The sequence below is a fragment of the Imperialibacter sp. genome (assembly GCF_040222385.1).
In the GTDB taxonomy this organism is placed as follows: domain Bacteria; phylum Bacteroidota; class Bacteroidia; order Cytophagales; family Cyclobacteriaceae; genus Imperialibacter.
On the sequence record NZ_JAVKDF010000056.1, the window covers coordinates 1 to 115,343 of the forward strand.

A 115,343-nucleotide genomic window follows, 5' to 3' on the forward strand; every position below is an offset into this window, starting at 1 on the left:
ATTTAGTCAGTTCAAAGGTTCAAAAGAAATGGTCCAGACCGGTATCATGGACCAAGGTGATAAGTATACTAACTATGACATATCCCGAAAGACTTGAACCCAACTTTTAAAAAATGACACACTTAACTGAACATAACCTGCCAAACCGGTATGGTTGGCATGAGTGTCGATCATACCGGTTCTTTCTTATAGGGGGTCAAAATGCCGCTGTTTATGAAAACCTTGCCTGAATATCTTCTTCCGATACTCCTTTTGGCAACTCAACTACTGTCAGAGAGTGTAGCTGCGCAAACCGACTCCATACCAGGTAGATCAGAGGTGCAGATAGGTATCAAATACACCAGCGACTATTTGTATATGGGTCGTTCTGACTCTGTCAAAGCGCCTTACCTTTCTGCCTCTGTTGAGTACACACATCGTTCCGGCTTTTTTGCAAGTGGGGCATTATCATATCTTACAGCCAGTGATCAGGGTAGAATCGATCTGTTCACTCTTTCTGGAGGATACGATTACTATGGTACAAACTTCCTGGCGGGCGTCTCTCTTTCTGAATACTTTTTCAGCGACCTTAGCTACACGGTTCAGTCGGAAATGAAAACTTATCTGAGTGCCTATGCCGCCTACGATTTCTCTGCATTCGTGTTACACGCCGATGCAAACCTGGGCTTTTCAGATAATACCGATGTGTTTTTTGGCACAGAGATCAACCGTACTTTCTACATGCTACAAAGCCGCTTGCGACTGACTCCCCTGGTTATGATCAATGCCGGAACGCAACAGTATTACAGCGAGTACTACACTTATAGAAGCTCACAAACAGGCAAGGGTGCAGCCAAAGGGAATGGTGGCGGAGCATCGGGGCAGGGGTCTGCCACAGCTGTCTCTGTTCTTGAGTCAAACAGGTTCAAGATACTGGATTATGAAGCGGCCATGCGGATCACTTACCGGCTTGGCAACTTGCGTTTGTTTGGCCAGGCTACATGGGCGTTCCCTGTCAACCCTTCCACAGTTACAAGCGATGCGGGCACTTACATCGAAGAGCTTCATACAGGGTTTTACTGGTCTTCAGGGGGCAGGGTTAGTTTTTGAGCATCAATCCAAAAACGAGTTAATGTGCGCTTTTCCTCTGCTATCGAAGCAGCTTAAAACTTATAACTATACCCCATTCTCACCACTTGCGTTTCGTAGTAGTCAGTGGCGACATAACTAAAGCCATCGCCCTGAATCTCCCGCTTCACTCTCATGGTGTTGAGCAAGTCAGTGGCGTTGGCGTAAAGCTCACCTCTTCCTTTCTGCATTGATTTCTTTACACCCAGATCCAGCGAAAAGCGGGTGCCAATGGTTCCCTGGGGGATGATGTCAGGGGCGAGGTAAGTGCCGCTTAGCTGAATATCCACTTGCTTTGCCAGGTGAAAGACGCTGTTCAGCTTTACGTTTCCTGAAAGGATTTCCTGCCGGGCAGCCGTGAACACGTTCACTTCAGGATAAAGGTTGGTTACCGTAAAGGCCTCGATGATGTTCTGGTAGCCATTCACACTCAAGTTGATAGTGGCCCATTTGTCCAGGTTTTGAGAAAGCAGCACTTCAAAACCCATATTGTAGCTTTTGCCGGCATTTTGAAAGATCTTGTAGATAAGTACGCTACCAGGCACAATGCTTCCGATGCGGGTGATAGTGGCGTCCATTTGCTTATGGTAAACGGATGAGTACAAATAGGCCGTGTTCCAGCTGCCCTTATGGCCCAGCTCATAATTTGTGGTGAACTGAGGCCGAAGCCCCGGGTTACCCACTTTGATGATCTCTGCATCGTCATACTTGGGAAAGATCCTGATGTCGACCTCGTTGGGCCTGTCAACACGACGGTTGTAAAAGACCGACAGTTTGTTGTTGTCGTTAAGCTTGTAGGCCAAACGCACGTTGGGAAAGGGCTGAGTATAATTGTACCCGCTGGTTTTGTATGTGGGGTGATCGGGATTCACCTTGTAGTCAATCTTCACATACTCCATCCGTACACCCGCTTCCACTTCATACTTTTCGTTTTCGAAGACGTAGTTACCATACACTGCGGGAATTAGCTCCCCGTAATTGGCCCAACCACCTGCAGCTGAGTCGATAGGGGAGTTGAGTCCCGGAAAGAACTGCATGTTGGTTGGGATGGTTCGCCTGCGAAACTTAAGGCCTGTTTCAAAGCGGCCGTATTGCAATGGCTGCACATAGTCGAGGTTGAAATCGGCCACATGTTCGTCGGAGATGAGCTTGAAGGCATCCCTTCCAGTTGACTCCGGCAGAATATTGTCGAAGAAGTACTGCTCATTTTCCCGGTGGTAGGTGTAGTTGAAACCAATATTGAGCAAGCGACCTGGCTGCTTGTATTTGTGCTGATAGGCAGCAGTAGCCATCACGGTTGTTTTTAGCTCATCCTCCAGGAACTGCCATAGTCTGTAACGGTTGCTGAGGTCTCCTTCGAAAAAGGGCTCATCGCCACGATCAAGAATTTTTTCACTGCTGAAAAAGCCAGAGACAGTGAGGCTGTTGGCATCGTCGATACTCCAGTCCATACCGGTTTTGCCTGAGAAAAGGTTCGTATCTCTGTTTCGCTTCGTCTGATTATAGATCACTGTCCCATCGTCGTAGGTTCTGGTGACAAACTCGTTTTTATTGAGCGTATGGGTATATAAGTTATCTGCCTGCAGAAAGGTGTTGACCTTGTTCTTTTTGTAGTTAAGAGATAGCGATGGATTGATTTTGGGCGTTGCCTGGTATTGCGGCCGGATGGTGGGCAGGTTTTCGTTTTTGACCCAAAGTGCCCCCAGGCCTGATGAAAGTCCGACTTTTCCGTTGAAGCCTTCCTGCTTGTCTTTTTTGTAGATGATGTTGATAATGCCTGCATTGCCGTTGGCGTCGTATTTGGAGGAAGGGTTGTTGATGATTTCAATTTTCTCGATGGCCGATGCCGGCAGGTTATCCAGTCCCGATTGAGAGCCAAAGCCTGTCAGGGCAGTTTGCTTGCCATCGATGAGCACTGCCACCCGATCATTGCCCCGCAAGAGCACCTTACCATCTTGTACAGTCACCCCGGGTAGGTTTTGCATGGCCTGGAGCACCGAGCCACCCGCCTGGCTAACGTTGTCGGCCACGGCGAAGGTCTTTTTGTCGAGCGATTCACTTACCGCATCTTGCTGACCAGTGACAACCACCTCGTTCAATGTTTCTATATCTTCATCCAAAATGATGGGCGCCACCTCCAAAAACTTACTCAGGCTACCTACAAAGAGCGGTTGCTTTACGGGCTTGTAACCAACATAAGAGGCTTCCAATACATACTTTCCTGGTTTCACCCCCGTGAGAACAAATAACCCTTCGTCGTTGGTGATGGTGCCTGAAACAAACGCACTATCTGCCTCAGTTTTCAACACGACGCTAACATAAGCCAGTGCCGATTGTGACTTGTTGTCTTTTATCGATCCTGATATTGTGATGGCGCTGTTTTGGGCTGATATTGCCAAAGGCACCAGGTATAGGATACTGAGAATAAGCTTTCTTATGTGATTCATTTTACTTCAGAACGGTTTCTTTCTACTACATATCGCCCTATACCAAAGACGTTTTCTGGCAGTTCTTACTTGTTTCTAGTATTTAGAATATTTACTGATGCAAGGTAGCTGCTGAATTCTGAATAAACTTTGAAGACTTCTTTTGTGTTCGCAAGGAGTTAGAAGAAACAAAAGGGTATGAGTTCCGGCAGGAAGCTCAGGTGGCCACAAAAGGCTAGTCGTGGGAGATGAAAAATAATTATAGGAGAGTCAGTAGAGTAACCAACCCATAACCTCACAAATTGAACTTTAACTAAGGCAACATTTTTAGCTGAGTCAAAATTTGCTTCGTAATCGTCTTTCTGCAACTTCCGAAATTGGGATTAACAGTTTTCCTGTCTTTGATCAGCCGGGTGGCAAAGAAATAGACATTGTCTTCCTTTTCAATGTACCCAACCCACCAGCCGGTATCTTTTCCGCCGTCACGTGTCCAGCCGGTTTTGGCCCGTAAGGTGTAGCCTTCGTTTTGCTCTTCTATCATCATCTCTTTCAGGATGGTAAAAGAGCGTTTGGAGAATGGCAGAGTCTCTTCGTACACTCCAATGAGGATTTCTATTTGGTTGGCTGGCGAAATGGCAAACGAACCAAAGTTCCAGAAATCGGGGTCGTTGATGGAAACATCGGCATTGCCATAGCGGTTGGCTTTCAGAAAGTGCTCGTAGCGTTCCTTGCCAATTTCTTTTGCCATTTCCACATAGGCCCATCCGGCAGAAAGCCGAAAGGCCTCTTTCATACTCATGTCGTGGTAAATGTCGGGCCGGTAGCCATATTTCACCGTGTCGGTGGTTCCGGGCCATTTTACCAAATGGTTTTCATCTTTTGCGACACCTGTTTCCAGCGCTATCAGCGTGTTGATGATTTTGAAAGTGGAGGCCGGCAAAGTAGCTACATGGCTGTCGTTGACGTCGCTGGAAATCCATTTTTTGGCGTTGTAATCGAAGAGGGTGGTACTGCCGTCGATATTACAATCCTTAAAAGGCTTTGTAAGAGACTCTTGCGCTGACAGGCTGTGAAATAGAAGGACAGCGCTTGCCAAAAAGGTGATTTTCATTTTTAAAGAATTTTGTCGGAATGACTCTATTTTCCTGAAATTGGTGGGTATATGCCGTGAACTATTTGAGATTTTTTTCGGAGCGTATTCTGAAGATGTTGATGATCACCAGCGAAGTCAGTATGGCCAGATTACCAACAATAAGGTAGTTTGAGATAGGAATCTCCAAATCTTGCAAAGATCTTTTGACATACGTACCAATAAACAAGGCTGTAACCAGCGCAAAGCCTGAGATGATAATTTGGTAGCGGCTTCTTGTTAGCTCTTTTTTGTTCCACAGAAAGAAAGGGGAGAGCGTCAACACAATGTAGGCAACGGCACCTGGTAAATTTTTAAACTCACGGAGCTCCATGCCCCTTGTCTCAAAGTTCATAGCGAGGAAGTAGAAATGGATGAGATGGTTGAGGGCCAGTAGAAAAAGTAAACTGACGAACAATTGCCGACGCTGCTCTTCTGCATAAATGTGCTTCAGCCCTCTGATGCCCGTCCAGCAAAGGATACCTGCAAAAAGCAAAAATGAAACCCTGGCAGAATACCGTGCTGCAAGCTGGAAGTAGATGCCTGGCTCGGGTGATACACCGCCCGACCACACGTAAATAGCATACTCGCAAAGAACCACCAGAAGGGAAAGTCCTATCGTTTTCTTCATCATGGGCGTGAGGTGAGGGGAGGTGGAATTGTCATGTTGGCTTGCTCAGTCATTCATTACCTCGCAGCGAATAGCAAAATCGTAGTTTCCTCCCATTATCCACTTCCCCATGCTCACTGGTCTCACCCGCACTCTTTCGTCAAGGTTGTTGCCCCTGAGAGCGATCATCGGATTCTGAAGATTGGACTCGACCCATTCATAGGAAATGTAGAATGCATGGTTGACCACAACAGGCTCCTTGAAATCGTAGCTCAGCCAACCCTCTTGCAGGTCAGATTCTAAAATGATTGACTGGCTAAGTAATGACCGTCCCGGTGACCCTTCTTTGGGATCAGCAGTGTATACATTCAGCCGAAGCTTGAACGATTGATCCTTTTTATTCTTAACGTATATTGACGCCGTATTCAGTACAGACGGTTGGGATATCCTCATTTTACGAGATATTTCCGCTCCGGCACCAATGCCTCCGACAAAGCCAAATTTTTTACCGGAAACCCGCTGAACTCCCAATACTTTGCTGTTGGATGGATCGACTTCGATTACAACCTCTGCCAGCTTAATCACATGCTCCCTGAGTTCTATTTTTTGCGGCGAGACGTTTGCCAACAGCTCACGCAATGTTACAGCCTTTCTTTTGTATCCAACAATTGAAAAGATAACAGAATCACTTGGAGCAATCTGCCCGATATCAAAAGAAAATTCCCCTTTCTCGTCTGATACAGTTCCTATGTTCTTTTCCGCCACACCTAAGTTAACGTAGGGAATTGGTAGGCCATTCTCGGCACTCACCACCGTGCCCCAAATCTGATTTTGGGAAATGAGTTGAAGGGGCGCACCCAGTACCATGACAGCGAGAAACAAGCGCAATTTGTACAACATTTAAGCAGGTTTAAGGCTACAAATATCGCAGATTACTTTTGAAAAGTGTAGAGCGACTTGTGATAATCAACAGAAGGCCGCCGCAGCATGGCTTTCAGCGAAACGTCGTCCAGCTCCCTTGCTCAATCCTGCTCTTGTGGTCGGCAATGAAGTTAGCCCATTCTGCTTCACCTGCTTCCGTGGCTAGTTGCAGTGCCTTAGCTGAAGCATTCAGGGCTTCATCGTGTTTACCATTTTGGTAAAGAAACCATGCGTATTTGTCCCATGTGGCGAAGTCTGTATCGATTTCATAACTCCAGCGGATATTCATGAGGTGGTACTTACTATCGGCAGGCATTAAGTGGAAGGTAAGGGCGAGCGCTAAACACATTGCCGGGAACGTCAATGTCTTCCATGCTTTTCTTTTTGCAGTTGTGAGAACGGCAACTAAAGTGAAAACAACTGCCAGGGCCAGTACGACCGATACAAACGGGTAGAACTTAATTGTAAACAGCAGCATGGCCAGCCAGAAAGCGGAGGCAAGGTTGGCCCATCCGTTCACATTGTTTTCTTTTTTGATAATGGCAATCAGGCTAGCGGCAAGCAATATAAAAAGACCTGCCAGCATGACCACGGCATTGTAATGAATGTGAAAGAATTTGATGAAGAACCCGGCAAAGAAAATGACAAAGCCAGCGACAAGCATCTTTTTCATAAGCGGCAATGCTATTTTATGGCTTCGAAACTAGAAAGTTTTCTGGCTTTCCCAAAAAGTTGCCATTGTATATGCTTAGAAGTAATACTGCATACCAAAGTCGAGGGTTGCAAGAGAAAGGGATAGACCGTAGTCCCGTTGAGTATTAGTGTTTCCAATAGGCAATTCGGGGCGATCAATAGGCTTTCTCGTTTCTTGTTGATAGCCCAGAAGGCCAATGGAAGTTTCTAGCCCTATTTTTTCGCTAATCATGAGGATAATGCCAGGTTTCACACCAACACCGAACCCAAGGACTTTTTCCTCATATTCATTCCCCACAACCGTCGTTTTCCCTTTTCCAAAGTTTAAATTGGCAAAGCCCTCCCCAAACAAAATCAAGTGGTCAGTAATATTTACATGATACCTGCCAAAAACCTGTGTTGCTGCGAGATTTAATGCCGTTCTCTGGTCAATATTAAATTGGGGTGCCGAGGATTTGGTGCGGGTGTGGTTGTTTACGAAGCCCACTGAAACGCCGACGCTGAAATTGTCATATATAAAAAATCCCGCCCTCGGAAGTATTTTAATCTCGCTGTTTTCGTTGACAGACTGTTGAACGAAGCTAACAGGTGTCGTATACTCGTTGTTCACCACTGTTCGATAGAGCTTCAAATTTCCTCCAACCTGCTTTGTTCCCTTTGAGAACTGGGCGTGTGAGGTAAAAGAAATCAGGGACAGAAGTGAAAGAAAGATAGTGAGGCTGAGCGATTTGTTCATGACGTGGTTGTTGATTTATTTGTTGTGGAAATAGAACATATTTTTACCCTTTATATTGCGTAATGGTCGCTTTAAATTAATTGGAGGAAATATCCGGTAGTAATTCGGCAAATTTGGAACGAGAATACTTGCGATAAATCAAAGAACATCAATCAGAAAGGCCGTCGTAGATATCCGAATAGTCTTCCACCAAATGAATCTTCACATCAAGGTTTTCCATTAAGTTTTTCACTGAGGGGCTGGGTGCACCTTTCGTTACATACCAAACATCCATGGCATATCTGAGTTTGATGGAATGCCTTTTCCTTTCAATTAGCAGCCACCTGAGAAACACCTCGTCGGGTTCGTAGCCAAAGCCAAAAATGATGAGTGGGCTGTGGAACCAGATATGGAGCCAGGTCTGCTCGCCTTGCCACGATTTCGACAGAAGTGTTTCTTTATAAAGCCTGCGTCGTCCTTTTGTGATGAGGCTTCTAGCTCGCTGCACACTCCCCATGTAGTCGCCGAGTCCCAGCCTGATGCTATCCCGATAGTTTATGTCGCCATGAATCTTCCAAATACCAAAGCCGTGAGTAGGAGTAGTCATTTGTTCGAAGCCGTAGTAGGTTTTCCAGGGGTAGAATCGGGTAAATCCATCGGAATCAATGTGAAATGGCCTTGCCCCTACAGACTCTTCGAAAGCCGTATCAAAGTTCGTTGTCAGCACTGGTGTGTTTGTTGACCTGGCAAATTCCATGATTTTTTTATGGACACGCAGGTCATCACTGTTTGTCAATTGCAACTCAGCTTTCACTCTATTTTTCACTTTGACAGGGTCGTTTGCGTACAACTCGATCAGGTCATATATCTCTGTATTAGTCAGTCCTGTCAGGGCGAAGGGAATAGGTTTTGGTGAAGCTGCTTTCAGTAAATCCTTCCAGGATGGCATAATACCGCTCCGCAGGTTGGGGCCGTTGCCTATAAGGAAAGCGGCGTTATTGTATTTGCTTCTGATGGATGCAATGGCGTTCATGGGAGGTTGGGCTATGCTTTTTTTTGATAGATAGCATCGTAAAAAAGGTCAAACAGATTACCGTTGTTTTTCAGTTGTCACTAGATATTCTCATAGCTCAAAAGGGCTATGAGTATCCACTTATTTTAAATGGTCACTATTTCTTTAAAAATTTCGTCATAAGGTTGGTACTGTCAGTTTCAATAAACAACAGATAAACTCCAATTTCGAGATGACGAATTTCAATCCTATCAAGACTTTGAAAATATCGGTCAATTAGTACTTTTCCATTTAGGTCAGTCAGTCTCATTCTTCCCGGTTGATTTATTTTTTCAAGGAGATAAAGTTCATGCTCAACAGGGTTAGGGTATAGCGTTATTTCATTCGTTGGAACCGCTGGTATTCCTAAAACGGCGGCAATCACCAACAATTGGTCGACAGGTTCCGCAGGATGATAGTTAATATCTCCGGATTGGCTGGCGGTAATGGTAGACTGACCGGAAGACTTGATAAAGACTGTATTCTCTTCTATAATAGCAACGTTCTCATTATTAGAAGAATAGGTGGGTGGCAACCCGGAGGTTGTCGTCGCTTGTAGTTCCAGGCTATTTGTGAATGTAGTGAGACCAATTGGTAGCGGCGCAAAGGCAATTTCTTGAACGGCTTTTTCAATTGTCAATTTTCCCGACATGTAGTCGAAGTCATAGTTGGTATCTTCGCCGCCAGCAGGCGTTAATATATACTCCCCTGCATCCGAAATTGTTGTCGCCTCGGTGTTGACAGAAGGCAGAGCGTCAATAACTAACCAGTCATCTTCGTTCTTAAACCCTGAGTAAAGTACCTCCAGTATTGGGTTTTCTTCTCCATAGGTCTTTTCCTTGTCGACAGCAGTTGCAGTCAGGTTAGCCTGGGTTATGGTCAAAGTTCCTGATGAAATATTGATATCGTAATTATCATTGCTTTCGGCAGTCACGGTGATGGGGTAGAAGCCCACGTTGCTACCAGTATTGGCCTGTGTGGTGGCAGTTGGAGCGGCAGACAGCACACTGACATCTTCTCCATTTACAAACCCGGTAACCTCGACGGCAAAGTCTGGGTTAGCCTCTCCATACTCACGACTTTGGTCAGGGGCTGAAGCTGAGAGTGTGGCCTTATTGACCGTCAAGGTACCCGACACGTTGGAGATGGTGTAATTGTCGTCACTTCCGTTGGAGAGTGAGATTAGGTATTCGCCTGCTGCACTTGCGCTTGTGGCGGTTGTTGATGGGGAAGGTGCTGTTGTTAATACTGTTTCGTCATCCTCATTCTTAAACCCTGAGTAAACTACCTCCAGTGTTGGATTTTCCTCTCCGTAGGTTTTCATTTTGTCGACAGCAGTTGCAGTCAGGTTAGCCTGGGTTATGGTCAAAGTTCCATCAGACGTGTTGATATCGTAATTATCATCGCTTCCAGCAGTCACGGTGATGGGGTAGGTGCCAACGTTGCTGGCAGTACTGGCTTCTGTAGTGGCAGCTGGAGGAGCAGCCAGCACATTGACATCTTCTCCATTAACAAACCCAGTAACCTCGACAGATAAGGCAGGGTTGGGCTCTCCATACTCACGGCTTTGGTCGGGGGCTGAAGCTGAAAGTGTAGCCTTTGCTATAGATAGCCCTTGAGAAAGTGAGGCAGCCGCAAAGGTTTCTGTAGCTTCAAGGCGGGCCGTAATGGTTACTTCCCCGGCGGCATGGATTGTGGCATTATTTCCTGAAACATCTAGAATCCCTGCATCCGAAGAGGTAAAGGCAATTGCCCCCGAAGAGTTGGTGGAGTTGGCCGATAATGTGAAGGCTGCATCTCCATAAGTTTTGGGAGAAATTGTGGTTAAAGAAAAGTCTGGTGCAGTCGCTGCGGAAACAATCCCTGCCAGCCCCCAACTAGGCTGATTAAATGCCGAACTGAAAGAACCACCTGCGAAGACTGTTGTTCCACTTATTGCGATAGTTCTAACAATATCACTTATTCCTGGGTTCCATGTTGAAGCAAAGCCATCACTTAGTTTTAGCTCCGCTATTTTATTTCTGTCTTGGCCACCGATCTCGGTAAATGTACCTCCTGCATAAATACTTGTTCCTTGTAAGGCCAAACTATAAACACCACTATTTGCATCTGGATCCCAATTAGTTGCCACACCGTCGCTGAGGTTCAGGGCAGCGATATAGTTTCTCGGCTGGTTGGATATTGTTGTAAATGTGCCCCCAATATACAAAATAGGCCCGTTTTGTTTTAGACTATAAACTGCTCCATTCGGACCAGGATTCCAGCTTGTAGCTAGCCCGTCGCTCAAACCGATGGCCGCTAAACATCTTCGTGATTGCCCTCCAATGTTTGTAAAACCACCACCTACATAAGCGGTGGTGCCCTCAATCACCATGTTCTGGACGAAGTTATTACTGTTCGGGTTCCAGGAAGTTGCTTGGCCAGTTGCCAAACTTAATGCAGCGATATTGCTTCGTAGCTGCCCTCCAATGCTTGAAAAAGAGCCACCTGTGTACATGGTTGTACCATCAGTCAATAGCATAGATACCGTGCCATTGCAATCAGGATTCCATGCTAAAGCTTGGCCGCTGTTGACATCTATTTCCGCAATTCTGTTTCTTGGTAGCCCTCCGATATTAGTGAAGCCTCCGCCTGCGTACAAGCTTGTACCTTCTAAGGCAAGAGCGAACACTATGCTGTTTGCATTTGGGTTCCAATCTGTTAGCTGCCCATCGCTAATAGTTAGCGCAGCAATGTGATTTCGTGATTGCCCGCCAATGGCTTGAAAGCCGCCTCCTACATATACTCCAGCATCCCCAATAGCCAAGCAACTTACTGACGCATTTGCATTGGGGTTCCACGCTACAGCCAGTCCATCGCTTGCATTCAGAGCTGCAATATAATTTCGTGGTTCGGCTCCAATATTTGTGAAATCTCCCCCGGCATAAACCAATGTACCATCGATTGCTAGACTTCTTACTGTTGCATTTGCATCGGGGTTCCAGGCGGTAGCCAGTCCATTGCTGGTGCTTAGCGCAGCAATACGATTCCTGAATTGACCTCCAATACTGGTGAAATCTCCCCCTGTGTAAACTGTTGACCCACTTATTGCGATAGTCTTGACCGATGAATTTGCGTTGGGATTCCAAGCCGTGGCCAAGCCATTGCCAGCATTCAAAGCCGTAATGTAGTTTCTGGATTGGCCACCAATACTAGTAAAACTCCCACCCGCATAAACAATAGTTCCCCCCAATGCCAAACTGTATACCGTTGCACTAGCATTTGGATTCCAGGATGTAGCTAACCCGTTGGCAGTGTTCAGCGCCGCTATCCGATTTCTTGACTGACCGCCAATATTGGTGAAACTTCCTCCAGCGTAGACCTTGGTTCCATCCAAAGCTAAAGTATAGACGGTGCCGTCCGCATTCGGATTCCAGCTTGTTTCAAGGCCGTTATCTAAGTCGATGGCTGCCAGATGGTTCCTCAATTCACCCCCTACACTTGTAAATGTCCCTCCTGCAAACACATTCGTTTCGTCTGCCGCCAAACAATGCACTGAATTATTCATAATGGGATTCCAGCTATTCACTAGACCATCGTTTGTGCTAACTGCCGCCGCATAGTGTCTCGACTGTCCACCAATAGTTGTGAAATTGCCTCCGACGTACAGGGTTGTGCCTGACAGACATAGAGCGTTTACTGAGCCGTTGGGGTCAGGATTCCAACTTGTCGACAAGCCGTTGTTGATGCCGCCAACATTCAGTGCTGCCAACCGGTTTCTGCTCGCTCCTCCAATAAAGGTGAAAGCGCCACCTACATACACTTTTGTTCCACTTATAGCCAAACTCCACACCGAACTGTTTGCGCTAGGGTTCCAACTGTTCGCCAGTCCATCACTTGCATTCAGTGCGGCAATTTTAGCTCTGGATTTCCCTCCAATAGTAGAAAAATAGCCTCCCACATATATGGTGGAGCCATCAGTCGCCAGACAGTTTACAAAATTATTGGCATTTGGATCCCACCCGGTGACAAGCCCGCTACCAATATTTATTGCACCGATATAATTCCTCGATTGCCCCTGCAACGTCGTGAACCTACCACCAGCATATACGTTAGTGCCATCCGTTGCAAGGGAATGTACTTCATCATTCGCATTCGGGTTCCAAGCAGTTGCAAGTCCGTCGCTACCATCTATGGCCGCAATGTAGTTCCGAAATTGGCTCCCAATAGTAGTAAAGTAACCACCTGCATAAACAGTAGAGCCATACATAATCAGACTAAACACCGCACTATTGGCATTGGGATTCCAATCTGACACGTTGCCGTCGGCGGTGATGTGAGCGATGTTGTTCCTTGGTTTTTCCCCAACAAAAGTAAACTCACCACCTATATACCATCCTCCATCATTATCAGAAGCAACAGTTAAAACTTGCCCGTTTACTTTCGGAAAGGTAAAGTTAGGGTTTCCAGTCGACGCATCGAGACTTGCAGCCCGGGAGCCAACATAGTTATCCTTTACCGCAATAAAGGAGCCTCCAATATAGAGCTTGCCATCCCCCAGAGCCAACGAGTAAATGGGGTCTGAGATCGTTAAGTTTTCCGCAAATGATGTAACCTGTCCATTGTGACTAATGTAGGCAAGGTTTCTGCGTTCAAGCCCGCCAACGTTTGTGAAGCTACCTCCAATGTAGTAGCCGCCCTCTGCGTCCGATATGGAAGCATACACAGTGCCATTTGGCTGTGGAAACCCCGATGGTACTTGACCAGAAGTAGGATCAAGTTCAGCTCCATAAGATGCCAGATTGCCTGCTCGGGTAAAATTTCCTCCTAAATAGATGAGGTCATTAGGTTCGTCTATTTCAATGGCGTACACACTGCCGTATACTTTGTTCCGATATTTCTCGATAAGGTCTTGAGAAATGCCGTGGTTGTGCAATATAAACGATCCAGCTAGCAATAAAATAAGACCTTTACGGCCGCATAAATTTTTTTTCAGAATTCGTTTGAATAAATACACTAGTTGAAATTGTTAATAGAATGCCAGAGGGCTCTTCTGATCCTCAAGATTAGAGTCAAATCTAACTATTTTGCCTGTATATTTTTCAACTATTTCTTTCTGAAAGAGTACTCATATCGTATCCATCTTGCTCTTGACCGACAACGATTGTTAATAAATGGCTGCCAAATACATTTTCTGGATGAGTACTACTTGGAAAATGCTTTCTCAGTTCTCACGTGCGAATTGTGTTACGAGAAAAAAAAGCCCACGTTTCCGCAGGCTCTTTTCTCGTACTGATATTACCCGTGTTATTTTCTGAAAAAGGTACCCGAACCGGGGTAGTTGGCAGCACCACGCCAGTCGGGTTGCCACCACAGGTTGGTGCGGTGACTGTAATCGTTGTCAAAGTCGTTCACGCCCACGTTGATCCGGACGGTTTTCCAGTCGCCACTCTGTTGGTCGCTGAGGTAGCTTAGCGGGATGGCCAGCTCAGTTGCATAGCCTTTGTCAGTTTTGACTGTAATACCTTTCAAACCTTCCGGCTTGTTGCCACTGGTGAACGGCGTGGTGTTGCCAGCGCCATCCACATAAGGACTCATTCCTATGTACAGCACACCCGAGAGGCTCGTCCCGAAAGAGCTGGTGTTTTCCGAGCGACCATCGATAATTACCTGAAAGGCATCCTGGTTGTAAGGCCTTGAGGAGGCCACTGCCAGCAGTTCATCGTCTGTTACCTCGGCGCCAATGTAAAGGAACTGGTCGTCGTAGCTGATTCCGAACCGAACCGAGCCGTCAGCCTTGCCACCTTTGTGAGAGAAGGGATTGGCTTCGGTGTACATCTCGGTTTCTGAGTATGGGAGGGCCGCCCAGTCGTCAAGTTTGCCATCTATTGTCTTGCTGGTGCCCTTTGAAATGTATTCCTTTTTGGCCGGACGGGCATTTTGTGTTACATCCATCGTGACGTCTGCCATGCCCTCACCGTGAAAAGTGACTGTGCCTCTCAGCTCTATTGGCTCCAGCGTGCCAATTGAGGCCCCCTTGCCGCTTAGCTTCAGAGGAAGCATCTCCACGGAGTTGGGAGCAATAGTCAGGTTCTGACGGATAATGCTGGACGTGATGTCTTTGTTGGCTGCCAACTCAAAGCTTACCTCCATGGGGGCGTCGCTGTCGTTGGTCAGGCGGATTTCTGTGTTTCCGGTAGAGAAGGTGGCCCCATCTGTGAACATTGGCGCAATGCGAACAGGCTGCCCATTGAAGAGGGGACGGAAATAGTCAGACGATTGTTCGGTAACCACGTTTTCGTCCCAAATGCCCGACAGCGCCAGGTTGGCCATAATAGGGCCATTATCTGTCATGGTGATCCAAACCACATGGTCAAACTCTCCAAAGCGTGGGCCCCGGAGTCTGCTGCTCCCTCCTGTGGTAGCGAGAATAAAGTATTTGCCGTTGTTTCTCTCGTATTTCACATAGCTGTGATGGTGCCCCACATACACCGTATGTTTTCTCGGTGCCAGCAGCTTCTCCACATCAGGCCAGCGAAGGGTTGTTTCGGGCTCCTGGTTCCATAGCGGTTGGTGCATGAAAAGCAGCGTCCATTTCACTTCCGCATTGGCAGCCAGCGTTTTTTCGATCCATTCATATTGCTCATCACCAATGGTGCCTTTCCCTGCTCCCCGGTAGTTGTCTTCAGAATTAAGACAAAGGAAAAGCACATCTTTGTACACAAAGTGGTAGTAGTCCTTGCCAAAGATGGTTTTGTATTTGTCGTACATCACCTTGTTGGTGATGTCGTGATTGCCGGGCACATAAAAGAACGGCATAGTAAGCGAATCGATAAAGCCATTGAACTCTGTCCACTCGGCGTCTAGTCTGGCATCGTCTTCAGTATAACCTTCTATAAAGTCGCCCACACTCATCACAAACTCAGGCTGTAGCAGGTTGAGCTTGCTCAGGCCTACCTCAAACACATTGCCCCGGTGGCCTCCGGTACGATCCGTGACAATGGCGAATTGGAATGTGGAGGCGTCGTTGTTCAGGTCAAGACTGGTGTAAGGGGCGGGGCCCTCAATGGGTTCAATTTTGATGCTGGCTTTTTCAACAGGAGCTGAGCAAGCTGTAGCAAGCACCAGAAAGCCGACAACAGCGACTGAAAGATAATTCATAGTAGATAGATTTGGTTAAGGTGAAGTTACGCCTCTCACTGGAGAGGTATTTCAAATAAATAGTTAAGTTTAAGTTAACGTTTCCTGCCAAAGGAAGCAATGAAATAACGGGCATAACTATTCGCTATGAAAACTATACTCTTCGTTCTTCTGCTTTTCTGTACCTCCTTTTTTGTTTCTGCACAAAAGCCTGCTGTTGCCGTGGCATGGGACATGGAAGACGATGCCCTCATGCGGGCCTCCGGCTACAAGTTCTTTGTGGAAAAGGTGGACAAAATTATCAGCCCTCAAAACGTGTCAGATGAGCAGTTCGCTGAGAATGCAGCGACGATCAAAAAACTAAAGACAAGCCTGTTTGCGGTGAACTACTTTTTGCCGGGCAATTTGAAGGTGATCGGCCCCGATGTAAATGAGGAGGCGATACTGGCGTATACCGATGTGGTTTTTCAGCGTTGTAGGCAGATTGATGTCAATCTGGTGGTGTGGGGAAGCGGTGGCTCCCGGCGATTGCCTGACGGCTGGGATTATCAAAAGGCGGTAGATCAGTTTGTGGCTATTGCAAAGAAGGTGGCCGTGCAGGCACAGAAATACAATATCCTGATCACGGTAGAAAACCTCAACAAGACCGAGGCCAACTTTCTTAACGGCTTTGATGAGGTGGTGAATGTGGTGAAGCGGGTAGATGAGCCAAATCTGATGGCTTGCGTGGACATTTATCATATGCTGATGGATGGTGATCCTCCGTCGATGATAGCACTGGGAAAAGGCATTACTTTCCACTGCGATATCGCTGAAAAGGCAGACAGAGACCCGCCAGGTACGCTGGGCGACGAAGTAGTTCCGTACCTGCAAGAGCTGAAGCAAATTGACTATAAGGGAAGTATTGTCATCGAAGCCCGCTGGGACGACTTTCCAAAAGAAGCACCCGCCACATTGAAATATTTGGAAGCGAAGGTCAAAGAGGTGTGGAAGTAGGAAGAGAGTATTTGACTATTTGAGGAATCGAGGATTTGAAAACTACCGAACTACCTATCTACATGAACTAACCTCGCATTATTTAACTAGTGCCATCGGCACGGTTTTTTTGATCAGCTTGGAATTTATTCCAGGCTGATTATTTCCAAGCTGCATAATTGCCCAAAATCCATTACCTTCAACCCATTAAAATCTCCTGATAAAATATTGACATTATCTCAGCGGAAGCTATTTCTGCTCCCGACGGTGGCTGCTAACCAGCGGCTGCCATGAACAAACTATTGTCTTATTTTAATCAAGAGTGCAATGAATAACATTTCAAAAATAGCCGTCATTGGCGGCACAGGTAAGGCAGGCAGGTACCTTGTAAAAGAGCTGCTCAGCCGTGGATACCACCTCAAACTTCTGCTTAGGTTTCCTGAAAACCTTCAAATTGAAGATCCGAAAATCGAGTTACTGAAAGGCGATGCACGAGATGTGGAAGCTATCCGGTCGTTGTTGAACGGATGCCAGGCCATCATCAGTGCAGTTGGCCAGCCAAAAGGGGAGGATTCAATTTTCAGCGAGGCTTCAAAGCATATTGTAGCGGCAATGACAACTTATGGCATCCGGCGGTATGTCGTCCTTACCGGGCTCAACGTGGACACTCCTTTCGACAAGAAGAACGAAAAAGTGGCAATGGCCACTGAGTGGATGAGAGCTAACTACCCCAAAACCACAGCGGACAAGCAGGTGGAATACGAATTCCTTACAAAAAGCGCCGTTGATTGGACGCTGGTGAGGCTGCCCATGATTGAGCTTACCGACGAAAGGAGGGGAGTCAACGTATGCTTGGAGGATTGCCCCGGCGACGGGATCAGTGCTACAGACCTGGCTCATTTTGTGGCCGATCAACTGACTGACGATGCTTTTGTGGGGCAAGCACCTTTTATAGCCAGTAATTGATTGAAAAGATGCGGGTCTGTATTGATCCGCATCGTTTTACACTTTTATTCACTGTCATCCAGCATATCTTTCAAGTCGTCGAGTGCTCCGAAAATAACCAGCGTATCTCCTTCTTCCAGAACAGTCTCCGCAGTGGCTACACCGGAAATCTTACCATCTTCTTTCCCTTCCACTGGCTTAATAGTGGTCAACACTGTTATGTTGTACTTCTTTCTAAACTCTGACTCCAGTAGTGTTTTTCCTACATATTTCTCAGGGCACTTCAGTTCAATGATATTGTGCTTGTCCGACAGTTCGAATGAATCAACTACGCCTTTAAAGTTAAGCCTTTTCGCCAGCCTGATGGCGGAGGTTTGCTCTGGCCGACTGATTTCATGCACGCCCATGGCCTGCATCACTGTAGTGTGTAGTTCGCTCACCGCTCTGCCGATAATTCGTTTAGCATGGAGTTGTTTCAGCAGGGCTGTGGTCATGATAGAGGCACCTTCGTCTTCACCTATGGCAACAATAACCGCATCCGCATCTTCCAGAGGAAGGGAGCTTACTGCTTGAATATCAGTAGAGTCGAGGCAAATGGTATGCGTAATGTCATCCTTATGCAGTTCCACCTTGTCCATTTTTTTATCCACCCCAATCACTTCATGCCCCATGGCGGTGAGCGTGGTGGACAGGCTGCTGCCAAAATTTCCGAGACCAAAAACGATATATTTCATACAAACTTAATTTATAAACAATTCCTCGTTTGGATAACGATACCTCAATGTTTGCACTCTTCGTAGCATGCCTACAAGCAGGGTAAGCGCACCCACCCGACCAATAAACATGATAAGAATAATCACTAGCCTGCTGCCGGTACTAAGACTCGATGTAATTCCCATGCTTAGCCCCACGGTGCTGTAAGCCGAAAAGCATTCAAACGCCACCTGAATAAATGGTAGTTCCGGATCAAACATCGTAATCATAAATGTGGCCAGCCCGATAAATATCAACGAAAGTGAGATAATGGCAAACGCTCTCCTGATCGACTTGTTGGAGATTTCTCTTTTGCCAAACTCCACCCTGTCTTTGCTGCGGGCCAGGCTTAGAAAGTTAAGGGTGGCCAGGAAGATCGTGGTAGTTTTTATGCCACCGCCGGTGGAGCCGGGCGAGGCTCCAATCCACATGAGCAACAATATGATCATGATGGTATGAAGCTTCAATGCCGCATTGTCGACAGTGTTGAAACCAGCAGTTCGGGGCGTGACTGCACCGAAAAAGGCGGTCACCCATTTGCCAAATTCGTTGTGTTCGGCCAGCGTATTGTCGTATTCGAAGAAGTAGAAAAGCAAAGTGCCGGGGACTATGAGAAGTGCCGTTGTAATAAGTACGATCCTTGTGTGCAGGTTGATCCTGATGGGTAGCCGATACACAATCCGCCGTTTTACCAGCCGGGCCACTATTGTGCGGGCTGACTCCCTAACATAGTTCACAAAATTGAAGACGATGGGAAAGCCCAACCCTCCGAAAATGAAGAGAAAAGCGATGACTAAATGCAGAGAGTAGTTGAAGCGATAGTTTAGATCGTACAGGCTATTACCAAGCGTAGAGAATCCTGCGTTGCAGAAGGCCGATATGGAATGGAATCCGGCGAAGAGTACTCTGTCGACAAAACCTGGCAGCACTGCCTTGTTGAGCTGCGTGAATATGGCAATACCTCCTGCCAACTCAACCAGAAGGGTAAAAGCGACAATTGTTTTCACGATGCCACTTACCTCCGCCAGCCGGTTAGTATTTGTTACATCTTTTAGAAATAACTGGTTCTGGATGCTAAATCCACCTTTAAAAAAAAGGCCAAAAAAGCTGGTGAAGGTAAGAATGCCAATACCACCCACCTGAATGAGGCCAAGTATCACAACCTGACCGAACGTAGTGAAATAAGAACCAGTGTCAACTACTATGAGGCCTGTAACGCACACAGCGCTTGTTGATGTAAAAAGAGCGTCTACAAAGCCAATACCCTCATAAGTGGCATTAGGCAGCATCAGCAGTCCGCAGCCCAGCAACACAATGAGCGCAAAGCTGAAGATAAAGAGATTGGCTGGATTCTTCGAAAGCTTGTAGAGGGATGTTGTGCGCCTTGAAAACTCTATTACAAAAATGAAAAAGCAGCCCCAGTAGCCAGTGAACTTATGGGTGAAAAAGCTCAACTGAGGATACAAGTGCGGGTTGATTGAAAACACTACATAGGCCAGCATGTAGATAGCCAGCAGTGCCTCTACCAGTCTTGACCGGAGTCGACTGGAATCGAGCATCCATGCGATAGTGCTTGCAACTGTAATCAGCACAAACAAGATGCCAGCAAGAACGGGAAGCAAGGTATGAAGGTAAACTTCAAGGACGCCGCTGTAGGGGAAGCCAACGTCAATAATCAGTAGAAACAAGCCAACACTGCTTACTCCCAGCGAAGACCAGTTGATGATATTGAGTGCTTTCCGTTTCAAATTTTTTGTACTTCTGCGTTCGGTGGATGATATTTTACCAGAAAGCTAAGCATCGTTCATTTAAAACGGCAGTAGATATAGATTAAAATTAAGCTTTTTGCCAAACCAGGAAAAAGAGAAATTTCCAGGCAATGATTTCCCGTTTTTTGGGTCACTTTCTACCAACCACTGCGTATATAATAGCGGTAACTATGCTAAATAGCAGCGCACATATTGTCCATAGTAATTTTGTGCCCGAACTCATAGACTTGCGGTTCGCCCATACGTCATAAATGACCCATACAGCGCAAAGAACGGCAACGATATAAAGTAGATTGTTCATTTGAATTTTGGTTGGTTATCTCCACAAGATAGAGATATTCTCAATACCAATATTGCTTTACTGTCTGTCAGAATTAAATGAGTGCATCAGGTCAGCCGCCAGGAAGGATCTCTTTTCAGTGTTTTGATTTTGTCTGCTTTTCTGAACCGCAGCGCCGACCAGTCGTCGTCCACCGCTACCATACGCACGCCTTCGAAGCCCAGTTTTCCAAGCGATGCCCATCCATGGTCACGATGGATTTCAGCTTTGTACTTTTTGGAGCTCTTCTTAGGGTATACAAACCAAAACGGGGCGTCGTCTGTCAGCTTTGGCGCCAGCTCCAGACTCAGTTCGGTAATGGCCTGTTCTGTTTTTACAAACACGAGCACAAAGCCAAAGTTGTCGGCGGAGCTGATTTGGGTATAAACGGTTCCCAGCTTCTCAAAGTCCCTGATATGAGGTGCGAACTCATCCGGAGACTCAAATATGCCTATCGCCTGCTGAGCTTTGTAGTTAAGTTTTTTGATAAGATCTGTCATGGTTTGGTTTTTTACCTGAAAACGATGAGTCAAATGAGCGAAAATCATGCAAGACCAGAAGACATTATCTGGCAGGAAAAAGGGGCTGCTGGGTAACCCGTTTGGCTTGATTTACGTGCCTCTCCGCATGGCCCACCACAATTTGTAGCGTGTCGTACAGCGAGTAGGTCACCAGCCTTGACACCGGCGAAGTAATAATGACGGTAGTATGATCTACATGATCCATCGCTATCATTTTTCTAGTCAACAGCTTGAGGCTATCAGTAAAGTCTTTCACAATATGCTGGCTAAGCCTGCCTGCGGTTGGCCGGAATATCGCCGGCGACTTCGATTTACGCTTGACCTCCGGCCCCAGGTACTCCACCAGTTGCCCGCCCCAGAAGCTGTGCCAAAAAGCAGGCATTTTCTGCCAAAAAGTGGGCTCGTACCTGCCATCAGCAATTTTGTCAAACTGTGGATAGTATTGTTTGTTCGTCGTCATGATATGGTCAAGGCATTCTCTGACGCTCCACTGGTTCTTCGCCGGCTTCCAGCCTAACTGCTGCGCCGACAGGTCTCCGAATACATTGTTGACCTCAGCAATCAACTCCTCCATCTTATCAAGATGCGATTGAATATTGACATTGTGGAAGCTCTGACTCATGACGATTCATTTGAAAACCAATTTACGGCTTAATTGTCACATTGTACACCCTGCGGTCGTTGCTGTTCGCTGGCGGACGCTATGGTGTTGCCAGCTCCTTACAAAGGGCCTTTTAAGCTATATTTGGGCAGGATTTATTTGGTAAGCTATTTGCCAACACATGTGCCACAGGGCAACTAAACTCACCGATATGTTCAAAAGCTACCTTACCATCGCCTTTCGAAGTTTCTGGAAAAATAAGTTTTATTCACTGCTCAACATCTTTGGTCTCGCCTCCGGCGTGGCGAGTTGTTTGCTCATTTTCCTTTTTGTGTCTCATGAGCTTGGCTACGATCAGTTCTTCAAGGAGAAGGAACGCATATTTAGAGTGGTGACTTCCGCAGTCATGGGTGAAGAGAAAGGCAGGATCGCCGTTTCTGGCAGTATCCTGGGCCCAATTGCTAAAAGAGAGGTGCCTGGCGTGGAGCTGTTCTGCCGTTATGCTGATGTGGGCATTTTTAAGCCGACCATTGTAAAAGAAGGGGAAAGGGTGTTTATGGAGAAGACATTTTCTTATGCCGACTCCTCATTCTTTAAAGTGTTTTCGTTTGACCTGATAGAAGGAGATGTTGAGACGGCTTTGAAGGATCCGAGTTCGGTAGTGATCACATCCTCCATGGCCAAAAAGTATTTTCCGGGCGGCAGCCCTATGGGAAAGACATTGAGAATCAACAACAATACCGACAAGAAGGTAACTGGTGTGGTGGCAGATCCGCCTGCCAATAGCCACCTGCAGTTCAACTTCATCTGCGCTTTTCATAGCATGGAGGATGGAGAGCAGTGGTTTCCCATGAACTACATCACCTATTTAACGCTGGCTGAGGGAGTAGATGCCGGCGAAGTGGGAACGAAAATAAATGCTATCGTTGAAAGAGAGCTTGGAGAGCAACTGGAGGGGTCGGGCATGTCTGTGTCGTTTGAAATGCAGCCGGTAACTGACATATACATGGACAGTAATTTACAGGCCGACATTGGTCAGAGAGGGAACATGTCCAACACGCTTGCTTTTGCCCTGATTGGCGTTTTCATTTTACTGGTGGCCTGCGTGAATTATATCAACCTGACGACGGCCCGCTCGGAAAAAAGAGCCCGTGAGGTAGGCATCAGAAAGGTAATGGGTGCGGTAAGAACGCACATTATCCTACAGTTTTACGGCGAAACCCTTATCATCACTTTCCTGGCAGTGCTTTTAGCCGTAGGCATTACTGAATTCACGCTACCCGCTTTTAACGAGCTCATTGGGCAGAAGATATCGGTCAGCTATTTTGACAACCCTGGCTGGATAGCGCTGCTGGCAGCCGTTGTTTTTGCCATTACCCTGATCGCTGGAAGCTACCCGGCGCTGTATTTGTCACAGTTCATCCCGGTGAAGGTGCTCAAGGGCACTTTCAACCCCGGCAAGGCAGGCGACATGTTTCGCAAAGCGCTGGTCATTTTCCAATTCAGTATTTCTATTTTTCTGATTTTGGGCACTTTGGTCATCTACCAGCAGCTCAATTTCACCAACAGCAAAGACCTGGGCTACAATTCAGAACAGGTAATTGTTGTGCCCTTTGCCGATAGAAAGATGTTCAACAAGTTTGAGGCCTTCAGCAGCGAGCTAAAGCAGAATAGTGCCATTGGGGATGTGAGCAGAGGCTCGGCCATGATGGGCAATATTCTCGCCACCTGGTCGTCGTACAAAGACGGCATGGATCCCAACAAGGGTATTCGTACCCTTGGGTTTACCACCGACGATCAAATGGTAAATACCCTCGGTATCGAGCTGCTGGCAGGGGAGGGCTTCAATGCTACCTCCATGCAGCTGAACGATAGCACCGATGAACCACTCAATAGCCATGTGGTAGTGAACGAAGCGTTGGTGCGCATGCTGGGCTGGAGAACTGAGGAGGCCGTTGGACAAACACTCCATTATGGAGACGAAGCAAGCGGAAAGATAGTAGGGGTGATGAAAGATTTTCATTTCAACTCACTAAGGAGCCAAATTGACCCACTTTTCTTTTTTGTCAGCCCGTGGCAGGACAGGTATGTGTACGTGAAAGTCAATAACATCAACGACCCCGCCGGTGTGAATCATGTGCGTGACGTTTGGATGAACATCTTTGCCGATGCACCCTTTGAGTACAGCCTGCTTGATACTGAGCTACAGAGGCTTTATGACAGCGAGCAACGACAGGCCAGCGTGTTGGTGCTGTTTACCCTGCTCTCGGTCGTGATTGGTGTGTTGGGGCTGTTTGGCCTGACCAACTACATGATCGAAAAACGCACGAAGGAAATAGGCATAAGAAAAACCCTGGGTGCGAATGTGATCGGACTGGTGCGGCTGCTGTCGTGGGATTTTCTGAAACTGGTGCTGATCGCCAACCTGATCGCCTGGCCATTTGCCTGGTATTTTATGAACGGCTGGCTGGAAAATTTTGCCTATCACATTAGCATGAGCTGGGTATATTTTGCCGTAACCGGCGTTACGGTAGTTGCAGTCGCTTTCCTCACGGTGGCCTGGCACAGCATCAACACCGCCAGAATGAACCCGGTGAAGTCGCTGAGGTATGAGTGAGGTAGGGGACGGAAGACCGGAGAACGAAGATGGGAGCAGGCGTCGGCACGGCCAGCAGGCCCAGTGCAGGGGCGCCCAGCTCAGGGCTCGTACCTCTCCAAGCCCTGAAAGGGCGTATACCCAAAGGATGTTGGTGAAGCCACATCCTACAGGAAAGTGCCCCCAGTTTGGCCAGGCGTCGGTACGGCCAGCAGGTCTTGTGCGATAGAGCCGTTAGCCGCCCGAAAGGCGGAAACATCGGGGCCGTCAGCCGTCGGATTGGTTCGATCCAATCAAATCCCACAAATTACCATACAAGTCAGCAAAAACAGCCACAGTACCATATTCTTCCTGCGAAGGCTCACGAACAATTTTGATGCCCTGATCAAGCAGGTTTTGGTAGTCTGCTTTGAAGTCGTCGGTATGGAGGAAGAGGAACACTCTGCCGCCGGTTTGGTTGCCCACCCTGGTTTGTTGTTCGTCGCTGGCGGCCTTAGCCAGCAACAGCAGGCAACCATCGGTTCCGCCAGGAGGTGCCACAAGCACCCATCTTTTGGTCTCGCTCAGGCGAGTGTCTTCCACAAGGGTGAAGCGGAGCTTTTTTGTATAAAACTCAATGGCTTCGTCGTAGTCGGCCACCACGAGAGCGATATGCTTTAGCAGCTGTGTCATTGTCTAGTAACCCTTGCCCGCAATATCGTTCTGAAACTTCTCCATGCCTTTTCTATCCTGCAGGGTCACGAAAACAGTTTTGCCATCCGCACCACCAAAAACCAGGTTGCTGCACTTTTTGCCGGTCAGTGTTACCTCTCTTACTAGTTCTCCGGCTGGGTTCAATACCGCAATAACGCCTTTGCCATATCGGGCCACATAAAGGTTCCCCTCCTTGTCGCATTTCATACCGTCAAATCCGAAGTCGTCGAAGGAAGCGAACAGCCTTTTATTCGAGATATCACCATTGGCATCCACGTCAAACGCCCAGATTTTTAGCTGCACACTTTCATTCACATACAGCGTCTTTTCATCGGGACTCAGCTCAATGCCGTTGGTGGTGCCCATGGCGCTGTCGAGTAACACAGTGGTGCCGTCTGCATCAATTCTCCAGATTTGCCCGGTTTTGTCTCCCCAGTTGGGGTCAGAGGCGTAGAGCCTGCCTCGGCTGTCGATGGAGAGGTCGTTGGGCTGATTGAAAGCGTCGTTGTGGGCAAAGGTGGAAACCGCTTTGGTGGCCATATCAACGGCCAGCACATTGTGGCCGGTGTAGTCGGCCAGGTACATGGTGCCGTCTTGCCCAAATTTGATGCTGTTGGCGGTGCTGCCCTCGGGCAGGGTCAAAAAGAGGGAGGCCGTGCCGTCAGCCTCCACCTTGCCAATGGTGCCGTCTTCTCCAAAGTTGACCACGTACAGGTTGCCTTCGACATCGAAAGCCGGCCCCTCGATGTTGTTGGTGAAGAGGTTTTCGGCTGTGAAATCCGTGGCTTTGAACAACTCGGCTGATTTTTTTTCCGAGCAGGAAAAAAGGATGAAAAACAGGCTGTTTAAGTAGATTAGGGTCTTTTTCATGATCTGGCTTTGCCTCAAAGTTAAAAGGAAAGTCGTTCAAAAATATTTTTTGGAACAATCTTTGGCTTATTGCTGGCATGAACCAAAAAATCTAATGATATGAAAAAGCTCATTTACTCCGCCTTTGTTGCTCTGCTCTTTATCAGTCAATCCTGCGTTGGCCCTGAGGGCCCTCCCGGCCCACAGGGCTTTGATGGCTATGATGGTGTCGACGGAAAAGATGGTGAAGAAGCCTATGTGTTTGAATTCGTCTTCGACTTTGAATCGCCCGATTATGGCGTCCTTCTTGAGTACCCCGATGGATTTACTGCATTGGACTCCGATGTGGTTTTGGTTTACCTGCTGTGGGATACACTCGATGATGGCACTGAAGTGTGGCGATTGCTGCCACAGTCTATGATCACCGACTTTGGGTTTCTTCAGTACAATTTCGACTTCACCAAGTTCGACACAAGGGTATTTCTTGATTCCGACTTCAACCTCGACAACCTTGGCTCGCCGTTTCTCGACAACTGGCTGGCAAGGGTAGTGGTAGTGCCCGGGCAGTTTAGCGGACGAATGGACTACACTGACTATGACGCTGTAAAAGAAACTTTTAACCTGCCAGACAAGGAAATACCCGCTGGCTACGTTATATCCGAACGACCGGAATAAGCAGGTGTATGGATAATATGTTCCGGTATTAAAAAACCCGGCCTTTGGCCGGGTTTTTCGTTTTTTCCCGTCAGCCAATAGCAATGTGCCCCAGGGTTGTTTTCCTCCCACAGGGTTGATAAATTTAAAGCCAGACTTTCGTTTTATGGCAAAAAAGAAAAAGAGCACATCGGACAAAATTGAATGGCTAAACCACGTCCTTGGATTTGCAGGAGTGGTTTTGGGTGTGCTGATAGCCTTTTGGCTTAACAACTGGGCGGGTAACAGGCGGGAGCAGCAAATAGCAGAGGTGGCTTTGAAAAATATTCGAAGTGAAGTAGCAAGAAATCAGTCTGCCATGGATACGCTAGTTCAAGTTAACGCACGTCAGCTCGGCTTTTTGGATGCTTACCTTCCATTGGTGGATGATGATATGACATTCTTAGGCTCCAGTAGTCAATTTGATTCCCTTCAGGCGCAATTCCCGGACTTACTGCTAGCGAGAGGTAGGCTTGATATAGAAATCGAATTGCTTGGCTTGCCTGAAGTGGCGTGGAAAACGAGCCTCAATTCTTCCATATTGTCATCAATTGATTTTAATCTCTTGTACGCAATTAACGAATCCTATGATCTTCAGGAAAAGGTAGCCGGCATAGATAACCTGTTAATCAGTGACCTGAGAAATATTGGAAATGGCAGGAAGAATGATTTCCACAGCTTCCAGCGAACGTTGGGCACGTATATGCAGTTGTCGGAGCAGTTGCTACTAGAGAAATACCCCAGATGTCTGAAAGAAATTGATCTTTTTTTAGCCGACGGTAGTAGAGATACTGATGCATTGGTACTTGATACCATCAAATAGCTATTGTTTTTTGTTTAGCATACAGCTATTATAGCCTAACAAATTTTTTATCGACATACTAATTGCCCAAACCATGGAATTCAAATTGGTGAAAATCGGTAACCAGATATGGATGGCCGACAACCTGGACGTAGATACTTATCGCAACGGTGACCCCATCCCCGAAGTAACCGACACTGACGAATGGGACCGCCTCACCACCGGCGCCTGGTGCTACTACAACAACGACCCTGAAATGGGCAAGCTGTATGGCAAGCTCTACAACTGGTATGCCCTGGTCGACCCCAGAGGGCTGGCGCCAGAGGGCTTTAGAATCGCCAGCGACGACGACTGGAAACTGCTCCTGCAAACCGTGGGCGGACATTTAACGGCTGGTGCCATCCTCAAGTCAACTGAGCTGTGGAAGGCACCCAACGAAGGCGCTACCAACCAGGCAGGCTTCAGTGCCAAGCCAGGCGGGCTCTGCGACGACGACTGCTCCTTTATGGACAGAGGCACCATTGGCTACTGGTGGACGCCCGACGAAGAAGGCAAAAAACTCGCCTGGAGCTACATCATGGAGTACGACAACGACCACGTAAACCGCAGCTACTACGAGAAAAAGGACGGCCTCTCGGTGCGCTGCCTAAAGGCGTAGTCGGTCTTTTTCCTATCCTTTCGAAGCCCGATAATCGGCGACATTAAAGAGGTTACTCTCTGCACTTCCGCAGAGAGTAACCTCTTTAACCTCTTGAGTACCGTCCCCTCTTAGCTGAGCCACCATCGAACAGAGGCCCCCAACCCAAACTTTTTCAGTAGCAAGTTCCTATCACTACTTTGCCAAACAGTTCAAAAAGAAAAGCGAGGGCAAAACGCCCCCGCTTTTTATAAAAAACCAACCTAACTTTATTTTTAGAGATGCCCTTAAGGCTTAACGACAGCATTGCCATCGAGTATAACCGCTGTTTGGGCCAGCATACGACCATTCAGGCTTGCACCTGTTTGTAGTGTAATGCCAGTCATCGATAGTACTATGCCCTCAAAATGAGCGTTGGTGCCTATCACTACTTCGCCGGCCACTTGCCAGAAGATGTTCTTGGCTTGAGCTCCACCTGTCAACGTGATGTTTTTTGCTGCGCTCATGGTGAGGTCACCTGAGATCTGGAAGATCCAAACGTCGTCTGGCCCTCCCGAAATCGTAACGTCAGACGGAACAGTCACTGTGCTTGTCCACTTGTAAAGACCAGCGGCTAGCGTTTGTCCGCCAATATTACCCGTTCCCAGCTCTGAAAAGTCTGGTGTTGGGCGTCCGGCTGCATCGTTGTAAGCAGTGATCATGTTTTCCACCGCTACCGTCAGATTTGTCGACGTAGGAGAAGCCATGTCGGCCGCATACACCTTACCTGTGACCTGTGGTGAAGTGGCAAAACCTGTAGCATCTGTCAAAGCAAATCCAGTGATGAAAGAGGTAGCCGCCGGGCTGAGCCCCAAATCACCCGTAATGGCCGATGTCGGGATATTATTGATCGCTGTTTTGGCCAGAATAACATAATTACCCGATGCACCAAGGCTGACTGCGGCCAGGCCTGAAACGGTGCCTGTAGTGAAGGTCCACACATGGGCCGCCGCAAGGGCGCTTCCTGTTGTGTTTTTGGCATCGGTGGTCACCGTTGCTGTGTAGATTTTATTTGATTCTAATAGGCTATTGGGGATAAACTGACCTGTCATGCCCGAGTAGCTGATCGCTCCGGCTATAGCTGTTGCTCCCTGCTTCAGCGTGAACGACGATGATGTGATCGTTGACGCATCCATTGTCTCGTTGAAAGTAACCGACAGTACCTTGTTCAGGGCAACACCTGTGGCGGCATTGGCCGGGTTGCTGGCCGTTACTGTAGGCAAAAAGTCGGTAGTGAAGCTCCATACTTTGGCTGCTGCTATGGCCACTCCACCCAGGTCTTTTGCGTCAGTAGTCACAGTGGCTGTGAAGACAGAGCCAGCTGCTAATGCGGTAGTTGGTGTGAACACTGCGGTGTTTCCAGTATAGCTAACAGCCCCGGCAACAGCGGTAGTACCTTGCATCAGAGTGAATGAGGTAGCGGTAAACGTTGATGGATCCATGGCCTCGCTAAAGGTAATGGAGATGGCCTGACTAAGAGCCACGTTGAGGGCCGCATCTAAAGGCGCCGTCGATATGATCGTAGGAATCGCATTGGTTGTAAAACTCCAAGCTTTGGCTTCGGCCAGCGCTGTGCCAGCCAGGTTCTTCGCACCTACGGTTACGTTGGCAGAGTAGGTCAGCCCTGGTTCTAAAGCACTTGTCGGCGTGAAAACGGCAATATTTCCAGCATAGGTCACAGTTCCTGCAACAGCGGTTGTGCCTTGCGTCAGCGTGAATGAAGTGCTGGTAACCGTTGATGGATCCATTGCCTCGCTAAATGTTGCTGAAACGGTAATGTTCAGTGCCACGTCGGTCGCCTCGTTGAGGGGAGCAATTGCCGCTACCGTGGGGGCAACGAGTACAGGCGCAAGTCCTGACGTAAAGCTGAAAGTATGGATGTTCTCCAGGGCTACGCCTTCCATGTTTTTGGCATCCACGCTTAAGGTAGCTGTGTACAAAATGCTGGCAGCCAAATCACTTGTTGGAGTGAAAATAGCTACAGAATCCGCATAAGTCACAGTTCCAGCAACGGCGGTTGTGCCTTGCTTAAGAGTGAATGAAGTGCTGGTAATCGTTGACGGATCCATTGCTTCGCTAAATTTTATCGAAATAGCCATGTTCAGGGCCACGTCAGTCGCCTCGTTGAGCGGAGTAGTTGTTACTACTGTTGGTGCTGCAACTGCAGGGGCAAGTCCTGATGTGAAGCTGAAAGTATGGATATTCGCCAGGGCTACGCCTTCCATGTCTTTGGCTCCTACGGTTATGGCAGCAGTATACAAAGTGCTGGCCGTCAAATTACTTGTTGGAGTGAAGGTGGCTACCGAATCAGCGTAGGACACGGTTCCTTCCACAGCGCTGGTTCCTTCTAACAGCGTAAAAGTGGTAGCGTTGATCGTCAAAGAATTCATGTCTTTGTCGAAGGTGATTTCAATGGACGTATCAAGTGCCACGTCCTCTGCGTCAGCCACCGGGCTTGAAGAAACCACTTTGGGTGCTAATGCGCTGGGCTCACTTTCATCGTCTTTGCCGCAGCTGGTAATCAATACGATGGCTGCCATGGCAATCATTGTGAAAGCGTTCTTTAATTCCATAATCTGTTATTTAAATATCCGTTACTAGCGGGGCCGGGGAGTATTTACTCACTAGCCGCAAAGGTGGGCACCTGGTCATCAGGCGAGGCTTTGATGACACAAAGGTGGCTGGATTGAAGCTGGAATGTGTTGTATGCTGTTAGCAGAGAGTTACATATATCGCAGGTTTTGAATGCATTGCCGGAATGACTAACACAAAGTAAACATGATTAGTGAACGTCATCTCGAGGCTGGCTGAAAGGAACGACCGACAGATCTCGTTAACTAACCTATGCAATGACAACCAGACTTTTATCCTTCTATCGATTGCTATTTGGATGGCTGATTGAAGTGACGGTAGTGTAGGAGATGGGACGTTCGAATTATCATTTTCGACCACTTTATCACTGCCCCATCTCCCTCATTTCCAACTAAGATTTTGGTCAGGCAAATTGAAATGTCCACAAACCCTATTTATCCCGCTTTTAGTGGTACCTTCCGGTAGATTCATCAGCACGAGAATCGGGTACCATTCCAACTCGCTCCCCCTCTGCATTTTCGGTGTTTATCAATTTTGAGTTTCATCCAAATGCTATCACCATGCGAGTATCGGTTATAAGGAAAAATGTAAAATTCATGCCCGACTCAAGCAGGGTAGTCGCCAGGTTTTTTGTCAATGGTGACGAACGAACCCAAAAGTTGCTTAACAGGATCATGGCCCTCGAAGAAAAACAGGTGGGCCTTGCGCTGGAACAAACGCTGCGTGAATTTGCCAGCCGGCACCGAAACATCTCAAGGATATTTTTCAAGCATTGCGACAATATCCGAAGGGTGATTGAGGGAATGGAAATCAACTATTCACAGCTTTCCGATGAACGGAAGATGCTCATCGGTTCTTATTGCACTTCGGAGTACTCCATCGAATCAGCTGCTTTTTTCAACCCTTCCCTGATCAGTGACCTCGATCAGCTTTCTTTAGAGAATGGTGAACAACGGGTCATTTTGTCGTTCAGGGCTACAGGAGAAGGGCATATTTCATCGATTGTATTCAGAAGGGGAATACTCGATGCAAACAATGACATGAAGGTAATGGCCACAGGAAGCCACATGGATACACCTGAGATCACTCACAAGAAGCTGTACGACAAAAGCCGGTTTGTTAAAAAACTAAAGGAAATGAGCATTCTTGAGAAATATTCCACCAATCTTATGGAAGCTCTGCCTGAAAAATTTGAATACTACGCATTGAAGCGGGCTGTGGACAGAGTGTTGAACGATGCAACGATCAGCGCCGACCGGCGTATGGCACTTGAAGAGGTGACCTGGCTGGCAGACTCGTTTTATGACGTAGCCTTCAAACGTGACTCAGACATTTCGGAAAGAGTGCTGTTTCCCGTGTCTGAGTCGGAAAGCAACGGCATCGAGGATGCCCGGTTTGTCAGGTTTACGGACGACGACATGAACGAAAAAATTTATGCCACCTACACCGCATATAATGGCCACACCATCCTTCCGAAGCTTCTTTCAACAGACGATTTTTACACCTTTCGGGTGATGCCGTTGCACGGCAATGGGGCACTGAACAAGAACCTCGCCCTTTTTCCAAAAAAGATCAAAGGTAAATACGCCATGCTGGCACGGGTGGACGGGGTAAACAACTACCTGATGTATTCAGACAGAAATACTGTTTGGAACAGTCCTGTCATTATTCAGGAGCCGAGGTTTCCCTGGGAATTTACGCAGATCGGCAACTGCGGCTCGCCTATTTGGACAGAGGAAGGGTGGCTGGTCATTTCTCATGGTGTGGGGCCTATGCGGCGGTACTGCATTGGGGCGTCTCTGTTTGACCTGGATGATCCTTCCAAAGAGATTGGAAGGTTGGAGGAACCATTACTTTCTCCCCTCGAGCAGGAAAGGGAGGGTTATGTGCCTAATGTAGTTTACTCCTGCGGGGCAATGATTCACAACGCCAGCCTGATTCTCCCCTATGCGGTGTCGGATTATGCGTCTACCTATGGTGTGGTAGACATGGCTGAACTGTTTTATGCACTGAAGAAGAGATAGGATTAGGAGCGAGCGTGTAACACCATTTCATAGGCCTGAATATAAGCCTCCACCATCGCCTCTATGCTGAAGTGGGTTTTGGCCTGCTCTCTGCATCGGTGAGGGTCGAGCTGAGGCAGTAGTGCCACCGATTGGACGGCCTCCGTTATATCCCTGACCAAAAAACCGGTCACTCCATTGACAATCAATTCGGGCATGCTGCCTCTGTCGAAGGCGATGGTGGGTGTGCCGCACATCATGGCTTCCACCACACTCAAGCCAAACGGCTCGTCGAAAAAGATGGGGTGCAATAAGGCCATGGCCTCGCTCAATAGTTTGTTTCGGTCAACCGGCCCCACATTGCCCAGGTAAGTCACCAGGCCACTGTCAACCGAAGGTTTGATAGTCGTTTCATAGTACTGCTGGTCTTGAATAAGCCCGGCCATGATCAGTGGTACTCCTGCCCGGCGGGCAATGTCGATGGCGGCATGCGCTCCTTTGTCCAGATGGATTCTGCCGAAATACAACAGGTAGTTCTCCTTGTCTTTTTTGAAGGTGAAATCTTCCGGATTCAGTCCGTGGTAGATAGTGCTCAGATAGTCCAGCTCAGGATGCCGATCGGCGTTGGAGATGGAAATGTAAGCGGTGGAGGCGTTATACTTTTTGTAAACAGGGACTATTTTGGGAGAAGAGAATCCGTGGATGGTGGTGACCATCGGCGTGTCGATGAGGCCGGAATAGGTGAGGGGCAGGAAGTCGAAGTGGTTGTGGATGATGTCGAAGCGAGCCGCCTGTTCCATCAGGTGGCTGATGTGCAGGCATTCCCATACTTTGGGGTCTATGTTTTGATCCTCAGCATAAGGACGCTCACACACCGATTGGAGCTGGCCGCTGGTGATGGAATCGCCAGTTGCAAATAAGGTAACGTCAATACCCTTTTTGCATAGCCCTTCTGCAATATTTGAAGCTACTTGCTCCCAGGGGCCATATTTTTTGGGAGGGGTGCTCCACGCAATGGATGAGAGGATAGCAACCTTCATCCACCTGATTTATAAAACTCCTCATGCGCCTGAAGCACTGTAAGGTGAGAGATCAGGTAGGCCAACGAGCTTTCTGCGCCCTGATTTCGGTTGACGCCATAGTTTTCAAAGCCATCGCAGCAGCCCTTGGTTTCAAAATCATACAAACTCATGCGCAAATCGTTTTCGCCCAGAAACCACATAAACGCCGTGTACAGCTCATTAAGGTATTTCTTGTCTCTGGTCAGGTGAAATGCCTGATGAAACATGAGCACCATGGCCAAGGCATCGATGGGCTGCTGCCCGTATATCGAACGAGTGCCATCTTTCTGGTACCATTCGCTGTTTCCGATGATGGATAAATAACCATCCTTCATGGTGTGACTCGTCAGGAAATCCATGCTGTCCATGGCCACTTTTGTTATTTTTTCATCATTCAGTATTTCGGCTGCGTGAAGAAGTGAAAGCGGTAAAATGCCATTATCGTAGGCCAGCAAAGCTTCAAACCACTGCCAATCGGCCGTGCAGTTGTCGTCGTAATGTGCTACCAGCACATGAGCCAGGTTTCTCAACCGTTCGGTCATGCCATCGTCGGAAGGGTTGCTCTTCAGGTAATAGCAAACGCCTATCATGGTATTGGCAATACTGCGGATGGACTTCAGTTTTTCAAAGTTGGGTGCCGCTTCAAAAAAGACAAGCCTGCCGGTTTGGTAGTAGGCATCGTTGGGCGCATTGCCCAGCAGGTAGCCCAGTGCCCATATAGTTCTGCCGAAGGAGTCTTCTGAGCCCACCTGGTCGAGAAAATTGCGATTGAAGCTGAGGAAATTTTTGAACGTACCGTCTTCATTTTGCAGGTAATGGATATAGCTCAGGTAAATCGGCATAAACTCCAGAGCCGTCGCATCCTTCTTTTGTTTATAGGCCATTAACGCCATTAACAAAGCACGGGCGTTGTCGTCAAGGCAATACCCTTCCTTGAGGTTTGGAATCCCAAACTTTGCATGCTGTATAATGCCGGTGTCGTCCGTTAGTCGCTTAATGTGTGCGAGCGAAAAAGGAGGCAGGAGCATGAGGTCGATGATGGTCTCCTTTTTATCGAATGCTTGCGGGGGATCTGCAAGAATACTTCTCGCCAGGGCAGTGTACTTCTCACCCGTTTTTGGCCAGGTGATGTTCTTCCCATACTCATACGCCTTCCTTTGAAGCTCTTTCAACACTGCCGGCTGGCTGAGTAGTTCATTGAGGATAGTCGCCAGCTGATCGGAGTCGCCGAAGTCAAACAGGCGCCCCCGGCCGTCGGCAAGCAGCTCACTGGCATACCAATAGGGGGTAGAAACCACCGAGCAGCCAACGCCCATGGCAAACGACAAGGTGCCGCTTGTGATCTGGGCTTCATTCAGGTAGGGGGTAATATAGATATCACAGGCGGCCAGGTATTTGAAGAGCTGATCAGGATCCATAAACTCGTTCAAAAAGAACACATGATCCGATAGTTTCAGGCTTTTGACGAGCAAATGGAGAGAGTTGCGGTATTCCTCACCTGAGTGACGCAGGATATTGGGATGGGTTTTTCCAAGTACTATATAGAGCACTTCAGGATGCTTTTCTATCACTGATGGTAGCGCTTTTATGACCGTCTCTATGCCTTTGTTGCGGCCAATGAAGCCAAACGTTAACAGCACCTTTTTGCTTTCCAGTTTGAACTCTTTTTTGGCCAGGGCGTGGTCAAAATGAATGTCGGGTACGCCATGCTCAATGAAGGCAATTTTTTCCCCTGGCACGTCATAAATACCGGTGAGGAACTCAATGGCCTTATGGCTCATGACCACCACCTTGCTGGCCATCTTACAGATTTCTTTCAGTATGGCTTTTTCATTGTAAGAAGGGGCCTTCAATATGGTGTGGAGTGTTACAATCACCGGCACCTTTAGCCTATGCAACAGAGGAAGGATATACACACCGCTTTGTCCTCCAAAAATACCGAATTCATGCTCCAGCACACAAAGATCTGCACCGCTCAAATTGATGAAATTGGCCGCCTCAATGTAGTCGGCCTGCTGCTCCTGGCGGATCGTCAGCTTTACCTCTTTTGGGTAGGGATAGATCTGATCGTGATCGTTTAATGCAACTACAAACGCTTCCTCGCCGGTTCCTTTTTCTCCTTGTGAACGTGACATAGCATCCACAAGGTCCCAGGTAAATGTACCAATGCCGCATTCACGGGGGGGGTAGGTGCCGATGTAGGCGATTTTCATATCAAAGCATTAGAGGTGAGAAGCGCCTGCTGATAAAATAGACGAGCGCCTGAAAAAAACAGACAGCAAAGAATTGTTCAGGTCTTTGCCTGGGTAGCCACATCGGTAATCTCTCTTTCGAATAGTACCTTGTCTTTTTGCTCGGGATGAGTAGGAGACGTGCAATAATAAATTTTCTTGATGTACCGCCTGATCACTAATTTTTCGCTGGGGTGGGCAAGGGTATATACCGTCGTTCCTTCTGCAAACTTATTTTCTGCCATGATTGAATGTTAATTGTTGCTATAATGCACTTCTGCTACATGTTTTCCTGCACACGACTCTCACCTGAGGAGACAGTCATCACCGGCAGCTTTGAGCCTGATGCTTCGCAAGCCAGCAGTTCCCGCTCGTGGAACACCAATTCTTTTCTTGACAGGTCCTCCATCATTTTGCAGTAATAAACGTTCGTAGCATACCGGCTAACGATTAGTTTTTGGCCAGGTCGTATTTTTTCAACTACCAGGTCACCCACTTTAAATTTCCCTTCCATCGGATATTAATTTTGTGTGTTTTCCACGAAAAATTTAGACGGACAAATCCTCATAACCACTTTTTATCATGGTTGAAATCATCTTGAAGCGGACATTTGCTTTTATTGCATTGCGGCAGTGGGCAGGAATAATAATCGATTGCCCGGTGTCGAGTATATTCGACACGTCGTCAATCACCACTTCTGCTTTTCCATCAATCACCTGAATGAAAGTGTCAAATGGCGAAGTCTTCTCTGTTAGCATTTCTCCTGAGTCAAACGACACCGCACTCACATTGCCTGTCGTTTTCTTGATAATGGTTTTTATCACCACTGAGTTAGGTACATATTCTATAATTTCTACGATGATGAAAACTTTGGCTTTAGGGTATTCTGGCGTATCCATTTTGAATGTTTAGCTATTTGCAATGAGTTAAAAGGACAGTTTCTGGTAGAGCACCATCACTGCCCTTTCGTTACCCTCCAGGTGTGTTCGCAGTATCTATTAAATAATGCGTTTTTCACTTCAAAGGGCTATGCTTTGTTTTCAAAAGGAAGCCCTTTCCTAATGATGTTCATCACCTCTTCGCTGTCCTTGTTGATTCGTTCACATATCCTTGTGAGCAAATCCTGTTCTCCGCCCGCTTCGAACACCAGGTCTTCGTCAGTGAGTAGTCCAAATTTCTGCTTGAGTAATCCCGACTGATCGGCCCAGTCGCCCGTTATTTTAAATACGCCTGCTGCTTTAATTTTCGCTGTAGCCATTCAAGTATTGGTTATTTCAATAGACAAAGTTGTCGCAATACCCAACCGGAAACCTTACATCTTAAGCAGAGAGTGTTACATATATCACAGATTGGGAGCTTGGCTGTTCCGATTACGCCCCGTCTTTCGTAGTGCACACAAGGTCAGTGCCGGACACGGAAAACAGCAAGCCATGCTTTCGTCAACTAGAAGCGTCTTCGCATTTTTTTCTAAAAATGTATCGTATTGGAGAGTTACTCACTTAAGCGGAAATGGGAAAAGGAAGTCGACCAGCACATTGTTGTGTGCATGCGACACGTGGTCTTTTAATGATGCCATGCTTTTGTGCATAGCCACGGCATACTCCTCGTCTAACTTCAATAATATTTTTTCAAGTCCCTGAAGTTCTTTCCTGATAGCCGTATTTCTTGCGCCCCTTTCCATGGGCAGCGATTGAGCAAGCGCCGTCAGCGTGGCTTCGAACTTTTCGTTGACCTCCTTAAAGAATGCTGCCAGCAAAGGATGGCTGGCGTACGATTTAATATGCTCGATGTTGAGCGCAGCGAGTTTTTCGGCTTTGTCAAACTTGCCATCTCCATTGGCCGCCAGCAACGAAACATAGGCCGGAAACTTAAGGAGCGATTGGTGTTCTGCGGGTGTTAAATTTTTGAAGTCCATACTGATGTTGTTTTAGTTTTGTTTGGCCGGTGCCTTTGCCACCACTGCCCTTTGCAGTGAGCTCACAGAAACAGTTAGTGATTTCGCTAGCTACCCAGCAAAAAGTTTAGAGTGAGTTTTAATTCAACAAGGGTGCTGTCGACTGCCTGCTCTGGCGTGTCGCCCCTGCCCGATATCTCCAATGTTTTGTGTCCCTCTACCGTAGCCCACAGTAAACATGCGTTGGTATGGCAACCATTCTGCACTTCTTCGTCCGAGAGATAGACTTTTATTTCGTTAATGTGATGCCGGTACCGATTTAGGTCGGCTTGAATTTGAGCAATAAACTGTGCAGTATATTCCTCACTACCTGGAATATTTTTGTCCGTTTTAAACTGAATGACCATGCTGCTTTTGTCAGAAAAAAGTCTGTAAATCGGCGCTATACGCCGTGTGAGGGAAACTAACATTTTTACGAAACCTGCATGAAAGAATACTGCCTTAGCGGGGCTAAATCAAACTGGCTGCCGATAAGCACGTTCTCGACAACGCTCAACTGAAGGCTGACGTACCTGGTAAAACCAACACTGACAAAAACAGCTACGCCCTGGCCCCGACAATTCCAAAATTCGCTATCACGCTTCAATTTTTCGAAGGGACGGAGGATACTGAGCGTTTCTGTCACTGAATATTGCCGCAACAGGGCGAATTCAAGTTGCTTTACCAGGTGCTGGTACATGATGGCATCCTGAGGGTTGTAGGCCGGATAATTGTGAGTAGGCATGTAGAGCGAAAGACAGGGTGCTTCGTTAACAGTTGCCAGCTCCTGAATTAACTTCCGGTTCAATGTCGAAACATATCCTTTCATTCGCTCAATCATGTTGTGTTCCTCCAGCACTACGGTAACCTTTATTGAGGTATCTTTCTTGCCACCAGCCGTTTTGCCATTTGGAGGTAGCGAAGTGTTTTGACTGACAGGTATTGATTGCCTATTGCTTGTATACGACGGTAAAGTCCAGGGCAATGTCATTGCCGGTTTTCATGGCGCCAAACATGAAAGAGGGAGGAACCACCTTGTAGTCGGACATCTGCAGTTTTTGCGAGCCAGAGCAGGTGATGGTGGCGTCCGGATTGACAATGCACAGCACATCAAGTACCACCTCCTTAGTAGTGCCTGCAATAGTCAGATTACCAGTACTCTTGATGGTCGTCTTCCCCAGCTTTTCCTCAAACACGATGGCAGAAACCTGTGTGTAGCCAATGTTTTTGTACTTGTCGGAATGCAGCGCCTCATAGGCGTTGTTGTTCAATCCGCTTTTATCACCCTTCAGGTCAACCACGGGTAGTGTAAATGAAAGCGATTTCAAAGCGCTGAGGTGCGTGGAAAGCTCGGGAGTCATACAGAATTCTGCTTCGCTGGTAAATGTTTTCGATTCCATTTCCCAATCATGCAGAGAAGAGGTGCCCGACAATTTCATTTCATTGCTTTTCGATGGCGTGATGCTGTACATCGATTGGGCTTTTGCAAAATAGACGGCCCCAAAAAGGAGGGGTATCATGATAATGGCTGTTAAATACTTTTTCATACCTGTTTTTTTTTGGAATGTGTCGGGCTGTCAAATCAGAAGTTGAGTCGTCAAGCCCCAAATTCGGTTTTTAGCTTGTCAGGATTACCTTCAAGGCTTTTTCTTCTGCTGCGTTTCCGAATGTGTCGTACGCTTCCATGATTTCATCGAGTTTAAAGCGGTGTGTAATCAGCTGTTTTGGATCCAGTTTGCCCGATTGCACGTTTTTGAAAAGCATGGGTGTGGTTTCGGTATCTACCAATCGGGTGGTGATGGTGATGTTTTGCGACCACAGGGTTTCCATGTGCAAAGTCACGCTCTTTCCATGTACGCCGATGTTGGCCAGGTGACCACCAGCAGTAACGATAGAGGCACACAATTCGAAGGTCGCTGGAATGCCCACTGCTTCTATGGCTGTGTCTACGCCTCTGCCGTTGGTGAGCTTCATTACTTTGTCCCGGGCTTTTCCGTCGGCACTGTTGATGGTGTGGGTAGCACCAAAGGTCTTAGCAACTTTCAGGCGGTTGTCGTCCAGGTCAATTACGATGATTTCGGAAGGGGCAAAGAATTGGGAGGTGAGCAGGGCTGCCATTCCTATGGGGCCAGCGCCCACTATGGCCAGCGTATCGCCTGGCTGCACATTCCCTTTAAGCACACCGCACTCAAAGCCTGTGGGCAAAATATCGCTCAGCATCACCAGCGCCTCTTCATCGGCGCCGGCAGGAATAGGGTAGAGGCTGTTGTCGGCATAGGGAATGAGCACATACTCGGCCTGTGTACCGTCGATCAGGTTGCCGAGGATCCAGCCGCCCCGGTCGCAGTGGGAGTACATGGCCTTTTTGCAGTTTTCGCACTTACCGCAGGAAGTGATGCAGGAGATGAGTACATGGTCGCCTTTTTTGAAGTTGCTCACCGCTGCACCTAACTCTTCTATGATTCCTACACCCTCGTGGCCGATGGTGGTTCCTGGCTGTACTGTGGCCAGGTCGCCCTTCATGATGTGGAGGTCGGTGCCGCAAATGGTCGTCTTCAGGATTTTTACGACAGCGTCGGTCGATTCCCTGATAGTTGGTTTTGCTTTTTCTTCCCAGGCTTTTTTCCCGGGGCCGTGATATACTAATGCTTTCATTTTTGAGCTGCTTTCAATGTACTCAAAGGTGGAAACATTGAAGCATCAGTGGGTTACACATGAGCAGCCAAACATTACATAGATCACTGATGTGGGCCGGTACATACAATAGCAAACAGTCCACTTTGTTGGGTGCAAGTCACACAAAAAAGGGCCTGAAGACATTCAGCCCTTCTATAGTGCTATACAGCTACCTTGGTTTTAAATAGAGGTCAGGAGCTTCTTTTTTTCCTGATACTCCTCGCTAGTGATGGCCCCCGGAAACAAGGCGATGATTTAATTCATTGTCGTATTGCTCAATCTTTTCAATTACTTTCTAAGAACTATTGTTCCGCAGGCCTCTCTCGGTCCGGCATTGCCTGTGGGCTGTGTCTTCAGGTCATCCATATTTTTGTGAACAATCAATCCTTTGTCAACAATAGATTTCTCACCACTCAGCATGAGCATTTTGTCCGTGAACTCTATATGCGCATTGCCTGATGCGTCGGCCACTATGTTACCCATGTCGCCTGCGTGCCGATTGGCATCCGTCAACGACGCATGAGGTGCATTGTCGGGATTAAAATGGCCACCGGCAGAAGTTCCGTCTGGAGCAGAGCAATCGCCAAATTCGTGGATATGGAAGCCGTGCTTGCCAGGCTCAAGGCCAGTTAAGTCCGCTACTACCTTTACGCCATCGGCAGTCTCTGTGAAAGTAACGGTTCCCTTTACCTGGTTACCTTCGGTAGGTGACAATTCACCTACCGCTTCCAGTGGTTTCGACTTCTGCTCACATGAAGGCATACCGAGCAATAGCCCCATGGTTAATATATTGCAGGTTGTGTAAAACAAGATTTTTGATTTCGTATTCATAATGTGTAGTGTTTTTTTTGAGTCAGATAGAAGCGAAGTTGGGCAGATTCTGGCCGCCGCTTGTTACAAAAATTGAAGCGAAGATTACATATATCACAGGTGGTTGTGTGGTAGGGAAAGACGAAGAGCATCGGCAGGCAGCCTGCCAGCACCCAACGAGCCGTCAGAATTTCTCCGCTTTATTATATTCCACTTCTGTGATGATGAATTTGGCATAACTGAAATCACCTTTCTCTAATCGCCAAATCACATCAAAGACCGTTGGTATAAGCACATTGTTGAACTCCTTGTAGTCGCTGGCTTTAATCACCCAGGTTTCCATGTGCTGTTCATCCATGTATCGTTCGGTTTCCATTTCTGTGATCTCCCCCAGAACGTTGAAGGTGATGTTGAAGAACAGGGAAAGTCCCTGGTACTGGTAGGTGAGCTTTGCGTGATGTGTATCGATGGGCAACCATTGTAAGCTTTCGCCGGGCAGGAAATTGGTAGGATACAAAACACTTTCTCCAAGCCACCGAAGCAGCTCACCCTGGTCATATTGCTCTCCTTGTGCATTCACAACCTTAAATAATGAAAGCAGCGACACCACCAGCCTGCCTTTGTCGGAGATGTACATGTCTCTTGCCACAAATAGGGAAGTCGTTCCTTTCCAGATAAACCCCGGCTTTTCGGTGGTGGCGTATTGCTCGCCTTTGATGTCGATCCAATCTTTTTCAATTCCTGTTTTGAATTGCCCGACGTGTTTGATTCTTGCATAGCTGATGTAGGGCTGCCCGTCCTTTAACACATACTTAAAATACCGCTGAACAGGTTCTGGCAACCTCTCCAATTGGCTTTCATGATAGGTTCGGTTGGAAATGCTTTTAGACTGGGCAAAAAGTGTTTTTACCTGCTTGCGGAATTGTATGGACAAATTCACTCTGCCAATAATGAAGATCAGCAGCATGCATCCGAGAATGGAGAAGGTAATGATCATTATTTTCCTGGATTTCATTTTTTGTAGATAGCTCTTACCTGCGGAAGCAGGGCAACAACGAGTAGTGGGATGGAATAAAGCATGTAAAAGGTTTGCAGCCAACCAACCCCTTGCACAAAAATGGTTTCTACCTGTATCCAAATGATGAGCGCAAAGGCTATGTAGATACTGAACGACCAGGCCCAATGCATGTCTTTGAATAGATTGAGTTTTTCGGCCAACCTGCTTTTCGGCTTCTTTATTAAAGCAATGGCCGTCAGGCATGGAGCAAGTCCAAGAATAAGGAATAGTATGACGCCGGGGATAAGAAAACTGGCAAAAGGAGAGTGCTCTAAAATCGATAAAGGTAAGCTGCCGATTAATTCTCCCGATGGTGAAATGATTAAAAAGGCTCCGCCACCCATCGCCCCTACACCAAGGAAAAGGAGTAAGGAAACCAGTGTATTTCTTGCTGTCATTGCTTTCATGAAAATCAGCTGAGCTTACTTTTTATAACAAATTTGATAGTGAAGCCTGTTTGCTCGTGTTCTTTGTTTTGAATGACGCAGCTTATCTTTTCCTGACATTACTGGCAGCCGGCCAATAACGTCAGTGCAAATGGAAAGGGATTGTAGGACACCGCCATTTGCCCCTGCGGCGACTTTCTGCTAATTGTCGAAATGCTTTCTCACAAAGGCGAATTGTTCATTCTCCGTCATCTTATCAGCTGCTTCGACGTCAATTTTTATGTCCTTAAAATGCAGGTCTTTGCTCAGGTAGTTGTGGAGTTCTACCCTCGCATTGGTGGGGCCGAATAGCAGCACATGGTCGTAGTTCAAAATCTCATTGGCTATTTCTTTGTAATAGGCCTCATGTAGCTGCTGTCGTTTGTTGTGCATCAAACTTTCACTTCTGTTCAAAGCTTCAAGCCTCTGGTTGGTGGTAAAAGCTGATTCAATCGTTTGGCTTGTCATCGACTCTTTCAGTTCCATCAAATGGGCAGTTGAATGATCCATCCATATGCCCAGGTTTTTATTTGTTTTCATGTTTCTGTTGCTTATATGTTGTTCTCTATCGAAGCACTTCCCAAAGTCTTTTGAAGACTGGGTAAGGAGATTTTAGTGATTGCAATGAAAGTTCTGATCATCATTTACCGTCTTCCGCTTAGTGTTCATTATTTTGGTTTGCATCACGATTATATCCCATCCGCCCTGATTTCGGTATGTCTGATTTCTCCACCGGTGGTTCCGGTTTGTTTAGCAAAGAATAAACCGGCCAGCGACAATGCTACGGCTACGAAGCTTATCAGAGCCGAAAAGGACTTTTCTTTCCAACTAGCCCACAATCCAATCAGGGAAACAGCCCCCAGCACATAGAGTATGATGGCAAAAACTTCAGCAGCTTCTTCGTGTACTTTAATCAACTGCTCATCAATGCCTTGAATTTCTTCCACAACTTCTTCAGCTCCCTCACCAGTAGAGAAAGCAGCAATGGCTGCAATCACACCTAAAATGAAAATACTGTAGGCTGCCCGCTTTAAAATTTCCGATTTGGTCAATAAACCTCCAATCATTACAAGCAAACCAACCATCGGAATGATAATTGGTAAATGATTGAGTACTAAATGCCAATGTGCTCCGTTCATGGTTTCTTCATTTAAAGTTTGAGTATAAACTGCTGACCAAGCCAACGTCACCCTTGGTCTTACATTATTTAAATAGTATGAGCTGGCTATCTGAAACTGCATTGATCCAATGCTTTACCATTGGGTCGATGCTCACGTAGTCTCCCGATAGCATTAGTTTTTTTTCCCGATTTTCGTTTTCAAAGACTACTTTTCCGTGCACACAAATCAACAGTGCTGGTACTTTGGCAACATGTTCTTTCAGTTGTTCGCCTTGCAAAATTTGGATGGCTGTGGCAGCTCCATGCTCAGATTTGAAAAGCACCTCTGTTGAAACAGGTTTTTCGTGAGGGAGTAGATCTCTAATGTTCATGAGTATTGCTTCTAAATGTTAAAAGGGCCCGATAGTTTTTCGCTTGCTTTATGTTGTTACGCTGCGATAGCGCTGTTTCTTTATTTGCTTTCGATCAAAATCGGTTGTACCTCAATGGTTATTTCCATAGTGACCTTCGATTTAATAGAATGAGTGATCAGGCAGGCGTCTTCCGCTTTCTTTATAATGCGGATTGCCTTCTCTCTGTATTTCTCTTCATGGATTACAACTGTCGGTTTAAGCAGGACTTCGCTCATCATCAATTTGCCGTCTACTGTCTCCAGCTTCCCTTTTGCCCGGCAACTAAAGCTGGTAAACTCAAGGGTGGAATTTTCAGCAATGGCTAGAAAGGTGGTCATTAAACAGCCACTTATGGCAGCGACAAATAGATGTTCCGGCGACCAAATTCCTTCCACCCCTTTAGGAAATTCCGGTGGCGTGGCCACCTCAATACACACGCCGTTTTTCCGGTTCAATTCAGGGGAACACATCATGCCTTTGCGGCTGTTTTCCCAATTGATATCTACGTTATAATAGTGCGATTCCATGTTTTTGCTTTTTAAAACCTGTTTTTATGTTTCACCCACTCAATTGAAATTGTTGGCGACTTGGGGTAGAAGGCCGTTTTCATTCCGCTGGTTTTTTCCTTGTGCTCATCCCAAAGGGAAAATAAAGGGGGCAGAAACTGACAAAGCTGGTGATGATGAGAATGCCCACAACGATCATGGATATGGCAACTAAAATGCCCGTAATCACATGAGTAAAGTACAGCACCACAATAATGATGGCTAATCCAAATCTGATTGTCCGGTCGGCGGAGCCCATGTTCTTTTTCATCGGAATGGTGTTTATTTAACTTATCCAAAAGAGGCAATAATTAAGGTCATTTATCCTGACAGGACTCACACTAACTTATGTTAGTTGTCATAAGAACACGAAGCTTGGAAGAGGAGCCCCAGGATGTGTTACACAAATAGGAAGAGGGTTTGTATATATCCCATTTTGCGTCAAATATCAAATGCCAAATGAACACCCTCAAGCAGCATATCAGCACCCAGCACCCCCAGGATTATGCCCATGAGCTTGCCGATAACGACGAAGTTCTTCTCGCCCAGCAGCCTGACAATGTAGCCACTGTAGCTGAATGCCTGATAGGTGAGAAAGATAAACAGGGCGAAAATGAAAATGGTGACGAGCAGCTGGAACCAATTGGCATGCGCCACAAAGTTCATAGCAGTGACAATGGTGCCAGGCCCGGCAAGAATGGGAATGGCCATGGGAGAGATGGCGATGCCCTCGTCGAATGGCTCAACTTCGTGGTTTTTGATGCTCGACTTTTTCGATTGCAACATTTCGAAGCCGATGAAGAAGATCAGAATGCCACCAAACACTTTGAATGCCGGAATGGTCAACCCGAAAATCTCGAAGATGTATTTCCCGATCAGAATAAATGCCGTGACAATGATAAAGGCCACCAAAGTGGCCGTTCTGGCTATTTGCTTTTTCTTTTCCGTGTCGAGCCCATCCGTGAGCTTTATGAATATCGGGATGTTAACGATAGGGTTCATGATGGCAAAAAAGCCCATAAAGACTGTGATGGCGTAGTGCCAGATGTTTCCCATTGTTGTTAGTTACCAGTAGAAGCGCTTCTGCGTACCTCATCAAAAAAAGGAGTGCTTTTTTCCTCTACACATTTAGCTGCATAGAGATAAAGCGCCGCACTCCAGGTTTGCCAGTCCTGCCCCGTAGGTTTTCCGTCCTGGGCTTTGATCCATTCGTTGAATCCAAACTCGACTGTTCCGGTACTGGAGGAACTGATCAGTTGGGTGAGCGCAACCAGCTTTTTTTCTGCCAGGGCATACCTTTTGGCGGCCACCAGTGCGGCAACGTATAACCCACAGATAAATGGCCATATGCCGCCATTGTGGTAGTCGCCGGGCAAGTTAAACGACGCATAACGTTCCCGCCAGTCGGTATCTTTAGGCTGAATGAACGGAAAGAAATTAGGAGGGAGCTCCAAAGCCAATTCTCCTCTTCGGCGCATGTCAGCACACTCTTCCTCTATCCACGAAACCATGTTCTCCGCTCTCGAGGGCGTTGCAAGGCCCGAAAGAATGGCCAGGCTATTGCCAAGCAGGTCGAAACGCTCGCTGCTCAGAACTTTGTATGACCAGAGGGCAAAGTAGGGTTTGTGCTTCACAACAAGTCCCTCATGTACATGGTGGTGAAGCACACCACCAGTAACAGTGAAAAGACTCATTTCATGACAGATTTTATCGGCCCTTTCGTCTTCCCTGAACATCCGCAAGGCGCTGTAATATAGCGTGTTAACGAATAAGCCATAGCCCAGGACCCATTGCTCGTCCCGCCAGTCGCTGGTGGGCTGCTGTGCCACCAGGCACCCATCCGACGGGCTCTGGTATTCCATCCACAAAAGGGCTTTTTCGGCTGCATCCTGCAAAAAGTCAGGCTCGTTGACCAGCTGCCTGAAGATGCCCACACCAATAAGAAACAACGGGGTGGTGTCGCTGGCACCACGGTCGTCTTTGTCATGCACCAGCGAAGCGATATGCCCTTTTCTGGTTTGGTTTTTCGCCAAAGTTGTCAGCACTTTTCGCATGCTTTCAATCAGCTCCTGGTTGCCAGACACAGCAATGCCGAAAATGGAAAACATCAGGTCTCTGGTGTAGGGCTCAGGGTATCCCCAGCCTGCCGTGCGTGGCAGCCCATGAAAGGGGCCGTGGGCATTGTGCAGGAGTACTTTCAGTGCGGCTTCTTTGGCTAACTGAACCGTGAGGTTGTTTTCGGTGGTCATGCTTATAGCTTTATTTAATCCCCAGTTTGTCCTGCATAATGCTCACAAACTGCCTGGCCACCACCCGGTAGTCAAAATGCTTCACCACATGCTCCCGGGCAGCCTTTCCCATGGTGTCACGCAGCTTTTCATCTTTCATCAGGATCAGCATGTATTTGGCAATATCCTGCACATTGGCCCGGTAGTCGACGGTGCGTGGGGTGGCAAATGCTATTTTGTGGTTCTCTTCAAACCCCGACTCTGTGCCCAGGATCACCTCGTTGACGACAATTTTTTTGGCTACTTCGGCAAGAAAAGCGGTTTTCTCATGAATGAGCGTATCCAGCATGCCCATGGCCCTGAGGCTGATCACCGGCTTTCCGCAAGCCCCCGCTTCCACCTGAGGCATACCAAATCCTTCCAAACGGGAAGGGGCGGCATAAATATCACAGGCGCCAATCAGGTAGGGAATGAAGTTCCTCGAAATGGTATTGGTGGTGTAAATCACGTTTTTGTCGATGCCCAGGTGGGTGGCCAGCTCCAGGTCGGCCAGGTTTTGAAGTTTGGTGCGGGGCTGTGGCCATACCTTGCACACATATTTCCAGTCGGGTGCTTTGGTGTCGATAATGGCCAGCGCCTGCATCACCTCCTGAGCCCCTTTTGACGCAGCGTCGCCGCCCACGGTGAGGATCATCAGCTGGTCAGGGGCAATGCCCAATGCCTCACGCACGGCGATAATTTTAGGATCGTCTTTGCTGAAAGGAATGAAGGCGTCGGTATTGCAGCCCACCGGCAGCACCTCAATTTTGTCGCCATGTATGCCGTCTCTCACATACATTTCCTTCACCCAGTTCGACGTCACCAGTATCAGCGGCAGCGCATTCAGCACCTCCTGGTAGTTGGCAATATAGCCGTCGGCTACCAGCCAGGGCACTGGCTGTATGCCATATCGTTGCGGGTGCAGCACCAGGTGAGGCGTATGGCCCCAGTAGCCGACGCCCACCACCACATCGGGCTCGAACCATCGGTAGTACCATTCCTTTTCCTGTGCCGATTCAAAGTGTACGGCATGGGCATCTACGCCCATCTCCAGCAACCCCTTGTAGAGCAAATCTCCCTGGGTGGCCAGGCCACCAGGCGAGGGCGGGTAATCGTACAATACCAGTACCTTCATGATTTTCTTGATTGCTTGTTGAGCCATTTGCCGGCATCAAACGAATTTTTGAACTGCCAGAACGCTTCTGCTACCGGGGTGGTCTTCGCTTCCCAGCTGTCTTCCTCAAAGCCGTATATCTGGGTAATGAGGTCATATTTTTGTTGCCACACCGCCTTACTCAGCTTAAAGAAGGCGGTAGCACTTTCCACGGCTCTTGGTAGGTAGGCCTTGTCATTGTCTTCGTAGGCAAACAGCCACAGCTCTTTGGTTCTCAGGTCGCCGTTTTGCCACAGTTTAATCACGGCGGTGCCTGTTTCTTCATGCCTCAGGTGCCGGGTGTATTCCCCTTCCGGGCTGTGGGTAATCACCAGGTCAAACGCCTGCTCAGGCAACAGTTTCAGCACCATTCGCTCAAACTCTTCTTCCTCTATTGGCCTTTGCTCAGGGTCATCGTTCATGTCGCCCATCACGCCATTGGCGCCCAGGGCCTCCAACACCTTTTGAAACTTCGGCGCACGGTCAGGGTCCTTTTTTCGGCAAAGGCTCACAATGAAGCAGTCCCACTGAGGGTGGGAGAGAAGGGTGCCGCCCGCCCACAGCGTTTCGTCGTCGGGATGCGCCACAACGATCAGGCATGTCTTAGTCTTTCTGGTTTTCAATTTGTGTAGTTAAGTTCGTGAGCCTGTTTTATTGGTAATTGGAGCGACTGTATGCCGCTGTTTGCATCCGTCATCATGAAGCCATTCAGGCATTGAAGTCAACTGTTACATTCTCTTTCTGAACCGGTTGGCCATCACCACTGCGCCCACAAAAAATACGAGGAAGGCGATCCACCAAAACGGCCCCATTCCCCAGAGAGAGTAGTCCATCATGTCCATTCCGTTGTCGGCGTGTTGCATATTTTCAGTGGTTTAAGGTGTCGGTGCTGTTAGCGACGTGTGCCAGCCCGCATTCTATTCGGGCATCCTTTATTGCCCTGATCTATCACTTTTATTTACTCATCCGCTTTGTTGGCCCGGTGTCGGCCAGCTCATTTTTCTGCGCCAGCGCAGTATGCTTTTGAGCCATTGAGGTCTTTTCGCTCGCTTTTCCGAGGTCTCCGGCTGCATAATGCAGGGCCGCTTCCAGGTGGAGTTTGGCTGCTGCCTGCAGCTGCACGGCTATTTTCCGGTGATTGACAACCACTCTTGAGGTATCATCGGATGTTGTCTGAGGGGCTTTTTTAGAAACAGTTGGCGTCGTCGTCATAGCTTTCATTATCAAGACTAATAGATTGATAGAAGTGGATGGCAAAGTTGGTGAAGTCAGCACCTATCGCTTTACATTATCGGGTCATTTCTTACGCAATTCACTGATTACCAAGCAGCAGGTAATGTATAATTGCGCCGGGTCAGCTCAGCTGCCTCCCGTTTGCGCAGTGTCACCCTTTCCATGCTGAGCGTTTGCACCTGCCTTAGGCAGTTTAAAGCTTGCTGATGATATCTATTATTTCCGACTGGCTTTTGTTAAGTCGCCTGGAGATTTTTCTAAGCAATTTCTCTTCTCCTCCCAACTCAAACTTCAGGTCGTCGTCAGTCAGCAGCCCATGCCTCGCCTTGAGTAGCCTTGCCTGGTGGAACCAGTTGCCGGTTATTCTAAATATGCCTCCTGTGTTTGCTTCCACTGTCTTCATTGTAGCATTAGTTATCTGACTTATTAACTTCCAAAGGTCTGTCAAACTGACCTTGAAATCCTTACATCCAGATTGAAGAGTGTTACATATCTTACAGATTTAAAAACGCTCGGTGAAGATGAACGATTCTGACTGCTGAAGACCTAAAAAACAAAAGGACTGCCTGATTGGATCAGACAGCCCCTTTGCATTGTTATTATTTGAAAACAGAAGCCTTATCTGGCAGGAATAATGTCGATAAGAACCGTTCTGTTGTAAAACCTTTCCTCTGGCCATTTGTTTTCGAAAGGCATCATCCTATCTTCTTCGCCAAAGCCCAAAACCTTGAAAGTTACGTCAGATCTGCCGCTTTTAGAAAGGGCCTTTTCGAGGATGGATTTCACATCATTGGCTCTTGCCAGAGACAACTCCTCATTGTGGGCAGCATCTCCGATGACGTCGGTATGACCATGGATAATCACTGTTCCTCCCTGTGGAATCTTAGGAGTAACGATTTCAGTGAGGTATTTTTCATACATGGCAATGGCAGTGGAATTGTTGAACTCATAAATGACACTGTATCTCATCCCCATCTCATCCACTTCCGGTGTCCACAGCACCATGTTGACAGTAGCCTCTTTTCTCACCGTTTTGCCGTCTGGTGTTTGCCCGATCATGGTTACTTCGTACTCACCTTTGGGGGTAGTACCTAAAATGGACTTACCTGGGATATTGACCAGCTCTCTTGTAAATGGACCAAAAGACTGTGCTTTCCCCTGCTCGTCTTTGATGTCCAGCGACCACGACTCAAAAGCTTCGTCGGCACCGTCGACACGGAATGACACGTAGCTGTCGATAGGAGCTATCTGCACCGCTACGAATTCAACTGGCTTCAGTGGCGCTTCTGGTCCGCTCTGGAACTCCATAAGCATCGCAGGAGAGCTGCTTTCTATAGACACCCTGCGGTCTTCCTGTTGTAACAGCACAAGCTCCTCGGTGCCACCTGGCTGCTGCGAAGGTATTTTGGACTTGCTTCTGCCATCGACCGAAATTCTTGATGCATTGATACCAAATACGTCAACAAGATACGTTTTAATGGAAGTTGCCATTTCCCTGGCATCTGCAGGACTTGTTCTTGAAGAGCCCACCAGGTTAATGGTAGCTTGCGGGTTTTTGCCCATTCTGTCGCCAAGGATATTCAGCACGTTGTAGTAGACTACCATTCCACGATCCGAGCGACCTGTCAGGTGCTTGGGAGTAAACACTTCCAGCTGATCTTCTTTAAAGTCTTTGACCTGATTTTTGGTGATTGTCACATATCTGTCAGGAATTTGGGTTGACCCTAAATCAAAGAACACATAGTTACGCAAAGGGAAGGTTTCTCTCACCCTGCGCTCTACCGGAATATTGGCTGGTGAGATCACTGTGAACTGAACCTCTGGAACTCCTACTGGTGCCATCTCCTCCGGTACTGGAGGAACGTCCTTCATTATTTCCTTGCCTCTGCCAAACTTAAGGGCAGCCCCTAACCTAACAGTCGTATTGTGCCATGTCTCGTTAGACCTTGGATCCTGACCGAATTGGGGTTGAAAACTAGCGAATGGAGAGAGCACGAATTGTGTTTTGTGCTGCTGAGACGACAATTGAATATCATACCCGGCACCTACCTGCATAGAAATAACAGTTTTCTCGATGTTGCTGAAATCACCCTTTACCGGGGCGGTAGCTGCCTGGTCAGGAAAAGCAGGATTGATACCCAGCTCGTAGGTAAAGGCACTTGTTCTGTTAAAGGCAAACCTTGGGCCAGCATACAGGTAGAAGTCTGATTTGAAAGGAGCAAACCTCAGGCTTGGCTCAATGGAAATGTAGCTCAGATTTGTCGACAAGTCGGCAGGACAGTTGCAGGGGGTGAGTACCTGATCCCACGTGCCTTTGCGGCTGTCGTACCCGCCTTGGAGAATGACTCCAAATCGAGTGTCTGGTTTGTAGAACTCGATAGAAGGAGCCACGTACAAGCCTAGGCCTTTTCCATGCCTGAAGGCTGCCGGAACTGTCAGGTCGTTATTCAACTCCTGCGTAGTGCCTCTGTAGAAATTAAAGTTTGCGCCCGCTGCTACACCAAAGTGCCAGCTGGGTCTGGTGTACTCCGTAGTTGAAGCGTCCTGCGCCTGAAGAGGCGCCATCATCCCTGTCAAAATCAAAGCACTGAAAATAAGGGAAAGCATTGTCAGGCTGTATAAGGCTTGCGATGGTTGCAATACCTTTTTGTAATTAGTTATAGTTTTCATTTTGTGATAAAAGTTTTTAATGAAGTGTGTAACCAGCTGATAACTGGTGAGCATACTGCTGTTGCAATTGGCGGCCGACATTACTGTCATGGGCATGAGTGGTTGCAGGTTTCCACTGAATGAAGTGCCAGCACCGATACTGATGATGCCGTCAGCTTTCCAAAAGATATTTTTTGCCTGCGCTCCTCCTGTAAGTACCACATTGCCTCCGTGGCTACCTACAGTTGTAATTTGATGAGAAGCCTCAAATACCCAAACGGCATTGGCGTCTCCACCGGCATCAAGTGTCAGGTCTCCGTTTTGAATGATAAAGCTATCGGCTTTGTAGGTACCTGGCATGAGATTCAAACCACCCATGTCGCCTGATATGGCCACAGCCATGGCTGCTGCCGTCGGAGGGTTTTTCCCTCCGGCGAACAGAAGCTTAGCTGACTGCATTGGTTTAGATGCGGTCTTCATGGTATTAATTTGGAGGTCTGGTAATTGTGTTGGCACTTATCAGTTGTACTGAACCATTTCTGGCCAGCATCCTGCCCTCTGCCACCGAGCCTGCATTCATGGTGATGGATGAAAAGGCGAGTACGTTTCCTTTAAAGATCGTGTTGTCGCCAATGGTCGCCGAGCTACTTACTTGCCAAAACACATTCTTGGCTTTTGCTCCACCCGCCAGGATCACGTTTCCACCTGCGCCACCTACAGAGGTGAAGGCCGATCCAATCTGGAAGATCCAGACGGCATTCTCGTCTCCCTGAGCGTCAAGCGTAAGGTCACCATTCTGTAAGAGCATGGTGGTAGCAGATGTCCAGATACCAGGAGCCAGTGTTTGGCCACCAAGGTCTGCAGGCGCTATGGAAGGGGCTGGGGTTGTTGCGTTTTTAGCGTCATCGTAGGCTTGCACCAGCTCTGACTGAGCCTGGCTAAGCGCAGCGTTGATCCCTGCAGGAGCCACGTCATCGGAGGCATGGAAGGCACCATTAAAGATGAGACCTGGCCCACCATCCACATCGAAGAAGCCTGTAATAGAAGAGCGTGCTCCGGGATAGATACCGACATTCATGTCATGAATCTCGCTGGCACCGGCGTTGTTGGTCACACCCACTCCGGCAATGATACCGTATTCAAGTAACGAATTGAGGTTTACTACAGGAGGGCCTAAGGGCGCAACTGTGCTAAAGCTCCATACGTGATTACTGGCAATGGAAATGCCGCCTACACTCTTGGCTACAGTTGTAATGGTAGCAGTATAAGAGTTACCAGACAGCAGATTGCTTGTCGGCGTGAAACTCGCTGTGGTTCCAGTGTAGCTAACTGCACCTGCCACGCTATTTGTACCTTGCATGAGCGTAAATGAGGCGCTGGTGATAGTCAGCGGATCCATTGATTCACTGAAAGAAGCCGTAACTACTTTGTTCAGGGGAACACCACTTGCCAGGTTCAAAGGATCGGTGGAAATAACAGTCGGAACCGTACCTGCGCTAAAGCTCCATGCGTAATTGCTGGCAATCGCTACACCAGCCTGGCTCTTCGCTACGGTTGTAATAGTAGCAGTATAAGAGCTACCTGCCAGCAAGTTGCTGGTGGGCGTAAAGCTGGCCGTTGTGCCTGTGTAGTTGACAGTTCCAGCCACTGCATTGGTTCCCTGCATAAGGGTAAACGACGAAGTAGTAATGGTTGAAGGATCCATCGCCTCACTGAAAGTAGCGTTGATGACCTTGTTAAGAGGAACACCTGTAGCAAGATTCAGAGGGTCAGTAGAAACCACAGTAGGAATCACTCCCACATCAAAGCTCCATCCAAAGTCAGCGCCCATCGCAAAACCAGCCTGGCTGGCAGCGCCTGTCGTTATGTTGGCGGTATACGTAGTTGCTACTACAAGCGGGCTTGTTGGCGTGAAGGTAGCCGTGGTGCCCGAGTAACTAACAGTACCTGCAATCACATTGGTACCCTGCATCAGGGTAAATGTCGAAGAGGTAATTGTTGCAGGATTCATGGCTTCGCTGAAGCTGGCACTGATCACCTTATTGGTAGGCACACCGGTAGCAAGGTTCAACGGGTCTGTTGAAACCACCGTTGGAAGTACGCCTGTGTCAAAATTCCACACATAGTTGCCCGCCAGAGGAATACCTACAGGATTGGCTGCTGCGTTCGTAACAGTAGCGGTGTAAGTAGTACCTGGTGAAAGGGGGCTTGTTGGCGTGAAAGTAGCCTTAGTGCCTGAGTAGGCAACCGCACCAGGAACTGATATCGTGCCTTGCTTTACTGTAAACGATGTGGATGTGATGGTCAGGGGATCCATGGCCTCACTAAAGTCGGCCTCAATTACCTGGTTCAGCAGTACGCCTGTAGCCAGATTGATTGGTGAAGTAGTCGTTACGGCGGGCAGCATGCCAGTGTTAAAGGTCCAGACATAATCAGCTGCAACTGCTTCACCCGTAAGATTCATGGCATCGGTCGTAATAGTGGCCGAATAGTCTGTGTCGGGTAAAAGATCAATAGAAGGCGTAAATGAAGCCGTCATGCCATCGTAGGTAATCACCCCGGTAACCTGTGTTGTTCCATTCATGAGTGTGAAAGAGGTGCCATTGATCATCAATGGATCCATTGCTTCACTGAATGTGGCTGTTACTACTTTGTTGAGCAGAATATTGGTGCTCAGGTTGAAAGGATCTGTCGAAACCACTGTCGGCGATGCGTTTGTGGTGAAGATCCACACATACGGTGCTTGCAGGAAGTTACCATTTTGATCCTTCGCCGTCGGTGCTACTGTGGCGGTGTACTCAACGCCTGGGCTGAGATTTTCTGCCGGCGTAAAGCTTACCGTAAAGGTAGCAGCATCATACAACACCGTGCCTTCCATTTCTGCCAGACCTCGCCCTGATGGAGATGCTCCTCCAAGGCTGAACGTAGCCTGAGTGATAGAGGCGGGATTCATTGCCTCGTTGAAAGTCGCTGAAACGACCTGATCAAGTGGCACATCGACTGCGCCAGCCACGGGATCCGTGGAAACAATCACAGGGCAAAGTCCTACTAAGCCCTCATTTTCATCTTTACACCCTACAATCAGGACGGCAAAAAATAATGCCGTCAGGGCGGATTTCCATAGCTTGTTTTTAGTTTTTTTCATTTTATTAGTGTTTAACTGGCATTTGAATTTTAAGGGATTATTACTCTTTGTCACCCACCAGGATAAGGCGTGTTTTATGATGACGACAGTAATATTGAATTGAGATTGATGGCTTCTTGCAAGGCCATAGCGAGCTCAAAACTGAGCTGACTTTAAGCGACGTCTCCCCTGCGCTGGGTACGTCGGCTTGCTATTAGGTTTATGCAAAATTCCAATTTTTTGAACCAGGAAAATTACACTTCAGTAATTTTGAGTTACATACTTCACTGGTTATTCGTCGCTTTTTGCTGCTTGAGGGGGTCTTTTAAAATGGATTTGAAGGAAGTAGTGAAATGGGATGACAACGAACAGATAGAATTTTTCTAAGAATACATTGGATTTACAGCACAGCAACTAAGCGAGAGCAATCTCAGGGGGAGGTTTGTTTGTTCTGATACTTTTGGTTGGCAAATGATGTTTGGAGATGCTAAAACGGCCGCCAGTGATGAAGGACAATTGCAGCGACCATCCTTCTTTGAAAAAATCAGGCAAATGTTTCGGCCATTGACAAGGGGTGGGGATGAGCTAGGAATTTGCTCAAAGAATTTTCAGCCAGACGCCCAACCAAACCACACACGGCGCCACCAGTGAAAAAGGCGCTGCCAGCCAGGCTGGTCCCCGACACGAAAAATAACAGGCCATTACAGCGGTTACTTTCTACAGAAGCGCAGATAGTAACTTCTTTAATCGCTTCTGTAGAGAGTAGCGGCTGTATTTTTCCGGAGACGCACTTCCCTTCCTGATATTTGTCTTTGTTGCTATTTGTAATTCCTTTTTTTGGGCGTGCCCCCCGCCAGCCATAATCCGTTTGAAAGTAACGTACACTGTTTGGCGGGGGTCGGGCTATCCGCTCCAAGTCCTCCCCGCCAGCTGGCGGGTGTGGGCTTTCCGCTGCTATCCCTCACGCAAAGGACGTGAGTTGGTTCACGAGCAAGGCTGCCGATACACCGCCGCTTCCATAACAGTTCACGCAGTACAGATTGAAAAATCTCCTCACGTCGGAATATTTACATGCTTTTTGCATTGAAACCTGATTAGAAAAAATATAAATTCTAACTTGGTTGGTCGGGAAACTGGGAAAGAGTTACAACTTGGCAAGTAGTTATATGGAAATCATACAATGACCACAATTGGAGGTGTTCTTTGGGATGCCAAAGATCGTTGAAGTAGATCCTAAAGATTTATTGTAAGTAGATGAATGAGTAAGGAAAATCAAATAGAAGAAAGTCTCATCAAACAGCTCACAGAGCTGAAATATATCTATCGGCCTGATATCGTCGATAGAAAGACGCTTGAGCAGAACTTTAAGGCTAAATTTGAAGCGCTGAATCGTGTTAGGTTAACCGATAGTGAATTTTTACGCTTGCGGGAAGAAATTACCGAGCCCGATGTGTTTGCCGCCTCTAAATTTTTGCGTGAGCAGCAATATTTCCAAAGGGAAGACGGCACGCCCCTTCATTATACGTTGGTCAACATCAAAGACTGGTGCAAAAATGATTACGAGGTGATCAGCCAGCTACGAATCAACACAGAAAACAGCTTCCAGCGGTATGACATTATTTTGCTGATCAATGGCTTGCCCGTTGTCCAGATCGAATTGAAGAAGCTGGACATTTCGCCACGAAAGGCCATGCAGCAAGTTGTGGACTATAAGACCGAACCCGGAAACGGCTATGGCAATTCGCTCCTGTGTTTCATGCAGTTGTTTATCGTGAGCAACCGGGCCAACACCTACTATTTTGCCAACAACAAAAGCCAGCACTTTGCTTTCAACGCAGACGAGCAGTTTTTGCCCATTTACCAGCTGGCGGACGAAAGCAACAAGAAGATCACTCACCTGGAATCGTTCACTGAAAAATTCCTAACCAAGTGCACCCTGGGCGAAATGATCAGCAAGTACATGGTGCTGGTGGAGAGCGAGCAGAAACTGCTCGTGATGCGTCCTTATCAGATTTATGCGGTAAAAGCCATTGTGGATTGCATCCATCAAAACCGGGGCAATGGCTATATCTGGCACACCACCGGCAGTGGCAAAACATTGACTTCTTTCAAAGCATCCACGTTGCTGAAAACCAATCCCGATATTGAAAAGTGCCTTTTTGTGGTCGACCGCAAAGACCTTGACCGGCAAACCCGGGAGGAGTTCAATAAATTTCAGGAAGGCAGTGTGGAAGAAAATACTAACACAGAAACCCTGGTTCGACGATTACTATCGACCGACTATGCTGATAAGGTGATCGTGACCACCATTCAGAAGTTAGGTCTGGCACTGGACGGAACCAATAAGAAAAACTACAAAGAGCGCCTGGAGCCTTTGAGCAAAAAACGGGTAGTGTTCATCTTCGACGAGTGCCACCGGTCGCAGTTTGGCGATAACCACAAGGCGATCAAAGAGTTTTTCCCACATGCACAGCTCTTTGGCTTCACGGGTACCCCCATTTTTGATGACAACGCCAACTACAGCGTCATTGAAGGCAAGGAAGCCTCGTACAAAACCACCAAATCTATTTTTGAAAAGCAGCTGCATGCATATACCATCACGCATGCCATAGAGGATAAAAATGTGCTGCGTTTTCATATCGACTATTTCAAAGGCAAAGGCAGCCATCATGCCAAGCCGGGAGAAGCTATTGCACAGCAGGCAGTGGTAGATGCCATACTCGACAAACACGATGCCGCTACCAATTCAAGGCGTTTCAATACGATCCTGGCTACCGCCTCTATCAACAATGCCATTGAATATTATCATCTGTTCAAAGCGAGCCAAAACAAGAAGAAAGTAGACGACGACAGTTATGTGCCGCTGAATATTGCCTGCGTGTTTTCTCCGCCGGCGCAGTTGATAGCCAAAGAAGGAGATCAGCAAAGCCAAAAAAATGCAGCAGACATCAAACAGTTGCAGGACGACCTGGCTCAGGAGAAAGAAGACAACAAGCAAAACCCAGAAGAGAAGAAGAAAGCGCTGCTGGAAATTATTGCCGACTACAACAAGCAGTACGGCAGTAATCATACCATAGGTGAATTCGATTTGTATTACCAGGATCTACAACGCCGTATAAAAGACCAGAAGTACAATAACCAGGACTATCCGCACAAAAACAAAATTGACATTACCATTGTGGTAGACATGCTGCTGACGGGATTCGACTCTAAATACCTCAATACACTGTATGTAGACAAGAAACTGAAATTCCACGGACTGATACAGGCATTTTCCCGCACCAACAGGGTGCTGAACGACACCAAACCCTACGGCAATATCCTCGATTTCCGCTCTCAGCAGGAAGCCGTCAATACGGCCATTACACTCTTCTCCGGAGAAGACAGCGGACGAGCCAGGGAAATATGGATGGTAGACCCTGCTCCCAAAGTGATAGAGCAGTACGAGGAAGCAGTGGCGAAGCTGGGCGTATTTATGCAACAGCAAAATTTGCTGGCCGAGCCTCCGCAGGTGTATAACCTGAAAGGTGATGCGGCCCGTATCGCTTTTGTGAAGAACTTTAAGGAGGTACAGAGGCTCAAGACCCAGCTGGATCAGTACACGGACCTGGACGACGAGCAAAAGGCCACTATTGAAGCCATTTTGCCAAAAGAAACCCTGCAGGAGTTCAAAAGCTCTTATATTGAAACATCCAAACAGCTACGGGAAATCCAGCAGAAAGAAGGCGATGAAGCACCTCCGGGTATTCAGCAGCTCGACTTTGAGTTTGTGCTGTTTGCGTCGGCGCTGATTGACTATGATTATATTATGGGGTTGATTGCCGACAACACGCAAAAGAAACCCACCAGACAAAAAATGAGCAAGGCGCAGGTGATTGCCCTGCTAAGCTCCACGTCTACCCTGATGGAAGAACAGGAAGATTTGACAGAATATATTAACGGACTCGACTGGGAAACCGGGCAGGACGAGAAAACCCTACGGCAGGGGTATGAAAACTTTAAAGTAGAAAAAAACGAAAAAGAGCTGGCCGATATAGCCCACCACCACGGATTGCAAACAGCCAACCTCAAGGCCTTTGTAGACACCATTATGAGCAGGATGATTTTCGACGGTGAAAAGCTCACCGACCTGTTGGCGCCATTGGAACTAAGCTGGAAAGAACGCAGGGTGAAAGAATTGGCATTGATGAAAGACTTAGTGCCCCAATTGAAAAAACTAGCCCAGGGGCGGGAAATATCAGGATTAGCAGCTTATGAGTAAGGAGCAAAAATTAGTGCCCCAATTGCGGTTCCCTGAGTTTGTGAAGGAGGGGGAGTGGAAAATTGAGCCACTTGGTAACTTAAGCCAAGAAATTATTGAGAAGACGAAAGGGCGCAAATTTAAGCTCATGAGTATTACTTCAGGAATTGGACTTGTTTCGCAAATTGAAAAATTCGGAAGGGAGATAGCAGGAGATTCATATAAAAATTACTATGTAATCCATAAGGGCGATTTTGCTTACAATAAAAGTTCCACAAAACTTTATGCAGAAGGCGAAATAGCAATGTTTGAAGATGAACAGACGGGGGCTGTTCCTAATAGCATATTTACCTGCTTCCGATTTGATGAAAAGCTAGTTTATCCAACTTTTGCTAAATATCCTTTTGCTAACAATCTACACGGTAATTGGCTAAGAAAATTCATCGCTGTAGGGGCAAGAGCTAATGGAGCACTTCAAGTGAATAGTACAGATTTATTCTCCGCACCATTTCCACACCCTTCACTAACAGAACAACAACGCATAGCCGCCTGCCTTTCTTCCCTAGATGAGCTGAAAGCTGCCCATACCGATAAACTCCAAGCCCTCAAAGACCACAAAAAATGTCTGATGAAAAACCTTTTCCCGCAAGAAGGGGAAACTGTACCTAAGTATCGCTTTCCGGAGTTTGAGAATGATGGGGAGTGGGTGGAAAAGACGTTGGGGGAGATTTGTGAAATGCAAGCTGGTAAATTTGTTAGCGCTTCTGAAATCAATGAAAGATTTTTGGATGGCCTATTTCCGTGCTATGGTGGAAATGGGTTGCGTGGCTATACCAGTTCTTTCACACACTACGGAAAATATTCCTTAATAGGACGTCAAGGTGCTCTTTGTGGAAATGTAACTCTAGCCGATGGAACATTCCATGCGACCGAGCACGCTGTGGTTGTAAAACATAATGATGGTGTTGATACAGTATGGCTTTTTTATGTTTTAGTGCTTTTAAATCTAAACCAGTATGCAACTGGGCAGGCACAACCTGGCCTATCAGTGAGCAATTTGGAAAAGGTTGAACTTAGTTTCCCCGAGAATATCATTGAGCAACAAAAAATAGCCTCCTGCCTTTCTTCCTTAGATGCTTTGATCAACGCCCAAGCCGAGAAAATAGAGCAGCTGCAGCAGCATAAAAAAGGCTTGGTGCAGGGGTTGTTTCCAAAAATGAATGGATAGAATATGCCTGAAATAGAAAGTTACTCATTTCCTAATCTGGAAAACTTTGTCACTCATCTTCGAGCGCAGAATAAAAAGGTTCAGTTACTTTTTGCTTACAATGGAACTGGCAAAACCCGGTTGTCGATGGCCTTTAAAGAGGCAGGAAAGGAAACAGTAACCCATACTATCCTTTATGAAGATGGTGATTTGGTTCATTCAGAAGATGGTGAAGTACTTGAGACCTCTGAAACAACCAGGGACACCTTGTATTTTAATGCCTTTACGGAAGACCTATTCTATTGGGACAATGATCTGGACAATGACATTGCCAGAGTTTTAAAGATCAATCAATACTCCACATTCTTCGGGGGACTTCCCGAATTGGAGATGGAAAACAGGATTCGCCCGCTCCTAAGAAGGTACGCCGATTTTGACTTTTTTATTGACTACACCAATTGGCACGTAATGTTTACAAGGGAAGAGCGGATACAAGAACAAACTGTTACTTATCAAAACATCAAGGTGTCACGTGGTGAAGAGCGTCTGTTTATCTGGTGCTTCTTCCTGGCCATCGTTCAATTGGCAATCGACAAGCAGGAGACCTATAATTGGGTAAGATATGTCTATGTAGATGATCCAATTTCTTCGCTGGATGACCATAACGCTATTTCCGTAGCACATCACCTTGCAAGTATTATCAAAACTGAAGGAAGTGAGATCAAAGCGGTCATATCAACCCATCATGCCTTATTCTTCAATGTACTGTGCAATGAATTTGGCAACGCTAAGAAGTTCTTTATCAAAAAGACAAAAGACGGTTATAATTTGAAAACCACTACCGATTCACCTTTTGTGTATCATGTTGCTTTGATAAAAGAACTGAGAAAGGCAATTGACGAGGACAAATTGTTCACCTACCATTTCAATGTATTAAGGACCATCTTGGAGAAGGCTGCCAACTTTCACGGGTATTCTAAGTTTTCAGATTGCATAGACATCGACGGAGATGACGAGGACAGAACCCTGCATTCGAGAATTGTTAACATTATGAGCCACGGAGCCTATTCCCTTTTTGAACCGGTCGAAATGGTGGAGGAAAACAAAGAATACTTTAAGAGTATCTTCGACAACTATCTCAATAATTATAAATTCAATGATCTTCTTTTTGTTGAAGAAGACATTCAACCATTGGCATGACACAAAAAGAACAACAGCAGACAAGCAAAGCCCTCTGGAATATAGCCAAAGGCCCAGAGTTTGAAACGCAAATGTCGAGTTGGACTTGTTGCGAGACGCAGGGGCGTTAGCCCTGCTATCGTCGTAGACAAATAACGTACAATATAAAAGATTCACAGGGGCGTTAGCCCTGGCATCGTCGTAGATAAATAACGTACAATGTAAAAGAGTCACAGGGGCGTTAGCCCTGGCATCGTCGTAAATAGATAACACACAAGAAAAAACAGGGGCGTTAGCCCTGACATCGTAATATGGCAAACACATACACGCAGCTATACATACAATTCGTTTTTTCGGTAAAGGGACGGCAAAACCTCATCAAAGAGCAGTTCAGAGATGAATTAGAAAAGGTAATGTGCGGCATAGTAACGAACCAAAAATGTAAAACCTATGCCATCTATTGCAATCCCGACCACACACATATATTTGTCGGCATGCATCCAACGATTTCACCTTCAAAGCTAATGGAGCAAGTCAAGTCTGGCTCGTCTAAATGGCTGAATGAAAAAAGGTATATTCCCGGTAAATTCTTATGGCAAGATGGATATGGTGCTTTTACCTACTCCAAATCACATATCGACAACGTGGTGAAATACATTTTGAACCAACCGGAGCACCACAAAAAACAATCGTTCAAAGATGAATATTTGTTGCTGCTTGAAAAATTTGATGTTGACTATGATCCAAAATATTTGTTCGAATGGTACGACTAGGAAAGATGTCAGGGCTAGCGCCCCTAAACCCCTACGTGTGTGCATTTTGCTACGAAGACAACAGGGCTACGCCCCTGAAAACCCACTTACCTGAAAGGAGATGACACAAAAAGAACAACAGCAGCTGGGTAAAACCCTTTGGAACATAGCCGACCAGCTTCGTGGAGCCATGAATGCAGACGATTTCCGTGATTATATGCTTTCCTTCCTCTTCCTGCGGTATTTATCCAGCAACTACGAGGAGGCTGCCAAAAAGGAACTGGGTTCCGATTATCCCAAATTAACTGAGGACGATAAACGGACGCCATTGGGCGTTTGGTACGCAGGCAACGAGGCCGACGTGCCCGAGTTCGAAAAGCAAATGCGCAGAAAGGTGCACTATGTTATAGAGCCTCATTACCTGTGGAGTAGTGTTTCAGATCTGGCTCGTACGCAAAACGACGATCTGCTTGTGACGCTGGCGGCTGGCCTAAGGTATATTGAAGAAAAATCATTTGAGGGCTCCTTTCAAGGTTTGTTTTCTGAAATCAACCTGAACTCTGAAAAGCTGGGCAGGACTTCTGCCGAAAGGAACAAGAAGCTTTGTGCCATCATCCAGAAAATATCGGAAGGGATTGCCGATTTTTCTACCGACTCGGATACACTGGGAGATGCCTATGAGTATTTGATCGGTCAGTTTGCCGCTGGCTCAGGCAAAAAAGCAGGCGAGTTTTATACGCCTCAGCAAATCTCTAGCATCCTTTCAGAAATTGTAATACTCGATAGTCAAGATCCAACAGCAGGCCCAAAACTAAAATTGAATAAAGTACTTGATTTTGCTTGTGGTTCAGGTTCACTGTTGCTAAATGTTCGCACTCAATTAAAGGAAAAAACTGAAGGAAAAGGTACAATTGGCAAGATCTACGGACAGGAAAAGAACATTACCACCTACAACCTGGCTCGCATGAATATGCTGTTGCACGGCATGAAAGACACCGAGTTTGAGATATACCACGGAGACACCTTGCTCAACCAGTGGGATGAGTTAAATGAGATGAATCCATCCAAAAAGATCGAATTTGATGCCATTGTGGCTAATCCCCCGTTCAGCTTGCGGTGGGAGCCCAACGATACCCTGGCAGAGGATTTCCGGTTTAAGAGCTATGGATTGGCACCCAAATCAGCCGCCGATTTTGCTTTCCTGTTGCACGGTTTTCATTTCCTTGGCAAAGAAGGTACTATGGCCATCATCCTGCCTCACGGGGTTTTGTTCCGTGGCGGTGCTGAAGAACGCATTCGCACCAAACTCTTAAAAGACAATCATATTGACACGGTGATAGGCCTGCCTTCCAATTTGTTCTACTCCACAGGCATACCGGTTTGCATTCTCGTATTAAAAAGGTGCAAAAAGGAAGATGATGTGCTGTTCATCAATGCCAGCGAGCACTATGAAAAGGGCAAAAGGCAAAATACCCTGAGTGAAGAAAACATTGCGTCCATAACAGATACCTACAAGTACAGACGGGAAACAGATCGCTACTCTCGTAAGGTTTCCATGGATGAAATCGAAAAGAACGGCTACAACCTGAACATTTCACGGTATGTGAGCACGTCCATCGATGAAGAGGTAATTGACCTGAAGGAGGTCAATGCAAAACTGACTGCCATCAATGAAAGCATAAAAATCAATACAGACAAACATAATGAGTTTTTGAAAGAGCTGGGGTTGAAGACTATTTGAGCCCCTCAAAACCCCAAAACCTCAAACACCTCCTTCGAGTCATTCGTTAGCAGCATTTTTTGCTTTTCGGCTGCCTTGCTAATTTCCCGGCTGTTCACGCCGCTGCTGGAGTAGGCCGCCAAACACTTCTTTTTCCCGAAAGGTTTCAACCAGGCCCGGCCGAAGCTTCCGCCAACTGCTACTGAGGTTTGCATCAATTCTCACGGAAGCCTGCACCGTCTTCCGTTGAAGCTTCCATCGTTTACTGTGCTAGCTTGTTTTGTTGGAGGTATAGGCTTGTGCCGTTTCCGGTGGAAGCTTCAACCGGGTTCCATTGAAGCTTCCACCAGGGTTCACTGAAGCTTCAACGAGTGCTCATTGAAGCTTCAACAAGAGGCCATTGAAGCTTCCACTGAAAAGGGGCCTGTTGTCGTGCCTGAAAAGCTTGCGTTGCTCAGGCGGTTTAACCCGGTAGTCGATGTGTGCTGGATGCTTTCACCTCCATTGAATAGTACAAATTGTATGATGGAGAGTTGCGATGCAATGGCAGGAGGGGAGTGAGCAAAGAATAGTCGGGGGAAATTCAAACAGATAGAGAAAAACAATCGATTGAAATAAGTATTTATGCATTAATCAACGAGTTCATTAAACGGGAGAGGAGGTGATTTTGTTTGGCCAGAAGAGCACTTTTTAGGTGTCTCATGAAGAAAAATACAATGGGAAAAATAATATTAACCTTTTTATGATTTTAGTGTGATGAGTAGCGTTTTTGGCATCAATATTGAAATAAAATTTACCGTACGAAATGAGCTGAACAATCCCTCTCACAAAGCTTCGTTGAAGGCGCCACACAAGTTTTAGCCAGTTGGTTTTTCGGTCATCAGTACGTCTTCAATCATTTATTCACATTTTAACTATTTTCAATTATGTCAATTCTTTATAAGACAATCCGCAAGGCCGAGCCGGGAGTGGCAGGCGGCGGGCAGTACAAGTACTACGCAGGGATCGTGAGAGAGCGGGAAGCCTCGCTCCGGGACATTGTGAAGGAGATTTCCTCCAGAAGCACTGTGACCACGGCCGATGCCTTTGCAGTGATCGAAAACTTCCTTGAGCTGGTGCCCAAGTTTCTGCGCAATGGTCGCAATGTAAACCTGGGGCAGCTGGGTCGCTTCAAAGTGAACCTGAAGAGCAAGGGCCACGAATCGCCAAAGGAAGTAGGCAACTACAGCATCATCGGTAGCAAGGTGTCGTTTTTACCAAGCCTGGAGATGAAAGATGAGCTCATGACCATCCGGTATAACAAGGTGGCTGGCCAGGAGCAGGACTTTGACGAGGAGGCCGCATGATACGTCACCTCTGGACTCGGTTCCTAACCTAGAATCCCGCAGCTTGCTGCGGGATTTTTTTGTGCCCTGGCTTTTTCAGGTAGCCGGCAGGTCAAGTGAGGCTTGGTGGCTGTGTGTCCACTACTCTTTTGGGCTCAGAGGCATACTGAATTCCGGAAACTTTGAAGACTGCCAGATGAGCGCAACCAGAAAAGATGTATAATGATAGTACGGTAAGAAATGACGATATTCGAATAGAAATATATGGGCGTATGGACGGGTTCGTATCGAAATGTTGTGACAACTTCTGTACGTATCTCCCTACCTTAAGAAAACGCCGGAGCCTTACGCTTCGTCCTTCGTGGTCCGCACCAGACTAATACCCGATACGAAAAAGAGCAGGCCAAGCCCTCCCCACACAAGAAGTACCTTCACATTGTTGGCACCACCCATGTTGTTGACAAACAGAGCAGCCGCATAAATAAGACTGCCTATGCCCAGCACGGTAAGTACTGCGCCAAATATTCTTTTAAGGTTCATGTTTTGTCTTTTTAATGGGTGAAGCACGAGGAAATGCAGAGAGGTAGTATTCTGAAATGTATGGCTATCGCTCGCCGCACTCCTAAATGCCGGTACCTGCAAAGATGGACAGCTGATGAGCGCCAGGTGTTATATATGTCCCGGAGGAGTTTGCATATTTCACACATCGCCGCCAGGCCGCTAAGCGAATCAGTGATTTATGTAACATTCCCCCCCTAGTATGTAAGCTTTATGGAGATGAAACTCCTCACCTTCGTTCGTATCCGTTCTAAATAATGTGAGCATTTGAAACTCTACATCAAGTACATGGTGAGCATCCGCTGCAAAATGGCAGTAAAGGAGGTGCTGAGGGAAATGGGGTTGCATTTTATTGTGGTTGACCTTGGAGAAGTGGATATCATGGAGGAATTAACCGGCGATCAGCTGGGTGAACTCAAAGCCGGGCTGCTTAGCATCGGGTTGGAGCTGATGGAAGATAAGAAGGCCATCCTGATCGAAAAAATAAAAAACATCATCACCGAAATGATTCACGCCACCGACGACATGCCGAAGGTGAACTACTCGGACTATATCAGCGAGAAACTAGACTACGACTACACCTACCTCTCCAATATTTTTTCAGAAGTGAAGGGCATCACCATCCAGCAGTTTATCATCATTCACAAAGTGGAGCGGATAAAAGAGCTGATCATTTACGACGAGCTGAACATCACTGAAATTGCCTGGAAAATGAGTTACAGCAGTGTTGCGCATTTATCCAATCAGTTCAAGAAAGTGACAGGCCTGTCGCCTTCTCATTTTAAGCAGTTGAAAGACAAAAGACGGAGCCCGATTGAGGCAGTTGGCAATTAAGATATTGGAACTTTGACACAGGTAGAAATAAATCAGCGATGACTAGAACAAAATCTCAGAAATCGCAGTATGCAAGGAGTTTGCTGGAGGCCAGCCTGGATCCCCTGGTCACAATTAGTGCCGAGGGCAAAATCACAGACATGAATGAAGCGCTCATAAAGGTAACTGGCCTCTCACGGGTAGAGCTGATGGATACTGACTTTTCCACCCATTTCACCTCGCCTCAGAAAGCGCAGGAGGGATATATGCAGGTTTTTGAAAAAGGCTTCGTTTCGGGCTATCCGTTGACCATCATGCACAAAGATGGACGTTTGACCGACGTGCTTTACAACGCATCTGTCTACAAAGACAGCAAAGGCAACGTACTAGGCGTCTTCGCTGCTGCCCGTGATGTGACCGAACAGACATGGGCTATAGAACTCAGGCTCGCCAACAAGGAGTTGGCATTTCAAAACGAAGAGAAGGAGAAAAGGGCTGCGGAGCTGGTCATTGCCAACGAGGAGCTTGTTTTCCAAAACGAAGAAAAGGAAAAACGAGCGGCAGAGCTGGGAATTGCCAACAAGGAGCTGGCCTTCCAAAATAATGAGAAGGAAAAGCGTGCGTCGGAGCTTGCCGTCGCCAATGAAGAGCTTGTCTTTCAAAATAATGAGAAGGAAAAACGAGCCGCTGAGTTGGGCATTGCCAACAAGGAACTAGCCTTCCAAAATAATGAGAAGGAAAAGCGTGCGTCGGAGCTTGCCGTCGCCAACCAGGAGCTCGTTGTTCAAAGTAATCTGAAGGAGAAAAGAGCTGCCGAGTTCACAATTGCAAACAAAGAGCTTGCTTTTCAAAATGATGAGAAGGAAAAGCGGGCCGCTGAGTTAGAAATTGCCAACAAGGAACTGGCCTTCCAAAACGACGAGAAGGAAAAGCGAGCTACTGAATTGAGGCTGGCCAACTATGCCCGAAGCCTGATAGAAGCAAGCCGTGATCCATTGGTGACAATCAGCACCGGAGGCAAAATTACTGATATGAATGAAGCGTTTGCGAGCATTACAGCGTCAACACGTGAAAAGCTTGTCGGTTCCGATTTTGGCATCTATTTTACTGACCCCGTAAAAGCCCGTGAAATCTATGAGGAAGTATTCACCAAGGGGTTTGTGGCCGACTATCCCCTTACAATAGTAGATCATGAACTGACAGCAGTATTATTTAACGGGTCGGTTTATAAAAATGAAAAAGGTGACGTGCTTGGGGCCGTAGTAGTAGCCAGAGACATTACCGAGCAAAAAAGGATTGAAAAAGAACTCATCGAGGCAAAAGTGGCTGCCGAGCTGGCCACTGCCATTGCTGAGGAAGCCAAAGAGAAAGCCGAAAGTGCCGCCCAGATTGCAGAAAGTGCCGTGAAAGCCAAGCAGCAGTTTCTGTCCAATATGAGCCACGAGATTCGTACCCCAATGAACGCCATCATCGGGTTTACAAAAGTGGTATTGAAAACGGACTTGTCGGCGAAGCAGAAAGAATACTTGACGGCCATTAAGATGAGTGGCGACTCCCTGATCGTACTCATCAACGACATCCTCGATTTAGCCAAGGTAGATGCCGGTAAAATGGTTTTTGAAGAAATACCCTTCAAAATGGCCTCCTCACTGTCAGCGATGCTGCACCTGTTTGAAACAAAAATTCAGGAAAAGAACCTGTTGCTTGTCAAGGAATATGACGACCGCATTCCTGACGTGCTGATTGGCGACCCTGTCCGTTTGCACCAGATTATTCTAAACCTGGTGAGCAATGCAGTCAAGTTTACATCAAGAGGAAAAATAACTGTAAGCGTTCGAATGCTTGCCAGCGAAGACGAAGGAAGGGTCAATATTGAATTCTCCATTTCAGACACTGGCATTGGCATATCCGACGACAAGCTGGATCGAATATTCGACAATTTTCAACAAGCCTCCAGCGGCACCTCCAGGTTGTATGGCGGCACGGGGCTTGGGCTGGCCATTGTCAAGCAATTGGTGGAGCCTCAGGGAGGGAGTATTCAGGTGAAGAGCAAAGTGGGTGAGGGGACTACCTTTAGTTTCATCCTCGGCTTCGGGAAAACAAATGAGGAAGCTATGGCCGATACGATCTTTGTAGAGCCCGACAAAGAAATCAAGAACATCAAAGTACTGGTAGTGGAAGACATCGCACTCAACCAATTGCTGATGAAAACATTGCTGGATGATTTTGGTTTCGAAAGAGACATTGCTGAAAACGGACGAATTGCTATTGAAAAGCTCGAAGCTAAAACGTACGATATTATTCTGATGGATTTACAAATGCCTGAAATGAATGGCTTTGAAGCGACAGAATACATTCGCAACACGATGAATTTACAAATTCCCATTATCGCCCTGACTGCCGATGTGACCACGGTAGACTTAGAAAAGTGTGAAATAGTCGGAATGAATGACTATATCTCAAAACCTGTCGACGAAAGGTTGTTGTATAGCAAAATTGTGTCGCTGGTAAAGAAGCCTTCACTGATGACAGCTAAGGAAGACGTTTTGGTGGAGGTCATGCCAGGAAAGGTCGTTAGCTGTATAGATCTCACGTTTTTGAACCAGCGCACAAAATCTAACCCAAAATTGATGATGGAAATGATATCACTTTACCTGGAACAAACCCCACCATTAATTATTGCGATGAAAAAAAGCTTTCAGGACAAAGACTGGCCTACTTTGTATGCTGCTGTGCATAAAATGATTCCATCTTTTTCCATTATGGGCATTCACACGGATTTCGAAAAGAAGGCCAGGGTGTTGCAAGACTTCGCTAGTACTCAACGGCAGTCAGAGGAAATATCAGCACTTGTGTTGCAGCTGGGGAACGTGTGCACACAGGCTTGTAAGGAATTAAAACAGGAGTATAATAGGATGAAGATATCAATACATGAAAACTGAAAAGAACATTAAAGTTTTTCTCGTGGACGACGATGCTGTGTTCCTGAAGTCACTCGAAATTGAGTTCCTGAATGCAGGCGGCTTCATCGTAGAAACCTATGCGACGGGCGAACGCTGCCTCGAGAACCTGACACATGCCCCAGATGTAATTGTTTTAGATTATCACCTCGATGGAATTGATAAAGATGCCATGAACGGCGTGAAGACGCTGGATAAGATCAAGGCATCAAGTCCTGATATTCCCGTACTCATGTTATCGTCGCAGGACAAAATTGAGGTGGCAGTAACCTGCATGCACCACAAGGCATTTGACTACGTGGTAAAAAGCGAAACGGCTTTTATACGCATGCAGAAGATCATCACCAGTATCATACAACTCAAAAAGGTAGAGAAGCAATTGAGCTGGTACATGGAAAGGATGTAGACGTTTGCAATTTCTTCCGACAGATCAGTAACAACGGCGCCAGATAGTTAAAATTTTTGAGTCGGTGCTTCAGAATTTACCAGGCCCTGGGCAATTGTCGAAGCTGACCTGGCGAACCTTCTCGCAAGGAACTTGCCAGTGTTTTTTCATATTTTTTTCCTGCTTTTGTCTGATTTCTTTAGGGACGATGCCTCACACGACAAACCAATAGCTTTTCGGCGCAACTACCCTGCACCACCAGTCCACACCCACCAACCCAGGCCATATGTGATATATGCAACTCTGCGGTCTTATTGTGTAATACTAATCAACCAGGGAAAGGTCAATTTTACATACTACTTATAGGGTATTCACCTCCGAAAATAATCAACGTCCAATGGGCCATTGTGGCACATCATGGACAGTCTCATTTTTACTAACACCAGGACCATGAAGCGATATTTAAGTACATCACGCATTATCTCGTTTTTATTCGTGCTTTTGCTGTTCCAAGGCTGCGACAGGCCCACCACCAAGGCCGACGTGGAGAAAGACCTTGGAAAAGCGAATAAGGCAATCGAAAAGGCGGCAGAAGCTACTGATGATGCCATGATAAGTAAGAAAGAATACTATAAAGACCACATGGAAGAGGCGGTAGACCTGCTGACTAAAAGAAGCACTCAGGTGGAAAAGCGAATCCATGAGCTTACTGTCACTTCCAAAAAATCAGAAAACAAAGAAGCAGCCCAAGGTATACAGATTGCCATTGCCGCCTTCCAAAAAGAGAAGACAGTGCTCGACAAAAAAATTGAGGCCGTCAAGAATCAGGAACAGGATTGGAGTGCGTCTTATGACGACATCATTACCTCTATCACAACCATTGAAGCCGAGTTGGATAAGCTGAGCAAAAGCATTGAAAAGAACTAAAGAATACATATTTAAGCCATTATTATGAAACAAAAACTAGTAAAAACAGCCGGAATGGTAGCCGCAATACTGATCATGCATGCGACTACTTATGGCCAGGAATTAAGAACGTCGCTTTTCGACGGTGTGAACAGAAACATGCTTGCGGCTAGATATGCTCAGGCCGATGTGCTTTCACCTAAAACATTTGAAGCAGCCATGGAGGCTTATAGCGAAGCACAAAAGAGCTATAAAAATGAAGGCGAGATTGCCAAAATAAAAGAAAACATTAAAAAGGCGGATGGTAAATTTTCAGAAGCCATTGAAAACGCAAAAGTAGGCTCCGTGATGTTTTCACAGGCACTGTCTGCCAGAAATGATGCGATGAATGCTGAGGCTGGCCAGTTTAGTAAGAAGAACTGGCAGGAAGCTGAAGAAGCCATGAAAGAGGCAGCTGGAGAGCTTGAAAAAGGTGACTCGAATGACGCCAAAGAGCAAGCGAAGACGGCGACAGGGCTATACAGGAAAGCGGAACTGGAGTCGATCAAAGCCAATTACTTAAGCAATGCCAAAAAGCTTGTTGAGCAAGCTGACAAGAATAAAGTATACAAGGAAGCACCGAAGACTTTGAAGGAAGCCAAAGCGCTGATCGCCAGAGCGGAAAAGGAATTAGCCGAAAACAGATATGACACCGATGGTGCCAGGTATTTGGCAAAAGAAGCTGAGTACAAGGCACTTTTAGCGATGCACATTGCTAAGCAGGAGGAGATTTTGGATGACAAAGACTTTGAAGCTGAAGACTACCTGCTGATGATGTATGAACCCATCGCAAAAATAGGCGAAGCACTTGACCTCAACGTGCGGTTCAACAATGGCATAGATGGCCCTGTGGCTGAAATCATATCTTCAATCAAAGGCGACGACAATCTCATCGCTACGCTGGAGGCCAAATTGTATAACTACCAGCTACACAACGAAAACCTTACCGCCTTGCTGTATGAGCAACGCAAGATCCAGGAGATCATGAAAGGTCAACTGTCGGAGGAAGCATTGGTAGCTCAGAAAAGACAACAAAACCTGCAGGCAAGGATAGACAGGGCTGCTGAAATAGATGCTAAATTTGATAAAATACAACGCATTTTTAATTCAGATGAGGCCCAGGTTTTTCGTCAGCAAGACGACGTGATTATCCGTATGATTGGTGTAAATTTTGACATCAGCAAATCAGAAATCAAACAAGAGGATTATGCACTGCTTACGAAATTGCAGCAGGCCATAAGCACCTTTGAAAATGCCACTATTGTGATAGAAGGCCACACCGACTCACAGGGAGGCGACGACTTGAACCTGGAGCTGTCGCAGGCCAGGGCCGATGCAGTGCTTAGCTATTTGAACGCCAATACTACGATTGACGAGTCAAGGTTCAGCACCAAGGGTTTTGGCGAAAGCAAACCAGTAGCGAACAACGAAACTGCCGCAGGCAGAACGATCAACCGAAGGATTGACATCGTGATCAAGCCTACGATGATGGATACGCTGGTCGGACTGAATACATCCGGTAATTGATTAGCAATTGAATTAAAGAAAAACCTGAGTACGGCGTTTCCTATGTCGTGCTCAGGTTTTTTTCACTCAGGTAACTATTCTCAGTAGGATAGGCTGCAACTTCGGCTTGTCGTTTTACCAGATCAACCTCCACTCATGAACTACTTTGTATTTATCCTCGGCATTACGCTGCTTTTAGTTGCAGCTACTGATTTAACAGTAACATCATTGTCGGTACGTGGGGCAGGGTTTATTACAAAACGTTTATCTAAGGCCATTTGGAGAGTAATGCTGGCGATCAGCAAAAGAGTGGGCAGTAGAAAATTCCTGGAGCTTGGTGGTGCCATCATATTGATTTCGATTCTCATCAATTGGCTATTGATGATCTGGTTGTCGGCTAGTCTTTTGTTTATCAGTCAGCCCGACTCGTTGATGAATGTTGAGACAAATTCGTCTACCACAATTATTAACAAAATATTCTATACTGGTTACACACTGTCTAATTTGGGATTGGGAGACATGGAGCCCGTGTCACCTTTTTGGGATTTAGTAACCGCAGTACTTTCGTTTGTTGGCCTGATCCAAATCTCCATTGCCATTACTTATTTCATTCCAGTGGTTTCAGCTGAAATAGTGAAAAGGAAAATAAGCGTTTATATTACAACCCTTGGCTGTTCTGTGGAAGAGATTCTGTTAAATCATTGGAATGGGAAAGATTTTAAAGAGTTGGAACAACCCTTTATGAGTCTAACTGAATCAATAATTTTACACGGTCAAAATCACAAAGCCTATTCGGTGCTGCACTATTTTCATTCTTCTGACAGAAAGGAAGCTTTTGTGCTCAATATCACCAACCTGGATGAGGTACTTACTGCCCTTCTGTTTAGCATACCGGTAGAACTACGGCCATCCCGCAGTGTGCTCAATGGGCTAAGAAAAGCTATTTCAAGCTATTTGGTGACGCTACCTGCTACCTTTGTAGTGCCAGGTGAAGAAACACCACCGTTAAACTCACTTTCCATCTTAGAAAAAAACGGAATTAAGGTGAGTCATAGCGCACCTATAGATTTAGAGTATGAGAAACTGACGACCAGGCGCAGGTTATTGTTGTCGCTTATCAAAGATGATGGGTGGGAATGGAGCGATCTTCAGGCAGGAAGCTACGATCATGAAATGAGCGTGATCAAATAGGGAAGAATGTTGCTCTTCGAGTCTGGGCAAGCCATCAAGGGAAACATATATTAAGCTATTTTCCTCACCTCAATCTGTTTTTGGCACTACGTCGGAAGGCGGAGGCGTGGTGTCCCCCATAAGGAATCCCCAGGGCCGGAGGGAGTCTATCCTGTCGAACGTCAGTTTTAGAATAGCGGCAAACGGAATGGAGAGAAACATGCCTGGAATACCCCATAAAGCGGCACCTACAATCACTGCAATGATGCAGATGAGGGGGTTCAGTTTCACCTGGCTACCCACGACTTTGGGCACAATATAATTGTTGTCGATAAACTGGATCAAGGCATACAGGCCTACCACATACACCACATAAATAGGTGACTTGGTGGCGAATGCAACAAGCATAAATATCGCCACACCCACCAGTCCGCCTATGTAGGGAATAATGTTGAGAAGTGCGCCAATGATGCCTAACAGTAAGGGATATTCTATCCCGAGGGTAAATAACCCGAGGGTATTTAGCACTGCAATGATGCCAAACTCAGCAGAAAGCCCTACCAGGTACCGCCGAATAATGGATTTCACTCCAATGAGAACTTCGCTCACGCTTTTGTCGTGGATGATGCCGAATAGGCGATGAATGAACTCGACCAGGTGAGGCTCATAATTCAGTATCAGAAAGGTATAGACAGGCGTAAGTAACACCACAGCCAGTATGCCCCCCATGGTCACAATGGTCGTCCCGATGGCTGCGTTGCTATTGTCCATTAAATCGCTCTTGCCATCGTTGATCCACGCATTGATGTCTCTTGTGCTGATGGAAAAATACTCGGACGTCCACTTAACCGAATCGTGAGTTACCTGCTGAAACTTGGTTGTCAATTGCGGCCACGATTCTCCGAGATTATTTAACTGGAGCGATATCCATAGAAGCAGCCCTCCAATGATAAAGATCGTGATCAGCAAAACAACGGCCACCGAAATAGACCTGTTGATTTTTTTTCTAACCAAAAAATGAACCGCCGGGCTCACTAATATGGATATGAGGACGGCGTAAATGACGGGCAGAATGATAGGCCTGATAATGGAGAGTATGCTCACCACTATATAAAGGCCTACGAGCAGCATCGCCACTTTAACGTAGGTAGGCAACTTGATCTTCAAATCCATTGGAGGTATAGATATGTTTAGTTATTGGCTGCTGTGCTCAGGAAGCGCCTTCAGCTTATTGGCTTGCCGACTTTTTAGCAGGTGTGCAAGCCCACGGCCAAGCGACTTCAGTAGTAGGCTGTTTTTTGCAACAGTACCCGAGATGCCGAGAAGTATGAGGGAGCCTATGATAGTTTTTAATGAGCTGCGGGGAGGTGGTGCCATTAGCGATCCTGCCTCGTCACCATCTGTATCCTCTCGCTTGTGATGAGGAAAAAATGAGCTGATACCTGTCGAATGTGCAACGTCACTTAAAGCCCCTTTGATCAAGTTAAGCGGTTTTATACTCTCAAATGTCAGTTTGAATTGCTTTTTCAACAGTTCTCCTTCGACCAACTGGTTTTGCTGCAATTGAAGGATAGCATACCTGAGGCTTTCTGGAGAATCTATTTTTAGGTCCGGGCTGCTCATTGGAGTGCTTGTTTAATTATCAGGGTGCTAACTGGCCTTTTGATCCACTGATGAAGATAGAAGTGGAAGATGATGCCTGCGAAAAGGTAAAAGCCTGCCACAACAAAAAAGCCATAGTAAGTTCTTCCCAAAAGCTCACCCAGCCACAACGCCACACCTATGCTTAGAACAAGTGTGGAAGTGGAAAACACGAGGATAACGGCTAGTCGGGAAAGCAGAGACGAAGCCACTACGGTCGACATTTCAAGGGATTTAAGCTTTGAGAGCTCAATGGTGGTTTTTCCATAGCCCTCAAGTCTTTCGAACAGCGTTTCGAAGGAGTTTCTAACGGTTTCCATTGCTTGGTGAGTATATTTGGAAGGTAAGAACAATGGGCCACTACTATTTACACAATGGCCACTATTCGTTTGCCTTATGGTTTACCAGAAGCGATTACAGTTTGACTCCGTTGGCGGCTGCATCTTTTAAAAGCTGTTCCGCCTTTTCAGTCCCGGCTTTGGCAAGTGCCTTCACATCGCTGCTTACCTTGTCGTATTTTTCAGTGACGCCGGTAACCAGTAAGTTAAATTTCTCTTCCAGTTCGCTGGAAAACTCGTCCTTCTTGTCCGAAATCTTCTTTCTGGTCAATGTGCCCTTTTCTGGAGCGAACAATATGCCGATGGCAGCGCCGGCAGCAAGGCTGGCTAAAATACCTACTAAAACTTTTCCTGAATTCATGATTTTTGCTTTAAAACGTAAATTTCCTGACTACAAATGTGAAAATGTTTCGCCGCTGATGTATTGTACAATCCCTTTTTAGAGTTACATGTTTCACACATTTGATAGCATGTTTTTGTTTGATTTCATGCAAGCAAAGTATTCAGCGTTGACCTCATGCATGCGCCATTTCCTTCTCGTCAATGATGAATTCAAGGCCGTCGGCGAGTCTTTGACCAAGCTGCCTGTCGACACGGAAGAAATGACACAGCTGCAAATGAATAATTTTATTCCTTCGCTCGCCGGTGATGCCACCCATAGAAGCGACAATGTTTTTGACAAGGTGCTCTCTTTGCATTTCATTCATCACTTTGCGGTACAATGTGCCAGACTGCGAAAAATAATCCTCATCATTTTCGTAGTGTTCTATTGAACCAGACGGGTGAGGGCCGTCACTCAGTACAGGCACTACATTGTTGGTGTCTATATAGTTAAATCCCTCCTGGCGGTGGCCTCCCGGAGTGTCGTTTCCTTTTTTATTGGCATCAACCGGGGCACTTTGACGTTGATTTGAGAGCAGATAGGGCTGCTTTTCAACCGGAACTACATCTGCCGAAACTGGTTTCTGCTGTATTAGGGGTTTTATATCTTCAACAGGTGCTTGATCATCGGTATTGACGACACCCGTCTTAATTCTTGCATGGATAAGTCTTTCCTGTTCTTCCCTACTCAAGCTCACGTTGGGAACTTCGTTTAATTCTATCACACCGATATCAATGAGCGGAAAGTCACTGTGGCTCCATATTTTAGTCGGATCAAATGGATTCCATTGAAAACTTTCAACCTGCTTTGCTGTCATTACCTGAATAGCGACAGTCCATTTAGGGAAGTCATTTCTCCCGATGGCCTGTTCAAGATCTTTCTGTGCATGTCCATGGTCAACGCCATTCATTTCACTGGCAAGTTGGCCTAGAAAGTTCTTTATTTCCTGCATTGTTTTGAAGTGAAACCTTACCCAAAACTGCTGCTTTGCTCTATTGACAAACGAGAAGGTTTCAATGCCAAAGCCATGCATGTTTCGGTAGGAGTAGGGGATACCCCGTTTGCTCATTAGTATCATTACCTGAAGAAGGCTCTCAGGGTTCGAGCTCCAATAATCCCAAATGAGGGTTGGGCTCTTGCAGTCCGTTTCTACATCAACCTGTTGCGTTTGAATAAATTGGGAGAACTTCACGGGATCTCTAATAAAAAACACAGGCGTATTCCCCCCCATTATGGCCCAGTCACCCTCCTCAGCATAAAACTTGACAGAAAAATCGGCACGGGCGTTCTTCATTGCCAGCTCGTCCCCCTCATTTTCTTGTCCAGGGAAGCGGGCCAGTAACTTTGTTTGCTTGCCTATGTTGGCAAACATTTCAGCACTGGTGTACCGGGTGATATCGTTGGTGGCGGTAAAGGTGCCATAGGCTCCGGATTGTCCCGTTGAATTTGTCTTGCTGGAAGAAGATACGCTGCTGCCGGAAAGTTGCCAAGCTTCGCCAGGGCCACCTACTGGCTGCATTTCACCAATTATAGCCACAGACATTGTGGGGCCGTTCGTTTCCCCGTACTTGCTGCTACCCCGCTTTTTTTTGCTTTCCATTGTAAAGTTCTTTTCCACAGTTTCAATTCGATGGCTTCAGCCTTTTCCTTAAAATGATATGTATGATTGCTAAACCTCCTGCTTAAGGTGTGTAACCAACATTTGATCCCATGAAACTTCCCCAGTAGCTCTGGTAGCCATCGAAGTCATGTGAATTGGTTTCAGGCCAATGCTCCTTGTCAAACCCGGGTGCATTTTTTAGCGTATCTGCTTCCTGGGTGATTACAAACGCTTGTCTTTTTGAATCGACAGTAAGGAAGGCGAACGGTATGGCAAAGTACTTTTCGCCCATTCCAAGGAAACCACCCAGTTCGATCACGAAGTATTCGATTTTCCCGGTGCTGAGGTCAATCATCACGTCCTTAATTTCGCCCATTTCTTCATCGCTCTTGTTGAACACCTTGTCCCCAATGATGGATGAAGCAGTCAGAAATTTTAACGGCAGATTGGCATGGGCACCCGAATGATTTTGATTGCTGGTATTGTCTTCTTTGAAGCTTTTCATACTTGTATTATTTGTTTAAAACCCTGGATGAAAAAGGTGTATTGGGAGAAAACATTATGTTTGATTCCGATCAAGCCTTTGCTCCGGACAACAAAGCTGACAATACCTGCGGGTAATGGTGTTATACATCTTTCCGGCAACTTTACATAAATCACTGTTTGTGGCAATGGCCTTCACTTACCCCACAAAAAAATGCGGTGCACCCGGTTCAAGGGCGCCCGTTCTAGGTAGTAGCTGAGCTCAAGTACAATAGCAACAGCAGCTTGTTACTGTGAAATATGTAAGTCTTTTCTTTTTTGATGTAACAACCTAAGGGCATTGTCAGGCTTACTTTTGGGCGAGAATTATGGCCTGTTTTTCTCGCACTCACAACTACCTGGCCGGTTCACAATATGTCAGATCGAAGCCCCAAAAAGTACATATTCGCCAAAGGGATAGACGACTATTTCATAGGCGTTGCCAGTGCTGTAAAGTTCATCACCCGCTTTTGGCGAGAAATATTGAAGCCGCCGTTTTATTTCAGGGAAGTGATCCATCAATGCTTCGAGATCGGACTAAAATCGCTACCCCTTATTACCCTCACAGGCTTCATTATAGGCGTTGTGTTCACCAAGCAGTCACGACCATCGTTGGAAGACTTCGGTGCCACGTCATGGCTGCCGTCGCTGATGGGCATTGCCATTGTGAGGGCGCTTGGGCCATTGGTCACTGCGCTGATTTGCGCTGGCAAGGTGGGGTCGAGCATAGGAGCCGAGCTTGGATCCATGAAAGTAACTGAGCAAATAGACGCCATGGAGGTGTCGGCCATCAATCCATTCAAATTTCTGGTGGTGACAAGGGTCTGTGCTACGCTCATCACCATCCCGGTGTTGTCGTTTTATTGCATCACCGTGGGGTTGCTTGGCTCTTATGTCAATGTGCATGCTGAGGAGGCCACAGGCTTTATCAGTTACTTTAAAAGCGCCTTCTCCACCATCTCCTTCCTCGACATCTTTGCTTCACTGGCCAAGTCCATCATTTTCGGATTCACCGTTGGCATGGTGGGCTGCTACAAAGGCTTTCATGCTTCGCAGGGCACCCGTGGGGTGGGCAAGGCAGCCAACCAGGCCGTTGTGCTGGCCATGTTCCTGGTGTTTATCGAAGAGGTGGTGGTAGTTCAAGTGTCAAACTGGATAAGAAACTACTGAAATGATGGACGCCCCAAAACAAAAACATGTACAAGCTGGCGAACCAGTGATCGCCATCGAAGGGCTGTCAAAGTCATTTGGTGATTTGGACGTGTTAAAAGGAATTGATTTGACCGTTTTCAAAGGCGAAAACCTGGCAGTGCTGGGGAAGTCGGGCTCTGGCAAGTCCGTCCTGATCAAGATATTGGTCGGTTTGCTCAGGCCCGACAAGGGCTCTGTGAAGGTGCTTGGAGAGGAAGTGGCCGATTTATCGGCCAGGGAGCTTGATTCCCTGCGGTTGCGGATAGGGTTTTCGTTTCAGAACAGTGCATTGTATGATAGCATGAATGTGTATCAAAACCTGGCTTTTCCCTTAACAATGAACTTTAAAAAGCTGACAAGGAAGGAAGTAGATGACGCAGTAATGGAAGCGCTGGAGGCCGTAAGCCTGGCCGACAAACACCAGCAAATGCCTTCTGGCCTGTCGGGAGGACAGCGAAAAAGAATAGGCATTGCCCGCACCCTCATCCTGAAGCCGGAAATTATGCTCTATGATGAGCCCACCTCCGGCCTGGATCCGGTCACCAGCACCGAGATCAACGAGCTGATCAATGAAGTGCAAACCCGCTACAATACTAGCGCTATCATTATTACCCATGACCTCACCTGTGCCAAAAACACCTCACACAGGGTGGCCATGCTGCTCGATGGGCAGTTTTCCAGGGTCGGCAAATTCGAAGAAGTATTTGATTCGGACGAAGAGCAGATCAGGGGTTTTTACAATTACAATTTTATCAAGTAGATCATGAGCGAAACAACCAACAAACGTGCAGTAATAGTAGGTCTTTTTGTATTCCTGGGGCTGGCTTTCCTCATCACCGGCATTCTTATGGTGGGCAACCTGCACGGCACCTTTAAGAAGAAAATGAAAGTGGTGAGCTTTTTCGACGATGTCAATGGCCTCCAAAATGGTAACAACGTCTGGTTTTCAGGTGTTAAGGTCGGCACGGTGAGTAACCTTCACTTTTTCGGTAAGTCGCAGGTGAAGGTGGTAGTCAACCTTGAAGTAAAAGCCCAGGAGTACATTCGAAAAGACGCCATGATAAAGATCAGCACTGATGGCCTGATCGGTAATAAGATATTGGTGATTTACGGAGGCACACCCAGGGCAGGGGAGGTGCAGGAGGGGGATACACTACAGGTAGAAAAGACCTTCTCCTCTGAGGACATGATTAACATGCTACAGGAGAACAACAAAAACGTGCTGGCCATCACCAGCGACTTCAAGAGCATAAGCAAGGCCCTGGCCGACGGACAGGGAAGCATTGGAAAGCTGCTGGGAGAAACCGTTCTCTACGATAATTTGAACGCCACTGCGTTGGCACTGAAGCAGGCAGCAATCAATGCGCAAAAGCTGACCAGCACCATGAATCAGTTTGGGGCCAATCTGAACAAGGAAGGCACGCTGGCCCATGAGCTGACGACCGACACGGTTATTATTAAGTCGCTCAGGTCGTCGGTAGCCGGTCTGCAGCAGGTAGCAGATACTGCCGTTGTTTTCATGGCTAACCTCAAAGAGGCAAGCAGCAATACGAACACCCCGATAGGGGTATTGCTTCACGATGAGGCCGCCGGAGCGAATTTGAAAGAAACAATGAAGAGCCTCGAAAGCAGTTCTTTCAAACTGGACGAGGATCTGGAGGCCGCTCAGCATAGCTTTCTTCTCAGAGGATTCTTCAAAAAGAGAGAGAAGGCTGAGAAGAAGGCAGCGGCTGAGGGGCAGGGCTCATGAGAAGCATTGCCTGACCGGCAATGTATCCAACTTGGCAGCTAGCAACATGAAATAGCCATAAGGAGTACCATACCCAACGGACCGGCGTGGAACGATGAATAACCAGTCAACAGACTACGATCTATTCCGTAATGGTACAGGCTATTCCCGCTTCGGCGGCGGTTCGCCGAGCGACCGATCTGGCCTCTAAAAAGTAAATTTATACAGATAAAAAATGGGGGTTTCCAAAAGCCCTGCTTTAACAACGTACATATCAGATTGAGCTTCCCGAAATCCACATTATTTGGCTGGCTCAACACGTTTCATCGGCACACCAATTGGCAGTTTTTTTTCTATAATACTCCCTTACAGGAGCGAACAAAATAAAAAATGCTACCTGATAGCCAGATAGCATTTTTTATTTGAAGGCCGTCGTAGAACATGGCCAAGCTGGTAAGATGACTAAATGCCTCTGCCTTGTATGACCCTGAAAATGACAGCGATAACTGCGATCACTAGCAGGATGTGAATGATGCCACCTGTACTGTAACCAATGTATCCGATGGCCCAGGCAATGAGTAAGATGACTGCGATGATGTAAAGAAGGTTTCCCATGACTTATTTGTTTTATTGTTTAGTGAATGGCCAGACCGAGGGTGGAAACACCGCTTGAAAGATCAAGGAAGACTCCAACCTTTTTGTTGATGTGATATTCGAGGCCCAGATGGACATCGAGGAACAGAGAGCGCCCACCTTTGTAGATCTTAGTGTCTCCCTGGTAGCCGTCGTCCCAGCGTGACTTCACTATAGCAAAGCCGAGCGAACCCGCAGCGTAGAAATCCCAGGCTGGAGTAGCACTAAATAGCTGATCAAAATAGTAGGTACCTTTCACTCCAAGAGGTATAACTGTTTCCCTGTATTTGTAGTAGCGAGATGGCGTGTTGTTATTGCCCCAATAGTACCTGTTCGAATAGCTGTAGAAACTGACGAAGGGAGCAAGGGTAAAGTTTGGTGCCACGTCAAATTCATAGTTGAGGCTAAGTACGGGAAGCGAATGGCCTATGTAGCCATAGTAGCCGGAGTAGCCGCCCACCCCAAGACCCAGATTGAGGGTGTTGCCAAAGCTCTCCTGAGCCTTTCCGTCGAGCTGAAGGAGGCAGAGTAAAGCTGATAGTATAAATAGTTTCTTCATTAGATGTTTGTTAGGTGAATAGTAATGGTAGTGAGTAGTGAAGGGATACCATGATGATCAACTTAAAGGCTTTGCATCGGATGCTCAGCCGGCCTCCATATTACTCGACGTTTTTAACAGTCAGGTCTTTGAATGCCTTGCCCAACTCTTCCATGTCCCGGCTAAACTCTGTTTTGAATGATTTCCATTTCTCCTGGCCTTCCACTTTGTAATCGTCCATGGCTTTTTTCATATCGCTGTTTTTCTGTTCAAGCGTATTGATCTTATTTTCATATTCAGCCTTTACCTCTTTTTTCTCTTTTGCAATTCTGGCCTTGAACTCGGCAATGCTCTTGTCATTGGCGGCTACTTTTGCGGCAGTTTCAGCTCTGTATTTTTCTACATCGGCCAGGTACTCTTTTGTGGCCTTGTCAAGGTCTTTTTTGGCTTCTATTACGTCTTCCTTGGCATTTTCGACCTTTTCCGCTTTAGAGGCAGGTGAGTTACAGCTTGTTAAGCCAGTACTGAGCAGCAAGGCAGCGGCGGAAAACAGGATGAGTGATTTTTTCATGATTGACGTTTTTAATTTTTAAAGAGTCCGAATCGCTTGATGGAGCGTATTTTTATAATCCGGCAATCAGCTTTTCGAGCTCATCTTTTGATTTGCCCAGCTTTACCTGCAGGCGGCCTAGTAGCTCGTCTTGCTTACCTTCCACCAGCAGCAAATCCTGATCGGTAAGGAGGGCGAATTGCTGCTTCAACTTGCCTTTGGTTTCATTCCAGTTGCCTAAGATTGATGTTTTGTTCATGACTGGTTTGTTTAATTATTGCTGTACAAAAGTGCGCTTTCGGCTTCCGCAGAGTGTTACACTATGTGAGCCAAGTGTTACAGATTTCACAGTTGTTTGGATTTGAGTCGGGTACGAGCAGGTCATGATTTTCTCGTGCGACTATTCATTCGGCCTCTTATAAGAAGGATATGGTATGGAGTTCAGGGATATGAGCTTCCCGAAAGCTGAAAAGCCTCCGGGAATTATGTGTTTGGAAAAACTTGCTCATACAAGCCGGGTGAGTATTTCGAAAATCCAGAGGCTCCTTCGAGAAGGCCATTCCTCCGGCAATCAGCAGGCTTTTGGAGTGAAATCGACTAACCAGGTAAAACGATTTAAAATCTGTAAACAAGGACTGACACACAGTCCATCATGTCTCTCATGCTGGCATCAGCTCTTTTTGCCAGCCAGCAAATAGGCACCTCCGCCCAATACTATAAGCGCCACCCCCAGGTAAGGAGACCAATTGACGGAATGGTTCTTGTCGGCACTAATTTCGAGGCTGCCTATGTCCACCACTTTCTCTTTGGTAACGAAGTTGACTCCATTGAAAATGGTGATCAACACACCTACGACGAGTAATACCAAACCTACTTTTTTCATAATGATGCTGTTCTTAGATAGTGGTTACGGCAGGTGTTTACAACAGAATGATCAGAAGCAACAGAATGATGATTAAGGCACCAACAGACACGTAAACGCCTCCGCCAATGGCTCTAAGTCTCGACTTAGTGGCTTTCACTTCTTTTCTCAGCTCTTTCTTTTCCGAAGAGCTCATGTCGGTTTTGTCAAGTGCATCTATTTCAGCAAGCCTGGCTAGCAGCGTATTGGCTTCGGCGGTTTCAGCGGCTGTCGGCGCTGGTGCAGTGGCAGTTACATTTGATGCCGACGCACTTCCTGTAAAAAGGACGAACAATAGCAACATTGTGGTCAGTGTTAATCTTATTTTCTTCATCTTAGTTGTTTTTACGGTCTCATTCTTAAGACCTTAAGGTTGTAATTCTTTAAATAAAGTTCGGCATTGGCATCGGGCGAATAGTTACATTACAAGGGAAGATCTTTACATAAATCACACTTTTGACTCTTTGGTGGCCCGGCACAGTGGCTAAAGCTGCGGGAGGAAGGAGGTTGTCCCCAATTGGTCGTCCGTAAATCTTATTTTTGGAACAGACGGGCACAAAAAAAGGCAATAACAATATTGCCTTTTTTGAAGAATCGTACTTAACCTAATCGCATTATAGAATCTTATGGGTACTGCGTCGGTTTTCAACGGCGTTGACCTATGTGTTCTTTATCAACCACGTTTCGAACCGGAACCACAGTTCTTATGACCCTCTTTTTCGTCCTTGTCATCATAGTCCTCACGGTCGTGACCTCTGCCACCACGTCCACGCCCGTCATCACATTTGCGGTGGAGCTTGATGTTTCCCCCTGTGAGTGTTCCAGAGATCGTGTAGCCATTTGATAGCTCAAGGCTAAAGCTGTCGTTGCGGCCTGGCTCACCATTGTCTACCACAATCACCTTGTAAGTAACTGTGCCAGCACCATCAAGTTTCGCAATTCCCTCAATCTGACGGGTTACTGCGTCAATGGCGATATAAGACGTTACGCTGGTACTTTTCACTTTCACACCACCATTGCTATGGTCGTCGAAGGAAAGGTTGCCCCAATATTTGCCGTTCAGAAGTCCGCCAGACACACCAAAGGTCGCTTTTTCGTTGTATTGGCCCTTGCGCTCGTTTTTACCATTGCGTCCTTTTTCTCCCTGTATCCATCCACCACCAGTGACAAAATCTCTGCAGACTTTTGGAGGATCGGTGGTACCACCGGCTCCATTACAAGCACTAATGTTGTTGGTAATCATCGTTACGGCGCCATTTAAAGCCAGCATGCTGCCTGATACTGTTGAGCCGTAAGTCATCGTAATGGTGGTATTCGCTATCACCGTTCCGATAAACTGCTCCCCGTCAACGGTAGCCGATGAGCCAACTGCCCAAAACACATTGGAGCCATTGCAATCAGCATTGTCGTTGTTGAGAGCAATAATGTTCGATCCAGCCATCGTTACCAGGGTAGTACCTGTTTGAAAGATAAATTCCGCATTGCTGTCACCTTGAAAATCGAGGTACATAGTGCCATTCACTTGTAGGTTCGCCGATGGGGCGAAGCTGTAAACACCTGGTGTAAAGGTGATGCCATCAAGTTGGGTAACGCCTGAGTACACGGTGCCTGGCACTTTGGCTGTCAGGAAGTTGTAGGCAATTACTGCGTCATTATGCGCCTGCGCTGCCACCGGCCCGCCAGCGTAGATAGTTCCGCTCACCGTTCCAAGACCGGCAGTTACCGTTCCTGGGCCCATGATTGAATTTGCAGGTGCCTGCAGGAAGCCCGTAATGGCGGTACCCGGGCTCACCCCAAGATCACCGGTAATAAGTGATGCGCCATCGTTGGTGACGGTGGTTCCTGCCAAAACGGCAAAACCAGCGGCACTTCCAAGTGGCACCGTGCCCGAAGACGCTGCCACCTGACTGTGGCTGCCTGTCTCGATAAAGATATCCCCGGCATTGGCTGGAAGTGGTTCTTCCTGCTGGCAACCGACAACAAAAACAGCCGATACAAGAGCAAAGGCTGCCAATACACTTTTTGTGTTCATAATTATTTGTTTTAGGTACTGTTTCGCTGGTTGAAGAGGGGCGATAAGAAATGCTGACCTGGTTACGATTAGCATTTCACGTGAGCTATGCCCCACTACAAAGCAGCGGTATTTTGGGTGGAAAAGCCTTACAGTCTTTCATGTGGATCTTATATAAATCACTGGTTTTAAACGGCATACAGGAGTCGCTGTGAGAAAAGCAGGGCCAGGCAGTCGACTACACATGCCCTCAAACGAAAAAAGGGCAGGAGTGAAAACACTCCGCCCTTTCCATTTAAAAAACTCAACCTAACTATACTTTTTCGCTAACTACCTATTATGGTTGGGTAACTATGTTAGCATCAAGGATGACCGCAGTTTGTGCCAGGGCCCGTCCTTTTAAAGATGCACCGGTACCCAGAGTAATGCCGGTCTTGCAAAGTATTACACCTTCAAAATGGGCAGTGGTTCCTATGGTTACTTCTCCAGCAACCTGCCAGATAATATTTTTGGCCTGGGCACCACCGCTCAAGGTTACATTCACCGCAGAACTCACAGTCAGGTTTTCTGCAATCTGGAAGATCCAAATGTCGTTGGCACCGCCGTTGATAGTGATACTTGCGGGAACAGTTACGGTGTTGGTCCACTTATAAACGCCTGGAGACAATGTTTTTCCACCGATATTCCCCGTGCTTAGCTCAAAGAAGTCGGGCGAGGGGCGGCCAGCCGCATCGTTGTAAGCGGTGTTCATATTGTCAATCGCCGTGGTCAGGTTACTTGAAGTGGGCGACACCATGTCGGCAGCATATACTCTTCCAGTTACCTGAGCAGAGGTGGCAAATCCAGTATCATCGGTCAATGCCAATCCTGTGATGTAGGATCCGGCCGCAGGGCTGATGCCCATATCGCCGGTAACGGCAGAAGTTGGACTGTTATTGATGGCTGTCTTCGCCAGCACCACGTAGTTGGCTGACGTACCCAGGTTCACTGGCGCAATGGTAGCAGTGCTACCGCCAGTGGTAAAAGACCATTCCTTCGCTTCGGCAATGGCATGACCTGCAAGGTCTTTCACGTCCTTGCTAATGATAGCCGTGTAAACAGTACCAGCAGCTAAGCTATTGGTAGGAGTAAACGTGGCAGTGGTGCCTTCGTAGGCTACTGCGCCAGGCACAACTGTGCTGCCCTGCTTCAGTTGAAATGTGGTAGCATTCACTGTCGCTGGATCCATTTCTTCGCTGAATTCGAATTCAATCACCGCATTACGTTCAACGCCTGTGTCGTCGTTGGCGGGAGAAACCGATACTACTGTAGGTATGCTCGGATCTGTGTTATCGTCGTCCTTATTACACCCTACAAACAAAACTGCCGCTGCCAAGGCTACGGAGGCAAATGCTTTCTTCAAAATCATATTTGTGTTTTTTTAACTTTCCGCTGCTGGCGGGGCTTTGGAGTATTTACCCAAAAGCCGCAAAGGTCGCATCTGACATGCAGGCGAACCTTCGATGATACAAAGGTGGGGCGATTCCCGGGGCATTGTGTTACACTACGCTTGAGGAGTCTTACATATATCACATATACAGATAATGCAGGCCAGGCGTTTCATTGGCGCCGTGATGGCTGTTACTAATGCTGGGCAAAAAAAAAGGGCGAGGTGATCACACCTTGCCCTTTTCGGTTTTGCCTCAGCGGGAATTAGCGCTGATGCCTTTGCTTATTGTGGTTTCACCACAGTGTTCTGGTCAAGAATAACCGCAGTTTGTGCCAGCGCTATGCCATTCATTGAAGCACCTGTTTGTAGGGTGATGCCTGTCATTGATAATATGGTGCCTTCAAAATGGGAGGTAGTACCTATCACTACTTCACCAGCTACTTGCCAGAATATGTTTTTGGCCTGAGCACCACCACTCAAAGTAATATTGACGGCTGAGCTCATGGTCAGGTCTCCACTGATCTGGAAGATCCACACATCATCGGCCGTACCAGAAATAGTGAGGTCAGAAGGGATGGTCACCGTGCTTGTCCACTTGTACAGGCCGGCGGCTAGTGTTTGTCCACCGATATTGCCGGTGCCCAGCTCCGAGAAATCAGGTGTAGGCCTGCCTGCCGCATCGTTGTAGGCAGTGATCATGTTTTCTACCGCTGTCGTCAGGTTGGAAGACGTAGGAGAAGCCATATCGGCTGCATACACCTTGCCCGTTACCTGGGGTGAAGTAGCAAACCCTGTGGCATTGGTCAGGGCGAAACCAGTGATGAAAGACGTAGCCGCAGGGCTCAGTCCCAGGTCACCCGTAATAGCCGAGTTGGGGATGTTGTTGATAGCTGTTTTGGCCAGGATCACGTAATCTCCAGCTGAGCCGAGGTTTACCACCGCCAGTCCGGCAACTGCACCAGTAGTAAAGCTCCACACCTGTGGAACAGCCAGGGCGTTTCCACCAAGGTCTTTCACGCCTGTGGTCACAGTAGCTGTATAAACCGTACCAGCTGCCAAAAGATTAGCGGGTGTAAAGGTAGCCACGGTGCCTGAGTAGTTCACCGAACCGGCTACAGCCGTTGTTCCCTGATTCAACATAAAGTTGGTGCTATTCACAGTTGAAGCATCCATGGCTTCGCTGAAAGTGATAGAAAGCACCTTGTTGCGTGCTACGCCGGTGGCGTTGTTGAGCGGCGAAGTGGCAGTGGCAGTGGGAAGTACGTCAGTAGTAAAGGACCACGTCTTGGCTGCTGCCATGGCATTGCCACGCAAGTCTGTCGCCGCCACTGTTACGGTGGCCGTGTAAACAAGCCCTGCCTGCAAACTGGCAGCGGGAGTAAAGGTGGCAACCATGCCTGTGTAAGTCACTGCGCCAGTCACGGCAGTTGTGCCACTGGCAAGCAGTACCGAAGTGGTATTAATGGTGGAAGCGTCCATTTCCTCACTGAACGTTACCGTAATGGCCTGACTAAGGGCCACATTCACCCCGTCATTCTGAGGGGCTATCTCTGTCACTGTTGGCGCAGTTGTGTCCGGTGCCAGGCCTGTTGTAAAGCTGAAGGAGTAATCATCCTCCAACGACAAGCCGTCCACGTCTTTAGCACCAGTTGTCAGCGTAGCTGTAAACAGCGTGCTGGCTGCCAGTTCATTGGCAGGAGTAAAAGTAGCCGTTGAGTCGGCATAAGAAACTGTACCTGCCACGGCCTCGGTGCCGGCCACTAAAGTAAACGTAGTGCTGCTTATTGTAGCAGGATCCATGTTCTTATTAAAAGAAATTTCCACGGCAGAGCTTGTCTCCACTTCTGTAGCTTCATTGGCAGGCGCAGAGCTAACTGCCTGAGGAATTAAAGGCGTAGGATCATTGTCCTTGTCTTTGTTACACCCTGCAATAAGCACCACGGTGGCCATAGCTACGGCGGCAAATGCTTTTTTCAATATCATGATTGTGTTTTTTAAATATCCGCTACTGGCGGGGCCAACGAGTATTTACCCGAAAGCCGCAAAGGAGAGCACCTGACGAACAGGCGAGGCTTTGATGATACAAAATTGAGACAGTTTGGCACGGCTTTACTTACAAGCTGCCCGAAGAGAGTTACACATATCGCAGGTTGTAAATCACTCAGTGAGCGGGAATGCCGACCGCCCGCACCTTTCGGCTTAGTCACAATTCGACGTGACCGGGGCAATTAAACAGGTTACTTTCTGGGCTTCTGCAGAGAGCAACCTGTTTAATCGGTATTGGACGCTGTACCTACGGAACTCGCCAGACATTTACATGGGCTCCAGGGTTACCATTATTTGGCCCTTGAGCGACTTTTTTCCTCTGGTCTACATGTCCAGAAGGGGGAAGTCGCAGCGAAAAAAGGAAACAAAAAAAAAGAGCGGTTAACACCGCCCTTTTTCAGTATGAACCTAATAATCAACTGATCTAAATGATTTGAAAAGTGATGGGAATGCTGTATTTCACATTCACAGGCTTGTTGTTTTGGAGACCGGGTGTCCATTTTGGCATGGAAGATACCACACGAAAGGCTTCGTTTCTGAAAGCCTGGTTCACGTCGGCGCTGGTGGCGTCGGTTACTTCAACATCGCTTACAGTACCATCGGCGCCTACTACGAAGTCGACAAATACTGCGCCTTCAAGTTCATCCTTTTGTGCCTGCGCAGGGTAAACAATATTGTCCCTCAGGTATTTGCGCATGGCTTTGTCGCCTCCAGTGAAAACCGGATTCACTTCGGCCTTCCGATAGATGACCGTTCCTGTGGGGTTGGTGTAAGTAGGCGTCTTCGCATACATTTCGTTCCACGCCTTCATTCTTTTTTCAGCAATCATAGCAGAATCCTTCTTGATGAATGCCCTTCTTTGCTCAATTGAAGATAGATTAACTGTTTCGGCAGGAGTTACCTTTACTTTACTTTCCTCGCTACTTTTGTCCGTTTTGGTTCCGCACGATTGTGCTAAGAAGAGCACAGCGATCAATGCGAAAACTTTGATGTTTTTTTTCATGGTAATTGTGTTTATAAAATCTCTTAGACGAGTATCAGGGCTTTTTCCTGCTTTATCTGACCTACCGCTGTTCGGGGCTTTCGCCGACGAATTGTGGCAGTCGTTTTTATATTCGTTCGTAAGAACAATACAAAAGTGAAGTTAATCGGGGAGTGATGTGTTACAGACTTATGTAGAAGTGTTACATCTATCACAGGTATGATGAGTGCAACAACTCAATTGGAAGTGCCTAAGGCCGATTTTGAAAGGTGGCAGCTCAGCCTTTTTGAATCGCAAAGTCCCGTGATGCCGCCATGGAGGCGCCGGTGCGCCTGTCAAAGGTTTTCCAGGTTTCCCAGGCGCTTTTGCTTTAGCTGCTTGAAGAAGGAAGGGGAGAGCCCTGTTACTTTCTTGAATTGATTTGACAGGTGAGCCACGCTGCTGTAATGTAGCCGATAAGAAATTTCCGTCAGATTGAGCTCGTTGTAGAGCAACAACTCCTTTACCCGTTCAATCTTGTGAATGATAATGAATTGCTGAATAGTGATGCCTTTTACCTCTGAAAAAATATTGGAAAGGTAAGTGTAGTCGTACTCCAGCTTTTCGCTGATATAGTCGGAGTAATTCACTTTGGGGAGCTCATCCGTATAATGGATCATTTCGATGATCACATTCTTTATCTTATCTATCAGAATGCTTTTTTTATCATCCAGTAGCTCCAGGCCCGATTTTAACAAGTTCAGCTTAAGCTCTTCCCGTTGGGTTTGAGAGATGTCCTCCAGCACATCCACCATGCCGAGGTCAAGTACCACGTAGTGAAGGCCAAGCTTCTCCAGCTCTTCCTTCACGAGCAGTTTGCAGCGGAGGCTGACCATGAATTTGATGTAAAGCTTCATATAATATAGCTGGTTGATTTAATGTAAGCCGTTTTCACGACAAAAGCTATTTCTTAGTGCTTAAATACAGCCACTTTCAATACTTAAGCTTGAGCAACTGACTATTGACGGATAGATTAGGCTAGTCAGGAAAACCTGCTTGGGTGTCGTTACACCTGAGATACCGGGAGCCGACTGAACTACCTGGTGCAGGGAAACCTCAGGAAGATAAGATACTTGTTGAGGACAACGAACTTACGGGCGACAGTGCTCGATGGTGAGATTTTTCGTTACAAGCTGTCAGGTAGACGTAGAAATGGTCTGGTGGCTGACGCCGTGTCACAAAAGGTGACAATCCTTAAAACAAAACCGCCACCCATGGGGCGGCGGTTTTTACTTTACTTGATCACAAGCTTATGCACGGCTGCCCCGTGGCTGGTGATTAGCCTGAGAATGTAGACTCCGGCTGGCTGACTGCTGATATCGACAGTCAGCTGTGCCGTAGTCATCGAATGCTGCCACACGGCTGAGCCGTTGTTGTTGTGGATGATAATTTCTTTTACATCTGCCAGCGAACCATCCCACGCTATGGTGAACTGTCCCTGCGATGGGTTAGGGTAAGTTTTGATCATTGAGCGGAGCACTTCGGCTGAAACGCCCGTGGTAGCGGTCGGCATGGCAATGATCACAATGCCTTCGTCTGTTACCTCAGAGGCTACCTCAAAGCTTAGCTGCCCGGTGCTGATGGTTATTTCAGGCGATTCCAGGCTTACATTCCCCTCGTAGTCGATCAGGAGTTTGTAGGCGCCGAGCGGGAGATTCGTGAATTCGAAGCTACCATCAACAGCCGTCACTGTGCTGGCTACCAGTGTCCCCTCAGGGCTCGTCATGAGAAGAATAGTGACACCTGAAAGGGGCGAGCCTTCCATGAGCCTTCCGTCTGTCACCAGATGGCGGCTTCCATCGTCCGAAAGCAACAGCTTACCTGCAATAGAGCCCGGTCCTGCTGGCAGCGATGGCTTTTCGATCATATCCACAGTCACGCCTTCAATGCTTTCCGCTGACAGCGTGAGCAAGGTAGCATTGGCAAGGGTGGTGGCCTTTTCAAAATACGTAGTGACCACTGTGGGTGAAGCGGAGGCAATGCTCAAAGCATATTGGCCCGCTGGCACATCATCAAATGTAAATGCGCCATTGGCAGACAGCGCAGATATTATTGGTGTGCCAAAGGTACCATTACTGTTTTTCGGGTGAAGCTTTGCTTCGCCTTGGGTGAAAGGTGAACTGCCTATAGTGGCCACACCGGCGACGCTCAACGCTTTTACAACCGGTGCCGTCACTTCAAACGCTTCCGTGGCCTCAGCGGCGAGGTAGTTGTCGTTGCCAACCTGGTTGGCGGTAACTGTTACAGTGCCCTCAACCCCAGTTAGAGTAAGCGTAGTGCCGGTAAGGCTGGCAGGTCCCGTTACGCTGTAGCTCAACTCGAGTCCGCTGTCTGTAGTGGCATTTACCGCTATCGGGCCATCGGTCGTTAGCTTGCCTCCAATGCTTTCAACGACAATGGTCTGGGCTTTTTTGGCTATGGCAAAGCTTCTTTCGACAGCAACCGCAGCCTGGAAGGTTTCGTCACCTGCCTGAGAGGCCCTGAGGGTGGCTGTTCCCGCACCCGTGATCGTCACGGTGTTTCCATCAATGGACACAGGCCCGCTAACCACTTCAAAGCTGACGGCAAGTTCGGAGGTAGATGTGGCTTCCAGGTCGAAAGCTGCATCTCCAAATGTTTTGTCTGCTATGGCTGCAAAAGTGATGGTTTGCTCTTGTTTTTCGGCTACCTCTGGTGCGGTCACTTCAAAAGTTGTAGCAGCGTCAGCAGCGAGATAGTTCTCGTTGCCCCCCTGGCTGACTGTAATAGTCACAGTGCCCTCTTCGCCTGTCAGTGTCACAGTTGCACCCGACAGCGTGGCCGGGCCATCGATGCTGTATGATAACGCCAGGTCACTGTCGACGGAGGCAACCAGGTCAAAAGCCGCATCAGTAGTCAGTTTGTCTTCAATGTCGGCAATGGTAATTACCTGTGCCTTTTTGGCAATGGTGAAAGTTCTTTCGACAGGAAGGGCCGCATTGAAATTCTCGTTACCTGCCTGAGTAGCTTTGATAGTGGCTGTACCGGCGCCGGTAATGGTTATCTCGGTGCCACTTAGTGTAACAGGTCCGTTCACTACTTCCAGACTGACTACCAACGAAGAAGAGGCCGATGGTGACAAAGTGAAGGCAGCGTCGCCAAAAGACTTATCGGAGATGGCATCAAAAGTGAGGGTTTGGCTGCCTTTGCTTACTGTCAGGGTTCGCTCAACAGGAGGTGCAGCGTTGAAGGCCGCATCACCTGCCTGAGAAGCCGTGATTGTGGTGCTTCCAACGCCCGTTATCGTTACCATGTTTCCGCTGAGGGTGGCTACCGATAGATTAGAGCTTGTGTAGCTCACAGTGAGTCCGGAGCTGGCGGTTGCCCCGGGAGAAAAGCTGGTGTCTCCGAAGGCTTTCGCCGGTAATTCAGCAAACGTAATGGTTTGGTTGGCCTTGTCCGGATCCGACACGAAAAATGAAGCGGAGGACGAAGCACTGTTGTAGTTGGTGTTACCTGCCTGGCTCACAGCCACCTCCACCGTGCCGCTGGCTCCGGTTAGGGTGATCGTGTTGCCGCTGATGGTGGCCGGGCCGCTTGCAATAGCATAGGTAAGGCTTAAGCCACTGGTTGTGCTGGCCGACACAGCAAACGGTGCATCGGAAACAAGTTTGTCGGCGATAGGAGAGACGGTGATGGTTTGACTGGCCTTATCAACCGTGAGTGTTTGTGGCACGTTGGTGGCGGCATTGTAATTCGCATTGCCCGCCTGTGAAGCTGTGATGGTGGTGCTTCCGGCTCCGACAATCGTTACCGTGTTGCCACTTACTGTGGCCACTGCTGTGTTGGAGCTGGCGTAGCTCACAGACAGACCTGAGCTGGATGTTGCTCCCAGTGTGAAGTTGGCATCCCCAAATGTTTTGGCTGGCAAAGCCGCAAAAGTGATGGTTTGGCCGGCTTTGTTCACCGTGAGGGTTTGCGGTACATTGGCGGCGGCATTGTAGTTCGCATTGCCTGTCTGCGACGCTGTGATGGTGGTGCTTCCGGCACCGACAATCGTTACTGTGTTTCCACTTACTGTCGCTACCGCTGTGTTGGAGCTGGCGTAGCTCACCGTTAAGCCTGAGCTGGCCGTTGCTCCCAGGGTGAAGTTAGCATCCCCAAATGTTTTGGCTGGCAAAGCCGCAAATGTGATGGTTTGGCTGGCTTTGTTCACCGTGAGTGTTTGCGGCACGTTGGTGGCGGCATTGTAATTCGCATTGCCCGTCTGTGAAGCTGTGATGGTGGTGCTTCCGGCACCGACAATCGTTACCGTGTTGCCACTTACTGTGGCTACCGAAGTATTGGAGCTGGCGTAGCTAACTGCTAAGCCTGAACTGGCCGTTGCTCCCAGGGTGAAGTTAGCATCCCCAAATGTTTTGGCTGGCAAAGCCGCAAACGTGATGGTTTGGCTGCCCTTGTTCACCGTAAGTGTTTGCGGCACATTGGCGGCGGCATTGTAATTCGCATTGCCCGTCTGCGACGCTGTGATGGTGGTGCTTCCGACACCCACAATCGTCACTGTGTTGCCACTTACCGTAGCCACTGCTGTGTTGGAGCTGGTGTAGCTCACCGTCAGGCCTGAGCTGGCGGTAGCCGTGAGGGCGAAAGGTGCTTCTCCAAAAGCTTTCGCTGGCAGTGCATTGAAGGTGACTGTTTGGTCTAGCTTTCCTGTCGTGAAGCGCCAGGTGGTATTGTCCTGAATTCCAGGCCATATTTTCTGGCCATTGACAGCACTTCGCAGGTAACCGCCGGTCACGTTCACGTATACCTCCGTGTTGGCAGGCAAATCATTGGGCAGGTCGAAGGAAACAGTTGCACCGTCGATGGTCATGGCACTGCCATTATAGTTAGACAGGCTGGTGATCAAACTGCCATTACTTACCCGATAAAGGCTGATGGTTCCAGCACTAATGGTCATGTTCTCTTCAAAAGTTATGCTGAGATTACTTGAAACCTGCACGTTCGTACTACTATTGGCGGGAGTGTAACTTAATGCGGATACCTGAAGCGCCTGGGTGGTAAATGTCCAGTTGGGATTTCCGTTCAGTCCCTCAAAGGTATTGCCTGATACGTCCTTCACCACACCTACACCCAGGTCGACATAGTATTCAGTGCTGGCGCTCAAATCGTACGCTGGCGTAATGGTGAGCGTGTTGTTGGAGATGGACACACCGCCATTTACACTATAGCTGGAGTGCATGGATCCTCCGATATCCCTGATCGTAATCACGCCAGTGTTGGCTACAATGTTTTCGCTGAATGTAACAATCAGATTGCCATTGACAGCGACACCGGTTGCGTTGTCAGCAGGTGAAAGGTTGGTGATGGTAGGAGGGGTTACGTCTGCAGCACCTGCCGTAGTAAATCGCCAGGAAGTGGAGTTTTGAATGCCAGCCCATGTATTGGTGGCATTTGCTGAACTTATTAAATAGCCGTCAGAAATATTGACATAGTATTCAGAATTGTCGGCCAGGTCATTCGTGAAATTAAATGTAATGCTGGCACCAATAACGCTCATATTTAAAGCATTGTAAACGCTGAGTGATTCCTTTAGTGTGCCGTTAGCATTATATATGTGGATACCGCCAGCAAGGGAATTGAAGTTAACGTTTTCACTAAAAGTCAGGGTTAAATTGGTCGTTTTATCGACTCCGGTTGCACCGTTTGCTGGTGAAAGTGACACAAGGCTTAGAGCAGCCGGAGTGCTAAAGTTCCAGGAGGTAGTATTGGTTATTCCGGCGAAAGGATTGCCTGCAGCATCTGTAAATGCACCGGATTCAATGTTCACATAATAACCTACTCCAAAGGCTAGATCGCTTGCTGGGTTGATGGTAACGGTTGTTCCTGATACCACCACGTTTGCTGAAGGAAGTGTGTAGCTGGCAAATACTGAATTGTCAGTAGAGCGCTTGATACTTACCACTTTCGAGGCCACCGCTACTACCGATTCTGAGAAAGTAGCGACTAAATTGGATGCAACAGCTACGCTTGCGGCACCATCTGTCGGTGACAGGCTGGTGATCGTAGGAGGGATTGCGTCTGCGGCAGGTACTGTTGTGAAAGTCCAGAAGTTGGTGGCCCAGGGAACGATTCTTGCGGTTGTCCAAATATCTTCGGACTCGTTGTAAGCAAAATCGTACTCCATCCATCCTGGCTCATTCCCACCAGCGTTGTTAAATTGGTTGTCAATGTAATAAGAAGTGCCTGCCTCAAGGGCGTTGCTGAGTGGCAATTCGGCAAAGTAGAGACCTGCTTGTGCATCATAGCCGTAGGTGATGTCTGCATATACATCCCATTGTTTCACCAGGGAGTTATCAGACACCTTCCTTAGGCGATAGTAGCCATAGCTGTCATACACTTGACTGCTGAAATACATCTTGATACTTCCCAAAGAAGTGCTCACTGAGGTAGCGCCTCTTGCCGGTAGGAAGCTGCTGATAACCGAGTTGACGCTGCCTGTGGTAAATCGCCAGGCCGTATTATTTGATATACCGGTATAATAACTAACACCTCCGGATTTACGGAAAATATCATTGCCAATGTTGAAATAATAGGTGGTTGCCGGCTCTAAAACCGCCTCTCCCATATAGAAAGGCACATTCTGACAGCAAGTAGAGATGTTCGGGGCAGTTGTCTCGAACACAACTGTGCCGTCAAGTTTTTTCAATTGCACCGTCCCCAAGGCCGATTGATTGACTTGAATAAAGTCGTCGAAAGCAATGAAGAAGCTATTTACGCCAACTGGGACGTTAGTAGCATTATTAACAGGATAGAAGGCCGTGGCGATAGGCGCCGAAGCAGGTACCGCTGTGAAATTCCATGAAGTTGCATTGGAGATGCCTGCAAAAGGATTACCAGCTGCATCAATAAAAGCTCCCGTTTCGATATTGACATAATACTCAGCCAGATTAGCCAGGTTGCTGGTAGGGTTGATAGTGACTGTGTTTCCGGACACGGTAACATTAGCCGATGGCAAGGTATACGACTCAAAAATACCACCGGGTACTTCACCGCCAGCGTATTTGATGCTCACGACTTTGGAGGAAACTGCTGTAACGTTTTCCGAGAATGTCGCCACCAGATTGGAAGCAACAGCTACGCCTGTGGCACCGTCCGAAGGCAAAAGTGAGCTGATGGTTGGAGGGGTAACATCTGCCGCTGCCACCGTGGTAAAATTCCATGTAGTAGTATTTGTTATTCCAGCAAAAGCATTGCCAGATACGTCTTGAAAGGCTCCGGCATCCATAGTCACATAGTACCCTGTTGAGTTTACCAGGCTACCAGTTGGGTTGATCGTAACTGTGCTGCCTGAAACACTGACATTGGCCGATGGTAAAGTATATGATTCAAACACAGCATTATCAGAAGAACGTTTGATGCTTACCACCTTCGAGGCTACTGGTGTCACGTTTTCTGAGAATGTCGCCACCAAATTAGCTGTAATTGCTACGCCGGTTGCTCCATCCAACGGAGAAAAAGCATTGATGGTAGGAGGGGTCACGTCTTCACTTAGTACGATGACTCTGCTGTTGCTTAGATAGGAATCGGCAGTAACCAACTTATCCTGTGAATTAATTGCCAGTGCGGTGCCAGAAGACATGACGTCACCCAGGCCATATACATATTGAAAGGCCAAAGCGTTAGAATATTTTGCCAGGTATTTGCTAGTCCCCGATATGGTACCAGCCCCAGGATCGAAGTCAGTGCTTCCCACTTTGCTGCCTGAAACATAAATATTGTTACTGCTACTTATTTTTAAGTGATGCGGGTCGAAGCTAGTTGAAGAAGTTAGCGCAAAGGAGGCAATGCTAGTGCCCGACGTGTTTACTTTATTCAGTAATAGTTGATTTGCTCCTCCTTTGCCCAAAACGAAAACATTGCCGGAGCCATCAAGTACAATTTTTTTTCCAATATCCTGGGAAGAAGTAGTGGTAAGTTTGGTGGCCCACACGTAGCCGAATGCACTACTGTATTTTGCCACGAATACATCTCCATTTGCGTCGGCAGTGATGTTTTGAGTGGCTGCAGTCGCATCAAAATCGACAGTGTTTTTGAATATTCCGGTGACATAAACATTCCCGGCTCCATCGATAGCCACATCGTTTATCTCGGATCCGACCGACGTCACGAAGTTCTGTGACTGTTGTACGCCTGATGAATTGAGCTTCCAAACAGCACCTGTAGTTTGGAACGATGCGTTGGAGTAAGTGCCGGCAACGAAAACATTGCCGCTGGCATCCGTTTTTATTCCTTTTCCATAGAAGTCAACCAATGAACCACTGGTAGCTCTGTTCCAACTCCACTGCTTGATGCCGGAGGAATTGAACTTGATTACATAGGCTCCGTACAGGTTGGTGTTAGTAAGAAAGGTGCCACCCACCGCCGTGTTTATACCCGGGGTAGATTTGTCCCTGAAAGTCACTGGTCCACCGGATGAACTTCCTACAACATATATATTATTGTTGCTATCTACGTGAACGTCACTGATCTCGTTGGCAGCCACCGTGGCATCATTGTAGCCGTCAATGAGCCAAACAAAAGCACCAGCCGAAGTGTACTTGGCAATAAAGTTAACGGGGACGGCTGTATTGATATTGTTTTGGAAGGGCGCAACAACTCCCGCACCAGGGTCGAAGTCATAGGTAAATACCGTAGATGAATAGTAGGTTCCTGTCACAATGATGTTCCCACTCGCATCCACAGCAGACGCCTTAATTTGAACATTATAATTCGACATGATGAAGTCCAAATCGACAGTTTGAGCGCCAGAAGGTGATACAGCCAGTACACACGAAAAGGCAAAAGCGTAGACTAAATAATGTCTTTTTAAAATGGCAGCGAATAGTGTATTCATGACTTAAGGTTTATTGGTTTTACCCACCAAAAGTCATTTTTTGTCTGTCCAATTGATATGAGGCAAATCCCTCAAAACCCAGGAGAAAAACCCCTACCTCATAATTCTATGATGTTGTTTTTGATGGCGTACTTCACCAGATCGGCATTGGAAGTAAAACCCAGCTTGTCGAAAATCGCCTTTTTATGATGCTCAATGGTTTTTTTGCTGATGTGCAAGTGGTCTTCAATTTCCCTGAAACTCATGCCATTGGCAAAGCAGCGGAGCACCTCCAGCTCCCGCTCAGTCAGCGTTTCACTATCGGGCTGCAGGTGCAACTGCGAAACGTATTGCTGAAAAATGCCCTGTGCAAGCCCCTCCGGAAAGTAGAACTGCCCCTGATCCACCTTTCTAACTGCATCGAGCACCTCCGTTTTCGGGGCGCTTTTGGGCACAAAGCCTTTTCCGCCAGCTTTCAGGCTCTGTTCAATATAGGCCTGTCCCTCATTTCCTGAGAGAAAGATGATCTTAAGTTTTGGGTATTCCTTCAACAACTGCCTGCTGAGGTCAATACCCGATTGCTGGGGCAGGCCGATGTCCATCAGTAAGATGTCCGCCTCGTGCTGGCTCAGCAACTGACGCAGCTCCCTGGGCGAGGAGGCTGCCGCCAGCACTTCCACGTCGGACTGCATTTTCAGAAAGAGCGACAAACCGTCCCTGAACAGCTCGTGGTCGTCGATCATCAGTAGTCGAATCTTTCCTGACGTCATCAGGCAGCTTTCTTAAGTTGTTTGCCAGTCATGCGGATTGTGAACGTTGTGCCCTTTCCCAACTCGCTGGTCAGCGAAAGTACGCCTCCCAGCTTCTCTATCATTTCTTTCACTAAAACAAGCCCCAGCCCTGTTCCCTTTTCTGTGGAATTGCCAATCGACTTTTTGTCCGATTCCAGAGTGAAAAGTTTATGGAAATCACCACTTGCTATCCCGATTCCTGAGTCTTCCACTTCTATGACCACATTGTTGTCAATAACATTGGCCCGCAGCCAGATGCTTCCCTCTACCGGGGTGAACTTGATAGCGTTAGAAAGAAGGTTACGTAAAACGGTTTGCAGGTACTCTTTGTCAGTCTCCAGGTGGATCGGCGCTTCTATTTCAATGTAAATGGTTTGACGCTTTACCTCCAGGTTGAGTTGAAAGAAACTCCTCAATTTTTCAGCCATGTCCCGCAGCTCAAATACTTCTGTTTTTAAGCTTCTTTCGGAAATTTGGTGCAACGACCATTCGAGCAGGTTTTTCATTTGATCCTCCAACGATTTGGCAGCGGTTTCCAGCTTTGTAAGATACCTTTTTATGTCATCGGGGCTAATCTGCTCATAGTATTGATTTAGGGTGCTGGTGACAGTGTGAAACGACGACAGCGGGCTTTTCAAGTCGTGGGAAACAATAGCAAACAGACGGTCTTTGACCTGATTCAGGCTTTGCAACTCCTTATTTTTAGCGTCCAGCATCCCGGCTGTCTTTTGTTTTAGCCGGTAGCGGCTGTAGAGGATTGCAGCAGCCAGCATGAGCAGGATAACTATGGCAATGAGGAACAACCTGAACAGTTTCGAGCGCTCTGCTTCAAGATCTTTGATGGTGTGGGCCTGCTCCAGTTTCAGAATTTTTTGCTCCTTGATCTCTCCCTGGTATTTTTTCTCAAGATCCAGCACCAGATTCTTTCTTTCTAACTCGTCGAAATGCACTTTGGAATCCATATACTTCCTCATATGGACGTATGCGGCACCCATGTTTCCTTTCACAGAATCGGCAATAGCCTGCGAAAGATATACGCCTGTAACCGCCCTGTAATCGCCATGATTGGGCACAAGCAAAAAAACGGAGTCGAGGTACTGGTAAGCAAGGGCCGCTTTTTTCTGTTGAAGGTAGATCTCTGCTAAATTTTTGCACACATTGATCAACTCAAAACCTCTCTGCAGTTCTTTTTCCAGCCGAAGCGCCCTTAGGGCATAGAATTCAGCCTTTTTGAGGTCAAGCAGTCGCAGGTAGCTTATTGACAGATTGTTGTAGCAGGTGGCAAGGTTTCTGTTGTCTGGCAAACTATCAAGGTGCTGCAGGTTTATTAATTCATACATCAAAGCAGAATCAAGCTCGTTTCTGTCTCTGTAAATATTACTGATATTAGTAAGAGTTGTGGACAGGCTGGTGAACTGCCTGTATTGTATTTTCGCATCTAGCGATTTTTTGTAGTAGTAGAGTGCTTCCTCAGTTGACCCAAGGTCAGTAAGCACCAGCCCCAGGTTGTTATAGGTTGACGTAATGCCAGGGTCTTGATGCCTCTCCCGGATTTCCAGTGCTTTTTTATGAAACTCAAAGGCTTTTTCATACTGGCTCAGGAAATAGTGAGCAACTCCCATGTTGTTGTAGTTTTTTGAAAGGTTCTCGTCGTCCTGTAGCCTGCTGAATATCTCTGATGACCTGGTAAAGTATTGAATGGCGGTGTCATAATTCGATTTGAAATAGTAGGCATTGCCCATGTAGTTATAGGCCTTTCCTTTGATGCTATCGTTGCTGGCGGCAAAATAGGGGGGTAAAAGCATAATTGCCGAGTCGGGCTGGGACCGGAGCATGCTGAATATTTTTTCAAGCGGGTAAAGGGGTATGTCCTGGTTCGCTTTCGGGCTTTGCGAAAAACTGCTGTGAAACACAAAAAGCAGCAACACACAGGCACCCCGGTTATATCGACTGATAAAGTTGGTATACATGTGAGTTGATGGTCTATTAATGCTCTAAAATATCCAAAATAAACAATCGATCAATACACTGTCTCCATTAAATCATTCCTCTAGCCGGTGGCTATCGAGCCCCGGCTATGGACAAGACTTTTTTAATCGTAAATTCAGCTCGTGAGGTAGTTTCAAAAAAGACTGAACGCCATCATTGCTTAGTTGAAGTTTTAGTCCCGAAAAAGGGTTTCAATCGGATAATCAAGAGTAGTATGAAAATACTTGTCACATACGGAAGCACGAGCGCAAAACAGGGGGTGGTTGTTTTCGCCTTTTTATTACTTGTAAACTGCAACATTTTTGCACAAGCAAATTCTCAACCCTTTCCCTGGCCCGATGGCAAGCAAGCCGCCGTTAGCCTGACCTTCGACGACGCCCGTGCCAGTCAGGTAACTGGGGGCACAGCGCTGTTGGACGCATACGGAGTGAAGGCCACTTTTTACGTGGTGCCCTCAGCAGTAAAAGACCAATTGGAAGGCTGGAAAAAGGCGGTGGCCTCGGGTCATGAAATAGGCAACCATTCTCTGAATCATCCCTGCTCCGGCAATTTTGTGTGGTCTCGTTCCAAAGCCCTGGAAGAGTATACGCTGGAGAAAATGGGGGCGGAGCTCATAGAGGCGAACAAGCAAATCAAAGAGATGCTTGGCGTCGACTGCAAGGTATTTGCTTACCCCTGTGGCCAAACTTTCGTTGGCAGGGGCGAGGGCACCCAAAGCTATGTGCCCATAGTGGCAAAAATGTTTGATAACAGCCGGGGCTGGATGGACGAAGCGGCTAATGACCCTTCCTACGTTGACTTTGCACAGCTCACAGGTGTGGAGAGCGACGGCAAAGATTTCGATAAAATACTTTCATTGATCGAACAGGCCAAAAGATCGGGCCAATGGCTGGTACTGGCCGGGCACGAGATGGGGGAGGGTGGAGACCAAACCACCAGACTCAAGATGCTGGAAGAGCTGATGAAATATGCCGCTAACCCCGCTAACGGTATTTGGCTGGCACCGGTGGGCACAGTGGCCAACTATGTGGCCGCTAAGCGATAGTATCCGCAAAAAAAATACCTAACCAGCCCAGCTGCTGACCGGGCTGATTAGGGCTCCCTTTTTAATTACATCGTGTAATTAATCTTCAAAAAACCGGACAATTCCGGTTTCTACGTCGTACATACCACCAACTATACCAATATCTCCTTTGTCGAGCATGTCTTTCAAAATGGGGCTTCTATCCTTTACATTCTTCATTGTCATTCTCACATTCATCGCAGCCACATTTTCCACGAATTCGGAATTGCCTGAATTTCTGTTCTCCGCAGGTTCTTTAACAGCGTCTGCAGCAGGCTTGAGTTTGCTCATGAGCGCAGTCAGGTTGCCCATGGTCACATTATCGCAAACGCCTTTGATGGCTCCGCATTTGCTATGGCCCAGTACCACAACGAGCTTTGATCCTGCTATTTTGCAGGCAAACTCCATGCTGCCCAATATGTCTTCGTTGACAAAGTTGCCTGCTATCCGCACGCTGAAGATGTCGCCCAGCCCCTGGTCGAAGACCAACTCTGCCGACACCCGGGAGTCGATACAGCTTAATATTACTGCAAAAGGCCACTGCCCCTCACTGGTGTCGTTCACCTGCTCCAGCAGGTTGCGGTTGGCTTTGAGGTTATTTTGAAATCGTTGATTTCCTTCTTTGAGAAAGGCCAGCGCTTTTGCTGGCGTCATTGTGCTTTGGGTTTCTTTTGTATGTGCTTTCACAGTGTTTTACCTGTTAGTGTTAATTAAATATATGTGGTGCCTCAGTGTAGCACCTGAAGCAAATCAAAATCAGTCAAATTGGTCACCTGGTCGGCGACCCCCGGAAACCTGATACCTTTGAAGCATGTTACTTAAATTGCCAGCTATGGAGGCACTTTAAGTGATGCGTTTTGCAGAGGATAAAGGTAATCTGATGTCGCTACAAATTTTAGAAAACTGCCAGAGAGGCGGCGAGCAGAAGTAATTGAGGAGGAGGTGATATTACCTCGAAATGCAAATTTGCTTTTATGAACATGTTGTAGAAAAACTGCTGACCACGTCGCAAAAATAGCTCTGGGTAAAGGTCAAACTGGTGTGCTGCGAAAAACTTTTCTACTTCTTCGCTACTGTCATCAGCTTTCTCTTCTTCGCCACTTTCGGTTCCTCCCAATTCTGCTAATTCGATGTCCTCCAGTAGAGCACTGTTGTTGTCGAAAACAAACAAGACAAATTGGGCCTCAGTCGCTATGAAAAGGCTTAGCAAAGTAATCGCTAGTATTTTAAACAGAAATCTCATTTCGACCGCCACTTAGAATTAGTGAACATGGTCAAAAATAATGATAATTTGAAATTCAACCCTACCAATATGGTGTTGCTTTTAGTTCTAATCAAATTTTAATTGGTAGGCTCCTTACGAAAGAAGTGCCCTTGGCTCAGCAATGATGTCTGACAGCACCTCATTGGCCTTCACAATGAACTCAGTGCGCTTGGTTACCTGACCGACTGGTAGGGGGAGCACAATGTAGACTGTGATGATGGCTCCGTCAGCCTGTAGCTGCATTTTTGGGGTCGATTTGTCCTTTACAACCGCCTTTGCCAGTTCATCAATTTTGTCCATTCTTGCCTGGATATCGGCCGGGATGGTTTTGATGGGGAACTTTACCGTATGCATTACCCTGTTTTTCCCCATGTTGATAATGGCTTTGCTGAGCAGTGTATTGTTCGGTACTTTAATGAAATCTATGGCTCCGGGATTCTGTAAAGTCACGAAGAAAGTGCCGATGCGTTCTACAGTGCCTGCCTCATCCCCAATTTTCACATAGTCACCTATGCGAAAGGGATGTTTGGTGAGAATAATAAACCACGCAAAATAGGAGTTAATGACGTCCCGAACGGCAAAGGCTACGCCCGTGGTGATAAGGCCCAGAAAAATGGTGATGTTTTCAATTTCCAGCCCCATTCTCCAGAACACCACCGCTGCTACGAGAAGGTACAGTGTGGTCGAGTAGATTTTTGTGAAAAGAATTCGTTGTTCGATGTCTACCTCATCGTCATTGAACCGAAAGACCCTGTTTTCGGTAAACCTCAATATGATAGTTACGGTAATCAGTGCACCCACGGCCCACAACACCACGTCCAACAGCTTGTCGAGGTAGCTTGGAATGGTGATGTATCGTTCACTATCAGCCCATTTTAGGCCTTCTTCAATGCCTAGAAAAATGAGCAGGAAGAAGATTCGGCGCAGCAGTCGAAAATTCCTTAGTTTCTTAAAATCCACAAATCGTTTGGCCATGGGGTGATGTGTTGATGGCGGTGCAAATCTATAGAAGAACTTGGGTTATTTAAAGGAAAGAAACCGACCAGTTCGGCACATCGAAATATCGCACAAGCATTTACTTCACAATCTTCCTGGGAATTGCCGCCGGCAACCTGCTGAGCATTTCGTTGTTGATCAGCTGGGTCACGTTCGTAAAAGAGCTGATATTGATGGTGTTGTTGTTCTGCCGGCCTACGAGCACCACTTCGTCGCCCACTTCTACGCCAGGTATATGGGATACATCTACCATAAACAGGTTCATGTTGATCAGGCCCACTATCGGGGCTTTTTTCCCGTGAATGAGCACCTGTCCCCGGTTCGAGAGCGCCCTGGGGTAGCCGTTGGAATAACCTAAAGGCATTACTGCTATTTTCATTTTCTGTGTTGCCTGATAGGAAGTGCCATATCCGATAAACTCGCCGGGGTCAACATCCCTCACGTCCATTACATCAGTTTTCCAATTGAAAATCCTTTTCAGGGCTCCATCGGACGGCTTGCCTGTTTCCTGCAAGTGGGTGTAGTAAATATCCGGACTGGGCCAAAAACCATACTGAGCCACGCCAATCCTCACCATGTCATATACAGTGTCGGGCATGGCCAATGCAGCCGCAGAGCAGGCAATGTGCCGGTATTCGGGCATTGCACCTTTTTGCTTGCACTCCTTAAGGAAGTCTTTGTACCGTTTGTGTTGCGAAGTGATTTTGAACTGGTTGGAGAAACTCTCGGCACCACCAAAGTGTGTACACAGGCCTGTGAATTCAATATGCTGGGCATTCTTTTTCAAAAAGGTCAGTGTTTTAGGAAATTCTTTGGCGTTCATACCGGTTCTGTTGGCACCCGTTTCCACTTCAACATGCACCCGTGCTTGCTTACCAACCTTCCTGGCTGTTTCCAACACTAATGGGAGCCTGGCATAGTTGAAAACAAAAAATTCAATATCGTTTTCAATGGCCCATTCAATGTCCTGATCGTACAGTATGCCCATAATCATGATACCTCCCTTTTCCGACTTGGCTGCCAATACTTCCTCGGCTTCAAAAGCTGATGCTGTTGCAAAGTGGTCGACACCAGCCTTCTCCGCCATTTTTACAAACTGGGCGATGCCGTGGCCATAAGCGTTGGCTTTCACCACTGAGGAAATCCTCACATCAGGCCCAATTTTCTTTCTGATGAAATTGATGTTTTTCACCAGAGAAGACTGGCTGAGCTCTATTCTTGACGAGTGCCTTACCATAGTTTAGTTTGTTGATTCCAGACGTATGATTTTCCCCAGCTTTCTTTAGCCAGAGTCTCTGCTTTGCTAATTTCCTCTTTAGGCACCAGGCTTAACCAGCTTTTCACATCCAGGGCACTGTAGTGGAAGGCGTACACTCTGGCAGTGAACTGGTGAAAAGGCAGTGATGATTCCCCTGGCTTCTCGCCGTTTCCAAACACCGTGGGTTTAATTCCCTGGCCCCAATCCTGACGCCCCTCATTGTTGGGGTTAAGGAAGTAGGCTCTCATTTCTCCTTTTTTGTTTTTGTCTACACGGAGCAGCGAGATGGCATGAAGCCCCACCATCACTCCTTTGTTGGTAGTGAGAAAAATGCCTACGGGGTTAGGGTACACCATTTGGTGCTGACCGTTGAAGTCGGGGTGGAAAGCAGCGTAAAAGATTTTGACAAAACCTGCATAGTCAACGATCGAATTGCTCGGGTAGTCATAACACGAAGCAAAGCCCACGTGCACCCACTGCCCATACATGGCCGGGTTTACCCATTTGTGCGGATCTTCACCACGAAATGACGAACGCTTCATCATCTCATTGTAAATTTTATCCAAATGAGGCACAAGCACTACCGACACCACATCAAGGTTGTGATCCAGGTTGTCAAGCAGCCCTTTCCCCAGCTGGTTAGAGGTCAGGTCCTGGTTTTCAAAGCGCATGATGAGGTCATTTTGGGTCGCCACAGTAATGATCATATCGATGAGCATTGCCGGAGCGTGTTGACTCCACATGCTGATGCCCCTGGCCGATTGGCAGGTAGGGTTGTTGCCCTGCCCCACGCCAAGGTGCTGACCCAGCACTTTAATGGTGCCGCCTATCAGGTACTGTAGCACAGTTACATCAGCGTCTTTGTTGATCAGCGACTTGCTGATCCGCTTCTCCACCATGCTGTGGATTTTGACTTTGCGGAGGTTTTCGAGCCCCACCCTAACAGGCCGCCTTGAAAACAAGCTTTTCCCCAGCATTCGGGCTAAGCCATAAATGCACTGGCAATTGTCGGGGCTGACTGTTTCGTTGATCAGGGTGGAAATCAACCCATGAAATTTCTCCCACTCGGCCACTCCACGGTCGTTGAGGTGGAGGCAAACAGGAACCAGGTCTTCATAGTCAGCAACGAGCTTTTTGAGTAGCAGAGAGTGGTAGCCACTCACCAGGCCAGTGGCGTTCATATGGTCGCCCATGGCTCTGGCCTCCCTTTCCAAAGTGGCCACGCTGCTTTCCGAAAGGAAATGCTCGTAATCCTTGAGGCTGGCATTGTTTCTTGCTCCTTCTGAAGGAGCATAGATAGCGTTGATGTACAGCCGAACCGACCGATCCGTTTCGGAGTCTCCTGTGGTATCGAAACGCTCGTTAACCAATCGGATGAGCTCTCTGGCTTTGCGGGTCATGATGGGCCGTTGAGCGCAGATGAGTCGGATTTCCTCGGCGAGCTTTTCATACACGCCCTGCAGGTCGATTTCTGAGACGATGAAGCCGAAGAGATTGAACGCCTTTTTCAACTCTCTCACAGGCATGGCCAAACGGGTTTCTTCCGAAACGTCCTGGTGAGCAAACTCAAGGTTGTGCACCATCACCTCTTCCAAAAAGCTTTGAGCGTCTTTCTGCGCTATCTTGTCGCTTTTTTCAATGCCGGTTGCAAAAGCTAACAGCCGCAGCTCAGAGAGAATCTCAAAGCTGGAGGTAGGGTGGCCGACTTTCAGGGTGCCCTTCACCAGCAGAGGAATGAGCTTGTCGGGCTCGCTCCATACTGTGTTGTTGAAAATGCCCGCACGGTCGAGCTCACCGATTTTTTGAAGCAGGTAGACCAGCCCATTCCTGGATTGACTGAGTATATCTACCTGACTTGCCAGCTTGGCAGCTTTCTCCTGCTTGGTTAACTCAATTGACTCTTTAAACTCTTCTAAACTCTTTTCAAAATTTTGAAATATCCTGTCGGATGCTATTTCCATAAGGGTGGTTTACCTTCGCTTATACATAAAAATCGACTTTCTGATAATGCTTTAAAAGCTCTGTCATACGGTCGGGGTCTTCTCCCTTGAAGTTGATAGTTCCAAAGTGATTGCCAAATCCTCCACGGTCGCCACTGATTTTCTGACCTTCGTAGGGCGGCACCAGGCTGTGCTCAATGAAGTAAGGGTCGTTGTTGAGCTCTTCGGGTATTTCAAGTTTCGAGAACTGACGCTTGTGAGGATATATCATCACATTACCGTGGTAGTACTTCGGTTTAAAGCCCTTTGGAGGGAAGATAGCATCCAGCTCTTCGTCGGTTGCATTAGGATCGTGCGAAACCACAAAAGCTGCCAGAGCGTCGAACTCGTACGACTTAGAGCAAAGCTCAAGTATGTGTCCGCCGGGAATTCTACAGGCAGTTTCTCCAAAATTCAGCTCATCGTTTTCGGTAAGGAACCATTCGGGATGTACCATACCAAACTCAATACCGAAAATATCGACCATTTTCTGCACCTGTTTGTGGATCAACTCACGCTTGGTTTCCAAAAAGTTGCCTTCGGGAATAAAATTAGAATACCCGAGTTTCACATACTCGGTGATATTGAGGAACCTGATTTTGCCTTTATGGATAAATGCTTCACAGGAAAACTCCCTGCCTGGCAAGTGACTCTCAGCAAGACATGGGAAATCGCCATCTTCGCATTCTTCGTCTATTTGAGCCATTGATTTCAACAGGCGGTGGCCAACAGTACCGGCCGAGGCAAAGGGCTTGATATGTACCCAGCTATCCTCTTCACCTTCCAGCTGCAGATTCGCTTCGTTCAGTCGTCTCATAAAGGCTTTCACTCCGTCTTTGCTATACACCTCTTCAAACAGACCAACCCTCAGTCCTCCAATAAGGGCTTTGCGCTTCATAATGGCCTTGTTTCGAAAAAGAAAAGCCAGGTTAAGTACCCTGGGGTCATTTCTGTAAATTGAATTCAGTGCTCCGGCCCATTCTACTGTTTCCTCGTAAAGCGGAACAGCCACGTCAGCGTTATATGGTTTTAGCTTTTCAACAAGATCCAGGGAATTGGAGGTGTCGCTCCACTCATCTAGCTGGTAGGGAACAAATGGTATGTTATGTTCGGCTGCATATGGTTCGAAATCCGGAAATGACACCACTACATAGGGCTTTCCTAATTTTTGCATACTTTCTATTACAGGCAGACTCCAGCCCATCAGTGCGAAACATTTTGCCATAATCGTGTTGGTTTAAAAGGTGAAAAATTCAAAATGGATGCGGAAAGGACAGAGGCGGCTTGCAAGTGGGAGCGGAAGCTGATCGACTGTCTGATAAAGGCATACATGTCCTCTCTTAGATTGATGCATCTATAAGAACAAGAGGATACAGGCCACTATCGTTCAAAAAAATTTGAATTCATTGAAATAAGTCAATGATGTGTTATAATAGTTACATTTAAAGCATAGTTCGGATGCACAAGCAGAAAAAGACTCCACACAGGAAGTCTCTTTCGCCAAACAACTATTAAACAAACTTTTATGCTGCCGTGCGGAACTGCCCTACGTAATAGTGGAGTTGAGTAGAGCCCGCTTGCATTGCAGGGGCAAATGCAACCTGCTGCTATTTGTTGGCTTTGTAGTGCAGGCCAAACCAAATAAGCCTTGTGACAACAAAAATAAGCATGCCGTAGATGCTGGTGATGCTTGACACCTTCAGCCCACCTGCCAGCATGGCTTGCGATACCTCTCCAATTTGCTCGATTGCCTGGAAGGCCATGAACATTCCAATGAGTTGACCAAGCACTCCAGTGACAAGGGCCAGTAGTCCAAAGAACTTTACATAGTCCAGCCTCCTTTTGACTTCGTCACCTTTCAACCCTTTGGAGAAGATATCTGAGGCAGAAAGCCCGCTGAAGATCAATGCAGCAAGAAACATTAGCGTAAGAACTGACATGAATTCTATTCCGCCCATCCAAAATAATTCAAACATAGTTGTAAAGATTTAAGGGTTTAAAAAAACATCCAGGGCAATCTTACGGTTTTTAGCCAGGCAAAATGAGCAAAGTAGACGGAGTTGCCGACGATGTCGGTGGACAACCACTTTTCGGGGGGATTCTACATTTTTGGTAAAATACCTGCCGAAAATGACATTTCGTCGACTTTCACGGTAAGATTTAGAATTTATCGGCATTTTGCAGCAATGATAAGCGATTATCTCAACAAGTTGGTTTATTCAAAAGGAGGAAGAGTGCTGGCCCACGTGGTCTTCTGGTGGCTCTCCCTTGCTTTCCTGATGGTTTATTTTGCCAGAATAAGTAGCAACTATGGCTTCTCTCTGCGCTTTGCGTGCCTCATGTTGCCGGTGGCGATGGGCACCACTTACTTCATTAATTACAACCTTGTACCTAAGTACCTCCTTACGAGAAGCTACGGCAAGTTCATGTTGTATTTTTTGTACACACTTATTGTGTCGATGTATTTCCAGATGTGGGTAATTGCGCTCACCTATATCTCCATCGCTGAGTACAACTATGAGAAACTAGGGCCGGTAGCCGGGGATTTCATTTTTCAGCCGGTAGGTCTTTATTCTATCGTACTGTTGGGTGTCGCTCTTAAGTTGCTGCGACTTTGGATGAAAGCTGAGCGAGAAAGGGCCGAATTGAAAAGTGCCAGCCTCGAAGCAGCGCTGAAGCTGAAGGAAGCAGAACTGCAGTTGCTCAAGGGTCAAATACACCCTCACTTTTTATTTAACACCCTCAATAACCTCTACGGTTTGGCATTGGAGAAGTCGGATGTTCTCCCTGTTAGCATCCTGCGCCTTTCCGAACTGCTCGACTTTCTTCTGTACAGAAGCAATAAGCCATTGGTGCCGCTGGCCGACGAGATTAAGTTAATGAAGGATTACATTGCGCTTGAAGAGCTCAGGTTTGAAGAAAGGCTTCGACTTGAGCTGGATATTCAGGCCAACGGGAATGACTGTAGTATCGCACCTTTTCTTCTTTTTCCTTTTGTGGAGAACGCATTCAAGCATGGTTTTATGCAGGACGATCAGCAGCTTTTTCTATCCATTTCAATCCATACAAAAGGTGAGCGGCTTTACCTCACAGTGGCCAATTCATTCTCAAAAAACGAGAAGGAATCGGGGCAGCTTGGCGGGGTGGGGCTGTCAAATGTGAGGAAACGTTTGGAGTTGCTGTACCCTGGCAGCCACGAGCTCAGAATTGAGAACAATGAGCAGCACTTTATTGTAAACCTGGAACTTGACTTAAAGACAAAAGATGATGTCGGAAGCGACTCGTAAATGCATTATTGTTGATGATGAGCCGATTGCCATTCGGGTGATCAGAGGCTATCTGCTGCAAATTGGTGGCTTCGAAATTGTGGCTGAGTGCCGTACGGCCACGGAGGCATTTCAGCTTTTGCGCAGCCATTCCATCGACCTCATTTTCCTCGATATTCAAATGCCTAAGCTCACCGGCCTCGATTTCCTGAAGGCCCTTCAGCACCGACCGAAGGTGATTTTGGTCACCGCCTACCGGGAATACGCCATTGAAGGGTTTGACCTGGACGTGGTGGATTACCTGCTCAAGCCGGTTTCTCTGGAACGGTTCATGAAGGCAATAGATAAATTTTATCAGTTGACGGAAGGCAACACAAAAGCGCACACAGTGGCCTCTCAAATACCAGCCTCGATACTGGTAAAATCAGATAGAAAAACTGTGAAAATAGTGCTGGACGACATTCTTTACATTGAAAGCTATAGCGACTACATAAAGATTTTCACAGCTGACGAGACCATTATCACCAAAGAACGAATCAGTCATATTGAAGAAAGCCTGCCTGGCAGTTTTATCAGAACGCATCGCTCGTTCGTGGTCAACAGTGCACAGATAAAGTCGTTCACCAATGAGCACGTTAATGTTGCAGGCAAAGAAATACCGATCAGTCGGAGCTACAAGGAAGAAGTGCTCTCAAGGTTCCAAAGCCGTTAGCCTCTCTCGGTTCCCCCGTTAGCTTGTTTAGTTGGTTTTGATCTCTTCGAAGTCGTCCTGGCTGGCTCCCACTGAGAAATGCCGGAAATTGTAGGTGAAAGAAAGCATCACATAGCGGTTAAGCACATTCGACTGGGTATCCTCAATGTAAATTTCGGATATATTTCTTCGGATATTGTTGTTCTGCTTCAGGATGTCGTACACATTCAAACTTACTTCACCAAGCTTGTTTTTGAACAACTTTTTACCCACACTCATGTTCCAAAGAGTGAAGCTGTTGTCGAAACCGGCAGAAAGCCCTGCGTTGATTTGATGCCTCACGTCTGTTCTGAACGTGAAGCCGTTTCCGAAGATCATGTTGTAGTTGAGCCTGGTAGTTTGAGTGAAGAAGTTATTGTTGAGCGCCGGCCGCAGGCTGTTCTCCACCACATTGTATCTCGACCAGGTGGCCACCCTGAAGTCGATATTTTCACTGATGTTGCTGCTTAGCGAAAAGCCAAGCCTATAGTTCCACGAGTTGGCCAGGTTGAGCTCGTTGTTGATGAGGCCCGGCCTGCTTGTGTAGTTAACGCCACCATTGAAGTTGATATTTGATTTAATCAATGAGAAGGGCTGGCCATAACTCAGGTATGACCTGAATTCCTTGTACCCATCCAGGTTAACCGGGCTTATAAGCTGAGAGCCTTTTTCAAGCACCACCCCTTCACCAACGGTAGTTTGTTCTTCGGCAATAAAGGTGCTGGTTCCGATATAGTTCCCGGTGAGCTCGGTGTGGGCATAAACAAACATCGACCTGTTCGTTTCGGGGTTATTTGATCTGATCCTGGTCCTTATTCTGTTGGTATAAGTTTGGTTAAGATCTACATTTCCTGTGCGAAGTTGAAGCGGGTTTGAGTTGTCAATAACGTCCTGTAGCTGTCCTATTTGTGGTTCCCTGGTCCAGGTGCGGTAATCTAATTCGATATTGGTATTGTCCGTAAATTTGTAGCGAAGCCGGGACGATGGCAGCACGCTGTTGAAGCGTCGGTTGAGCGTGTATTCCCTTGGGAACTGCTGGTCATTCTTTAGCTTGGCATCCTGATATTCCACTTCTACCTGGGCAGTAAGTTTTTTTAGTGTGTACTGGTAGCCCAGCTCTGTTTCTTGCGTAAAGTAACTGTTGTCGAAGGTGTTGCTCAGCGCCTGGTCGAGTAGGGTGTAGTCATCAAACTGCTCCGAAAAGTCGTACAGTCTTCTGTCAGAATCATTGATTCTGTCTCCCATTGTATGTTCCAGTTCAATCCGTCCGTTGGCACCGACGGGCTCAGTATAGGAAGCGTTGACCCTCCAGTCGTGCCCCCTTCGGTTCCACTCAATATTTTGCTTAAGCAACTCACTGCTGTCAGCCGACTGGTAGAAAATATTTTCGGCCAGTCTGTACCTGTCATCGGTGTTGATATGAAAGCCGTTTCGGAGGTTGATGGTGAACGCCCTGCCCTTTTTTTCAAATTGATGGTTGTACATCAGGTTATTGAAGTAGTCTAAATCGAAAAGATCGAATGAAGAGCTGTTTTCGGTTTGATTCAAAGGGCCAAAGTCGGTTGTGGTACGGCCCAGGAAGTTGGAATTGCGGATGTTGTTGCCGAAGGAAGCAGATGGCCGCCAGATGATCCTGTTGTTGTCGTTGATCTTGTAGTCAACTTTCATAAACACCCTGTGTTCGGCGTTTGTGGCATTGTTGTAGCTGCTTTCTGAGTAAACCTGCCCTGAGTCGGACGGGAGCACATATTCTCTGAATCTGGTTTGGGTGGTTTCATCCTGCCTGTGGTTGTACAAGTAGCTGCCACTTACCTCCAGCGACTTTGCCCATGTATCCGCAAAGTTTACTGCGATAGCATTGTTATTGATGATACCATCCTGTGTCCTGCTGTCGGCACTTGCATTGGGGCTTGCCGAATAGTTGAGAATATTGATGTTGTTACTCAGGCCTGAGATAGTTACCCGACGGTCGCCATTGAACATATTGAGATTAGCGCCTGCCATGTACCGTTGATCAGTACCGGCTCCCACCGACGTTTTTCCAAACTGTCCTCTTCTGCGATTGGGTTTCGTAATGATATTAATGGTCTTTATTCTTTCGCCATCGTCGAACCCCGTTAGCTCGCTCTGATCGCTCTTTTTGTCAAACACCTGAATACTTTCTATAACGGAGGCTGGCAAACTTTGCAAGGCTGCCTGCACGTCCCCACCAAAGAATGGCTTCCCATCGATAAGAATTCGTTGAACATTTTCGCCCTGGGCTTGCATCACGCCATCCACCATAGCAATGCCCGGCATCTTTTGCACCAGGTCTTCAGCGCTGGCGTCGGGTACTGTTTTGAAAGCCACGGCATTGAAAACGGACGTATCTCCTTTCTGCTCACTCATCATCGCCTGAGCGGTGACTTTTACTTCTTCAAGCGTAGTGGTTTCTTCTTCGAGTAAAATGTCTCCAAAGGAAATATCCTTTGCACCGACTGTTACATTTTTTATCACCGTCTGATAACCTATGTATTGAAACTGAAATCTGTAGCTACCCGGTTCTACTTTTTCCAGGTTGAATTTTCCTTCGAGATCAGTTACCACACCCATTGAGGCTGGGGGAGAGCTTAGTTTTTCACCCAGCACGGTGGCACCAGGTAGACCGG

The 115,343-nt window shown here is 47.2% G+C and carries 103 protein-coding genes (1 of these 103 running past the window's edge); 28 read left to right on the forward strand and 75 right to left on the reverse strand.

Translation table 11 applies throughout. From position 1 onward, the window contains the following. The first annotated feature begins 213 nt into the window (after positions 1 to 213). Positions 214 to 1,089, forward strand: coding sequence for a TorF family putative porin (locus tag RIG68_RS25680; protein ID WP_350129222.1), 876 nt, complete (start codon positions 214 to 216; stop codon positions 1,087 to 1,089). A 53-nt stretch (positions 1,090 to 1,142) separates the two neighbouring features. Here RIG68_RS25680 and RIG68_RS25685 read toward each other — a convergent pair whose 3' ends face one another. The 9 genes from RIG68_RS25685 to RIG68_RS25725 all read right to left on the reverse strand — a co-directional run bounded on the left by RIG68_RS25685 (position 1,143) and on the right by RIG68_RS25725 (position 15,792). After that, complete coding sequence (locus tag RIG68_RS25685; protein WP_350129225.1) at positions 1,143 to 3,554, reverse strand: TonB-dependent receptor; 2,412 nt, start codon at positions 3,552 to 3,554, stop codon at positions 1,143 to 1,145. Positions 3,555 to 3,846: 292 nt separating this feature from the next. Further along, positions 3,847 to 4,644 (reverse strand): penicillin-binding transpeptidase domain-containing protein, encoded by a 798-nt coding sequence (locus RIG68_RS25690; protein ID WP_350129227.1) that lies wholly within the window; start codon positions 4,642 to 4,644, stop codon positions 3,847 to 3,849. 61 nt (positions 4,645 to 4,705) lie between these two features. After that, the gene (locus RIG68_RS25695) at positions 4,706 to 5,296 is read right to left on the reverse strand and encodes a hypothetical protein (protein ID WP_350129230.1); all 591 of its coding nucleotides are present in this window, start codon (positions 5,294 to 5,296) and stop codon (positions 4,706 to 4,708) included. Between the two features lie 42 nt (positions 5,297 to 5,338). Further along, positions 5,339 to 6,172, reverse strand: coding sequence for a carboxypeptidase-like regulatory domain-containing protein (locus tag RIG68_RS25700; RefSeq protein WP_350129233.1), 834 nt, complete (start codon positions 6,170 to 6,172; stop codon positions 5,339 to 5,341). A gap of 94 nt (positions 6,173 to 6,266) precedes the next feature. Further along, positions 6,267 to 6,866, reverse strand: coding sequence for a hypothetical protein (locus tag RIG68_RS25705; protein WP_350129236.1), 600 nt, complete (start codon positions 6,864 to 6,866; stop codon positions 6,267 to 6,269). A gap of 75 nt (positions 6,867 to 6,941) precedes the next feature. Further along, on the reverse strand, positions 6,942 to 7,622 hold the full coding sequence (locus tag RIG68_RS25710) for a hypothetical protein (protein WP_350129239.1): 681 nt from the start codon (positions 7,620 to 7,622) through the stop codon (positions 6,942 to 6,944). A 148-nt stretch (positions 7,623 to 7,770) separates the two neighbouring features. After that, positions 7,771 to 8,634 carry an SIR2 family protein gene (locus tag RIG68_RS25715; RefSeq protein ID WP_350129242.1) on the reverse strand — a complete coding sequence of 288 codons (864 nt, stop codon included), beginning with the start codon at positions 8,632 to 8,634 and terminating at the stop codon, positions 7,771 to 7,773. 136 nt (positions 8,635 to 8,770) lie between these two features. Further along, positions 8,771 to 13,588, reverse strand: coding sequence for an MBG domain-containing protein (locus tag RIG68_RS25720; protein WP_350129245.1), 4,818 nt, complete (start codon positions 13,586 to 13,588; stop codon positions 8,771 to 8,773). A gap of 350 nt (positions 13,589 to 13,938) precedes the next feature. Then, the gene (locus RIG68_RS25725) at positions 13,939 to 15,792 is read right to left on the reverse strand and encodes a sugar-binding protein (protein WP_350129248.1); all 1,854 of its coding nucleotides are present in this window, start codon (positions 15,790 to 15,792) and stop codon (positions 13,939 to 13,941) included. 126 nt (positions 15,793 to 15,918) lie between these two features. Here RIG68_RS25725 and RIG68_RS25730 point away from each other — a divergent pair, with 126 nt between their 5' ends. Together RIG68_RS25730 and RIG68_RS25735 are read left to right on the forward strand one after the other, a co-directional pair. After that, entirely contained in the window at positions 15,919 to 16,767 is an 849-nt protein-coding gene (locus RIG68_RS25730) for a sugar phosphate isomerase/epimerase family protein (protein WP_350129251.1), read from the forward strand. A 306-nt stretch (positions 16,768 to 17,073) separates the two neighbouring features. Then, the gene (locus tag RIG68_RS25735; RefSeq protein ID WP_350129254.1) at positions 17,074 to 17,712 is read left to right on the forward strand and encodes an NAD(P)-dependent oxidoreductase; all 639 of its coding nucleotides are present in this window, start codon (positions 17,074 to 17,076) and stop codon (positions 17,710 to 17,712) included. Between the two features lie 44 nt (positions 17,713 to 17,756). Here RIG68_RS25735 and RIG68_RS25740 read toward each other — a convergent pair whose 3' ends face one another. The 5 genes from RIG68_RS25740 to RIG68_RS25760 all read right to left on the reverse strand — a co-directional run bounded on the left by RIG68_RS25740 (position 17,757) and on the right by RIG68_RS25760 (position 21,675). Beyond that, the gene (locus RIG68_RS25740; protein WP_151997448.1) at positions 17,757 to 18,425 is read right to left on the reverse strand and encodes a potassium channel family protein; all 669 of its coding nucleotides are present in this window, start codon (positions 18,423 to 18,425) and stop codon (positions 17,757 to 17,759) included. Between the two features lie 6 nt (positions 18,426 to 18,431). After that, a complete protein-coding gene (locus tag RIG68_RS25745; protein ID WP_350129257.1) occupies positions 18,432 to 20,192 on the reverse strand; it encodes a TrkH family potassium uptake protein in 1,761 nt (586 codons plus the stop codon). A gap of 151 nt (positions 20,193 to 20,343) precedes the next feature. Continuing rightward, complete coding sequence (locus tag RIG68_RS25750; protein ID WP_350129260.1) at positions 20,344 to 20,514, reverse strand: PLDc N-terminal domain-containing protein; 171 nt, start codon at positions 20,512 to 20,514, stop codon at positions 20,344 to 20,346. 86 nt (positions 20,515 to 20,600) lie between these two features. Then, positions 20,601 to 21,032: a hypothetical protein gene (locus RIG68_RS25755; RefSeq protein ID WP_350129262.1), complete on the reverse strand. Its 432-nt coding sequence runs from the start codon at positions 21,030 to 21,032 to the stop codon at positions 20,601 to 20,603. A 64-nt stretch (positions 21,033 to 21,096) separates the two neighbouring features. Continuing rightward, positions 21,097 to 21,675, reverse strand: a complete 579-nt coding sequence (locus RIG68_RS25760) for a DinB family protein (RefSeq protein ID WP_350129265.1) — start codon at positions 21,673 to 21,675, stop codon at positions 21,097 to 21,099. Positions 21,676 to 21,865: 190 nt separating this feature from the next. Between RIG68_RS25760 and RIG68_RS25765 the strand changes: the two genes are divergently transcribed. Together RIG68_RS25765 and RIG68_RS25770 are read left to right on the forward strand one after the other, a co-directional pair. Next, entirely contained in the window at positions 21,866 to 24,271 is a 2,406-nt protein-coding gene (locus tag RIG68_RS25765; RefSeq protein ID WP_350129267.1) for an ABC transporter permease, read from the forward strand. Beyond that, the gene (locus RIG68_RS25770) at positions 24,264 to 24,479 is read left to right on the forward strand and encodes a hypothetical protein (protein WP_350129269.1); all 216 of its coding nucleotides are present in this window, start codon (positions 24,264 to 24,266) and stop codon (positions 24,477 to 24,479) included. Before RIG68_RS25765 ends, RIG68_RS25770 begins: the two co-directional genes overlap by 8 nt. A 38-nt stretch (positions 24,480 to 24,517) precedes the next feature. On the opposite strand, the gene RIG68_RS25775 is transcribed toward RIG68_RS25770, so the two are convergent. Together RIG68_RS25775 and RIG68_RS25780 are read right to left on the reverse strand one after the other, a co-directional pair. Further along, positions 24,518 to 24,922 (reverse strand): VOC family protein, encoded by a 405-nt coding sequence (locus tag RIG68_RS25775; protein WP_350129272.1) that lies wholly within the window; start codon positions 24,920 to 24,922, stop codon positions 24,518 to 24,520. 3 nt (positions 24,923 to 24,925) lie between these two features. Beyond that, positions 24,926 to 25,813 (reverse strand): SMP-30/gluconolactonase/LRE family protein, encoded by an 888-nt coding sequence (locus RIG68_RS25780; protein ID WP_350129275.1) that lies wholly within the window; start codon positions 25,811 to 25,813, stop codon positions 24,926 to 24,928. Between the two features lie 99 nt (positions 25,814 to 25,912). On the opposite strand from RIG68_RS25780, the gene RIG68_RS25785 reads away from it, so the two are divergent. From RIG68_RS25785 to RIG68_RS25795, 3 genes are all read left to right on the forward strand, one after another. Beyond that, complete coding sequence (locus RIG68_RS25785; protein WP_350129278.1) at positions 25,913 to 26,467, forward strand: hypothetical protein; 555 nt, start codon at positions 25,913 to 25,915, stop codon at positions 26,465 to 26,467. 145 nt (positions 26,468 to 26,612) lie between these two features. Next, positions 26,613 to 27,308 carry a hypothetical protein gene (locus RIG68_RS25790; RefSeq protein WP_350129281.1) on the forward strand — a complete coding sequence of 232 codons (696 nt, stop codon included), beginning with the start codon at positions 26,613 to 26,615 and terminating at the stop codon, positions 27,306 to 27,308. Between the two features lie 73 nt (positions 27,309 to 27,381). Continuing rightward, positions 27,382 to 27,945 (forward strand): fibrobacter succinogenes major paralogous domain-containing protein, encoded by a 564-nt coding sequence (locus tag RIG68_RS25795; protein ID WP_350129284.1) that lies wholly within the window; start codon positions 27,382 to 27,384, stop codon positions 27,943 to 27,945. A 266-nt stretch (positions 27,946 to 28,211) separates the two neighbouring features. Here the strand turns inward: RIG68_RS25795 and RIG68_RS25800 are convergent, their stop codons facing one another. Continuing rightward, positions 28,212 to 30,536 (reverse strand): Ig-like domain-containing protein, encoded by a 2,325-nt coding sequence (locus tag RIG68_RS25800; RefSeq protein ID WP_350129286.1) that lies wholly within the window; start codon positions 30,534 to 30,536, stop codon positions 28,212 to 28,214. A gap of 579 nt (positions 30,537 to 31,115) precedes the next feature. On the opposite strand from RIG68_RS25800, the gene RIG68_RS25805 reads away from it, so the two are divergent. Further along, entirely contained in the window at positions 31,116 to 32,579 is a 1,464-nt protein-coding gene (locus RIG68_RS25805) for a glycoside hydrolase family 130 protein (protein ID WP_350129288.1), read from the forward strand. 2 nt (positions 32,580 to 32,581) lie between these two features. On the opposite strand, the gene RIG68_RS25810 is transcribed toward RIG68_RS25805, so the two are convergent. The 28 genes from RIG68_RS25810 to RIG68_RS25945 form a co-directional block, all read right to left on the reverse strand. After that, entirely contained in the window at positions 32,582 to 33,598 is a 1,017-nt protein-coding gene (locus tag RIG68_RS25810) for a glycosyltransferase family 4 protein (RefSeq protein WP_350129291.1), read from the reverse strand. Beyond that, on the reverse strand, positions 33,595 to 35,832 hold the full coding sequence (locus RIG68_RS25815) for a glycosyltransferase family 4 protein (RefSeq protein WP_350129294.1): 2,238 nt from the start codon (positions 35,830 to 35,832) through the stop codon (positions 33,595 to 33,597). Before RIG68_RS25815 ends, RIG68_RS25810 begins: the two co-directional genes overlap by 4 nt. 77 nt (positions 35,833 to 35,909) lie before the next feature. Further along, positions 35,910 to 36,095: a hypothetical protein gene (locus tag RIG68_RS25820; RefSeq protein ID WP_350129297.1), complete on the reverse strand. Its 186-nt coding sequence runs from the start codon at positions 36,093 to 36,095 to the stop codon at positions 35,910 to 35,912. 35 nt (positions 36,096 to 36,130) lie between these two features. Beyond that, positions 36,131 to 36,364 carry a hypothetical protein gene (locus RIG68_RS25825; protein ID WP_350129300.1) on the reverse strand — a complete coding sequence of 78 codons (234 nt, stop codon included), beginning with the start codon at positions 36,362 to 36,364 and terminating at the stop codon, positions 36,131 to 36,133. Positions 36,365 to 36,398: 34 nt separating this feature from the next. Further along, positions 36,399 to 36,749: a cupin domain-containing protein gene (locus RIG68_RS25830; RefSeq protein ID WP_350129303.1), complete on the reverse strand. Its 351-nt coding sequence runs from the start codon at positions 36,747 to 36,749 to the stop codon at positions 36,399 to 36,401. A gap of 128 nt (positions 36,750 to 36,877) precedes the next feature. Next, positions 36,878 to 37,108: a general stress protein CsbD gene (locus tag RIG68_RS25835; protein WP_350129306.1), complete on the reverse strand. Its 231-nt coding sequence runs from the start codon at positions 37,106 to 37,108 to the stop codon at positions 36,878 to 36,880. Between the two features lie 237 nt (positions 37,109 to 37,345). Beyond that, on the reverse strand, positions 37,346 to 37,765 hold the full coding sequence (locus RIG68_RS25840; protein ID WP_350129309.1) for a hypothetical protein: 420 nt from the start codon (positions 37,763 to 37,765) through the stop codon (positions 37,346 to 37,348). 86 nt (positions 37,766 to 37,851) lie between these two features. Next, positions 37,852 to 38,214: an HPF/RaiA family ribosome-associated protein gene (locus RIG68_RS25845; protein ID WP_350129312.1), complete on the reverse strand. Its 363-nt coding sequence runs from the start codon at positions 38,212 to 38,214 to the stop codon at positions 37,852 to 37,854. Between the two features lie 2 nt (positions 38,215 to 38,216). Further along, positions 38,217 to 38,768 (reverse strand): hypothetical protein, encoded by a 552-nt coding sequence (locus RIG68_RS25850; protein ID WP_350129315.1) that lies wholly within the window; start codon positions 38,766 to 38,768, stop codon positions 38,217 to 38,219. Further along, a complete protein-coding gene (locus RIG68_RS25855) occupies positions 38,734 to 39,330 on the reverse strand; it encodes a YceI family protein (protein ID WP_350129318.1) in 597 nt (198 codons plus the stop codon). The genes RIG68_RS25850 and RIG68_RS25855 overlap by 35 nt, the downstream gene beginning before the upstream one ends. 70 nt (positions 39,331 to 39,400) lie before the next feature. Then, complete coding sequence (locus RIG68_RS25860) at positions 39,401 to 40,438, reverse strand: zinc-dependent alcohol dehydrogenase family protein (protein ID WP_350129320.1); 1,038 nt, start codon at positions 40,436 to 40,438, stop codon at positions 39,401 to 39,403. 309 nt (positions 40,439 to 40,747) lie between these two features. Beyond that, on the reverse strand, positions 40,748 to 41,290 hold the full coding sequence (locus tag RIG68_RS25865) for a superoxide dismutase family protein (RefSeq protein ID WP_350129323.1): 543 nt from the start codon (positions 41,288 to 41,290) through the stop codon (positions 40,748 to 40,750). 163 nt (positions 41,291 to 41,453) lie between these two features. Further along, entirely contained in the window at positions 41,454 to 42,284 is an 831-nt protein-coding gene (locus RIG68_RS25870; protein ID WP_350129326.1) for a DUF6544 family protein, read from the reverse strand. Next, positions 42,281 to 42,733: a hypothetical protein gene (locus RIG68_RS25875; protein ID WP_350129329.1), complete on the reverse strand. Its 453-nt coding sequence runs from the start codon at positions 42,731 to 42,733 to the stop codon at positions 42,281 to 42,283. Before RIG68_RS25875 ends, RIG68_RS25870 begins: the two co-directional genes overlap by 4 nt. Positions 42,734 to 42,913: 180 nt before the next feature. Then, the gene (locus RIG68_RS25880; protein WP_350129332.1) at positions 42,914 to 43,291 is read right to left on the reverse strand and encodes a hypothetical protein; all 378 of its coding nucleotides are present in this window, start codon (positions 43,289 to 43,291) and stop codon (positions 42,914 to 42,916) included. A gap of 149 nt (positions 43,292 to 43,440) precedes the next feature. Further along, the gene (locus tag RIG68_RS25885; protein WP_350129335.1) at positions 43,441 to 43,992 is read right to left on the reverse strand and encodes a DUF2231 domain-containing protein; all 552 of its coding nucleotides are present in this window, start codon (positions 43,990 to 43,992) and stop codon (positions 43,441 to 43,443) included. Further along, the gene (locus RIG68_RS25890) at positions 43,955 to 44,242 is read right to left on the reverse strand and encodes a cupin domain-containing protein (RefSeq protein WP_350129338.1); all 288 of its coding nucleotides are present in this window, start codon (positions 44,240 to 44,242) and stop codon (positions 43,955 to 43,957) included. Before RIG68_RS25890 ends, RIG68_RS25885 begins: the two co-directional genes overlap by 38 nt. An 80-nt stretch (positions 44,243 to 44,322) precedes the next feature. Continuing rightward, complete coding sequence (locus RIG68_RS25895; RefSeq protein WP_350129341.1) at positions 44,323 to 44,790, reverse strand: OsmC family protein; 468 nt, start codon at positions 44,788 to 44,790, stop codon at positions 44,323 to 44,325. 79 nt (positions 44,791 to 44,869) lie between these two features. Next, on the reverse strand, positions 44,870 to 45,079 hold the full coding sequence (locus tag RIG68_RS25900) for a YgaP family membrane protein (RefSeq protein WP_350129344.1): 210 nt from the start codon (positions 45,077 to 45,079) through the stop codon (positions 44,870 to 44,872). Positions 45,080 to 45,249: 170 nt separating this feature from the next. After that, positions 45,250 to 45,864 carry a MarC family protein gene (locus RIG68_RS25905; RefSeq protein ID WP_350129347.1) on the reverse strand — a complete coding sequence of 205 codons (615 nt, stop codon included), beginning with the start codon at positions 45,862 to 45,864 and terminating at the stop codon, positions 45,250 to 45,252. A gap of 5 nt (positions 45,865 to 45,869) precedes the next feature. Next, positions 45,870 to 47,057, reverse strand: a complete 1,188-nt coding sequence (locus RIG68_RS25910; RefSeq protein ID WP_350129350.1) for a glycoside hydrolase 100 family protein — start codon at positions 47,055 to 47,057, stop codon at positions 45,870 to 45,872. Between the two features lie 10 nt (positions 47,058 to 47,067). Beyond that, positions 47,068 to 48,210 carry a glycosyltransferase family 4 protein gene (locus tag RIG68_RS25915; RefSeq protein WP_350129353.1) on the reverse strand — a complete coding sequence of 381 codons (1,143 nt, stop codon included), beginning with the start codon at positions 48,208 to 48,210 and terminating at the stop codon, positions 47,068 to 47,070. Beyond that, positions 48,207 to 48,851, reverse strand: coding sequence for a PIG-L deacetylase family protein (locus RIG68_RS25920; RefSeq protein ID WP_350129355.1), 645 nt, complete (start codon positions 48,849 to 48,851; stop codon positions 48,207 to 48,209). Before RIG68_RS25920 ends, RIG68_RS25915 begins: the two co-directional genes overlap by 4 nt. 105 nt (positions 48,852 to 48,956) lie before the next feature. After that, a complete protein-coding gene (locus RIG68_RS25925) occupies positions 48,957 to 49,091 on the reverse strand; it encodes a hypothetical protein (protein ID WP_350129358.1) in 135 nt (44 codons plus the stop codon). A gap of 91 nt (positions 49,092 to 49,182) precedes the next feature. Next, positions 49,183 to 49,449, reverse strand: coding sequence for a hypothetical protein (locus RIG68_RS25930; RefSeq protein ID WP_350129361.1), 267 nt, complete (start codon positions 49,447 to 49,449; stop codon positions 49,183 to 49,185). A 205-nt stretch (positions 49,450 to 49,654) separates the two neighbouring features. Beyond that, positions 49,655 to 49,864: a general stress protein CsbD gene (locus RIG68_RS25935; protein WP_350129363.1), complete on the reverse strand. Its 210-nt coding sequence runs from the start codon at positions 49,862 to 49,864 to the stop codon at positions 49,655 to 49,657. A gap of 215 nt (positions 49,865 to 50,079) precedes the next feature. Then, positions 50,080 to 52,590, reverse strand: a complete 2,511-nt coding sequence (locus tag RIG68_RS25940; RefSeq protein ID WP_350129366.1) for an ice-binding family protein — start codon at positions 52,588 to 52,590, stop codon at positions 50,080 to 50,082. Positions 52,591 to 52,594: 4 nt separating this feature from the next. Further along, the gene (locus RIG68_RS25945) at positions 52,595 to 55,255 is read right to left on the reverse strand and encodes an Ig-like domain-containing protein (RefSeq protein WP_350129369.1); all 2,661 of its coding nucleotides are present in this window, start codon (positions 55,253 to 55,255) and stop codon (positions 52,595 to 52,597) included. A 1,237-nt stretch (positions 55,256 to 56,492) separates the two neighbouring features. On the opposite strand from RIG68_RS25945, the gene RIG68_RS25950 reads away from it, so the two are divergent. From RIG68_RS25950 to RIG68_RS25970, 5 genes are all read left to right on the forward strand, one after another. Beyond that, the gene (locus tag RIG68_RS25950) at positions 56,493 to 59,495 is read left to right on the forward strand and encodes a type I restriction endonuclease subunit R (RefSeq protein WP_350129372.1); all 3,003 of its coding nucleotides are present in this window, start codon (positions 56,493 to 56,495) and stop codon (positions 59,493 to 59,495) included. Continuing rightward, positions 59,488 to 60,702, forward strand: coding sequence for a restriction endonuclease subunit S (locus RIG68_RS25955; protein ID WP_350129375.1), 1,215 nt, complete (start codon positions 59,488 to 59,490; stop codon positions 60,700 to 60,702). The genes RIG68_RS25950 and RIG68_RS25955 overlap by 8 nt, the downstream gene beginning before the upstream one ends. A 3-nt stretch (positions 60,703 to 60,705) precedes the next feature. After that, a complete protein-coding gene (locus RIG68_RS25960) occupies positions 60,706 to 61,881 on the forward strand; it encodes an AAA family ATPase (RefSeq protein ID WP_350129378.1) in 1,176 nt (391 codons plus the stop codon). A gap of 290 nt (positions 61,882 to 62,171) precedes the next feature. Further along, a complete protein-coding gene (tnpA, locus tag RIG68_RS25965) occupies positions 62,172 to 62,633 on the forward strand; it encodes an IS200/IS605 family transposase (protein WP_350129381.1) in 462 nt (153 codons plus the stop codon). Positions 62,634 to 62,733: 100 nt separating this feature from the next. Then, positions 62,734 to 64,353 carry a type I restriction-modification system subunit M gene (locus tag RIG68_RS25970; protein WP_350129384.1) on the forward strand — a complete coding sequence of 540 codons (1,620 nt, stop codon included), beginning with the start codon at positions 62,734 to 62,736 and terminating at the stop codon, positions 64,351 to 64,353. Between the two features lie 5 nt (positions 64,354 to 64,358). Here the strand turns inward: RIG68_RS25970 and RIG68_RS25975 are convergent, their stop codons facing one another. Beyond that, positions 64,359 to 64,547, reverse strand: a complete 189-nt coding sequence (locus tag RIG68_RS25975; protein WP_350129387.1) for a hypothetical protein — start codon at positions 64,545 to 64,547, stop codon at positions 64,359 to 64,361. A 163-nt stretch (positions 64,548 to 64,710) separates the two neighbouring features. On the opposite strand from RIG68_RS25975, the gene RIG68_RS25980 reads away from it, so the two are divergent. Both RIG68_RS25980 and RIG68_RS25985 read left to right on the forward strand, forming a co-directional pair. After that, positions 64,711 to 64,893, forward strand: coding sequence for a hypothetical protein (locus RIG68_RS25980; RefSeq protein ID WP_350129390.1), 183 nt, complete (start codon positions 64,711 to 64,713; stop codon positions 64,891 to 64,893). Between the two features lie 365 nt (positions 64,894 to 65,258). Then, on the forward strand, positions 65,259 to 65,678 hold the full coding sequence (locus tag RIG68_RS25985) for an HU family DNA-binding protein (protein WP_350129393.1): 420 nt from the start codon (positions 65,259 to 65,261) through the stop codon (positions 65,676 to 65,678). Positions 65,679 to 66,002: 324 nt separating this feature from the next. Here RIG68_RS25985 and RIG68_RS25990 read toward each other — a convergent pair whose 3' ends face one another. Next, the gene (locus RIG68_RS25990; RefSeq protein WP_350129396.1) at positions 66,003 to 66,197 is read right to left on the reverse strand and encodes a hypothetical protein; all 195 of its coding nucleotides are present in this window, start codon (positions 66,195 to 66,197) and stop codon (positions 66,003 to 66,005) included. Positions 66,198 to 66,482: 285 nt separating this feature from the next. Here RIG68_RS25990 and RIG68_RS25995 point away from each other — a divergent pair, with 285 nt between their 5' ends. The 6 genes from RIG68_RS25995 to RIG68_RS26020 all read left to right on the forward strand — a co-directional run bounded on the left by RIG68_RS25995 (position 66,483) and on the right by RIG68_RS26020 (position 74,015). Beyond that, complete coding sequence (locus RIG68_RS25995) at positions 66,483 to 67,049, forward strand: helix-turn-helix domain-containing protein (protein ID WP_350129398.1); 567 nt, start codon at positions 66,483 to 66,485, stop codon at positions 67,047 to 67,049. A 38-nt stretch (positions 67,050 to 67,087) separates the two neighbouring features. Continuing rightward, positions 67,088 to 69,970: a PAS domain-containing hybrid sensor histidine kinase/response regulator gene (locus tag RIG68_RS26000; RefSeq protein ID WP_350129401.1), complete on the forward strand. Its 2,883-nt coding sequence runs from the start codon at positions 67,088 to 67,090 to the stop codon at positions 69,968 to 69,970. Further along, positions 69,960 to 70,394, forward strand: coding sequence for a response regulator (locus RIG68_RS26005; protein WP_350129404.1), 435 nt, complete (start codon positions 69,960 to 69,962; stop codon positions 70,392 to 70,394). Before RIG68_RS26000 ends, RIG68_RS26005 begins: the two co-directional genes overlap by 11 nt. A 429-nt stretch (positions 70,395 to 70,823) precedes the next feature. Beyond that, positions 70,824 to 71,300 (forward strand): hypothetical protein, encoded by a 477-nt coding sequence (locus RIG68_RS26010; RefSeq protein ID WP_350129407.1) that lies wholly within the window; start codon positions 70,824 to 70,826, stop codon positions 71,298 to 71,300. Positions 71,301 to 71,324: 24 nt separating this feature from the next. Then, positions 71,325 to 72,845 (forward strand): OmpA family protein, encoded by a 1,521-nt coding sequence (locus tag RIG68_RS26015; protein WP_350129409.1) that lies wholly within the window; start codon positions 71,325 to 71,327, stop codon positions 72,843 to 72,845. 135 nt (positions 72,846 to 72,980) lie between these two features. After that, a complete protein-coding gene (locus RIG68_RS26020) occupies positions 72,981 to 74,015 on the forward strand; it encodes an ion channel (RefSeq protein WP_350129412.1) in 1,035 nt (344 codons plus the stop codon). A gap of 69 nt (positions 74,016 to 74,084) precedes the next feature. On the opposite strand, the gene RIG68_RS26025 is transcribed toward RIG68_RS26020, so the two are convergent. The 6 genes from RIG68_RS26025 to RIG68_RS26050 all read right to left on the reverse strand — a co-directional run bounded on the left by RIG68_RS26025 (position 74,085) and on the right by RIG68_RS26050 (position 78,460). Further along, positions 74,085 to 75,167 carry an AI-2E family transporter gene (locus tag RIG68_RS26025; protein ID WP_350129415.1) on the reverse strand — a complete coding sequence of 361 codons (1,083 nt, stop codon included), beginning with the start codon at positions 75,165 to 75,167 and terminating at the stop codon, positions 74,085 to 74,087. 21 nt (positions 75,168 to 75,188) lie between these two features. Beyond that, complete coding sequence (locus RIG68_RS26030; RefSeq protein WP_350129418.1) at positions 75,189 to 75,617, reverse strand: hypothetical protein; 429 nt, start codon at positions 75,615 to 75,617, stop codon at positions 75,189 to 75,191. Then, the gene (locus RIG68_RS26035; protein WP_350129421.1) at positions 75,614 to 75,955 is read right to left on the reverse strand and encodes a hypothetical protein; all 342 of its coding nucleotides are present in this window, start codon (positions 75,953 to 75,955) and stop codon (positions 75,614 to 75,616) included. The genes RIG68_RS26030 and RIG68_RS26035 overlap by 4 nt, the downstream gene beginning before the upstream one ends. Positions 75,956 to 76,049: 94 nt before the next feature. After that, positions 76,050 to 76,334 (reverse strand): YtxH domain-containing protein, encoded by a 285-nt coding sequence (locus RIG68_RS26040; RefSeq protein WP_350129423.1) that lies wholly within the window; start codon positions 76,332 to 76,334, stop codon positions 76,050 to 76,052. Positions 76,335 to 76,488: 154 nt separating this feature from the next. Continuing rightward, positions 76,489 to 77,955 carry a catalase gene (locus RIG68_RS26045; protein ID WP_350129426.1) on the reverse strand — a complete coding sequence of 489 codons (1,467 nt, stop codon included), beginning with the start codon at positions 77,953 to 77,955 and terminating at the stop codon, positions 76,489 to 76,491. A gap of 82 nt (positions 77,956 to 78,037) precedes the next feature. Then, a complete protein-coding gene (locus RIG68_RS26050) occupies positions 78,038 to 78,460 on the reverse strand; it encodes a PRC-barrel domain-containing protein (protein WP_350129429.1) in 423 nt (140 codons plus the stop codon). Between the two features lie 392 nt (positions 78,461 to 78,852). Between RIG68_RS26050 and RIG68_RS26055 the strand changes: the two genes are divergently transcribed. The 3 genes from RIG68_RS26055 to RIG68_RS26065 are packed head-to-tail and all read left to right on the forward strand — an operon-like array spanning position 78,853 to position 81,418. Further along, positions 78,853 to 79,647: an MlaE family ABC transporter permease gene (locus tag RIG68_RS26055; RefSeq protein ID WP_350129432.1), complete on the forward strand. Its 795-nt coding sequence runs from the start codon at positions 78,853 to 78,855 to the stop codon at positions 79,645 to 79,647. 1 nt (position 79,648) lies between these two features. Next, the gene (locus tag RIG68_RS26060; RefSeq protein ID WP_502880704.1) at positions 79,649 to 80,428 is read left to right on the forward strand and encodes an ABC transporter ATP-binding protein; all 780 of its coding nucleotides are present in this window, start codon (positions 79,649 to 79,651) and stop codon (positions 80,426 to 80,428) included. Positions 80,429 to 80,431: 3 nt separating this feature from the next. Beyond that, positions 80,432 to 81,418: an MlaD family protein gene (locus RIG68_RS26065; protein ID WP_350129435.1), complete on the forward strand. Its 987-nt coding sequence runs from the start codon at positions 80,432 to 80,434 to the stop codon at positions 81,416 to 81,418. Positions 81,419 to 81,859: 441 nt separating this feature from the next. Here the strand turns inward: RIG68_RS26065 and RIG68_RS26070 are convergent, their stop codons facing one another. The 14 genes from RIG68_RS26070 to RIG68_RS26135 all read right to left on the reverse strand — a co-directional run bounded on the left by RIG68_RS26070 (position 81,860) and on the right by RIG68_RS26135 (position 102,120). Next, positions 81,860 to 82,012 carry a lmo0937 family membrane protein gene (locus tag RIG68_RS26070; protein WP_350129438.1) on the reverse strand — a complete coding sequence of 51 codons (153 nt, stop codon included), beginning with the start codon at positions 82,010 to 82,012 and terminating at the stop codon, positions 81,860 to 81,862. A gap of 19 nt (positions 82,013 to 82,031) precedes the next feature. Next, positions 82,032 to 82,589 carry a hypothetical protein gene (locus tag RIG68_RS26075; protein ID WP_350129441.1) on the reverse strand — a complete coding sequence of 186 codons (558 nt, stop codon included), beginning with the start codon at positions 82,587 to 82,589 and terminating at the stop codon, positions 82,032 to 82,034. 100 nt (positions 82,590 to 82,689) lie between these two features. Beyond that, positions 82,690 to 83,139, reverse strand: a complete 450-nt coding sequence (locus tag RIG68_RS26080; RefSeq protein ID WP_350129444.1) for a sll1863 family stress response protein — start codon at positions 83,137 to 83,139, stop codon at positions 82,690 to 82,692. A gap of 52 nt (positions 83,140 to 83,191) precedes the next feature. After that, complete coding sequence (locus RIG68_RS26085; protein ID WP_350129447.1) at positions 83,192 to 83,377, reverse strand: CsbD family protein; 186 nt, start codon at positions 83,375 to 83,377, stop codon at positions 83,192 to 83,194. Positions 83,378 to 83,788: 411 nt separating this feature from the next. Then, positions 83,789 to 84,001, reverse strand: a complete 213-nt coding sequence (locus RIG68_RS26090) for a hypothetical protein (protein WP_350129450.1) — start codon at positions 83,999 to 84,001, stop codon at positions 83,789 to 83,791. A gap of 37 nt (positions 84,002 to 84,038) precedes the next feature. Next, entirely contained in the window at positions 84,039 to 84,353 is a 315-nt protein-coding gene (locus RIG68_RS26095; RefSeq protein ID WP_350129453.1) for a hypothetical protein, read from the reverse strand. Between the two features lie 339 nt (positions 84,354 to 84,692). Beyond that, a complete protein-coding gene (locus RIG68_RS26100) occupies positions 84,693 to 86,051 on the reverse strand; it encodes an ice-binding family protein (protein ID WP_350129456.1) in 1,359 nt (452 codons plus the stop codon). Positions 86,052 to 86,367: 316 nt separating this feature from the next. Further along, entirely contained in the window at positions 86,368 to 87,438 is a 1,071-nt protein-coding gene (locus RIG68_RS26105) for an ice-binding family protein (RefSeq protein ID WP_350129459.1), read from the reverse strand. 303 nt (positions 87,439 to 87,741) lie between these two features. Further along, entirely contained in the window at positions 87,742 to 89,442 is a 1,701-nt protein-coding gene (locus RIG68_RS26110; protein WP_350129462.1) for an ice-binding family protein, read from the reverse strand. A gap of 487 nt (positions 89,443 to 89,929) precedes the next feature. Next, positions 89,930 to 90,508: an energy transducer TonB gene (locus RIG68_RS26115; protein ID WP_350129465.1), complete on the reverse strand. Its 579-nt coding sequence runs from the start codon at positions 90,506 to 90,508 to the stop codon at positions 89,930 to 89,932. Between the two features lie 314 nt (positions 90,509 to 90,822). Next, positions 90,823 to 91,383, reverse strand: a complete 561-nt coding sequence (locus RIG68_RS26120; protein ID WP_350129468.1) for a helix-turn-helix domain-containing protein — start codon at positions 91,381 to 91,383, stop codon at positions 90,823 to 90,825. A 377-nt stretch (positions 91,384 to 91,760) separates the two neighbouring features. Continuing rightward, positions 91,761 to 99,380 carry an Ig-like domain-containing protein gene (locus RIG68_RS26125; RefSeq protein ID WP_350129471.1) on the reverse strand — a complete coding sequence of 2,540 codons (7,620 nt, stop codon included), beginning with the start codon at positions 99,378 to 99,380 and terminating at the stop codon, positions 91,761 to 91,763. Positions 99,381 to 99,478: 98 nt separating this feature from the next. Continuing rightward, positions 99,479 to 100,129: a response regulator transcription factor gene (locus RIG68_RS26130; protein ID WP_350129474.1), complete on the reverse strand. Its 651-nt coding sequence runs from the start codon at positions 100,127 to 100,129 to the stop codon at positions 99,479 to 99,481. Continuing rightward, on the reverse strand, positions 100,129 to 102,120 hold the full coding sequence (locus RIG68_RS26135) for a tetratricopeptide repeat-containing sensor histidine kinase (RefSeq protein WP_350129477.1): 1,992 nt from the start codon (positions 102,118 to 102,120) through the stop codon (positions 100,129 to 100,131). Before RIG68_RS26135 ends, RIG68_RS26130 begins: the two co-directional genes overlap by 1 nt. Before the next feature lie 233 nt (positions 102,121 to 102,353). Between RIG68_RS26135 and RIG68_RS26140 the strand changes: the two genes are divergently transcribed. Next, a complete protein-coding gene (locus tag RIG68_RS26140; protein WP_350129480.1) occupies positions 102,354 to 103,184 on the forward strand; it encodes a polysaccharide deacetylase family protein in 831 nt (276 codons plus the stop codon). A gap of 78 nt (positions 103,185 to 103,262) precedes the next feature. Here RIG68_RS26140 and RIG68_RS26145 read toward each other — a convergent pair whose 3' ends face one another. The 7 genes from RIG68_RS26145 to RIG68_RS26175 form a co-directional block, all read right to left on the reverse strand. Beyond that, positions 103,263 to 103,889 carry a carbonic anhydrase family protein gene (locus RIG68_RS26145; protein WP_350129483.1) on the reverse strand — a complete coding sequence of 209 codons (627 nt, stop codon included), beginning with the start codon at positions 103,887 to 103,889 and terminating at the stop codon, positions 103,263 to 103,265. A gap of 208 nt (positions 103,890 to 104,097) precedes the next feature. Continuing rightward, entirely contained in the window at positions 104,098 to 104,445 is a 348-nt protein-coding gene (locus tag RIG68_RS26150; RefSeq protein ID WP_350129486.1) for a hypothetical protein, read from the reverse strand. Positions 104,446 to 104,559: 114 nt separating this feature from the next. Next, a complete protein-coding gene (locus RIG68_RS26155; protein ID WP_350129489.1) occupies positions 104,560 to 105,441 on the reverse strand; it encodes a mechanosensitive ion channel domain-containing protein in 882 nt (293 codons plus the stop codon). A 100-nt stretch (positions 105,442 to 105,541) separates the two neighbouring features. Next, positions 105,542 to 106,699: an alanine racemase gene (gene alr / locus RIG68_RS26160; RefSeq protein ID WP_350129492.1), complete on the reverse strand. Its 1,158-nt coding sequence runs from the start codon at positions 106,697 to 106,699 to the stop codon at positions 105,542 to 105,544. Continuing rightward, positions 106,693 to 108,681, reverse strand: a complete 1,989-nt coding sequence (locus RIG68_RS26165) for a hypothetical protein (RefSeq protein WP_350129495.1) — start codon at positions 108,679 to 108,681, stop codon at positions 106,693 to 106,695. The genes alr and RIG68_RS26165 overlap by 7 nt, the downstream gene beginning before the upstream one ends. A 19-nt stretch (positions 108,682 to 108,700) precedes the next feature. Beyond that, positions 108,701 to 109,924, reverse strand: a complete 1,224-nt coding sequence (locus RIG68_RS26170) for an ATP-grasp domain-containing protein (RefSeq protein WP_350129498.1) — start codon at positions 109,922 to 109,924, stop codon at positions 108,701 to 108,703. A gap of 382 nt (positions 109,925 to 110,306) precedes the next feature. After that, entirely contained in the window at positions 110,307 to 110,675 is a 369-nt protein-coding gene (locus tag RIG68_RS26175) for a MotA/TolQ/ExbB proton channel family protein (RefSeq protein ID WP_350075851.1), read from the reverse strand. A gap of 93 nt (positions 110,676 to 110,768) precedes the next feature. On the opposite strand from RIG68_RS26175, the gene RIG68_RS26180 reads away from it, so the two are divergent. Next, on the forward strand, positions 110,769 to 111,986 hold the full coding sequence (locus RIG68_RS26180; protein ID WP_350129501.1) for a sensor histidine kinase: 1,218 nt from the start codon (positions 110,769 to 110,771) through the stop codon (positions 111,984 to 111,986). Then, positions 111,964 to 112,677, forward strand: coding sequence for a LytR/AlgR family response regulator transcription factor (locus RIG68_RS26185; RefSeq protein ID WP_350129504.1), 714 nt, complete (start codon positions 111,964 to 111,966; stop codon positions 112,675 to 112,677). Before RIG68_RS26180 ends, RIG68_RS26185 begins: the two co-directional genes overlap by 23 nt. Before the next feature lie 27 nt (positions 112,678 to 112,704). On the opposite strand, the gene RIG68_RS26190 is transcribed toward RIG68_RS26185, so the two are convergent. Continuing rightward, a protein-coding gene (locus tag RIG68_RS26190) for an outer membrane beta-barrel protein (protein ID WP_350129507.1) crosses the window boundary here: on the reverse strand, positions 112,705 to 115,343 show its 3' portion. It continues 103 nt past the right edge of the window; the window shows 2,639 of its 2,742 coding nt (coding positions 104-2,742); its start codon lies beyond the right edge, outside the window — the gene reads right to left on this strand; its stop codon occupies positions 112,705 to 112,707.

Excerpts from the sequence above, each read along its gene's own strand:
- RIG68_RS25680 (WP_350129222.1), top strand. The coding sequence starts at position 214 with ATGAAAACCTTGCCTGAATATCTTCTTCCGATACTCCTTTTGGCAACT.
- RIG68_RS25685 (WP_350129225.1), bottom strand. The coding sequence starts at position 3,554 with ATGAATCACATAAGAAAGCTTATTCTCAGTATCCTATACCTGGTGCCT.
- RIG68_RS25690 (WP_350129227.1), bottom strand. The coding sequence starts at position 4,644 with ATGAAAATCACCTTTTTGGCAAGCGCTGTCCTTCTATTTCACAGCCTG.
- RIG68_RS25695 (WP_350129230.1), bottom strand. The coding sequence starts at position 5,296 with ATGATGAAGAAAACGATAGGACTTTCCCTTCTGGTGGTTCTTTGCGAG.
- RIG68_RS25700 (WP_350129233.1), bottom strand. The coding sequence starts at position 6,172 with ATGTTGTACAAATTGCGCTTGTTTCTCGCTGTCATGGTACTGGGTGCG.
- RIG68_RS25705 (WP_350129236.1), bottom strand. The coding sequence starts at position 6,866 with ATGAAAAAGATGCTTGTCGCTGGCTTTGTCATTTTCTTTGCCGGGTTC.
- RIG68_RS25710 (WP_350129239.1), bottom strand. The coding sequence starts at position 7,622 with ATGAACAAATCGCTCAGCCTCACTATCTTTCTTTCACTTCTGTCCCTG.
- RIG68_RS25715 (WP_350129242.1), bottom strand. The coding sequence starts at position 8,634 with ATGAACGCCATTGCATCCATCAGAAGCAAATACAATAACGCCGCTTTC.
- RIG68_RS25725 (WP_350129248.1), bottom strand. The coding sequence starts at position 15,792 with ATGAATTATCTTTCAGTCGCTGTTGTCGGCTTTCTGGTGCTTGCTACA.
- RIG68_RS25730 (WP_350129251.1), top strand. The coding sequence starts at position 15,919 with ATGAAAACTATACTCTTCGTTCTTCTGCTTTTCTGTACCTCCTTTTTT.
- RIG68_RS25735 (WP_350129254.1), top strand. The coding sequence starts at position 17,074 with ATGAATAACATTTCAAAAATAGCCGTCATTGGCGGCACAGGTAAGGCA.
- RIG68_RS25740 (WP_151997448.1), bottom strand. The coding sequence starts at position 18,425 with ATGAAATATATCGTTTTTGGTCTCGGAAATTTTGGCAGCAGCCTGTCC.
- RIG68_RS25750 (WP_350129260.1), bottom strand. The coding sequence starts at position 20,514 with ATGAACAATCTACTTTATATCGTTGCCGTTCTTTGCGCTGTATGGGTC.
- RIG68_RS25755 (WP_350129262.1), bottom strand. The coding sequence starts at position 21,032 with ATGACAGATCTTATCAAAAAACTTAACTACAAAGCTCAGCAGGCGATA.
- RIG68_RS25760 (WP_350129265.1), bottom strand. The coding sequence starts at position 21,675 with ATGAGTCAGAGCTTCCACAATGTCAATATTCAATCGCATCTTGATAAG.
- RIG68_RS25765 (WP_350129267.1), top strand. The coding sequence starts at position 21,866 with ATGTTCAAAAGCTACCTTACCATCGCCTTTCGAAGTTTCTGGAAAAAT.
- RIG68_RS25770 (WP_350129269.1), top strand. The coding sequence starts at position 24,264 with ATGAGTGAGGTAGGGGACGGAAGACCGGAGAACGAAGATGGGAGCAGG.
- RIG68_RS25775 (WP_350129272.1), bottom strand. The coding sequence starts at position 24,922 with ATGACACAGCTGCTAAAGCATATCGCTCTCGTGGTGGCCGACTACGAC.
- RIG68_RS25780 (WP_350129275.1), bottom strand. The coding sequence starts at position 25,813 with ATGAAAAAGACCCTAATCTACTTAAACAGCCTGTTTTTCATCCTTTTT.
- RIG68_RS25785 (WP_350129278.1), top strand. The coding sequence starts at position 25,913 with ATGAAAAAGCTCATTTACTCCGCCTTTGTTGCTCTGCTCTTTATCAGT.
- RIG68_RS25790 (WP_350129281.1), top strand. The coding sequence starts at position 26,613 with ATGGCAAAAAAGAAAAAGAGCACATCGGACAAAATTGAATGGCTAAAC.
- RIG68_RS25795 (WP_350129284.1), top strand. The coding sequence starts at position 27,382 with ATGGAATTCAAATTGGTGAAAATCGGTAACCAGATATGGATGGCCGAC.
- RIG68_RS25800 (WP_350129286.1), bottom strand. The coding sequence starts at position 30,536 with ATGGAATTAAAGAACGCTTTCACAATGATTGCCATGGCAGCCATCGTA.
- RIG68_RS25805 (WP_350129288.1), top strand. The coding sequence starts at position 31,116 with ATGCGAGTATCGGTTATAAGGAAAAATGTAAAATTCATGCCCGACTCA.
- RIG68_RS25810 (WP_350129291.1), bottom strand. The coding sequence starts at position 33,598 with ATGAAGGTTGCTATCCTCTCATCCATTGCGTGGAGCACCCCTCCCAAA.
- RIG68_RS25815 (WP_350129294.1), bottom strand. The coding sequence starts at position 35,832 with ATGAAAATCGCCTACATCGGCACCTACCCCCCCCGTGAATGCGGCATT.
- RIG68_RS25820 (WP_350129297.1), bottom strand. The coding sequence starts at position 36,095 with ATGGCAGAAAATAAGTTTGCAGAAGGAACGACGGTATATACCCTTGCC.
- RIG68_RS25825 (WP_350129300.1), bottom strand. The coding sequence starts at position 36,364 with ATGGAAGGGAAATTTAAAGTGGGTGACCTGGTAGTTGAAAAAATACGA.
- RIG68_RS25830 (WP_350129303.1), bottom strand. The coding sequence starts at position 36,749 with ATGGATACGCCAGAATACCCTAAAGCCAAAGTTTTCATCATCGTAGAA.
- RIG68_RS25835 (WP_350129306.1), bottom strand. The coding sequence starts at position 37,108 with ATGGCTACAGCGAAAATTAAAGCAGCAGGCGTATTTAAAATAACGGGC.
- RIG68_RS25840 (WP_350129309.1), bottom strand. The coding sequence starts at position 37,765 with ATGGACTTCAAAAATTTAACACCCGCAGAACACCAATCGCTCCTTAAG.
- RIG68_RS25845 (WP_350129312.1), bottom strand. The coding sequence starts at position 38,214 with ATGTTAGTTTCCCTCACACGGCGTATAGCGCCGATTTACAGACTTTTT.
- RIG68_RS25855 (WP_350129318.1), bottom strand. The coding sequence starts at position 39,330 with ATGAAAAAGTATTTAACAGCCATTATCATGATACCCCTCCTTTTTGGG.
- RIG68_RS25860 (WP_350129320.1), bottom strand. The coding sequence starts at position 40,438 with ATGAAAGCATTAGTATATCACGGCCCCGGGAAAAAAGCCTGGGAAGAA.
- RIG68_RS25865 (WP_350129323.1), bottom strand. The coding sequence starts at position 41,290 with ATGAATACGAAATCAAAAATCTTGTTTTACACAACCTGCAATATATTA.
- RIG68_RS25870 (WP_350129326.1), bottom strand. The coding sequence starts at position 42,284 with ATGAAATCCAGGAAAATAATGATCATTACCTTCTCCATTCTCGGATGC.
- RIG68_RS25875 (WP_350129329.1), bottom strand. The coding sequence starts at position 42,733 with ATGAAAGCAATGACAGCAAGAAATACACTGGTTTCCTTACTCCTTTTC.
- RIG68_RS25880 (WP_350129332.1), bottom strand. The coding sequence starts at position 43,291 with ATGAAAACAAATAAAAACCTGGGCATATGGATGGATCATTCAACTGCC.
- RIG68_RS25885 (WP_350129335.1), bottom strand. The coding sequence starts at position 43,992 with ATGCAGTTTCAGATAGCCAGCTCATACTATTTAAATAATGTAAGACCA.
- RIG68_RS25890 (WP_350129338.1), bottom strand. The coding sequence starts at position 44,242 with ATGAACATTAGAGATCTACTCCCTCACGAAAAACCTGTTTCAACAGAG.
- RIG68_RS25895 (WP_350129341.1), bottom strand. The coding sequence starts at position 44,790 with ATGGAATCGCACTATTATAACGTAGATATCAATTGGGAAAACAGCCGC.
- RIG68_RS25900 (WP_350129344.1), bottom strand. The coding sequence starts at position 45,079 with ATGAAAAAGAACATGGGCTCCGCCGACCGGACAATCAGATTTGGATTA.
- RIG68_RS25905 (WP_350129347.1), bottom strand. The coding sequence starts at position 45,864 with ATGGGAAACATCTGGCACTACGCCATCACAGTCTTTATGGGCTTTTTT.
- RIG68_RS25910 (WP_350129350.1), bottom strand. The coding sequence starts at position 47,057 with ATGACCACCGAAAACAACCTCACGGTTCAGTTAGCCAAAGAAGCCGCA.
- RIG68_RS25915 (WP_350129353.1), bottom strand. The coding sequence starts at position 48,210 with ATGAAGGTACTGGTATTGTACGATTACCCGCCCTCGCCTGGTGGCCTG.
- RIG68_RS25925 (WP_350129358.1), bottom strand. The coding sequence starts at position 49,091 with ATGCAACACGCCGACAACGGAATGGACATGATGGACTACTCTCTCTGG.
- RIG68_RS25930 (WP_350129361.1), bottom strand. The coding sequence starts at position 49,449 with ATGAAAGCTATGACGACGACGCCAACTGTTTCTAAAAAAGCCCCTCAG.
- RIG68_RS25935 (WP_350129363.1), bottom strand. The coding sequence starts at position 49,864 with ATGAAGACAGTGGAAGCAAACACAGGAGGCATATTTAGAATAACCGGC.
- RIG68_RS25940 (WP_350129366.1), bottom strand. The coding sequence starts at position 52,590 with ATGAAGACCGCATCTAAACCAATGCAGTCAGCTAAGCTTCTGTTCGCC.
- RIG68_RS25945 (WP_350129369.1), bottom strand. The coding sequence starts at position 55,255 with ATGAAAAAAACTAAAAACAAGCTATGGAAATCCGCCCTGACGGCATTA.
- RIG68_RS25950 (WP_350129372.1), top strand. The coding sequence starts at position 56,493 with ATGAGTAAGGAAAATCAAATAGAAGAAAGTCTCATCAAACAGCTCACA.
- RIG68_RS25955 (WP_350129375.1), top strand. The coding sequence starts at position 59,488 with ATGAGTAAGGAGCAAAAATTAGTGCCCCAATTGCGGTTCCCTGAGTTT.
- RIG68_RS25960 (WP_350129378.1), top strand. The coding sequence starts at position 60,706 with ATGCCTGAAATAGAAAGTTACTCATTTCCTAATCTGGAAAACTTTGTC.
- tnpA (WP_350129381.1), top strand. The coding sequence starts at position 62,172 with ATGGCAAACACATACACGCAGCTATACATACAATTCGTTTTTTCGGTA.
- RIG68_RS25970 (WP_350129384.1), top strand. The coding sequence starts at position 62,734 with ATGACACAAAAAGAACAACAGCAGCTGGGTAAAACCCTTTGGAACATA.
- RIG68_RS25975 (WP_350129387.1), bottom strand. The coding sequence starts at position 64,547 with ATGCAAACCTCAGTAGCAGTTGGCGGAAGCTTCGGCCGGGCCTGGTTG.
- RIG68_RS25985 (WP_350129393.1), top strand. The coding sequence starts at position 65,259 with ATGTCAATTCTTTATAAGACAATCCGCAAGGCCGAGCCGGGAGTGGCA.
- RIG68_RS25990 (WP_350129396.1), bottom strand. The coding sequence starts at position 66,197 with ATGAACCTTAAAAGAATATTTGGCGCAGTACTTACCGTGCTGGGCATA.
- RIG68_RS26000 (WP_350129401.1), top strand. The coding sequence starts at position 67,088 with ATGACTAGAACAAAATCTCAGAAATCGCAGTATGCAAGGAGTTTGCTG.
- RIG68_RS26005 (WP_350129404.1), top strand. The coding sequence starts at position 69,960 with ATGAAAACTGAAAAGAACATTAAAGTTTTTCTCGTGGACGACGATGCT.
- RIG68_RS26010 (WP_350129407.1), top strand. The coding sequence starts at position 70,824 with ATGAAGCGATATTTAAGTACATCACGCATTATCTCGTTTTTATTCGTG.
- RIG68_RS26015 (WP_350129409.1), top strand. The coding sequence starts at position 71,325 with ATGAAACAAAAACTAGTAAAAACAGCCGGAATGGTAGCCGCAATACTG.
- RIG68_RS26020 (WP_350129412.1), top strand. The coding sequence starts at position 72,981 with ATGAACTACTTTGTATTTATCCTCGGCATTACGCTGCTTTTAGTTGCA.
- RIG68_RS26025 (WP_350129415.1), bottom strand. The coding sequence starts at position 75,167 with ATGGATTTGAAGATCAAGTTGCCTACCTACGTTAAAGTGGCGATGCTG.
- RIG68_RS26030 (WP_350129418.1), bottom strand. The coding sequence starts at position 75,617 with ATGAGCAGCCCGGACCTAAAAATAGATTCTCCAGAAAGCCTCAGGTAT.
- RIG68_RS26035 (WP_350129421.1), bottom strand. The coding sequence starts at position 75,955 with ATGGAAACCGTTAGAAACTCCTTCGAAACGCTGTTCGAAAGACTTGAG.
- RIG68_RS26040 (WP_350129423.1), bottom strand. The coding sequence starts at position 76,334 with ATGAATTCAGGAAAAGTTTTAGTAGGTATTTTAGCCAGCCTTGCTGCC.
- RIG68_RS26045 (WP_350129426.1), bottom strand. The coding sequence starts at position 77,955 with ATGGAAAGCAAAAAAAAGCGGGGTAGCAGCAAGTACGGGGAAACGAAC.
- RIG68_RS26050 (WP_350129429.1), bottom strand. The coding sequence starts at position 78,460 with ATGAAAAGCTTCAAAGAAGACAATACCAGCAATCAAAATCATTCGGGT.
- RIG68_RS26055 (WP_350129432.1), top strand. The coding sequence starts at position 78,853 with ATGTCAGATCGAAGCCCCAAAAAGTACATATTCGCCAAAGGGATAGAC.
- RIG68_RS26060 (WP_502880704.1), top strand. The coding sequence starts at position 79,649 with ATGATGGACGCCCCAAAACAAAAACATGTACAAGCTGGCGAACCAGTG.
- RIG68_RS26065 (WP_350129435.1), top strand. The coding sequence starts at position 80,432 with ATGAGCGAAACAACCAACAAACGTGCAGTAATAGTAGGTCTTTTTGTA.
- RIG68_RS26070 (WP_350129438.1), bottom strand. The coding sequence starts at position 82,012 with ATGGGAAACCTTCTTTACATCATCGCAGTCATCTTACTCATTGCCTGG.
- RIG68_RS26075 (WP_350129441.1), bottom strand. The coding sequence starts at position 82,589 with ATGAAGAAACTATTTATACTATCAGCTTTACTCTGCCTCCTTCAGCTC.
- RIG68_RS26080 (WP_350129444.1), bottom strand. The coding sequence starts at position 83,139 with ATGAAAAAATCACTCATCCTGTTTTCCGCCGCTGCCTTGCTGCTCAGT.
- RIG68_RS26085 (WP_350129447.1), bottom strand. The coding sequence starts at position 83,377 with ATGAACAAAACATCAATCTTAGGCAACTGGAATGAAACCAAAGGCAAG.
- RIG68_RS26090 (WP_350129450.1), bottom strand. The coding sequence starts at position 84,001 with ATGAAAAAAGTAGGTTTGGTATTACTCGTCGTAGGTGTGTTGATCACC.
- RIG68_RS26095 (WP_350129453.1), bottom strand. The coding sequence starts at position 84,353 with ATGAAGAAAATAAGATTAACACTGACCACAATGTTGCTATTGTTCGTC.
- RIG68_RS26100 (WP_350129456.1), bottom strand. The coding sequence starts at position 86,051 with ATGAACACAAAAAGTGTATTGGCAGCCTTTGCTCTTGTATCGGCTGTT.
- RIG68_RS26105 (WP_350129459.1), bottom strand. The coding sequence starts at position 87,438 with ATGATTTTGAAGAAAGCATTTGCCTCCGTAGCCTTGGCAGCGGCAGTT.
- RIG68_RS26110 (WP_350129462.1), bottom strand. The coding sequence starts at position 89,442 with ATGATATTGAAAAAAGCATTTGCCGCCGTAGCTATGGCCACCGTGGTG.
- RIG68_RS26115 (WP_350129465.1), bottom strand. The coding sequence starts at position 90,508 with ATGAAAAAAAACATCAAAGTTTTCGCATTGATCGCTGTGCTCTTCTTA.
- RIG68_RS26120 (WP_350129468.1), bottom strand. The coding sequence starts at position 91,383 with ATGAAGCTTTACATCAAATTCATGGTCAGCCTCCGCTGCAAACTGCTC.
- RIG68_RS26125 (WP_350129471.1), bottom strand. The coding sequence starts at position 99,380 with ATGAATACACTATTCGCTGCCATTTTAAAAAGACATTATTTAGTCTAC.
- RIG68_RS26130 (WP_350129474.1), bottom strand. The coding sequence starts at position 100,129 with ATGACGTCAGGAAAGATTCGACTACTGATGATCGACGACCACGAGCTG.
- RIG68_RS26135 (WP_350129477.1), bottom strand. The coding sequence starts at position 102,120 with ATGTATACCAACTTTATCAGTCGATATAACCGGGGTGCCTGTGTGTTG.
- RIG68_RS26140 (WP_350129480.1), top strand. The coding sequence starts at position 102,354 with ATGAAAATACTTGTCACATACGGAAGCACGAGCGCAAAACAGGGGGTG.
- RIG68_RS26150 (WP_350129486.1), bottom strand. The coding sequence starts at position 104,445 with ATGAGATTTCTGTTTAAAATACTAGCGATTACTTTGCTAAGCCTTTTC.
- RIG68_RS26155 (WP_350129489.1), bottom strand. The coding sequence starts at position 105,441 with ATGGCCAAACGATTTGTGGATTTTAAGAAACTAAGGAATTTTCGACTG.
- alr (WP_350129492.1), bottom strand. The coding sequence starts at position 106,699 with ATGGTAAGGCACTCGTCAAGAATAGAGCTCAGCCAGTCTTCTCTGGTG.
- RIG68_RS26165 (WP_350129495.1), bottom strand. The coding sequence starts at position 108,681 with ATGGAAATAGCATCCGACAGGATATTTCAAAATTTTGAAAAGAGTTTA.
- RIG68_RS26170 (WP_350129498.1), bottom strand. The coding sequence starts at position 109,924 with ATGGCAAAATGTTTCGCACTGATGGGCTGGAGTCTGCCTGTAATAGAA.
- RIG68_RS26175 (WP_350075851.1), bottom strand. The coding sequence starts at position 110,675 with ATGTTTGAATTATTTTGGATGGGCGGAATAGAATTCATGTCAGTTCTT.
- RIG68_RS26180 (WP_350129501.1), top strand. The coding sequence starts at position 110,769 with ATGTCGGTGGACAACCACTTTTCGGGGGGATTCTACATTTTTGGTAAA.
- RIG68_RS26185 (WP_350129504.1), top strand. The coding sequence starts at position 111,964 with ATGATGTCGGAAGCGACTCGTAAATGCATTATTGTTGATGATGAGCCG.